Source organism: Pseudomonas sp. LBUM1648, from assembly GCF_059716145.1.
The window spans coordinates 992,363-1,107,705 of the sequence record NZ_CP166808.1 but is presented as its reverse complement, the minus strand read 5'-3'; the positions used below and the strand labels follow the sequence as shown (position 1 = coordinate 1,107,705).

102 protein-coding genes and 3 pseudogenes (1 of these 105 cut by a window edge) are annotated in these 115,343 nt (G+C 58.6%); 51 read left to right on the top strand and 54 right to left on the bottom strand.

Features of this window, described 5'->3' with window-relative positions; translation table 11 throughout:
* Positions 1-30 precede the first annotated feature (30 nt).
* The 4 genes from rhlB (at position 31) to ACA043_RS04820 (ending at position 4,499) form a co-directional block, all read left to right on the top strand.
* On the top strand, positions 31-1,521 hold the full coding sequence (gene rhlB / locus ACA043_RS04835) for an ATP-dependent RNA helicase RhlB (RefSeq protein ID WP_497658714.1): 1,491 nt from the start codon (positions 31-33) through the stop codon (positions 1,519-1,521).
* 138 nt (positions 1,522-1,659) lie between these two features.
* Positions 1,660-2,604 carry an ornithine cyclodeaminase family protein gene (locus ACA043_RS04830; protein ID WP_497658713.1) on the top strand — a complete coding sequence of 315 codons (945 nt, stop codon included), beginning with the start codon at positions 1,660-1,662 and terminating at the stop codon, positions 2,602-2,604.
* A 47-nt stretch (positions 2,605-2,651) separates the two neighbouring features.
* Entirely contained in the window at positions 2,652-3,779 is a 1,128-nt protein-coding gene (locus tag ACA043_RS04825) for an NAD(P)/FAD-dependent oxidoreductase (RefSeq protein WP_497658712.1), read from the top strand.
* A 93-nt stretch (positions 3,780-3,872) separates the two neighbouring features.
* The gene (locus tag ACA043_RS04820) at positions 3,873-4,499 is read left to right on the top strand and encodes a helix-turn-helix transcriptional regulator (RefSeq protein ID WP_401271366.1); all 627 of its coding nucleotides are present in this window, start codon (positions 3,873-3,875) and stop codon (positions 4,497-4,499) included.
* Between the two features lie 123 nt (positions 4,500-4,622).
* On the opposite strand, the gene ACA043_RS04815 is transcribed toward ACA043_RS04820, so the two are convergent.
* The 6 genes from ACA043_RS04815 to ACA043_RS04790 form a co-directional block, all read right to left on the bottom strand.
* Positions 4,623-5,399: an ABC transporter substrate-binding protein gene (locus ACA043_RS04815; protein ID WP_497658711.1), complete on the bottom strand. Its 777-nt coding sequence runs from the start codon at positions 5,397-5,399 to the stop codon at positions 4,623-4,625.
* A 216-nt stretch (positions 5,400-5,615) separates the two neighbouring features.
* The gene (gene moaE, locus ACA043_RS04810; RefSeq protein WP_187676873.1) at positions 5,616-6,068 is read right to left on the bottom strand and encodes a molybdopterin synthase catalytic subunit MoaE; all 453 of its coding nucleotides are present in this window, start codon (positions 6,066-6,068) and stop codon (positions 5,616-5,618) included.
* 3 nt (positions 6,069-6,071) lie between these two features.
* Positions 6,072-6,314 carry a molybdopterin converting factor subunit 1 gene (gene moaD / locus ACA043_RS04805; protein WP_497658710.1) on the bottom strand — a complete coding sequence of 81 codons (243 nt, stop codon included), beginning with the start codon at positions 6,312-6,314 and terminating at the stop codon, positions 6,072-6,074.
* Complete coding sequence (gene moaC / locus ACA043_RS04800) at positions 6,311-6,784, bottom strand: cyclic pyranopterin monophosphate synthase MoaC (protein ID WP_187676871.1); 474 nt, start codon at positions 6,782-6,784, stop codon at positions 6,311-6,313. The genes moaD and moaC overlap by 4 nt, the downstream gene beginning before the upstream one ends.
* A 131-nt stretch (positions 6,785-6,915) precedes the next feature.
* Positions 6,916-8,310, bottom strand: a complete 1,395-nt coding sequence (locus tag ACA043_RS04795) for a PhoH family protein (RefSeq protein ID WP_187676870.1) — start codon at positions 8,308-8,310, stop codon at positions 6,916-6,918.
* 337 nt (positions 8,311-8,647) lie between these two features.
* Positions 8,648-9,772: a polysaccharide deacetylase family protein gene (locus ACA043_RS04790; protein ID WP_187676869.1), complete on the bottom strand. Its 1,125-nt coding sequence runs from the start codon at positions 9,770-9,772 to the stop codon at positions 8,648-8,650.
* Positions 9,773-10,037: 265 nt separating this feature from the next.
* Here ACA043_RS04790 and yaaA point away from each other — a divergent pair, with 265 nt between their 5' ends.
* From yaaA to ACA043_RS04725, 13 genes are all read left to right on the top strand, one after another.
* Positions 10,038-10,817 carry a peroxide stress protein YaaA gene (gene yaaA / locus ACA043_RS04785; RefSeq protein ID WP_489879183.1) on the top strand — a complete coding sequence of 260 codons (780 nt, stop codon included), beginning with the start codon at positions 10,038-10,040 and terminating at the stop codon, positions 10,815-10,817.
* An 811-nt stretch (positions 10,818-11,628) separates the two neighbouring features.
* Positions 11,629-12,945 carry a nucleotide sugar dehydrogenase gene (locus tag ACA043_RS04780; RefSeq protein ID WP_497658709.1) on the top strand — a complete coding sequence of 439 codons (1,317 nt, stop codon included), beginning with the start codon at positions 11,629-11,631 and terminating at the stop codon, positions 12,943-12,945.
* 98 nt (positions 12,946-13,043) lie between these two features.
* Positions 13,044-14,525 (top strand): mannuronan synthase, encoded by a 1,482-nt coding sequence (gene alg8 / locus ACA043_RS04775; RefSeq protein WP_221729949.1) that lies wholly within the window; start codon positions 13,044-13,046, stop codon positions 14,523-14,525.
* 35 nt (positions 14,526-14,560) lie between these two features.
* Positions 14,561-15,730, top strand: a complete 1,170-nt coding sequence (locus tag ACA043_RS04770) for an alginate biosynthesis protein Alg44 (protein ID WP_305441517.1) — start codon at positions 14,561-14,563, stop codon at positions 15,728-15,730.
* A 9-nt stretch (positions 15,731-15,739) separates the two neighbouring features.
* Positions 15,740-17,146 carry an alginate biosynthesis TPR repeat lipoprotein AlgK gene (gene algK, locus ACA043_RS04765; protein WP_489879185.1) on the top strand — a complete coding sequence of 469 codons (1,407 nt, stop codon included), beginning with the start codon at positions 15,740-15,742 and terminating at the stop codon, positions 17,144-17,146.
* The gene (locus ACA043_RS04760; protein ID WP_497658708.1) at positions 17,143-18,630 is read left to right on the top strand and encodes an alginate export family protein; all 1,488 of its coding nucleotides are present in this window, start codon (positions 17,143-17,145) and stop codon (positions 18,628-18,630) included. The genes algK and ACA043_RS04760 overlap by 4 nt, the downstream gene beginning before the upstream one ends.
* A gap of 26 nt (positions 18,631-18,656) precedes the next feature.
* Positions 18,657-20,228, top strand: coding sequence for a mannuronan 5-epimerase AlgG (gene algG, locus ACA043_RS04755; RefSeq protein ID WP_489879186.1), 1,572 nt, complete (start codon positions 18,657-18,659; stop codon positions 20,226-20,228).
* 10 nt (positions 20,229-20,238) lie between these two features.
* Positions 20,239-21,699 (top strand): alginate O-acetyltransferase, encoded by a 1,461-nt coding sequence (locus ACA043_RS04750; protein ID WP_497658707.1) that lies wholly within the window; start codon positions 20,239-20,241, stop codon positions 21,697-21,699.
* Positions 21,700-21,707: 8 nt separating this feature from the next.
* Complete coding sequence (locus ACA043_RS04745; protein WP_497658706.1) at positions 21,708-22,832, top strand: mannuronate-specific alginate lyase; 1,125 nt, start codon at positions 21,708-21,710, stop codon at positions 22,830-22,832.
* Positions 22,833-23,117: 285 nt separating this feature from the next.
* Positions 23,118-24,683 (top strand): MBOAT family O-acyltransferase, encoded by a 1,566-nt coding sequence (locus ACA043_RS04740; protein WP_497658705.1) that lies wholly within the window; start codon positions 23,118-23,120, stop codon positions 24,681-24,683.
* A 10-nt stretch (positions 24,684-24,693) separates the two neighbouring features.
* On the top strand, positions 24,694-25,869 hold the full coding sequence (locus tag ACA043_RS04735; protein WP_497658704.1) for an alginate O-acetyltransferase: 1,176 nt from the start codon (positions 24,694-24,696) through the stop codon (positions 25,867-25,869).
* Positions 25,870-25,883: 14 nt separating this feature from the next.
* Positions 25,884-26,540 carry an alginate O-acetyltransferase AlgF gene (locus ACA043_RS04730; RefSeq protein ID WP_401267830.1) on the top strand — a complete coding sequence of 219 codons (657 nt, stop codon included), beginning with the start codon at positions 25,884-25,886 and terminating at the stop codon, positions 26,538-26,540.
* Between the two features lie 209 nt (positions 26,541-26,749).
* The gene (locus ACA043_RS04725; protein WP_497658703.1) at positions 26,750-28,201 is read left to right on the top strand and encodes a mannose-1-phosphate guanylyltransferase/mannose-6-phosphate isomerase; all 1,452 of its coding nucleotides are present in this window, start codon (positions 26,750-26,752) and stop codon (positions 28,199-28,201) included.
* Positions 28,202-28,274: 73 nt separating this feature from the next.
* On the opposite strand, the gene ACA043_RS04720 is transcribed toward ACA043_RS04725, so the two are convergent.
* Complete coding sequence (locus tag ACA043_RS04720; RefSeq protein WP_497658702.1) at positions 28,275-31,133, bottom strand: RHS repeat domain-containing protein; 2,859 nt, start codon at positions 31,131-31,133, stop codon at positions 28,275-28,277.
* 163 nt (positions 31,134-31,296) lie between these two features.
* On the opposite strand from ACA043_RS04720, the gene ACA043_RS04715 reads away from it, so the two are divergent.
* The gene (locus ACA043_RS04715) at positions 31,297-31,761 is read left to right on the top strand and encodes a multidrug transporter (protein ID WP_187676855.1); all 465 of its coding nucleotides are present in this window, start codon (positions 31,297-31,299) and stop codon (positions 31,759-31,761) included.
* A gap of 35 nt (positions 31,762-31,796) precedes the next feature.
* A complete protein-coding gene (locus ACA043_RS04710) occupies positions 31,797-32,621 on the top strand; it encodes an SDR family oxidoreductase (RefSeq protein ID WP_497658701.1) in 825 nt (274 codons plus the stop codon).
* A gap of 99 nt (positions 32,622-32,720) precedes the next feature.
* On the opposite strand, the gene ACA043_RS04705 is transcribed toward ACA043_RS04710, so the two are convergent.
* The 4 genes from ACA043_RS04705 to ACA043_RS04690 form a co-directional block, all read right to left on the bottom strand.
* Positions 32,721-33,587: an efflux RND transporter periplasmic adaptor subunit gene (locus tag ACA043_RS04705; protein ID WP_489879193.1), complete on the bottom strand. Its 867-nt coding sequence runs from the start codon at positions 33,585-33,587 to the stop codon at positions 32,721-32,723.
* A gap of 25 nt (positions 33,588-33,612) precedes the next feature.
* On the bottom strand, positions 33,613-33,813 hold the full coding sequence (locus tag ACA043_RS04700; protein ID WP_007914106.1) for a DUF1656 domain-containing protein: 201 nt from the start codon (positions 33,811-33,813) through the stop codon (positions 33,613-33,615).
* Complete coding sequence (locus ACA043_RS04695) at positions 33,803-35,995, bottom strand: FUSC family protein (protein WP_401267842.1); 2,193 nt, start codon at positions 35,993-35,995, stop codon at positions 33,803-33,805. Before ACA043_RS04695 ends, ACA043_RS04700 begins: the two co-directional genes overlap by 11 nt.
* A 208-nt stretch (positions 35,996-36,203) precedes the next feature.
* Positions 36,204-37,703 (bottom strand): efflux transporter outer membrane subunit, encoded by a 1,500-nt coding sequence (locus tag ACA043_RS04690; protein WP_497658700.1) that lies wholly within the window; start codon positions 37,701-37,703, stop codon positions 36,204-36,206.
* Positions 37,704-37,896: 193 nt separating this feature from the next.
* Here ACA043_RS04690 and ACA043_RS04685 point away from each other — a divergent pair, with 193 nt between their 5' ends.
* The 4 genes from ACA043_RS04685 (at position 37,897) to ACA043_RS04670 (ending at position 41,969) form a co-directional block, all read left to right on the top strand.
* Positions 37,897-38,865, top strand: coding sequence for a LysR family transcriptional regulator (locus ACA043_RS04685; protein ID WP_103305180.1), 969 nt, complete (start codon positions 37,897-37,899; stop codon positions 38,863-38,865).
* A gap of 412 nt (positions 38,866-39,277) precedes the next feature.
* Positions 39,278-39,652, top strand: coding sequence for a DUF6124 family protein (locus ACA043_RS04680; RefSeq protein ID WP_497658699.1), 375 nt, complete (start codon positions 39,278-39,280; stop codon positions 39,650-39,652).
* A 684-nt stretch (positions 39,653-40,336) separates the two neighbouring features.
* Positions 40,337-41,311 carry a 2-hydroxyacid dehydrogenase gene (locus ACA043_RS04675; RefSeq protein WP_497658698.1) on the top strand — a complete coding sequence of 325 codons (975 nt, stop codon included), beginning with the start codon at positions 40,337-40,339 and terminating at the stop codon, positions 41,309-41,311.
* Positions 41,312-41,459: 148 nt separating this feature from the next.
* On the top strand, positions 41,460-41,969 hold the full coding sequence (locus ACA043_RS04670) for a DUF2165 family protein (protein WP_489879197.1): 510 nt from the start codon (positions 41,460-41,462) through the stop codon (positions 41,967-41,969).
* 19 nt (positions 41,970-41,988) lie between these two features.
* On the opposite strand, the gene ACA043_RS04665 is transcribed toward ACA043_RS04670, so the two are convergent.
* The gene (locus ACA043_RS04665; RefSeq protein ID WP_497658697.1) at positions 41,989-42,891 is read right to left on the bottom strand and encodes a DMT family transporter; all 903 of its coding nucleotides are present in this window, start codon (positions 42,889-42,891) and stop codon (positions 41,989-41,991) included.
* Positions 42,892-43,030: 139 nt separating this feature from the next.
* On the opposite strand from ACA043_RS04665, the gene ACA043_RS04660 reads away from it, so the two are divergent.
* Positions 43,031-43,906, top strand: coding sequence for a helix-turn-helix domain-containing protein (locus tag ACA043_RS04660; RefSeq protein ID WP_497658696.1), 876 nt, complete (start codon positions 43,031-43,033; stop codon positions 43,904-43,906).
* Positions 43,907-44,023: 117 nt separating this feature from the next.
* Here the strand turns inward: ACA043_RS04660 and ACA043_RS04655 are convergent, their stop codons facing one another.
* The 6 genes from ACA043_RS04655 to ACA043_RS04630 form a co-directional block, all read right to left on the bottom strand.
* Positions 44,024-46,453, bottom strand: a complete 2,430-nt coding sequence (locus ACA043_RS04655) for a TonB-dependent siderophore receptor (protein WP_497658695.1) — start codon at positions 46,451-46,453, stop codon at positions 44,024-44,026.
* Between the two features lie 156 nt (positions 46,454-46,609).
* A complete protein-coding gene (locus tag ACA043_RS04650; RefSeq protein ID WP_497658694.1) occupies positions 46,610-47,599 on the bottom strand; it encodes a FecR family protein in 990 nt (329 codons plus the stop codon).
* On the bottom strand, positions 47,596-48,162 hold the full coding sequence (locus ACA043_RS04645) for an RNA polymerase sigma factor (protein ID WP_489879201.1): 567 nt from the start codon (positions 48,160-48,162) through the stop codon (positions 47,596-47,598). The genes ACA043_RS04650 and ACA043_RS04645 overlap by 4 nt, the downstream gene beginning before the upstream one ends.
* Before the next feature lies 1 nt (position 48,163).
* Positions 48,164-48,490: a DUF3325 domain-containing protein gene (locus ACA043_RS04640; RefSeq protein ID WP_497658693.1), complete on the bottom strand. Its 327-nt coding sequence runs from the start codon at positions 48,488-48,490 to the stop codon at positions 48,164-48,166.
* Positions 48,490-50,076: a PepSY-associated TM helix domain-containing protein gene (locus ACA043_RS04635; RefSeq protein WP_497658692.1), complete on the bottom strand. Its 1,587-nt coding sequence runs from the start codon at positions 50,074-50,076 to the stop codon at positions 48,490-48,492. The genes ACA043_RS04640 and ACA043_RS04635 overlap by 1 nt, the downstream gene beginning before the upstream one ends.
* The gene (locus tag ACA043_RS04630) at positions 50,073-50,378 is read right to left on the bottom strand and encodes a DUF3649 domain-containing protein (RefSeq protein WP_305441490.1); all 306 of its coding nucleotides are present in this window, start codon (positions 50,376-50,378) and stop codon (positions 50,073-50,075) included. Before ACA043_RS04630 ends, ACA043_RS04635 begins: the two co-directional genes overlap by 4 nt.
* Before the next feature lie 177 nt (positions 50,379-50,555).
* Between ACA043_RS04630 and ACA043_RS04625 the strand changes: the two genes are divergently transcribed.
* The 3 genes from ACA043_RS04625 (at position 50,556) to fecA (ending at position 54,397) form a co-directional block, all read left to right on the top strand.
* On the top strand, positions 50,556-51,044 hold the full coding sequence (locus tag ACA043_RS04625) for a sigma-70 family RNA polymerase sigma factor (RefSeq protein ID WP_401267871.1): 489 nt from the start codon (positions 50,556-50,558) through the stop codon (positions 51,042-51,044).
* A complete protein-coding gene (locus ACA043_RS04620; RefSeq protein ID WP_497658691.1) occupies positions 51,041-51,973 on the top strand; it encodes a FecR domain-containing protein in 933 nt (310 codons plus the stop codon). The genes ACA043_RS04625 and ACA043_RS04620 overlap by 4 nt, the downstream gene beginning before the upstream one ends.
* 90 nt (positions 51,974-52,063) lie before the next feature.
* Positions 52,064-54,397, top strand: coding sequence for a TonB-dependent Fe(3+) dicitrate receptor FecA (gene fecA / locus ACA043_RS04615; protein ID WP_497658690.1), 2,334 nt, complete (start codon positions 52,064-52,066; stop codon positions 54,395-54,397).
* Between the two features lie 70 nt (positions 54,398-54,467).
* Here fecA and ACA043_RS04610 read toward each other — a convergent pair whose 3' ends face one another.
* Together ACA043_RS04610 and ACA043_RS04605 are read right to left on the bottom strand one after the other, a co-directional pair.
* Positions 54,468-54,872 carry an HPF/RaiA family ribosome-associated protein gene (locus ACA043_RS04610; protein ID WP_034154535.1) on the bottom strand — a complete coding sequence of 135 codons (405 nt, stop codon included), beginning with the start codon at positions 54,870-54,872 and terminating at the stop codon, positions 54,468-54,470.
* Between the two features lie 200 nt (positions 54,873-55,072).
* Positions 55,073-56,020, bottom strand: coding sequence for a LysR substrate-binding domain-containing protein (locus tag ACA043_RS04605; protein WP_497658689.1), 948 nt, complete (start codon positions 56,018-56,020; stop codon positions 55,073-55,075).
* Positions 56,021-56,155: 135 nt separating this feature from the next.
* Here ACA043_RS04605 and ACA043_RS04600 point away from each other — a divergent pair, with 135 nt between their 5' ends.
* Positions 56,156-57,532, top strand: coding sequence for an L-serine ammonia-lyase (locus ACA043_RS04600; protein ID WP_497658688.1), 1,377 nt, complete (start codon positions 56,156-56,158; stop codon positions 57,530-57,532).
* Between the two features lie 244 nt (positions 57,533-57,776).
* A complete protein-coding gene (locus ACA043_RS04595; protein ID WP_187676833.1) occupies positions 57,777-58,094 on the top strand; it encodes a DUF3509 domain-containing protein in 318 nt (105 codons plus the stop codon).
* On the opposite strand, the pseudogene ACA043_RS04590 reads toward ACA043_RS04595, so the two are convergent.
* Positions 58,091-58,357, bottom strand: a pseudogene (locus tag ACA043_RS04590) (phosphate-starvation-inducible protein PsiE); the annotation flags it as partial. The gene ACA043_RS04595 and the pseudogene ACA043_RS04590 sit on opposite strands and share 4 nt — an antisense overlap.
* 243 nt (positions 58,358-58,600) lie before the next feature.
* Between ACA043_RS04590 and ACA043_RS04585 the strand changes: the two are divergent.
* Positions 58,601-59,455 carry a DUF3800 domain-containing protein gene (locus ACA043_RS04585; RefSeq protein WP_497658687.1) on the top strand — a complete coding sequence of 285 codons (855 nt, stop codon included), beginning with the start codon at positions 58,601-58,603 and terminating at the stop codon, positions 59,453-59,455.
* 43 nt (positions 59,456-59,498) lie between these two features.
* The gene (locus ACA043_RS04580) at positions 59,499-60,443 is read left to right on the top strand and encodes an LAPAL motif-containing putative phage structural protein (RefSeq protein WP_497658686.1); all 945 of its coding nucleotides are present in this window, start codon (positions 59,499-59,501) and stop codon (positions 60,441-60,443) included.
* Between the two features lie 157 nt (positions 60,444-60,600).
* Here the strand turns inward: ACA043_RS04580 and ACA043_RS04575 are convergent, their stop codons facing one another.
* From ACA043_RS04575 to ACA043_RS04565, 3 genes and pseudogenes are all read right to left on the bottom strand, one after another.
* A complete protein-coding gene (locus ACA043_RS04575; protein WP_497658685.1) occupies positions 60,601-61,779 on the bottom strand; it encodes a DUF3800 domain-containing protein in 1,179 nt (392 codons plus the stop codon).
* A 36-nt stretch (positions 61,780-61,815) separates the two neighbouring features.
* The gene (locus ACA043_RS04570) at positions 61,816-62,253 is read right to left on the bottom strand and encodes a phosphate-starvation-inducible protein PsiE (protein WP_339539949.1); all 438 of its coding nucleotides are present in this window, start codon (positions 62,251-62,253) and stop codon (positions 61,816-61,818) included.
* Positions 62,254-62,403: 150 nt separating this feature from the next.
* Positions 62,404-62,649, bottom strand: a pseudogene (locus ACA043_RS04565) (phosphate-starvation-inducible PsiE family protein); the annotation flags it as partial.
* 333 nt (positions 62,650-62,982) lie between these two features.
* Here ACA043_RS04565 and ACA043_RS04560 point away from each other — a divergent pair.
* Positions 62,983-63,237 (top strand): annotated as a pseudogene (locus tag ACA043_RS04560) (YebG family protein); the annotation flags it as partial.
* A 145-nt stretch (positions 63,238-63,382) separates the two neighbouring features.
* Here ACA043_RS04560 and ACA043_RS04555 read toward each other — a convergent pair.
* Positions 63,383-64,402: a Leu/Phe/Val dehydrogenase gene (locus tag ACA043_RS04555; protein ID WP_305441481.1), complete on the bottom strand. Its 1,020-nt coding sequence runs from the start codon at positions 64,400-64,402 to the stop codon at positions 63,383-63,385.
* Positions 64,403-64,587: 185 nt separating this feature from the next.
* On the opposite strand from ACA043_RS04555, the gene ACA043_RS04550 reads away from it, so the two are divergent.
* Positions 64,588-65,391, top strand: coding sequence for a transglutaminase family protein (locus ACA043_RS04550; protein ID WP_401267883.1), 804 nt, complete (start codon positions 64,588-64,590; stop codon positions 65,389-65,391).
* A 51-nt stretch (positions 65,392-65,442) separates the two neighbouring features.
* Here ACA043_RS04550 and ACA043_RS04545 read toward each other — a convergent pair whose 3' ends face one another.
* From ACA043_RS04545 to hmgA, 4 genes are all read right to left on the bottom strand, one after another.
* Positions 65,443-66,813, bottom strand: a complete 1,371-nt coding sequence (locus ACA043_RS04545) for an MFS transporter (RefSeq protein ID WP_489879209.1) — start codon at positions 66,811-66,813, stop codon at positions 65,443-65,445.
* A 151-nt stretch (positions 66,814-66,964) separates the two neighbouring features.
* Entirely contained in the window at positions 66,965-67,600 is a 636-nt protein-coding gene (gene maiA / locus ACA043_RS04540) for a maleylacetoacetate isomerase (RefSeq protein WP_489879210.1), read from the bottom strand.
* A gap of 12 nt (positions 67,601-67,612) precedes the next feature.
* Complete coding sequence (fahA, locus tag ACA043_RS04535) at positions 67,613-68,917, bottom strand: fumarylacetoacetase (RefSeq protein ID WP_497658684.1); 1,305 nt, start codon at positions 68,915-68,917, stop codon at positions 67,613-67,615.
* A gap of 3 nt (positions 68,918-68,920) precedes the next feature.
* Positions 68,921-70,225 (bottom strand): homogentisate 1,2-dioxygenase, encoded by a 1,305-nt coding sequence (gene hmgA, locus ACA043_RS04530; protein WP_187676826.1) that lies wholly within the window; start codon positions 70,223-70,225, stop codon positions 68,921-68,923.
* A gap of 165 nt (positions 70,226-70,390) precedes the next feature.
* On the opposite strand from hmgA, the gene ACA043_RS04525 reads away from it, so the two are divergent.
* Complete coding sequence (locus ACA043_RS04525; RefSeq protein ID WP_489879213.1) at positions 70,391-71,179, top strand: IclR family transcriptional regulator; 789 nt, start codon at positions 70,391-70,393, stop codon at positions 71,177-71,179.
* Positions 71,180-71,207: 28 nt separating this feature from the next.
* Here ACA043_RS04525 and ACA043_RS04520 read toward each other — a convergent pair whose 3' ends face one another.
* From ACA043_RS04520 to ACA043_RS04480, 9 genes are all read right to left on the bottom strand, one after another.
* Positions 71,208-74,702, bottom strand: coding sequence for a dermonecrotic toxin domain-containing protein (locus tag ACA043_RS04520; protein WP_497658683.1), 3,495 nt, complete (start codon positions 74,700-74,702; stop codon positions 71,208-71,210).
* 288 nt (positions 74,703-74,990) lie between these two features.
* The gene (locus tag ACA043_RS04515) at positions 74,991-77,546 is read right to left on the bottom strand and encodes a LuxR C-terminal-related transcriptional regulator (protein WP_497658682.1); all 2,556 of its coding nucleotides are present in this window, start codon (positions 77,544-77,546) and stop codon (positions 74,991-74,993) included.
* 139 nt (positions 77,547-77,685) lie between these two features.
* The gene (locus ACA043_RS04510) at positions 77,686-79,053 is read right to left on the bottom strand and encodes a DUF1329 domain-containing protein (RefSeq protein ID WP_497658681.1); all 1,368 of its coding nucleotides are present in this window, start codon (positions 79,051-79,053) and stop codon (positions 77,686-77,688) included.
* A gap of 23 nt (positions 79,054-79,076) precedes the next feature.
* Complete coding sequence (locus ACA043_RS04505; RefSeq protein ID WP_497616488.1) at positions 79,077-80,870, bottom strand: DUF1302 domain-containing protein; 1,794 nt, start codon at positions 80,868-80,870, stop codon at positions 79,077-79,079.
* Positions 80,871-81,393: 523 nt separating this feature from the next.
* A complete protein-coding gene (locus ACA043_RS04500; RefSeq protein ID WP_497658680.1) occupies positions 81,394-82,305 on the bottom strand; it encodes an SDR family oxidoreductase in 912 nt (303 codons plus the stop codon).
* 159 nt (positions 82,306-82,464) lie between these two features.
* Positions 82,465-83,367: an alpha/beta fold hydrolase gene (locus ACA043_RS04495; protein WP_497658679.1), complete on the bottom strand. Its 903-nt coding sequence runs from the start codon at positions 83,365-83,367 to the stop codon at positions 82,465-82,467.
* Positions 83,367-84,149, bottom strand: a complete 783-nt coding sequence (locus ACA043_RS04490) for a class II aldolase/adducin family protein (RefSeq protein ID WP_187676818.1) — start codon at positions 84,147-84,149, stop codon at positions 83,367-83,369. Before ACA043_RS04490 ends, ACA043_RS04495 begins: the two co-directional genes overlap by 1 nt.
* A gap of 131 nt (positions 84,150-84,280) precedes the next feature.
* Positions 84,281-84,967, bottom strand: coding sequence for an LrgB family protein (locus ACA043_RS04485; RefSeq protein ID WP_497658678.1), 687 nt, complete (start codon positions 84,965-84,967; stop codon positions 84,281-84,283).
* Entirely contained in the window at positions 84,957-85,343 is a 387-nt protein-coding gene (locus tag ACA043_RS04480) for a CidA/LrgA family protein (protein WP_497658677.1), read from the bottom strand. Before ACA043_RS04480 ends, ACA043_RS04485 begins: the two co-directional genes overlap by 11 nt.
* Positions 85,344-85,441: 98 nt before the next feature.
* Between ACA043_RS04480 and ACA043_RS04475 the strand changes: the two genes are divergently transcribed.
* Complete coding sequence (locus ACA043_RS04475; protein WP_497658676.1) at positions 85,442-86,329, top strand: LysR family transcriptional regulator; 888 nt, start codon at positions 85,442-85,444, stop codon at positions 86,327-86,329.
* Here the strand turns inward: ACA043_RS04475 and ACA043_RS04470 are convergent.
* On the bottom strand, positions 86,319-86,774 hold the full coding sequence (locus tag ACA043_RS04470; protein WP_187676814.1) for a flavodoxin: 456 nt from the start codon (positions 86,772-86,774) through the stop codon (positions 86,319-86,321). The two genes, ACA043_RS04475 and ACA043_RS04470, sit on opposite strands and share 11 nt — an antisense overlap.
* A gap of 153 nt (positions 86,775-86,927) precedes the next feature.
* On the opposite strand from ACA043_RS04470, the gene ACA043_RS04465 reads away from it, so the two are divergent.
* Entirely contained in the window at positions 86,928-87,404 is a 477-nt protein-coding gene (locus ACA043_RS04465; RefSeq protein WP_187676813.1) for a PAS domain-containing protein, read from the top strand.
* A 54-nt stretch (positions 87,405-87,458) separates the two neighbouring features.
* Positions 87,459-88,064, top strand: a complete 606-nt coding sequence (locus tag ACA043_RS04460) for a hypothetical protein (RefSeq protein ID WP_187676812.1) — start codon at positions 87,459-87,461, stop codon at positions 88,062-88,064.
* Positions 88,065-88,067: 3 nt separating this feature from the next.
* Here the strand turns inward: ACA043_RS04460 and ACA043_RS04455 are convergent, their stop codons facing one another.
* A complete protein-coding gene (locus ACA043_RS04455; RefSeq protein ID WP_401267918.1) occupies positions 88,068-89,027 on the bottom strand; it encodes a MerR family transcriptional regulator in 960 nt (319 codons plus the stop codon).
* Between the two features lie 195 nt (positions 89,028-89,222).
* Between ACA043_RS04455 and ACA043_RS04450 the strand changes: the two genes are divergently transcribed.
* The 6 genes from ACA043_RS04450 (at position 89,223) to ACA043_RS04425 (ending at position 92,229) form a co-directional block, all read left to right on the top strand.
* Positions 89,223-89,798, top strand: a complete 576-nt coding sequence (locus tag ACA043_RS04450) for a putative antibiotic biosynthesis monooxygenase (protein WP_305441452.1) — start codon at positions 89,223-89,225, stop codon at positions 89,796-89,798.
* A gap of 70 nt (positions 89,799-89,868) precedes the next feature.
* Complete coding sequence (folM, locus tag ACA043_RS04445; RefSeq protein ID WP_497658675.1) at positions 89,869-90,579, top strand: dihydromonapterin reductase; 711 nt, start codon at positions 89,869-89,871, stop codon at positions 90,577-90,579.
* 21 nt (positions 90,580-90,600) lie between these two features.
* Positions 90,601-91,161 carry a GTP cyclohydrolase I FolE gene (gene folE, locus ACA043_RS04440; RefSeq protein WP_187676808.1) on the top strand — a complete coding sequence of 187 codons (561 nt, stop codon included), beginning with the start codon at positions 90,601-90,603 and terminating at the stop codon, positions 91,159-91,161.
* A complete protein-coding gene (gene folX, locus ACA043_RS04435) occupies positions 91,162-91,533 on the top strand; it encodes a dihydroneopterin triphosphate 2'-epimerase (protein WP_053117178.1) in 372 nt (123 codons plus the stop codon).
* A 68-nt stretch (positions 91,534-91,601) separates the two neighbouring features.
* Complete coding sequence (locus tag ACA043_RS04430; RefSeq protein WP_187676807.1) at positions 91,602-91,898, top strand: DUF1244 domain-containing protein; 297 nt, start codon at positions 91,602-91,604, stop codon at positions 91,896-91,898.
* Positions 91,891-92,229 carry a HopJ type III effector protein gene (locus ACA043_RS04425; protein WP_497616476.1) on the top strand — a complete coding sequence of 113 codons (339 nt, stop codon included), beginning with the start codon at positions 91,891-91,893 and terminating at the stop codon, positions 92,227-92,229. Before ACA043_RS04430 ends, ACA043_RS04425 begins: the two co-directional genes overlap by 8 nt.
* Before the next feature lie 102 nt (positions 92,230-92,331).
* Here the strand turns inward: ACA043_RS04425 and trxB are convergent, their stop codons facing one another.
* Positions 92,332-93,294, bottom strand: coding sequence for a thioredoxin-disulfide reductase (gene trxB / locus ACA043_RS04420; protein ID WP_095190882.1), 963 nt, complete (start codon positions 93,292-93,294; stop codon positions 92,332-92,334).
* 311 nt (positions 93,295-93,605) lie between these two features.
* Here trxB and cysZ point away from each other — a divergent pair, with 311 nt between their 5' ends.
* On the top strand, positions 93,606-94,358 hold the full coding sequence (gene cysZ, locus ACA043_RS04415; protein WP_187676805.1) for a sulfate transporter CysZ: 753 nt from the start codon (positions 93,606-93,608) through the stop codon (positions 94,356-94,358).
* A 40-nt stretch (positions 94,359-94,398) separates the two neighbouring features.
* Positions 94,399-95,598 (top strand): glycosyltransferase family 4 protein, encoded by a 1,200-nt coding sequence (locus ACA043_RS04410; protein ID WP_497658674.1) that lies wholly within the window; start codon positions 94,399-94,401, stop codon positions 95,596-95,598.
* Between the two features lie 126 nt (positions 95,599-95,724).
* Here the strand turns inward: ACA043_RS04410 and ACA043_RS04405 are convergent, their stop codons facing one another.
* The 3 genes from ACA043_RS04405 to ACA043_RS04395 all read right to left on the bottom strand — a co-directional run bounded on the left by ACA043_RS04405 (position 95,725) and on the right by ACA043_RS04395 (position 98,078).
* Complete coding sequence (locus tag ACA043_RS04405; protein WP_497658673.1) at positions 95,725-96,828, bottom strand: NADH:flavin oxidoreductase; 1,104 nt, start codon at positions 96,826-96,828, stop codon at positions 95,725-95,727.
* 157 nt (positions 96,829-96,985) lie between these two features.
* Positions 96,986-97,468 carry a glutathione peroxidase gene (locus tag ACA043_RS04400; RefSeq protein WP_187676802.1) on the bottom strand — a complete coding sequence of 161 codons (483 nt, stop codon included), beginning with the start codon at positions 97,466-97,468 and terminating at the stop codon, positions 96,986-96,988.
* A gap of 124 nt (positions 97,469-97,592) precedes the next feature.
* The gene (locus tag ACA043_RS04395) at positions 97,593-98,078 is read right to left on the bottom strand and encodes an FKBP-type peptidyl-prolyl cis-trans isomerase (RefSeq protein ID WP_187676801.1); all 486 of its coding nucleotides are present in this window, start codon (positions 98,076-98,078) and stop codon (positions 97,593-97,595) included.
* On the opposite strand from ACA043_RS04395, the gene ACA043_RS04390 reads away from it, so the two are divergent.
* From ACA043_RS04390 to yihG, 3 genes are read left to right on the top strand one after another with little or no spacing between them, the layout of a single operon-like run.
* Entirely contained in the window at positions 98,047-98,373 is a 327-nt protein-coding gene (locus ACA043_RS04390) for a DUF3565 domain-containing protein (protein WP_187676800.1), read from the top strand. The two genes, ACA043_RS04395 and ACA043_RS04390, sit on opposite strands and share 32 nt — an antisense overlap.
* Before the next feature lie 60 nt (positions 98,374-98,433).
* Complete coding sequence (pta, locus tag ACA043_RS04385) at positions 98,434-100,533, top strand: phosphate acetyltransferase (RefSeq protein WP_497616473.1); 2,100 nt, start codon at positions 98,434-98,436, stop codon at positions 100,531-100,533.
* Positions 100,534-101,439: a 1-acylglycerol-3-phosphate O-acyltransferase, YihG family gene (gene yihG / locus ACA043_RS04380; RefSeq protein ID WP_187676798.1), complete on the top strand. Its 906-nt coding sequence runs from the start codon at positions 100,534-100,536 to the stop codon at positions 101,437-101,439.
* Positions 101,440-101,636: 197 nt separating this feature from the next.
* On the opposite strand, the gene cysN is transcribed toward yihG, so the two are convergent.
* From cysN to ACA043_RS04365, 3 genes are all read right to left on the bottom strand, one after another.
* Positions 101,637-103,535 carry a sulfate adenylyltransferase subunit CysN gene (cysN, locus tag ACA043_RS04375; RefSeq protein WP_497616470.1) on the bottom strand — a complete coding sequence of 633 codons (1,899 nt, stop codon included), beginning with the start codon at positions 103,533-103,535 and terminating at the stop codon, positions 101,637-101,639.
* A 9-nt stretch (positions 103,536-103,544) separates the two neighbouring features.
* Positions 103,545-104,462 (bottom strand): sulfate adenylyltransferase subunit CysD, encoded by a 918-nt coding sequence (gene cysD, locus ACA043_RS04370; protein ID WP_007912374.1) that lies wholly within the window; start codon positions 104,460-104,462, stop codon positions 103,545-103,547.
* A gap of 249 nt (positions 104,463-104,711) precedes the next feature.
* Complete coding sequence (locus ACA043_RS04365; protein ID WP_489879226.1) at positions 104,712-105,470, bottom strand: Nif3-like dinuclear metal center hexameric protein; 759 nt, start codon at positions 105,468-105,470, stop codon at positions 104,712-104,714.
* Positions 105,471-105,573: 103 nt separating this feature from the next.
* Between ACA043_RS04365 and algW the strand changes: the two genes are divergently transcribed.
* The 3 genes from algW to ACA043_RS04350 all read left to right on the top strand — a co-directional run bounded on the left by algW (position 105,574) and on the right by ACA043_RS04350 (position 109,668).
* Positions 105,574-106,731, top strand: a complete 1,158-nt coding sequence (gene algW, locus ACA043_RS04360) for a Do family serine endopeptidase AlgW (protein WP_187676795.1) — start codon at positions 105,574-105,576, stop codon at positions 106,729-106,731.
* Positions 106,732-106,818: 87 nt separating this feature from the next.
* Positions 106,819-108,936 (top strand): TonB-dependent siderophore receptor, encoded by a 2,118-nt coding sequence (locus ACA043_RS04355; protein ID WP_497658672.1) that lies wholly within the window; start codon positions 106,819-106,821, stop codon positions 108,934-108,936.
* A gap of 12 nt (positions 108,937-108,948) precedes the next feature.
* A complete protein-coding gene (locus ACA043_RS04350) occupies positions 108,949-109,668 on the top strand; it encodes a DUF4198 domain-containing protein (RefSeq protein WP_497658671.1) in 720 nt (239 codons plus the stop codon).
* 119 nt (positions 109,669-109,787) lie between these two features.
* On the opposite strand, the gene hisC is transcribed toward ACA043_RS04350, so the two are convergent.
* The 7 genes from hisC to ACA043_RS04315 form a co-directional block, all read right to left on the bottom strand.
* A complete protein-coding gene (hisC, locus tag ACA043_RS04345) occupies positions 109,788-110,840 on the bottom strand; it encodes a histidinol-phosphate transaminase (protein WP_187676792.1) in 1,053 nt (350 codons plus the stop codon).
* Between the two features lie 2 nt (positions 110,841-110,842).
* Positions 110,843-112,168, bottom strand: coding sequence for a histidinol dehydrogenase (gene hisD / locus ACA043_RS04340; RefSeq protein ID WP_187676791.1), 1,326 nt, complete (start codon positions 112,166-112,168; stop codon positions 110,843-110,845).
* Between the two features lie 125 nt (positions 112,169-112,293).
* A complete protein-coding gene (gene hisG / locus ACA043_RS04335) occupies positions 112,294-112,929 on the bottom strand; it encodes an ATP phosphoribosyltransferase (RefSeq protein WP_016771668.1) in 636 nt (211 codons plus the stop codon).
* A gap of 127 nt (positions 112,930-113,056) precedes the next feature.
* Positions 113,057-114,322, bottom strand: coding sequence for a UDP-N-acetylglucosamine 1-carboxyvinyltransferase (gene murA, locus ACA043_RS04330; protein ID WP_187676790.1), 1,266 nt, complete (start codon positions 114,320-114,322; stop codon positions 113,057-113,059).
* Between the two features lie 22 nt (positions 114,323-114,344).
* Positions 114,345-114,584 (bottom strand): BolA family protein, encoded by a 240-nt coding sequence (locus tag ACA043_RS04325; protein ID WP_007912386.1) that lies wholly within the window; start codon positions 114,582-114,584, stop codon positions 114,345-114,347.
* A 115-nt stretch (positions 114,585-114,699) separates the two neighbouring features.
* Positions 114,700-115,005, bottom strand: a complete 306-nt coding sequence (locus ACA043_RS04320; protein WP_187676789.1) for an STAS domain-containing protein — start codon at positions 115,003-115,005, stop codon at positions 114,700-114,702.
* On the bottom strand, positions 115,002-115,343 hold the 3' portion of the coding sequence (locus ACA043_RS04315) for an MlaC/ttg2D family ABC transporter substrate-binding protein (protein ID WP_187676788.1). It continues 300 nt past the right edge of the window; the window shows 342 of its 642 coding nt (coding positions 301-642); its start codon lies beyond the right edge, outside the window; its stop codon occupies positions 115,002-115,004. Before ACA043_RS04315 ends, ACA043_RS04320 begins: the two co-directional genes overlap by 4 nt.

Below are 115,343 nucleotides of genomic sequence, written 5' to 3'. Positions count from 1 at the left end.
CCGGCGTACATTCCTTAACCAATTGATGAGATGACCGTGCTCAAAGCACTCAAGAAGATGTTCGGTAAAAGCGAGGCTGAGCAGCTCGCGCCAGTTCCCAGTGCGCCGTCGCACGCCCCCGGCCATCGCAGCGATGCCCGCCAGGCCGACCGCCCCGCTACCGTAGCGGCACCGAAACAAGAGTCACAAACGGCCGCCGTCGCCCCTTCATCTGCTGCTCCTGTTGCAGAAAGCGTGCACAACGAAGCACCGAAACCGGCCAGGCCTCGCCGCGAACCGAAGCCAAAGGCACCGGTCATCCCGTGGAAACTCGAAGACTTCGCCGTCGAGCCGCAGGAAGGCAAAACCCGCTTTCACGATTTCAAACTGTCTCCGGAACTGATGCACGCCATCCAGGACCTGGGCTTCCCGTATTGCACGCCGATCCAGGCGCAGGTGCTGGGTTTCACCCTCGCCGGCAAAGATGCCATCGGTCGCGCCCAGACCGGCACCGGCAAGACCGCCGCGTTCCTGATCTCGATCATCACCCAATTGCTGCAGACGCCGCCGCCGAAAGAGCGCTACATGGGCGAACCCCGCGCCCTGATTATCGCGCCGACCCGTGAGCTGGTGGTGCAGATCGCCAAAGACGCCGCCGACCTGACCAAGTACACCGGCCTGAACGTGATGACGTTCGTGGGCGGCATGGACTTCGACAAGCAGCTCAAGCACCTCGAAGCGCGCCACTGCGACATCCTCGTCGCGACGCCGGGCCGCTTGCTCGACTTCAACCAGCGCGGCGACGTGCACCTGGACATGGTCGAAGTAATGGTGCTGGACGAAGCCGACCGCATGCTCGACATGGGTTTCATCCCGCAAGTACGCCAGATCATTCGCCAGACCCCGCCGAAAAGCGAACGTCAGACATTGCTGTTCTCCGCGACCTTCACCGAAGACGTAATGAACCTGGCCAAGCAATGGACCACCGACCCGTCGATCGTCGAGATCGAGTCGCAGAACGTCGCCAACGAAAACGTCGAACAGCACATCTATGCCGTGGCCGGTGCCGACAAGTACAAACTGCTCTTTAACCTGGTCAACGATAACGGCTGGGAACGGGTGATCGTGTTTGCCAACCGCAAGGACGAAGTGCGACGCATCGAAGAACGCCTCGTGCGTGACGGCATCAACGCCGCGCAACTGTCCGGCGACGTCCCGCAGCACAAACGCATCAAAACCCTGGAAGGCTTCCGCGAAGGCAAGATTCGCGTGCTGGTCGCTACCGATGTTGCCGGTCGTGGTATCCACATCGACGGCATCAGCCACGTGATCAACTTCACCCTGCCGGAAGTCCCGGACGACTACGTGCACCGCATCGGCCGTACCGGTCGTGCCGGCGCCGATGGCGTGTCGATCAGCTTCGCCGGTGAGGACGACTCGTACCAGTTGCCGTCCATCGAAGAAAAGCTGGGCCGCAAGATCAGCTGTGAAACGCCGCCAACGCATTTGTTGCGCGCGGTTGAGCGCGCGCGTCCGCAGTAAACGACGTCATAAAAGAGAAGCGCAGCCGGATACGGACTGCGCTTTTTTTTCGTCCGGATTTTTCAACAGGTGCTTGCCCGGTAAAACTAAAAGTCCATAATGGACAAATTAGTTTAGATCTCACTTCCGGAGCCTGACATGTCCAGTACGCCCTACGTGATCGACCAAACCCAGGCCCATGAGCTGCTGATACGGATTGACGTGCCGCAAATCCTGCGCAAGCTGTTCCGCGACCTCGCTGCCGGCAACGCGGTGCAGCCGGCGCAGCAACGGGTGGAATTCCCGAAGGGCGCCGGTGACTTCATCAATTACCTGGGGGTGTTGGCCGAGGACGGCGTGTATGGCGTGAAGACTTCGCCGTATATCGTTCGCGAGCAAGGCGCACTCGTCACCGCATGGACGCTGCTGATGTCGATGCAGACCGGCCAACCGTTGTTGCTGTGCGATGCCGGTGAACTGACTACGGCGCGCACGGCTGCGACTACCGCAGTGGCCGTCGATGCCCTCGCCCCGCTGGATGCGCGGCGACTGGCGATCATCGGCAGCGGCAAGGTCGCCCAAGCGCACCTGCACTACGTGAAATCACTGCGCGACTGGCAGAGCATCAGCCTGTACTCGCCTTCGCTGACCGAAGACCGTGACACTCAGGCTCTGCTGAAAACCATTGCTCCAGACCTGAAGATCGCCAACAGCCGTGAAGCGGCGATAGCCGATGCCGACGTGATCATGCTCTGCACCTCGTCCGCAGGCCCCGTGCTCGACCCGGCCACCCTGAGCAAACCGGCACTGATCACCTCGATCAGCACCAACGCCCCACGCGCCCATGAAGTGCCACCGCAGAGCCTCAGCGACATGCAGGTGTTCTGCGACTATCGTCTGACCACGCCGGGTTCGGCGGGTGAGATGTTGATTGCCGCCGAGCAGCACGGCTGGGACAAGGATTCGATTGTCGGCGACCTCGCGGATCTGCTCAGCGAGAAAGTGCAGCGGCCCGGTTACGACCGTCACGTGTTTTTCCGCTCCATTGGTCTGGGTCTTGAAGACATTGCCCTGGCGAATGCGGTTTACCAATTACAGCGCTAACACCTCGACAGCTCCTACACGAGTTCTCGTAACCCTCGGAGATTTTCATGAGCCAGGCAGATTTCATCATCATCGGCGGCGGGATTGCTGGCGCTTCCACCGGCTTCTGGCTGTCACCGCACGCCAAAGTCATCGTGCTGGAACGTGAATCCCATCCGGCCTATCACTCCACCGGACGCTCCGCCGCACTGTTCACCGCCGCGTATGGCACACCGCAAGTACGCGCGCTGACCCAGGCCAGCCGTGAGTTCTTCGACAATCCACCGCCCGGCTTCTGCGAGCACCCGCTGCTGACCCCGCGCGGCGAAATGACCGTGGACTTCACCGGTGACGCCGCCGAACTGAATAACCAGTACCTCAGCGCCAAAGCCACGGTGCCACAGATGCAAATGCTCAGCGCCGACGAAGCCTGCGCGCGCCTGCCGATCCTGCGCCGGGAAAAAGTCCACGGCGCGATCTACGACCCGACGGCTTGCGATATCGACACCGACGCCCTGCATCAGGGCTACCTGCGCGGTATCCGTCGCAATAGAGGCGAAGTGCATACCGATTGCCAGGTGGTGAGCCTTGATCGCGACGCCAACGGTATTTGGCATGTGCAGACCAATGGCCAAACTTTCAGCGCTCCGGTGATCATCAACGCCGCCGGCGCCTGGGCCGACAAGGTCGGTGAAATGGCCGGCGCCCGATCGCTGGGCCTGCAACCAAAATGCCGTGCCGCATTCATTTTTGCCGGGCCCGAAGGCGTGGATATTCACCATTGGCCGATGCTGGTCAGCCTCGACGAATCGTTCTACATGAAACCCGATGCGGGCATGTTCCTTGGCTCGCCGGCCAACGCCGACCCAGTCGAGCCCCACGATGTGCAGCCGGAAGAACTGGATATTGCCATGGGCATCTACCAGATCGAGGAGGCCACGACCCTGACCATCCGCCGCCCGACCCGCACCTGGGCCGGCCTGCGCAATTTTGTCGCCGACGGCGACTTGCTCAGCGGTTTCGATCAGCAGGTGCCGGGGCTGTTCTGGGTAGCGGCGCAGGGCGGCTACGGCATACAGACTTCACCGGCAATGGGCCAGGCCAGTGCGGCATTGGTGCGCGGTGAACCGCTACCCGAGCACCTGCACCAGTTCGGGCTGGACAGCAGCATGCTATCCCCTGCCCGCCTCGCCTGATCCGCCGTCCGGATGACGCGCCCAACGGATTGCGGCACACTCGCAGCGCCTCCTGTTCACGGAGGCGTTGACGCTGCCTGGAGCTCCACTGTCATGACCGCCCCCGAATTCGACCCGGCAATGGATAACTTCCGTGCCATCGCCGACGCCATCGCCACGCTGTTCTTTCCTCACGCCGAAGTGGTGCTGCACGATCTGCGCACGCAGAAGGTCGACTACATCGCCAACAACTTGTCCAAACGCGAGATCGGCGACGAGTCATCGCTGGAAGACATGCTCAGCGAAGACGTCAGCGAGCGAAATATCGGCCCGTACGAAAAACTCAATTGGGATGGCCAGAAAATTCGCAGTCTGAGCACAGTCTTGCGCGACAGCGAAGACCATCCGCTGGCGGTGCTGTGCATCAATCTGAATATTTCGCTGTTCGAAAATGCCAAGGCTGCGCTGGATCTTTTTCTCTCGCCCAGCAAACTGATTCCACAACCGGATTCACTGTTTCGCGATGACTGGCAGGAGCGCATCAACACCTTCCTGCATGCGTGGCTGCGCGAACGACAACTGAGCCTTAATCTGCTGACCCGCGATCACAAACGCGAACTGGTGCTGGCGCTGCACGCCGAGGGCGCGTTCAAGGGCAAGAGCGCCTCGAACTATGTGGCCAACGTGCTGAACATGGGGCGGGCGACGGTGTACAAGCATCTGAAGGAATTGAAGGGCTGAAAATCTGCGGTGATTTTTCTGGCTCCATCGCTGGCAAGCCAGCTCCCACAGGTTCTGCGGTGATCACATATTTGTGCTCGACGCAGACAATGTGGGAGCTGGCGTGCCAGCGATGGCGGACTATCAGTCGCCGTAGATATCGGACTTGAAGTACTTCTCGGAAATCTTCTGATATTCGCCACTGGCGCGAATGCCATCAATCGCGCCATTCAACTGGCTGACCAACTCGGAATTGCCCTTGCGCACCGCAATCCCCGCCCCTTCGCCGACGTATTTCGGATCTTTCAACTCCGGCCCGACAAACGCATAGCCCTTGCCGCGCGGCATCGACAGGAAGTCGCTCAGTGGAATGGTGTCGGCAAAAATCGCGTCAAGACGACCGGCCGCCAGGTCCATGTAGATTTCTTCGTTGTTGCTGTAGCGCTTGACGTTGACGCCCTTGGGTTCGAACACCTCGGTGGCATAACGGTCGGTGGTGGTCGCACGCTGTACGCCGACGTTCTTGCCCTTGAGGCTGGCGTACTGGTCATCGACCGTGGCGCCGCCCTTCATCACCAGTCGCGACGAAGTGAAGTAGTACTTGTGGGTGAAATCCACTGACTTCTTGCGGTCTTCGTTGATCGTCATGGACGACAGCGCCATGTCGATTTTCTTCACTTTCAGGGAAGGAATCAGACCGTCGAATTCACCCTCGACCCACACGCATTTGACCTTCATCTGCGCGCACAGGGCATTGCCGATGTCGTAGTCGAAACCGACGATTTCACCTTTGTCGGTTTTCGAGGCGAAGGGTGGGTAAGCGGCTTCGATGCCGATGCGCAGGGTTTTCTCGGCGGCAAACGAGCTGGTGCACGCCAGCAGGCTAAGGGCCAGACCGGTGATGAGGGGGAGTTTCTTCATGTTCGTTCTCTCGCGGGTTATTGTTGGTTTGGCAAGACAGAAGAAAGAGCTGAACGGTGATTTTGTACTTGTAAATCCATACTGGACTTTAATGTATGGATCGTCAATCAGCAGAAAAAGCAAAAGATCGCAGCCTTCGGCAGCTCCTACATTGGGATGTCGTACACCCTGTAGGAGCTGCCGAAGGCTGCGATCTTTTTGGTGAAACAACAGGACTTACTTGTTCCAGCGATCCGCCGCCGCATGATCACTGTCGCGGCCTTCCACCCAGCGCGGGCCGTCGCTGGTGTTTTCTTTCTTCCAGAACGGCGCACGGGTTTTCAGGTAGTCCATGACAAAAGCGCAGGCATCGAATGCTGCCTGGCGATGGGCACTGGCGGCGCCGACAAAGACAATCGGCTCGCCCGGTTCCAGCGCGCCGATGCGGTGCAGCACTTCCAACTTCAACAACGGCCAACGCTGCTCGGCTTCGACGGCAATTTTGCCCAGGGCCTTTTCGGTCATGCCCGGGTAGTGTTCAAGGAACATGCCGGCCACATCGAGGCCATCGTTGAAGTCGCGCACGTAGCCGACAAAACTCACCACCGCGCCGACGCCGACATTGGCCGCATGCATCGCGTTGACTTCAGCACCCGGGTCGAACGGCTTGGCCTGCACGCGAATTGCCATGGCTCAGCCTCCGGTCACGGTCGGGAAGAACGCCACTTCGTCGCCATCGGTAACAGGCTCATCGAGTTGGCAGAGGTCTTCGTTGCGCGCGCACATCAGGTTCTGTTCGCACAACACCTCGGCGCCATCACGCTTGGCCAACAAAGCGCGCACGTCATCAACAGTGGCGAAATCGCCTTCGACCTTTATCGAATCAACACCGAGTGCTTCACGGTAACGGGCAAAAAACCTCACGGTCACGTTCATGGTTGCTCCGCCTGGAAGTGACCGCTCTTGCCACCGACCTTCTCCAGCAGCTTCACGCTTTCGATGGTCATGCCGCGATCCACGGCTTTGCACATGTCATAGATAGTCAGCGCAGCGACGCTGGCAGCGGTCAGCGCTTCCATCTCGACGCCGGTCTGCCCGGACAGTTTGCAACGGGCGACGATGCGCACGGCGTCTTCGCCTTCAGCGCTGAGTTCGACTTTGACGCCGGTGAGCATCAGCGGATGGCACAGGGGAATCAGATCGCTGGTTTTCTTCGCCGCCTGAATGCCGGCAATACGCGCTACGGCAAACACGTCGCCTTTGGGATGGCCGCCACTGACGATCATCTGCAGAGTTTCGGGGAGCATGCGCACCAGCGCTTGGGCCGTCGCTTCACGGAACGTCACGGCTTTTTCGGTGACGTCGACCATGTTGGCGCGACCTTGGGAATCGAGATGAGTCAGCACGGGATTACTCCTGATCAGGAGCGGGGATTGTAAACCTGCGGGTCAAATTTCCGCACGCTTGAATATGGCGTTCTTCGTATAGGGCATAAAAAACCGGGCGGATGTTGGGCCGCCCGGTTCTGTTGGAAGGATTAGAGATGCGATTCGGCGTATTCGGCCAGGATTGAGCGAGGCACCCCTTGCAGGGTGATGTGCACACCGTTGGGGAAATCCTTGAAGCGTTCGGTCAGGTAGGTCAGCCCGGAGCTGGTCGCGGACAGGTAAGGGGTGTCGATCTGCGCCAGGTTGCCCAGGCACACCACTTTGGAACCGGCACCGGCACGGGTGATGATGGTTTTCATCTGGTGCGGCGTGAGGTTCTGGCATTCGTCGATCAGGATCAGGCTCTGCTGGAAGCTGCGACCGCGAATGTAGTTGAGCGATTTGAACTGCAACGGCACTTTGCTGAGGATGTAGTCGACGCTGCCATGGGTGTTTTCGTCATCCATGTGCAAGGCTTCGAGGTTGTCGGTGATGGCGCCGAGCCAAGGCTCCATTTTTTCCGCTTCGGTGCCCGGCAGGAAGCCGATCTCCTGATCCAGACCCTGCACACTGCGGGTGGCGATGATGCGGCGATAACGCTTGCTGACCATGGTCTGCTCGATCGCAGCGGCCAGCGCCAGGATGGTTTTACCGGAACCGGCAGCGCCGGACAGGTTGACCAGATGGATGTCCGGATCAAGCAGTGCGTACAGCGCCAGGCTCTGATAGATGTCGCGCGGCTTGAGGCCCCAGGCTTCCTGGTGCAGCAGCGGTTCCTGATGCAGGTCGAGGATCAGCAGTTTGTCTTCCTGGATTTCCTTGATCCAGCCGACAAAGCCCTGTTCGTCAATGATGAACTCGTTGATGTGTACCGCCGGCAGGTTGTCGATCAGTTGCACCTGATGCCAGGTGCGGCCGTGGTCCTGACGGGTTTCGACCTTGCTCACGCGGTCCCAGAAAGAACCGGTCATGTTGTGGTAGCCGTTGGGTAGCAGGGACACGTCATCGACCAGTTGGTCGGTGCTGTAGTCCTCGGCCGCGATCCCGCAGGCGCGCGCCTTGAGGCGCATGTTGATGTCTTTGGTGACCAGCACCACAGCTTTCTGCGGATCACGGGTGTGCAGGTCGATCAACTGGTTGATGATTTTGTTGTCGTTCAGGTGCTCGGGCAGAATCAGGTTCGACTCGGCCTTTTTGCTCATCAGAATTGACAGCAAGCCCTTCGGCCCGCTCTTGCCGCGCTGGATCGGCACACCCAGTTCGACGTCCTCGGGGGAGGCGTCACCCAGGGTCTTGTCGATCAGCCGGATCGCCTGGCGGCATTCGGCGGCAACGCTGTGATGTCCGCTCTTGAGCTTGTCCAACTCCTCAAGCACGGTCATCGGGATCGCGACGTGGTGTTCTTCGAAATTAAGCAGGGCGTTTGGATCGTGAATCAATACGTTGGTATCGAGTACATAAAGGATTGGCTGGTTGGAGGAAGGGCTACGTCCGTGATCATCCATACTCGGTCACCTATGTCAGAGCCAGTAGACGCAATACCTTGGCGGTGCTGCGCCTCGAAGTGACTGCCGAAATCTCACCTGCGGAGATTCAAGTGACTGCAAACAAACGGGTCTTGGAAGACGCCACCTGTGTTGCAGGTTTCGGCGGTCTGTCTTCGTAATACTCCAAAACCCATGACATAAAAAAGCACTTTGACGGTTTTTTTAAGTTTATTTTGCAAAGTGACGAAAAGCCCTTGGCGGACCGCCCTGCCCCCGTTAGAGTCGGAAGTCCACCTGCACTGAAACCTCTGAAAAAATCACCCCAAGCCCAATGTTTCCGGGCTTTTGCCGTTTCTCAGCGAAACGCGTCCTGACAATCCTCCCAGCCGATGCCACTTTGCGCAGTTTGTGTGATCAGCCACGGCATCGCGGTCTTCACCGCATCCTGCTTCATGTTGAAATTGATCACTCCATGGCGCCACAACAGCATCAGGGTCAGCACCCGCTGCGCGCTCTGGGGCCCCTTGAGTTTGCCCGCGCCATCCTGGGCGTCGATGTCCCACAACGCCACTTGCAGACCCTGGCTATTGAAGAAACCTTGTGCGTCACTGCGGCGCTGGCCATCCGGCGGGCGGAACAGCGGCACGTAGTTTTCCGGCAATTTGTTCCTGACCAGATCAGCGCTGCGCCGCACCGAGTCCTGCCAGTCCTGCCAATGGCTGTGGGAACGGAACTCCCAACCCTGCACGCCGACGCATTGTTGCGAAAACGCCGCTTGCAGGTTGCTCACCGAACGGTCACCCAGCCGCGCCTGAATATCCTTGCCAAGCATGAAGAACGTGCCGCTCATGTTCGCCTTGCGCAGGTACTCGGTGAGCCAGTCGGTGTTGTCCGGTTGCACGTTGGCGGCGCTGTCGAAGGTCAGCAGAAACAGCCGGTCATGCATTTCCTCGCCGTTGCGCTCGTAGTCGCCAAAACGATCGAATTCGTTGCTGTTCTGAGGCGAAAGCGCAGCCTTGCGCATCAACTCGTCCAGATAGAGCAAATGGAAGATCCGGCTTGGCTCGGCCCACTTGGTGTAATAGCTGTCATCGCTGACCACGAACTTGGCGGCTTGCTCGCGCAGAGTCGGCAAGTCTTCGACGAGGAAGCAGAACGAGGCGTCCTGATCGCAGCTCTGCTGAGCGAAGTTGTAGTTGGCCAGCAGACGCTGCCACAGCCGTTGGCGCAGGCTATTAACCGCGTCGATATTGACCGTGCGCAGCCCCAGGCGCTGGGCCAGGGCGGCTTCGTCCATCGACTCGGTGCCCAGCAGACCGCGGGCGAACATGAGGATTTCCGCCCGCGATGCCACGTCGAACAGCGTAGGGCTGCTCAGTTGCTCCGGCCAGGTACTGCGATCCAGCGTCGCCACATCGCCCGGCGCCGCAACGGCACCGAAGCTCAATAGCCACGCGGTGAATAAAAGAACAATGCGCAATGGGATGTCTCCGTAACAAAACCCGGGCGGCACTATAGCTGATCCCACACAGTTCCCTCAGCAACACAGATTCCCATGTGGGAGCGAGCCTGCTCGCGAATACGGATTCAGATCCGCCATCGAAGTCGACTGATGCACTGCTTTCGCGAGCAGGCTCGCTCCCACGGGGGATTGGGGCCAGCCGTCGATCACCTATGGACTTGATAGCTGGAGTCAACACCGACAACCCCCTAGAATCGCCCCCACGATTAAAGGAGACGACTTCATGCTGATGGTGATTTCCCCCGCCAAGACCCTCGATTACGAAACACCGCCGGCGACCCAGCGCTTCACCCAGCCGCAATACCTCGACCACTCTCAGGAGCTGATTCAGCAATTGCGTGAGCTGACGCCAGCGCAGATCAGCGAATTGATGCACGTCTCAGACAAGATCGGCGGGCTCAACGCCGCACGTTTCGGCAGCTGGACGCCAGCCTTCACCCCGGAAAACGCCAAGCAGGCCCTGCTCGCATTCAAGGGTGACGTCTACACCGGTCTCGACGCCCAGTCCTTCAGTGAAGCGAATTTCGATTACGCACAAAAACACCTGCGCATGCTCTCGGGCCTTTATGGCCTGCTGCGCCCGCTGGATCTGATGCAACCCTATCGCCTGGAAATGGGCACCAAACTGGCCAACGCGCGCGGCAAGGATTTGTACGCGTTCTGGGGCACGCGCATCAGTGAATGGCTGAATGAAGCATTGGCCGAGCAAGGCGATGATTTGCTGCTCAACCTGGCGTCCAACGAGTACTTCTCTGCTGTCAAACGCACCGCGTTGAATGCGCGAATCATCAATGCCGATTTCAAGGATCTGAAAAACGGTCAGTACAAGATCATCAGTTTCTACGCGAAAAAGGCCCGTGGTTTGATGAGCCGCTTCGTGATCCAGGAACGCATCAACGACCCAGCCCAGCTCAAGCAGTTCGATGTGCAGGGTTATCGCTACAGCGCCGAGCAATCGAAACCGGACAATCTGGTGTTTTTGCGCGATCACGCCCCCGAATAAAGCATGCCCGTTGCACGACTCTTTCTATAAAGAGTCGTGCAGGTCGCACGATGTCAAAAATCCCCCGCCTGTTTTTGCCATTTTTATGGCGCCAAAAAAATATCCCCATCTTTTCTAATATTAGTTTCACTCGACACTGATCTTTTTTTTCAGTAGTGGCACCTAAATTTTTTCACCGTAGTGGCACAAAACTATCTAATGTGATTATTCGCCTGTTAATAAAGGTCGAAAACGAAAGTGCTATCAAATTGAGACTAGTGCCATCTAGGACAATATTTCAAGAAATTTCAGATTTCGCGATGAGCGGGCAGGAACTTCGTCCAAATGCATAGCTCATACCACCGGTAACGATTCTCGCCGAGTTTGTACGAGATAACTTACGCAGGGTCGATAGTCATGTAACCAAGTTGTCACAGCAACTTGCCTAGATGACTAACCAGTCTGAAAACAACTTGATGGACAGGAGATACGCACCATTAATATCCCCTGCAAGGCCATGACCGCGCCCCTATAAACGTGCTCGCCTGAGCACCCAACCGCTTGATTTTAAAGGCTTCTACCTGACATCAAGCGCGTAAAAACGACTGCACCAAGATCTTCAGACATGAAGATTGGCTGCAAAACAGGGCAAGTCATAACAACAAAGCCTGGTTGCGCACATCTTGAGTGCACTTATTTAGACACTCGAAACTTAGTATGCCTGCACACGGCATTGTGGCGCCTGTATGCCGCACTTTCGAGTGCACTAATGAACGCTGAACACCATTAACTCCGGCCCTCTAACGGCCTGATATATACAGAGGTAATTGCGATGCGCATCAGCATATTTGGTTTGGGTTACGTTGGCGCAGTGTGTGCCGGTTGCCTGTCTGCACGGGGCCATGACGTGATTGGCGTCGACGTTGCCAAAGACAAGATCGACATGATCAACGCCGGTAAATCGCCGATTGTTGAACCGGGCCTGGGCGAACTTCTGCAACAGGGTATTCAGACCGGTCGCCTGCGTGGCACGACCAACTTCGCCGAGGCGATTCGTGACACCGATCTGTCGATGATCTGCGTCGGTACGCCGAGCAAGAAGAACGGCGACCTGGAACTGAACTACATCGAAGCGGTATGCCGCGAGATCGGTTTTGTCCTGCGTGAAAAATCCACCCGCCACACCATCGTCGTGCGCAGCACCGTACTGCCGGGCACTGTCGCAAACGTTGTCATCCCGATCCTCGAAGATTGCTCCGGCAAGAAGGCTGGCGTTGATTTCGGCGTTGCGGTCAACCCTGAGTTCCTGCGTGAATCCACCGCCATCGCCGACTACGACCTGCCACCGATGACCGTCATCGGCGAGTTCGACAAGGCTTCGGGCGACGTTCTGCAATCGCTGTACGAAGAACTCGACGCGCCGATCATCCGCAAGGACATCGCTGTCGCCGAGATGATCAAGTACACCTGCAATGTCTGGCACGCGACCAAAGTGACCTTCGCCAACGAGATCGGCAACATCGCCAAAGCGGTCGGCGTCGATGGCCGTGAAGTGATGGAAGTGGTCTGCCAGGACAAGACCCTCAACCTGTCCCAGTACTACATGCGCCCGGGTTTCGCTTTCGGCGGCTCCTGCCTGCCAAAAGACGTGCGTGCCCTGACCTACCGCGCCGGTTCCCTGGACGTCGAGGCACCGCTGCTCAACTCGCTGATGCGCAGCAACGAATCGCAAGTGCAGAACGCCTTCGACATCGTTGAAAGCCACGACAAACGCAAAGTCGCCCTGCTCGGTCTGAGCTTCAAGGCCGGCACCGACGACCTGCGCGAAAGCCCGCTGGTAGAGCTGGCAGAAATGCTGATCGGCAAGGGTTACGACCTGAGCATCTACGACAGCAACGTCGAGTACGCCCGTGTTCACGGCGCGAACAAGGACTACATCGAGTCGAAAATCCCGCACGTGTCGTCCCTGCTCAACGCGGACTTCGATTCGGTGGTCAACAACTCCGACGTGATCATCCTCGGCAACCGCGACGAGAAATTCCGCGCGCTGGCTCAGCAAGCACCGCACGGCAAACAGGTCATCGACCTGGTCGGTTTCATGGCCAAAGCCACCGACACCGGTACGCGCACCGAAGGCATTTGCTGGTAACGCAGCCCTAAGCGACAAGCCTCGAGCTGCCAGCCAAAGCGTTTCGCTTGCAGCTCGAAGCTTGCGGCTTGAAGCCTTCTCACCTTCGGATGACGTTGATGACCAAGCTCAAACATTTTTTTCTGCAATCCGCCGGCTGGCTTTTTTATCTCAGTCTGCTGATGGGCCTGGCCTTGATGCTGCCCACGTCCACATTCGACTCCGAGTCGAAGGACTTCATTTTCCTGATTGGCGCAGTGGGTATCTGGCGCTATTCGATGGGTGCAACGCACTTTGTGCGCGGCATGATTTTCCTCTACATCGTTTACCCGCACCTGCGCCGTAAAGTGCGCAAGCTGGGTAAAGCGGCAGATCCGTCGCATGTGTTTCTGATGGTCACCAGTTTCCGTATCGACGCGCTGACCACTGCGCAGGTCTACAGCTCGGTGATCCGCGAAGCCATCGACTGCGAACTGCCGACCACCGTGGTCTGCTCGATCGTGGAAATGTCCGATGAGCTGCTGGTCAAGGCGCTGTGGGCACGGATGAATCCGCCTGAGCGAGTCAAACTCGACTTCGTGCGCATTCCCGGCACCGGCAAGCGTGATGGCCTGGCCTACGGTTTCCGCGCGATCTCCCGTCACCTGCCAGACGACCGCGCCGTAGTGGCCGTGATCGATGGCGATACCGTGCTCGGCGAAGGCACCGTGCGCAAGACCGTGCCGTGGTTCCAGTTGTTCGGCAATGTCGGCGGCCTGACCACCAACGAGTTCTGCGAAGTACGCGGCGGCTACATCATGAGCGAATGGCACAAGCTGCGTTTCGCCCAGCGTCACATCAACATGTGCTCGATGGCCCTGTCCAAGCGCGTGCTGACCATGACCGGGCGCATGTCGGTGTTCCGTGCCACCGTGGTCACCAACCCGGAGTTCATCGCCGACGTTGAAAGCGACTCGCTGCAGCACTGGCGTCTGGGCCGATTCAAGTTTCTGACCGGCGACGACAAGTCGAGCTGGTTCAGCCTGATGCGTCTCGGTTACGACACCTTTTACGTGCCTGACGCGGCGATCAACACCGTTGAACACCCGCCGGAAAAGAGCTTCATCAAGGCCAGTCGCAAACTGATGTTCCGCTGGTACGGCAACAACCTGCGACAGAACTCCCGCGCCTTGGGCCTGGGTGTGAAACGCCTCGGCGCCTTCACCTCGGTGGTGCTGTTCGATCAGCGCGTGTCGATGTGGACGTCGCTGCTCGGTCTGACCGTGGCGATCATCGCCAGCTTCAAGTACGGCACCGCGTTCATCCTGGTTTACCTGCTGTGGATCGGCATCACCCGCCTGATTCTGACCCTGCTGTTGTCCTGCTCCGGTCACCGGATCGGCCCGGCCTACCCGGCGATTCTTTATTACAACCAGATCGTCGGTGCGCTGGTGAAGATCTACGTGTTCTTCCGCCTCGACCAACAATCCTGGACTCGCCAACCCACTTCCCTGACCCGTGATCTCGCCAGCTTTCAACGTTGGTTCAACACCTGGTCGTCTCGGACCATGACCTTCTCCGCCGGCAGCATTTTCGTCGCCGTGCTGCTGATGATGGTCTGACCCGCCCCTATTGAATTAACAAGGAAATCGCCCCTATGAATACCGCCGTCAACGCCAACGTAGTGCATGAATCCGAAGCCCAGCGCCAACACGCCCGAGTGAAAATCCCGGCCAAGCTGCGTTTCTTCGGCCCCGACCGGACGCCAATGGAAGCACGGGTCCTCGACCTGTCCGCCGGTGGTCTGGCGTTCAACGCCGGGCAAATGCCGCTGACCATTGGCGAGGTGTACAAGGCCCGCCTGCAATTCGTCATCGACAACCTCGGCCTGGCCATGGACGTTGAACTGCAGGTGCGCTCCTTCGACCGCCAGACCGGCCGTGCCGGTTGCCAGTTCCAGAACCTTGAGCCGCAGGACATTTCCACCCTGCGCCACTTGATCACTTCGCACCTGGCCGGCGACATCGTCAGCATGGGTGAAGTACTGGCGACCCTGCAGCGCGACAACTTCACCAAGGCGCGCAAGGTCAAGGATGGCGGCAGCGGCATGACCCCGTTCGGGCGTCTGAAAGCAGTGACGTTCAGTGCCGGTATTTTTGCGGTCGGCCTGGTTGCGGCGGGTTTCATTTTCAAATCGGTGTACGGCATGTACTTCGTCAGCCATGCACAGGCGGGCCTTGTCAGCGTACCGGGCATGAACATCACCATGCCGCGCGACGGCACCGTGCAGAGTCTGGTCAAGTCCGACGGCGTCGCCGCCAAAGGCGCACCGCTGGCGACCTTCAGCACCAGCATGCTCGACGTGCTCAAAGGGCATCTGGAAGAAGACCAACTGTCCCCGGCCAAGGTTGAAGAACTGTTCGGCAAGCAAATGACCGGCACCCTAACCTCGCCGTGCGATTGCACCGTGGCCCAGCAACTGGTGGCCGACGGTCAATACGCGAGCAAGGGCGATGTGATCTTCCAATTGGTACCGCGCAACACCGAGGCGAATGTGGAAGCACGCTTCTCCTATCGCCAGTTCGGCGACGTGCGTCCGGGCACCCCGGTGAGCTTCCAGATCGCCGGCGAAGACAAGATCCGCACCGGCAAGATCGTCAGCAGCACCAGCCTGAAAAGCGCCGACCTGTCCTCCGATATCCGCGTACAGATCAAGCCTGACGAGTCGCTCGACAGCAGCCTCGCCGGCCGTCCGGTGGAAGTGAACAGCGACCGTGGCCCGAACCTGAACTGGCTGATCGACAAAGCCATGGCTGCCGGTCTTTAAGTCGAGGACATGCCTGTGACTAGCCCAATCAGAATCCTGCCGGTTCCGCTGACCCTGGCCATGGCAATTGCCCTGGCCGGTTGCGCCGGCCTGCCCGATCAGCGTCTGGCCAACGAAGCGCTCAAGCGTGGCGACACCGCCACCGCCGCGCAGAACTACCAGCAACTGGCCGATCTGGGTTACAGCGAAGCGCAAGTGGGCCTCGCCGATATTCAGGTCGACAGCCGCGATCCTGCGCAAATGAAACAGGCCGAAGCGACGTATCGCGCAGCGGCCAGCGTTTCGCCTCGTGCTCAGGCTCGTCTCGGTCGCTTGCTGGTGGCCAAACCCGGTTCCACCGAAGCCGAGCACCACGAAGCCGAGACCCTGCTGAAAAAAGCCGCCGCCAATGGCGAAGGCAATACGTTGATCCCGCTGGCGATGCTGTACCTGCAATACCCGCACAGCTTCCCGAACATCAACGCCCAGCAGCAGATCGACCAGTGGCGCAAATCCGGCTACCCCGAAGCAGGTCTCGCGCAAGTGCTGCTGTATCGCACTCAAGGCACCTACGACCAGCATCTGGATGACGTGGAAAAGATCTGCAAAGCCGCGCTCAACACCACCGACATTTGCTATGTCGAACTGGCCACGGTCTATCAGAAACGTGCCCAGCCTGAGCAACAGGCTGAGCTGATCAAGCAGATGCAGGCCCGTTACAGCCATGGCACCGTCACCGCTCAACGCGTCGATTCGGTTGCCCGCGTACTGGCCGATTCGACCCTGGGCAAGACCGACGAAAAAACCGCGCAGTCTTTGCTTGAGCCGATTGCTCCAGGCTACCCGGCGTCGTGGGTGACCCTCGCGCAACTGCTTTACGACTACCCGGAACTGGGCGACGTCGACCAGATGATGAAGTACCTGGACAACGGCCGCGCCGCCGACCAGCCGCGCGCCGAGCTGTTGCTGGGCAAGCTTTACTACGAAGGCAAAATGGTTCCGGCTGACGCCAAAGTCGCCGAAGAACATTTCCAGAAAGCCGTGGGCCGTGAAGTCGCTGCCGATTACTACCTCGGCCAGATCTACCGCCGTGGTTACCTGGGCAAGGTCTATCCGCAGAAGGCTCTCGACCATTTGCTGACCGCTGCGCGCAACGGCCAGAACAGCGCCGACTTCGCCATCGCCCAGCTGTTTTCCCAAGGCAAGGGCACCAAGCCCGACCCGCTCAACGCCTATGTATTCAGCCAGTTGGCCAAGGCGCAAAACACCCCGCAAGCCGATGAACTGGCGACGACTATCGCTGCCCAGTTGCCGCCCGAGCGTCTGGCCGAAGCCCAGCGCCTGCTGCGACAGGAACAGGCCAGCCGTGGCGCCCTGAATCAGAACACGCTGCAACTGCACGCCCTGCAAGAAGAAGACGGCGAGGAAAAACTATGAAGCTCAATCCATTCGTGAAGGCCGGCATTGGCCTCACTTTCGCGCTGATCTGGTCTTGCCCGACACTGGCTGCGATGACTGAAAGCAAAAACTTCGGCCTCGAAGTGAAAATCACCGGCCAGTCCGAAGACGACCGCGACCTCGGCACCGCCAGTGGCGGCGACGTCAACGGTGTCGGCCTCGATCTGCGTCCGTGGGTCTACGGCGAAAGCGGCGCGTGGAGCGCCTACGCCATGGGCCAGGCCGTGACCTCGACCGACATCATCGAGACCGACACCCTGCAGCAGTCCGACAGCGACGGCACCCAGACCACCGACAACGGTGATCGCAAGACCAAGAAAAACTACCTGGCGATGCGTGAGTTCTGGGTCGGCTACAGCGGCCTCACCCCTTACCCGGGCGAGATGCTCAAGTTCGGTCGCCAACGCCTGCGCAATGACGACGGCCAATGGCGCGACACCAACATCGAAGCGCTGAACTGGACTTTCGACACCACCCTGTTGCGCGCCAACGTCGGTGTTGCCGAACGCTTCAGCGAATACCGCACCGACCTCAAAGAGCTGGCACCGAAAGACAAGGATCGCCTGCACGCCTACGCCGATGCCGCTTACCAGTGGACACCGGGTAACTGGGTCGGCATTCGCGGTCACCATACCCACGATGACGGCAAACTGGATTATCCGGAGCCGGGTGTTGCCGCTGATTCGCTGGACAAGAAAGAGAACGGCGACATCAGCTGGCTCGGTCTGACCGCCGACAGCGATGCCTACAACTGGCGCAACACCAACACCGTCAACTACTGGGGCAGCATCACCGGCATGAGCGGCGACCGCGACACGGTCAACGCGCTGAACGCCGATGGTTCGCGCCCGGCGCAAGCCAAGCGCAGCGATGACGTCGACGGCTGGGCCACCGACATCGGTGTGCGTCTGCGCCTCGACCCGCAATGGCAAGTCGGTGCCGCCTATGCCCGCGCCAGCGCCGATTACGAACAGACCGGTCTGGAAAGCAATCGCTCGAACTACACCGGTACCCGTTCGCGCGTACACCGTTTCGGCGAAGCCTTCCGTGGCGAAATGAACAACATGCAGACCGCCACCCTGTTCGGTTCGTGGATGCTCAACGACGAGTACGACGCCAGCCTGATCTACCACAAGTTCTGGCGCGTCGACGGCAGCAAACCGGTGGGCAGCAATGGCATCAACGCCGTGGAGAACAACACCGACAACGTGACCGGCGCCATCCTCTCCAGCACTTCGCTGCCACTTCAGGACGGCAACAAGGATCTGGGTCAGGAGATGGACCTGGTCGTCACCAAGTACTTCAAGCAAGGCCTGTTGCCGGCGGCGTTGAGCCAGTCGATCGACGAGCCTTCGGCACTGGTGCGATTCCGTGGCGGCGTGTTCAAGCCGGGCGACGCCTATGGCAGCCAGGTTGATTCGTACATGCACCGCGCGTTCATCGACGTGATCTGGCGCTTCTGATGCAAACCGCGAAGGGAGTGCCCGACATGAACCATGCAAGGAAAGGCTCGCTCAGCCTGTTGGCCGGCGCAATGCTGCTGGCCTCGGCTGGTGCCTTCGCCACGGTGGAACCGGCCAAGCCTGTGACCACCGCCAAAGAGTTGCAGCAAGCCAAGACCTACACCGTCAGCAGCGCACCCACCGAGGCGCTGAACCTGGCCGCGCCAAAACTGCCGGACATCTCCGGCTACACCGCCGAAGCCGCCGCCGCGAAAATCGTGCGCAGCAAAGCGGGCAAGGTCAGCGTGCGCCGGATGATGCAGGAAGACGCCCTGAAGGACTTCATCGGCGGCGACAACAAGATGGCCGAATGGGTGGTGCGTCAGCATGGCATCCCGCAGGCGATCTTCGTCGACGACGGTTACATCAACCTCAAGGAGCTGGCGCAGAAACTGCCCAAGCAGTATTTCAGCGAGACCTCGCCGGGCGTGTACCTGTCGAAGTTGCCGATCGTGGTTGGCCGTAAAGGCATCCTCGAAATCGACGGCCAGACCCAGGAATTGCGTCTGTCCCAAGAGGCCGGTTCGTTCCTGGTCAACGACGGTCAGTTGTTTGTGCGTGACACCAAAGTCACTGGCTGGCGCGAGAAGGAAAACGGCCCGGCGACGTTCCGTTCGCCGAAAGAATTCCGTCCGTTCCTGCTCGCCTGGGGCGGCACCGAGACCTACATCGTCAACAGCAAGATGGCCAGTTTCGGTTACGCCAACAGTAAGTCGTACGGGGTGAGTATTTCCCAGTACACGCCGAACATGGCCAAGGTGCTCAAGCGTTCCGAGCCGACCGGCTGGATCGTCGGCTCCGAGTTCTCGGACATGTGGTACGGCTTCTACTGCTACGAGACCCGCGACTTTGTGGTCAAGGGCAACACCTACAAAGACAACATCGTCTACGGCATCGACCCGCACGACCGCTCCCACGGCCTGATCATTGCCGAGAACACTGTTTACGGCACGAAGAAGAAGCACGGGATCATCATTTCCCGTGAGGTCAACGACAGCTTCATCTTCAACAACAAAAGCTACGACAACAAACTCTCGGGCCTGGTGATCGACCGTAACAGCGTCAACAACATCATTGCTTACAACGAGATCTACAAGAACCACACCGACGGCATCACCCTCTACGAGTCTGCCGACAATCTGCTGTGGGGCAACAAGGTCATCAGCAACAAGCGCCACGGCATCCGCATTCGTAACAGCGTGAACATTCGCCTCTACGAAAACATCGCCATGGCCAACGGTCTGACCGGCGTCTACGGCCACATCAAAGACCTGACCGACACCGACCGCGACATCAAGCTCGACCCGTTCGACGCGCAAGTGTCGCTGATCGTGGTCGGCGGTGAACTGGCGGCCAACGGCAGCGGCCCGCTGTCGATCGACTCGCCTTTGAGCGTCGAGCTGTACCGCGTATCGATGCTGGCGCCGACCAAATCCAGCGGCATCAGCTTCAACGGCATCCTCGGCGAGCGCCAGGATGAAATTCTCGACTTGCTGGTGCGCCAGCAGAAAGCCGTGCTGATCGACCCTGTCGAACGCCAGACAGAAATGCAGGACTGAGGATAATTTTATGCACCCACACTTGATCAAATTACTCAGCCTGTCGGCCCTGACCGTGGGCATTCTGGCGGCCAGCAATGGCGCCCGTGCCGATGAGGCTGCCGGCGCTACCCCGCCGAAGTTCACCGCCGATCCGTGCTGCAACCTGTGCCCTGAAGCACACGACGCGAAGAATTACACCACGCGTTATCAGCAGAACTTCACCACGCTGGTGCAGGCCCAGGGCGACTGGCTGTTCCGTACCCAGGAAGACCTGCGCACCGAATTCAACACCACCCCGGCCGGCTACAAGCGCATGCAGCAACTGCACGATGCGTTCAAGAGCAAAGGCGTCGAGCTGGTGATCGTCTATCAGCCGACCCGTGGCCTGGTGAACCGCAACAAGCTCAACCCGCAGGAAAAAGCCGCGTTCGATTACGAGAAGGCGTTGGGTAACTACAAGACCATGCTCGGCCGTTTCGCCAAGATGGGTTACGTGGTGCCGGACCTGTCGCCACTGACCAACGAATCGCTGCCAGACACCCTGCCCGCCCACGACTTCTACTTCCGCGGCGATCAACACTGGACGCCATACGGCGCCCAGCGCACAGCGAAAATCGTCGCCGAGAAGGTCAAGCAGATCCCGGCCTTCGCCGACATTCCCAAGCGTGAGTTCGAGACCAAAAAGTCCGGGCGCATGGGCAAGACCGGCACCCTGCACAACATGGCCGGGCAACTGTGCGGCACCAGTTATGCGATCCAGTACATGGACCAGTTCACCACCGAGCCTAAGGGCGAAGCCGGTGACGGCGATCTGTTCGGTGATTCCGGCAACCCGCAAATCACCCTCGTGGGTACATCGCACAGCGGCAAGAACTACAACTTCGCCGGCTTCCTCGAAGAGGCTATCGGCGCCGACATTCTCAACGTCGCCTTCCCCGGCGGTGGTCTGGAAGGTTCGATGTTGCAGTACCTGGGCAGCGACGAATTCCAGAAGACTCCACCGAAGATTCTCATCTGGGAATTCTCGCCGCTGTATCGCCTTGATCAGGAAACCATCTATCGCCAGATGATGGCCCTGCTCGACAACGGCTGCGAAGGCAAAGATGCACAGATGACCGGCAGCGCCACGCTGAAGCCGGGCAGCAAACAAGAACTGATGGTCAACAGCAAGAACCTGAACCTGCAGAACAGCAGCCATCAGGTCGACATCCGCTTCGCCGACACCTCGGTGAAAACCCTGCAAGCCACCCTCTGGTACATGAACGGTCGCCACGAGGACATCAAGATCGAGAAACCGGAAACCTCCGACACCGACGGTCGTTTCGCCTTTGAGCTGCGCACGGACGAAGACTGGGCCTCGCAAAACCTGCTGGCGGTCGAAGTCCAAGGGCCAGAAGCCGGCGTCGCGCCACAGAAAGTCGAAGCGAAAATCTGCAAACGCAACGTATTCCCGAGCGCTGGGCAACAAACCGCTCAGGTCGGGCAATGAGGTCTGCTATGCGAAACTCGAAACTGAAAACTCTTTTAGCGCCGACGCTGCTCGGGCTGGCGATCTTCGCCGGCACCGCGCAGGCCGCCGCACCACTGCGTCCACCTCAGGGCTACTTCGCGCCTGTGGATAAATTCAAGACCGGCGACAAAAGCGAAGGCTGCGATGCAATGCCGACGCCGTACACCGGGGCGTTGCAATTTCGCAGCAAATACGAAGGCTCGGACAAGGCCCGTTCGACATTGAACGTGCAGTCGGAAAAAGCCTTCCGCGACACCACCAAAGACATCACCACGCTGGAACGCGGCACCGCCAAACGCGTCATGCAGTTCATGCGTGACGGTCGCCCGGAGCAGCTCGATTGCACGCTGAACTGGCTGACCGCGTGGGCCAAGGCCGATGCGTTGATGTCCAAGGACTTCAACCACACCGGCAAGTCGATGCGCAAATGGGCGCTGGGCAGCATGGCCTCTTCGTACATACGCCTGAAGTTCTCCGACTCGCATCCGCTGGCTCAACACCAGCAGGAGGCGCAGGAGATCGAAGCGTGGTTCAGCAAAATGGCCGATCAGGTGGTCAGCGACTGGGACAACCTGCCGCTGGAAAAAACCAACAACCACTCGTACTGGGCAGCCTGGTCGGTGATGGCGACGTCCATCGCGACCAACCGCCGTGACCTGTTTGATTGGGCGGTGAAGGAATACAAGGTCGGCGTGAATCAAGTCGATGCTGACGGTTTCCTGCCGAACGAACTCAAGCGCCAGCAACGCGCCCTCGCCTATCACAACTACGCCCTGCCGCCGCTGGCAATGATCGCCAGTTTCGCTCAGGTCAACGGTGTGGATTTGCGTCAGGAAAACAACGGCGCGCTGAAGCGTCTGGGTGATCGCGTATTGGCCGGCGTGAAAGACCCGGACGAATTCGAAGAGAAGAACGGCAAGAAGCAGGACATGACCGACTTGAAAGAGGACATGAAATTCGCCTGGCTCGAACCGTTCTGCACGCTCTACACCTGCCCGGCCGATGTGATCGAGAAGAAGCGCGGAATGCAACCGTTCAAGACCTTCCGCCTCGGCGGCGACCTGACCAAGGTCTACGACCCGTCCCATGAAAAGGGCAACAAGGGTTCTTGAAAGGCGAAGAGCAAAAGCCCCTCACCCTAACCCTCTCCCGGAGGGAGAGGGGACTGAACGAGGTGCTTTTCAGAAATTCGCCGACCTGAAATATCGAGCCGATCTCCTTTTCTGAAGACCATGGAGATCTGGCTCCCTCTCCCTCCGGGAGAGGGCGGGGGGTGAGGGGCGCGGTCTGACGGCCAGCTCCGACCTCAAGCAAGCACTGTGTCACCCCTCCACTACCACGGGGGGTTTGGGGGGGCCTTGGCCCTTGACTGTTGGTTCAAACATGGAGAGATCGGGATGGTATTTTCATCCAACGTGTTCCTGTTTCTGTTCTTGCCGATCTTTCTCGGCATGTACTACCTGAGCGGGATTCGTTATCGCAATCTGCTGCTGCTACTCGCCAGCTACGTGTTCTATGCGTGGTGGCGGGTGGACTTCCTGGCGCTGTTCGCTGCCGTCACGTTGTGGAACTACTGGATCGGCCTGAAAGTCGGTGCTGCCGGCGTGCGGACCAAACCGGCGCAACGCTGGCTGTTGCTCGGCGTGGCGGTGGATCTGTGCATCCTCGGCTACTTCAAGTACGCCAACTTCGGTGTCGACAGCATCAACGCGATGATGACCTCGGTCGGTCTGTCGCCGTTCATCCTGACCCACGTGCTATTGCCGATCGGTATCTCGTTCTACATTTTCGAGTCGATCAGCTACATCATCGACGTGTATCGCGGTGACACCCCGGCGACGCGCAACCTGATCGACTTCGCGGCCTTCGTGGCGATCTTCCCGCACCTGATTGCCGGCCCGGTTCTGCGTTTCCGCGACCTCGCCGACCAGTTCAACAACCGCACGCACACCCTCGACAAATTCTCCGAGGGCTGCACACGGTTCATGCAGGGTTTCATCAAGAAAGTCTTCATCGCCGACACCCTCGCCGTTGTGGCCGACCATTGCTTCGCCCTGCAAAACCCGACCACGGGTGATGCCTGGCTCGGCGCACTGGCCTACACCGCGCAACTGTATTTCGACTTCTCCGGTTACAGCGACATGGCCATCGGCCTGGGCTTGATGATGGGTTTCCGCTTCATGGAAAACTTCAAACAGCCGTACATCAGCCAGTCGATCACCGAGTTCTGGCGCCGCTGGCACATCAGCCTGTCGACCTGGCTGCGTGACTACCTGTACATCACCCTCGGCGGTAACCGTAAAGGCACGCTGATGACCTATCGCAACCTGTTCCTGACCATGCTCCTCGGTGGTCTGTGGCACGGCGCGAACATCACTTACATCGTCTGGGGTGCGTGGCACGGCATGTGGCTGGCAATTGAAAAAGCGCTGGGTCTGAACACCTCGCCGCGCAGCCTCAACCCGATCCGCTGGGCGCTGACCTTCCTGCTGGTGGTCATGGGCTGGGTGATCTTCCGTGCCGAGAACCTGCACGTTGCCGGGCGCATGTACGGCGCGATGTTCAGCTTCAGTGACTGGTCGCTGTCGGAACTCAATCAGGCCAGCCTCACCGGTCTGCAAGTGGCGACGCTGGTGGTGGCTTACGTGACGCTGGCGTTCTTCGGCTTGCGTGATCTGTACACCCATCAGCCACCGGTCAAAACCAAGCCTGCGGTCGATGTCGAAGCCGACGGCCCGGCCGCTGCGACCCCAGGAATGATCAAGGCAGCCCCCGGCGAAAACCCGGCGAGCATCCACGAGCCTGGCTACACCGTCGGCGTCGACGCCCAGGTGCAACCGGCCTACTGGACGGCTGACTGGTCGCGCTACGCAATGCGCGCCGCGATTCTGCTGCTGTTCATCGCCTCGATTCTCAAACTCTCGGCGCAAAGCTTCTCGCCGTTCCTTTACTTCCAGTTCTGAGGGATCTGACATGACCCGCTCATTACGCATCTTCTACATCGCCCTGTTCCTGGTGACCCTGCTGGTCTTGGGTCTGTGGTCGGTACGCAGCTTCTTCGGCTTCAGCACCAACGCCGACGCCACGGTGCTCAACGGCCGATGGACCAAAGCCGTGGAAACCCACTATGACGAAGAGTTTCCAATCAAGCGCCTGGGCACAAACCTTTGGGCTGCGCTGGATTTCAAACTGTTCAACGAAGGTCGTCCGGGCGTCGTGCTCGGTCGCGATCAGTGGTTATACAGCGATGAGGAATTCAACCCGATCGTCAACGAAGAGCTGAACCTGCAAGGTAACTACGCGCTGGTCGAAGGCGTGCGCCAGACCCTGAAGGAGAAAGGCGTGAAACTGGTGATGGCGATTGTGCCGGCCAAGGTTCGCCTGTACCCGGAACACCTGGGTGAAGTGAAACCGGCGAGCATCCACGCCAACCTCTATGAGGATTTCCACAAGCGCGTTGCGGCGGACAAGATCCTCGCCCCTGACCTGCTCAAGCCATTGCAACAGGCCAAGCAGAACGGTCAGCAAGTGTTCCTGCGCACCGACACGCACTGGACGCCTGAGGGCGCCGAGGTTGCGGCCAACACCCTGGCGAAAACCATCACTGACAAGTTCCCGCTCAGCGGCGAGCCGCAGCGCTTTGTCACCACGCCTGCCGAGAAGGTCACGCACAAGGGCGACCTGCGCCTGTTCCTGCCGCTGGACCCGCTGTTCGAAAACCTGATGCCGGCGCAAGAACCGCTGCAAAAGCGCAACACCGTGGCCGCTGGCGAACAGCCTGCCGGTGACGACGCGCTGTTCGCCAACAGCGAAGTACCGGTCGCACTGATCGGTACCAGCTACAGCGCCAACCCCAACTGGAACTTCGTCGGTGCGCTGAAACAAGCGCTGCACAGCGACGTGGTCAATTACGCCGAAGACGGCCACGGCCCGATCCTGCCGATGCTCAGCTACCTGAAAAGCGATGACTTCAAGAACAGCCCGCCACAGGTGCTGATCTGGGAGTTTCCTGAACGATATCTGCCTGTGAACAACGAAATCGGTGACGCCGACCCGCAGTGGGTCGCAGAGCTCAAACAAGCCGGCGCACGCCAACAAAACGTAGCTGCAAACACTAAATCCGAGACGCCCGACCGGGCGCAAAACTGAAAGAGAGGTACACCATGACTTTCACTACTACGCATCAAAGTCTCGTGAAAAGCTTCGCACTGGTTGCTGGCCTCAGCGTGCTTTCCGTACCTGCCTTCGCCGGTGGCGACGCCGCCCTCTACGGCCCGACCGCACCGAAAGGCTCGAGCTTCGTGCGCATCTATAACGCCAGCAACGCTGAAGTCAGCGCCACCGTCGGCAGCACCAACCTGAGCGACGTTGCGCCTCTGGCCAGCAGCGACTTCAGCTTCATGCCGGGCGGCGACTACAGCGCCAAGGTCGGCAGCCAGACCCTGCCGGTAAAACTCGCCGGTGATCACTATTACACCCTGGTCAACAACGCTTCCGGCGCGCCGCAACTGATCGAAGAGCCGCCGTTCAAGAACAAGCAGAAATCCCTGGTGCGTGTGCAGAACCTCAGCGACAAGCCGCTGACCCTGAAGACCGCCGACGGCAAGACCGACGTGGTGCCGAACGTGGCGGCCAAGGGCCGTGGCGAACGTGAAATCAACCCGGTGAAAGTCAGCCTGGCGCTGTACGAAGGCGACAAGAAAGTCGGCGACGTGAAGCCGGTTGCCCTGGAGCGCGGTGAAGCAGCAGTGCTGTACGTCACCGGTTCGGGCAGCAGCCTGTCGCCAGTCTGGGTGAAACGCCCGGTGTCGACGCGCTAATCAATTTTCCGATGAGACGCTGATCCCTGTAGGAGCTGCGGCACGCTGCGATCTTTTGACTTTGCTTTTAAAGATCAAGATCAACAGATCGCAGCCTTCGGCAGCTCCTACAGGGGGAATGCGGTGGCCTCTCGGTACGAGACAAAAACAAGAGTGAAACGACACAACGTTCGTGCCTCTAACCAAATCGATTTTATGGAGTAAACAATATGATTCCGGTGATCTTGTCAGGTGGTAGCGGTTCACGTCTTTGGCCGCTTTCGCGCAAGCAATTCCCTAAACAGTTCCTGGCCCTGACCGGCGAACACACCCTGTTCCAGCAAACCCTGGAACGCCTGGTGTTCGAAGGCATGGACACGCCGATCGTGGTCTGCAACAAGGATCACCGTTTTATCGTCAACGAGCAGTTGGCCAACCGCAAGCTCGAATGCCAGCGCATCCTGCTGGAACCGTTCGGCCGCAACACTTCGCCGGCCGTGGCCCTGACCGCGATGATGCTGGTCAATGAAGGTCGTGACGAACTGATGTTGGTGCTGCCGGCCGACCATGTTCTCGAAGACCAGAAAGCCCTGCAACGCGCCCTGGCCCTGGCCACCGTCGCCGCCGAAAACGGCGAAATGGTGCTGTTCGGCGTGCCGGCGACCAAACCGGAAACCGGTTACGGCTACATCAAGTCCACCGCTGATTCGCTGCTGCCCGAAGGCGTCAGCCGCGTGTCGCACTTCGTCGAAAAACCGGATGTGAAACGCGCCACCGAATACGTCGAGTCCGGCGGCTACTACTGGAACAGCGGCATGTTCCTGTTCCGCGCCAGCCGCTTCCTCGAAGAACTAAAAAAGCACGATCCGGACATCTACGACACCTGCCTGCTGACCCTTGAGCGCAGCGAACAGGACGCCGACACCGTCACACTGGACGAAGCCACCTTCGCCTGCTGCCCGGACAACTCCATCGACTATTCCGTGATGGAAAAAACCCAGCGCGCCTGCGTCGTGCCGCTGACTGCCGGCTGGAGCGATGTCGGTTGCTGGTCGTCGTTGTGGGAAGTCAACGAGAAAGACGCCAACGGCAACGTCACCAAAGGCGACGTGGTGATCCAGGACAGCAAGAACTGCATGATCCACGGCAACGGCAAACTGGTGTCGGTGATCGGTCTGGAAAATATTGTGGTGGTCGAAACCAAGGACGCCATGATGATCGCCCACAAGGACAAGGTTCAGGGCGTCAAGCAGATGGTCAACACCCTCAACGAACAGGGCCGCAGCGAAACCCAGAACCACTGTGAGGTCTACCGTCCGTGGGGCTCGTACGACTCGGTGGACATGGGCGGACGCTTCCAGGTCAAGCACATCTCGGTCAAACCGGGCGCATGCCTGTCGTTGCAGATGCACCACCACCGCGCCGAACACTGGATCGTGGTCAGCGGCACCGCCGAAGTGACCTGCGACGACAACGTGTTCCTGCTCTGCGAAAACCAGTCGACCTACATCCCGATCGCCTCGGTGCATCGCCTGCGCAACCCGGGCAAGATCCCGCTGGAAATCATCGAAGTGCAATCGGGTTCGTATCTGGGTGAAGACGATATCGAACGCTTCGAAGATATCTACGGCCGCTCCACCCCGATCGAACGCGGCGTGTCGGTGAAGACCATCGCGCAGTAAACGATCCGCAAGACAGAAGCCCTCGCCCAGCCCACTGCGTCCCCTATCCGCAGCGGGTTGGGCGGGGGCTTTTTTAGCCCTGCGAATGTTGTCGGGTCAGTTTGGGCCGGGTGCTCCCCCCCAGCGATTGCTGTCTGCCGGCGTAGGGCGTGGGCGAGATCAGCCCAATGAAATCCTGGGTTCGATTGAGCGTTTGAACGGTACTGAAGGTCTGCATTGACAATTCGGAGACCGCTTCCAGCAGTTCAGTGTCTGAGCCGCCGACCGTCGCCAGCTCGGTCAATATCGCTTGCGTCCTGAACGACACCATGTCGATGTTTGCCGAAATATGTTCGTAGGTGTCACTCAACGTCCCTGCATTCAAGCCTTGCGATGCATGGATGAACTCCCTTCCTGTCCGGATCAGTCCCGGGGTCTGCGATCCCAACGTGTCGGCGACTACCGAGATCACTTTGTCCTCAACCTTGGCGCGCGCCATTTTCACCAGTCGTGATCGACCGTCGGAAGTGCGCGGATCATGTGCTGCCAGTTCCAGTTTCACTGTGGCAAGACCGAGCGATTTTTTCGGCTCGACGCTTTCAACGAAAGCCTTGGGATTCAGTTCGCTACCCTTGAAATTGATAGGGCGGTTCAACTGATAGGTGTCCACGACCTTGTCGATTGCTGCATCCGCTGCCTTGCCGGCGAGCTTCGTACCCAGTTTCCCTCCAAGCACGGCCGCTCCCGGCCCCAATGCCCCGCCCAATGCAGTGCCGGCCGCGCCGCCCAAGGCTTGCGCCCCCGTGCTGACCGCGCGGCTGATCAGTTGCGTACCGACTCGCCTGGCCAACGCCTGAAACCGGTGTCGTGCCTGGGTGTGGTTGAGCAACGAATTTCTGACATCCGCCGCTGCCGAGGTGACCGAGTCCAGCAGTGCCTTCTGCTTTTGCGCGCTGTCAGCCAGCGCTGACGTAGAAGTATCGCTCTTCCCGCCGCCATCGCTGTCAACATGCCTCATGGGAGAGTTACCGACCATCTGGTAAAGATTCGGCCCGTCAATAAAGCCTTTCGGGTCAGGGTTGAGCCATCGCTGCAACCAAGGCATGTAATAGCGATAACCGTAGTAATAACACCCGGTCGCATCACGCTCCTTGCCCGAATAGTGGAGGGTTTTGTAGCTGACTTCGGTGTCCTTGCTCCACGCCGTCTCGCCGAACGGGTGGAAGGTTTCCTGGCTGATGACGCGGGCATCCTCACCCAATTCCAGGCTGGTCGAGCCCAAATGATCAGTGAAGGTGTACCGATAGTGGTCGTTGGAACCGGTTGGCGGTGCGCTTTGCCAGTGCAAGACCCGCACGCTGTTGAGCGCCCCCTCGACGGTGATCACTTGCAGTTGTTCTACGTTGCCTGTGTCACTGCGCAACTCCAGTCCAGGCAAATAGCGCACCTGGGCAACGACACCACGGGCATTTGTCTGCAATAAACGCGTCTTGCGCACACGCTGACCGGCGCCGTCGTAACAATAGTGTTCAAGGTCATTGCGTCCGCCGGCACGTTCGACCGGCGTGACCGATTGCAACTGATTGCGCAAATTCCACGTCAGTGATCGCACGGCCTCGAGCGCTCGCAGATTGCCACGCAGATCAAACGCCGCAGCGATTTCCTCTTCCGTGGGCGGTACATCGGCGCGGTAAGGCAAACAGCGATTGCTGAATCGCGCGGCGCGCAGCTTGCGACCATTACGCGCGCCAACATGCGTCAGCTCCAGCAAATTGCCGGACTCGTCGTAACGATAACTCTGGCGGTAATTGCTCACGGCGCCCGGATCGGCTCGTCCGGGCGTCGCGGGTCCCTGGCTCGCAGCACCCGCCTCCCAGCCAGTTGCCTCGCGCAACTGGTAACGACTGTCGTAGATAAAGAGACTGATCGGATCGATGCGCTGATTGGCGAAATAGCGGATCGGCAGTGCCTTGTCCTCGATGCTCAGCACATTGCCCGTCAGGTCATAGTCGTAGATCAGATGCTGCAAGATTTCGCCGTCGCTGTTCTCGGCCTGACGCACTTGCAAACGGCCGTCTTCAGCTCGATAGCGCAATGTCGTCAATACGCGGTTTCCGGCCCGTTCCTGCGTGACTTTCCCGTCAGCGTTGTAACGGATATCGCTGACCAGTGTTTGAGGTTCGGACTGATGCTTCAACTGCAGGTAACTGGCCCGCAAACGTCCATCGAGCGTCAACTCGATCCCCTGATGATTATTTCGCGCATCCACCTGTCGGAGTACCTGACCCAGCGGCCCGAAATGCCATTGGCTCGTCGCGCCCTCGCCGGGTTCTAGCAACTTCATGCGTTCATCAATCGGCTCAGGCCAATCAGGGGTCACGAGGTTCTGCATGAAGTGCCGGGTGTTCTCTGTGCATTGGCCGCTGATCGCAAAGTGTTCGAATAACACACTGCCTGCCGGGTCATCGTGGCGGATCAACTGGCCGAGCTGGTTGCGGCTCGGTTCACCAGCACCAGGCGGACCATAAACAAAGCGCTCGACGCACCGTTGCGGCTGCGATTCGCCTTCTTCGAACACGGCCACTGGGCGCAGCAACGAATCGTGCCGGATTTCGCGACGGGTTCCACGACTGTCGCACTCGAGCAGCACTTGCGCGCCGAGACCGTGCAACGCAACCTGCGTACCGGCATCGACGCTGTCCGTGCGCAGCACCTGGCCGTTCAACAGATAAACCATGGCCAGACTGGCCGGCGTCAGAGGATCGCTCATTTGCAGCGCCCACAAACGTGGATCCCACTGGTCGACAGCACGCCCCGCCGCGTCATGAAAGGTGCGGTGCACGAGAGTCTGAGCGGCGCCAGGATACTCGGCGCGCCAGTAGTCGACTGTACGGATCGGCAGCCCACGCGGGTCGCTCACTGAAAGCGTCGGTGTTTTGCTGTGCATGCCCATATTTTTGCTCCGTTGCGTGGGGGTATCTCAGCAGTGACTGGGCATTGATGCCTACTGTCAGAAATTACAGTTCCGACCAATGGCACAATGGCCTGATACGCGAATGTCCATTCCGGCAACCCTTCGGTAGGATGTGGGTCACGAGTTCAAGGAGCGTTCACACATGTTCATCGGCGTTTTGCTGGTCTTCACTTGGCTGATCCTGTTGTTGCGCTATCCGGCCAAGGCCTTGCCCGTCTCGGTGGCAGCCGCCATCGGCCTCGGCCTGGTTGCCATGTGGGTGGTGTGGCTGGACAACCGCGAGATCAAACAACTGGCGCGCCTTGAACTGCGTATCAGCTATGCGCCCGAGCAGTGTCCGGCGGATCGTCCGCTGCAATTGAAGATGAACAACGGCAACAGCGTGCCGCTGACCGAACTGCGCTGGCGCATTGCAGCCTATGCACCGGGCGACACCGTCAATCTGGCCGACAATCAATACAGCGCCCCGCGCTACCGCGGCCCCGGCGAATTGCAGGCTGGCGGCAATTGGGAAGACTGCTTGCCGATGCCACCGCTGCGTCCCGGTTATCGCCCGCAAACCCTGGAGTTTCGCGCCGAGCGATTGCAGGGCAGCTTCTCCGACTGATCCCCTTCCCCACTCTTTTGCACAAGGAATGCGCCATGCCCGTTGCGTTGATTACCGGATGTTCCAGCGGCATCGGCCGCGCCCTCGCCGATGCATTCAAAACCGCCGGTTATGAAGTCTGGGCCAGTGCGCGCAAGGCTGAAGATGTCGCATTGCTGGCGACAGCCGGGTTCACCGCCGTGCAACTCGACGTCAATGACAACGCGGCGCTGGAACAACTCGGCGAACGTATCAACCAGCAACACGGCGGCCTCGACGTGCTGATCAACAACGCCGGTTATGGCGCCATGGGCCCGCTGCTCGACGGCGGCGTGCTGGCCATGCAGCGCCAGTTCGAAACCAATGTGTTCTCGATTGTCGGCGTCACCCGCGCACTGTTCCCGGTGCTGCGCCGTGGCAAGGGGTTGGTGGTGAATATCGGCAGCGTGTCCGGTGTTTTGGTCACACCGTTCGCCGGTGCCTATTGCGCCTCGAAAGCAGCAGTGCATGCCTTGAGCGATGCATTGCGCATGGAACTGGCGCCGTTCGGCATTCGCGTGATGGAAGTCCAGCCCGGCGCGATTCAATCGAGCTTCGCCAAGAATGCCGGGCATGAGGCTGAGCAGTTGATCAATGAACAATCGCCGTGGTTTCCATTGCGAGAAGGGATCCGCGCGCGGGCCAAGGCCTCGCAGGACAAACCGACAGCGGCCAGTGAATTTGCCGCAGCGTTACTGGGGGCTGTGCAGCAGAACAAGCCGCCACGGTTAATCCGCATCGGCAACGGCAGCCGGGCGCTGCCATTGTTGGCGGCTTTGTTGCCGAAGGGGTTGCTGGAGTCGGCGTTGATGAAGCGCTTCGGCTTGCGCGGCCAACTCTGACACCGCGTTATCGTTCTTCGCGAGCAGGCTCGCTCCCACAGTGCAACGCGAATCCAATGTGGGAGCGAGCCTGCTCGCGAATGGCAGCACCTCGGTCTGTCAGTTATCCACAGCGTCCTGCTTCACCACCACCGTACAAGTAATCCCCGCCGCCAGCAGCACGCCCTCCGGTACTTCATCAATGTGAATACGCACTGGCACTCGCTGTGCCAGACGCACCCAGTTGAAGGTCGGGTTGACGTCGGCGATCAGTTCGCGGCTTTCCGGGTTGTCGCGGTCGTAGATGCCGCGTGAAATGCTTTCCACGTGGCCCTTCAGGACTTCGCCGCTCATCAACTGCATGTCGGCCTTATCCCCAACGCGAACGTGCGGCAGTTTGGTTTCTTCGAAGAAGCCGTAGACCCAAAACGAATTCATGTCGACCACGGCCATTTTCGCTTCGCCGATGCGCGCGTAGTCGCCGCGATGCACGTTGAGGTTGGTCACGTAGCCGTCCACCGCCGCGCGCACTTCGGTGCGTTTGAGGTTGAGTTCGGCGGCTTCCAGTTGCGCCTGCGCATGCTGATAGTCGGCCAGCGCGGCGTCGGCGATGTTACTGGCGTCGTCGCGGTTTTCCTTGGAGATCACCAGGTTGTCCAGATCGGCGCGGCGATGGGCGTTGACCTTGCGCATCTCCCACGTCGACTTGCGTGAAGCGACCAGCGACTGCGCCTGTTTCACTGCGATGCGGTAATGCTCGGGGTCGATCTGCATCAGCAAATCGCCCTTCTTCACCAATTGGTTGTCACGCACCGGCACGTCGATCACTTCACCGGTGACGTCGGCGGCGACGTTGATGATGTCCGCGCGCACCCGACCGTCGCGGGTCCACGGCGTGTTCATGTAATGCACCCACAAAGTCCGGCCGATCCACAGCGCAAGGGCCAGCACCAGCAAGGTCGCGAGCAGGCTGAAAAACTTTTTCATCAGAGCCTTCTTCAGAGATAGAGAGTCAACGGTAAACAGTCAGCGCCATCGCGCCGAACAGGCAGGTAAACAGGCTCAGGCGCAGCAGCGCCGGATGCCAGAAGAAGCGGTACAGATCGAAGCCCGACAAGAACCGATCCACCGCCCAGGCCAATGCCGCAGCGATGAAAAACATCAGGGTCATGGTCGGCATGTACACACCGTGGAAAGCGATTTCACGAGGCATGGGCAAGTCCTTCAGGCTTGGCGTGTGCGAAAGCGCCAAGCGGTGATTGCGGGTCGAGCAACGAGGTGCGAATGAAGTGCAGATAGCTCTTCACCCGGCGCAGGGCCGAGGTATCGAAGTGCGGCGCGAACGGTTCGTCAGTGGCGGCGACACGGCTGATCGCGTGATCCACCGCCACCAGCGCGCGCTCCAGATTGCTTGAGTTCGGTTGCAGAAACAGCCGCACCAACGCCCGGCCCATCACACGGATTGCCTGACGCCACGGTTGCGATTCGGCATAGGCCGGGTGCACCGGCAGAATCGCCTGCTCCTTGCGCAATTCAATGATCGCGTGGCCGACTTCCAGCACCACGAACATCCAGCGCAAAAGGCTCTTTTGCACCTTCGGCTCACCGGCCGCCAGACCATAAGCCTGATGCAACAAGTCGCGGGTACGGCTCTCGAAACTCGACGCCAGCCCCTTGAGTTTGCCGCTGATCGCATAGACCACTTGCCCACGCAGATCCTGCTCCAGCCGTCGCCACAACCAACGGCTGTTGGGCGGCAAAATTATCGCGCCCGCCGCCGCGCACACCAGCATGCCCATGACCATGGCGATGTAGTCGTTGATGAAGGTGTAGGGGTTGTAGATGGTCAGGTTGTCAGGCACCGAACCGGTGCTGAAGAAGATCAGCAAACCGAGACCGACACCGGCATATTGCGGCCGCGACGTGAGGAACGAACCCAGTACGATTACCGGCGCGAGCATCACGCACAGCAGCGGAAAACCGTCGATCCACGGGAAGATGAAAAACATCTCGACGAAACCGATCAGCGCACCAAGGAAAGTGCCGCAAGCCATCTGAAAGGCCATGCGTTTCGGGTTCGGCGTGGCAGCGGAAAGGCCCACCGTGGCGGCGGCGATCAGGGTCATTGTCGCGCCACTCGGCCACGCCGTCGCGACCCAATAACTGCCCAGCACGATCAGGATGAACGACGCACGAATCCCCGAAGCGGCCGCCGCCCACCAGTTGGTTTGCGGGGTGAACGGCTCGTCCCAGCGCTCGCGTTCGTGGCGGTGATCGGCCAGGGAGGCGTGGGTCTGCGCGTAACCGTGCAGATCATCGACAAAGCGATAGAGCAACTCATACGCGGTGTGGAAATCCAGTTGCTCGGCGTCACTCGGCTCGCTCTCCTGAAAGGTTGCGCGCAGGCTGCGCACCCGCGCCGGCAAGCCTTCCTTGTAGGTCGCCAGCGCCATCGCCAGCCGCGCGGCATCGGGGCTGGTCAGTGCCCGGCCGCTGAAACCGTCGAGCACTTCGGCCAGATCCTGCAAGCCCGGTCTGATCGCCGCCACAACGTGTTCTTCATCATTGCCGCGCAGGCGTTCGAGCAACTGATGCAAGGCATTGAAGCGCGTGGTGATGCCCATGAACTCGCTGTTCAAACGGCTCAGGCGACCATTGCGCCGACGCATGTGCGGGTCTTCGAACACGGTCACGCTGCGCAGCCCTTCCAGCCCCACAGCCTCGGCGATGAAACGCACGTTGCTCGCTTCAAAGGATTCGGTTTTGCTGCGTCCGCGCAAGCCATCGGTGACGAACAAAGCGAACACCCCGAAGCGCTGGTACAAGGCGTTGCGCATCGCCGCGCTGGCGGTTTGCGGCAGGATCGCGGCGCTGACCACCGTGGCGCAGAGAATCCCCAGCGAGATCTCCAGCACCCGCCACACCGCGGCCATGAACGCACCGTCCGGGTGCGCCAGCGCGGGCAAACCGACCATCGCGGCGGTGTAGCCGGCCAGGACAAAACCATAGGCGCGGAAGTTACGGCAACGCGCCGCACCGGCCGAGCAGATACCGACCCAGATCGCCAGCGAGCCGAGGAACAGTTCAGTGTTTTGCGCGAACAGCGCAATCAGCGTGACCATCATCGCTGACCCCGCCAGGGTGCCGAGGAAGCGATAGAAACTCTTGGCGAACACCTGACCGCTTTGCGGCTGCATGACGATGAACACGGTGATCATCGCCGTGCGCGGTTGCGGCAATTCCAGACGCATCGCCAGCCACAGGGTGAGGAACGCGGCGAGCAACACCTTGAAGATATAGACCCAGGTCACGCCATCACTGCGCGCCCAGTCAAAGAAACCCCGGCGCCATTCCAGGGAGTAGAGCCAGCGCAGTGGTGCGGGCAAGGGAGTCATTAAATCTTGCTCAATGAATGAAGAAAAAATCTGTGAATCACACAATTCCTGTGGCGAGGGGATTTATCCCCGATGGGCTGCAAAGCGGCCCCAAGAAAAGCGAATGCGGTGTGCCAGGCAGAACCGGTATGCAGGTGTTGGGGCTGCTGCGCAGCCCATCGGGGATAAATCCCCTCGCCACAGGAGTTCACCGCCCTCGGGTTCAGGTTCACCGCAGGAGAGCCGGGGTTTTCGGGGCTTGGGTTTGCTCGGCCGTCGGCACGTCGTTACCGGCACCAAGGCCACCCCCCAACGCCGTCACCAACTGCGCATGCGCCGTCAACCGCGCCGCCTGCACCTGCTGCTGCACTTGCTGCTGCTTGAACAACAACGTCTGCGCATTGAGCACGTTGAGGTAATCGGTGAGGCCGCGTTGATAGGCGATCATCGCGATGTCGTAGGTCTTCTGCGCCGTGGCCACGGACTCGGCGGCGAAGCCTTGCTGCTTGTCCATCGACTCGCGGCGGATCAACTGGTCGGAGATGTTCTTCAGCGCATTGACCAGCGTCTGGTTGTAATGCGCCACGGCAATGTCATAACCGGCCGACGCTTCACCCAGTTCGGCACGCAAGCGCCCGCCGTCGAAGATCGGCAACGAGATCGCCGGCCCGACGTTGTAGGTGAGTTTCTTGCCGGTCAAAAACTCCAGCGCGCCGCCGCCGGTGGCCATGTAGCCGAGGCTGCCGACCAGATCAACGTTGGGATAGAAACCGGCATGCGCCACCTCGATCCCGCGCGCCTGCGCCGCCACTTGCCAGCGGCTGGCGACGATGTCCGGACGCTGACCGAGCAGTTCAGCGGGCAGTGCCGACGGCAACTTCAGCGCCGCGCCAAGCGACAGCGTCGGACGCTGCAACTGTGCGCTCGCCCCCGGCCCTTTGCCTGCCAGTGCGGCGAGTTGATTGCGACTGAGGGCGATCTCTTCGTCCAGCGCATCGAGTTGCCGATGAGTTTCCGGCAACGGCGTTTCAGCCTGGCTGACTTCAAAGTGCGTGCCGATCCCGCCGTTCAGGCGTTTTTGCGCCAGCTCAAGAATCTGCTGTTGCTGTTTGAGCGTCGCGGCGACGATGTCGCGCTGGGCGTAATGCAGCGACAACTCGATGTAGGCGCGCACGATGTTGTTCTGCAATTCCAACTGCGCCAGCCGCGCTTCGGCGGCGCTCATGTGCGCCAGATCCACCGCCCGCTCGCTGGCATTACTTTCGCGGCCCCAGAGGTCGAGGGCGTAGCTGAAACCCAGCGCCGCGTTGTTGTCCCAGGTGGTGGTGTTGGCCAACTCGCCCGGGCCGTAGAACTGATCGGTCGGCCAGTTGTGGCGCTTGAGGGTCGACTCGCCATTGATCTGCAACGACTCGGCCGCTTCAGCGACACCGGCCAGGGCTTTGGCCTGACGCACTCGCGCGGCGGCCATGGCCATGCTCGGGCTGCCTTGTACGGCGAGGTCGATCCAGCGGTTCAATTGCGGGTCGCCGTAGGCTTGCCACCATTGCGCGGTGGGCCAGTTGGCGTCACGGGCAGCGTGGGCGATGGCATCGTCGGTGGCCAAATCATTGGCCTCCAGCGCGTTGCCCTGCGGAGCAATACCTTCGGTTGAAATGCAGCCGCCAAGAGCCAGGGAAAAAGCCAGAACACTGAGCGGCAAAAGCGCTCTGTTGATGCGACGCGGCACAGCTGCGAATTCCTGAAAGAAGGGATATGGCGAGGAGTGGTGTGGATCGGCGCAATTCTATGGGGCGCCCTGAACGGCGATAAGCTGGGAATCCTGTGAATCTTTGTTACCGTTAACGAGATAATCCCTTGGTCGGGGGTCTCAGCCCCTGAAACTTCGTGTCACAATTTGCCATCTCCCTTGAGAGCACCCCATGGACACTTTGCAAAACATGCGCGCCTTCAGTTGCGTGGCCGAAGCCGGCAGCTTCACCGCCGCCGCCGTGCAGCTCGACACCACCACCGCCAACGTCTCGCGCGCGGTCTCCAATCTGGAAGCCCACCTGCAAACCCGACTGCTTAACCGCACGACTCGACGCATTGCCCTGACCGAAGCCGGCAAACGCTACCTGCTGCGCTGCGAGCAGATCCTGGCCTACGTCGAAGAAGCCGAAGCCGAGGCCAGCGAAGCCCACGCCCGCCCCGCCGGCCAGTTGAAAGTCCACACCATGACCGGCATCGGCCAGCACTTCGTCATCGACGCCATCGCCCGCTATCGCAAGACCCACCCGGACGTCACCTTCGACCTGACCATGGCCAACCGCGTGCCGGACCTGCTCGATGAAGGCTACGACGTCTCCATCGTGCTGGCCCGCGAACTGCCGGACTCCGGTTTCGTCTCGCAACGCCTGGGCATCACCTACAGCATCGTCTGCGCCTCACCGGCCTACGTGAAAGCCAACGGCTGCGCGCAAAAACCCAGCGACCTGCTCAACCACGCCTGCCTGCGCCTGGTCAGCCCGGTGATCCCGCTGGAAAAATGGGCGTTCGATGGCCCGGAAGGCCAGGAAATGGTCACCATCAACAGCTCGCCGTTTTTGGTGAACTCCGCCGACGCCATGAAAACCGCGATCACCAGCGGCATGGGCGTTGGGGTGTTGCCGGTGTACGCGGCAATCGAAGGGCTGCGCAATGGCACGCTGGTACGGGTGATGCCCAACTACCGCTCGCAGGAACTGAACCTGTACGCGATCTACCCATCGCGGCAATACCTTGATGCAAAGATCAAGACGTGGGTCGAATACCTGCGCGGCTCACTGCCGGAAATCCTCGCGGCACACCAGGCAGAACTGGCCGCCTACGAACTCAGCGGCAGCCTCGCCGGAGCACGCGTCGCCAACTGATTTTCAACACACCGTGAAACCTGTAGGAGCTGCCGCGGGCTGCGATCTTTTGATGTTGATGTTTAAAAATCAAAAGATCGCAGCCTACGGCAGCTCCTACATTTCGGGCTTTTCGCGGAAGTTTCCGACGTGTTTTGCAGGTTGTCCGTCGGAAGTGCGGTGGATAGGCTTTGGGTGTCGCTGACGAATCAGCGACCGGGTCTGGAAAACCCGATTTCAACTACCAAAGCTCATGGCATACTGCGGCGCTTTTTCTGCTCGCAATGTTATGGCGGCTGTGCGCGGGAGGCCCTTGGGCCTGCCGGTTTTGGTGAGTTGGGCCGGTTTTTCCAGTCCGCGCACGGCTGCCACCCTTACGTCTGGAAAACGAAAAGTGGCGGCTTCAAGTCAACTTGCCATGAGTATGTTCCCCATGAAAAAGCCAACACCAAACCCACCAGAAGCCGACAACACCTCCCCCTACGAATCTTCCGGCTCGAAGAAATTCCACGAAGCCGCCGAGCGAGCGCTCGACCACTACCTCAAACCCAACGCCCTGACCCTGCGCTTCCACAAACCCAGCACCATGTTTCAGGTCGCGCCGGGCCAAGACAACGAAAGCCTCCTCGTCCACGCCTGCGAATCACTGGCCCAAGCCAACATCATGAGCAGCGACATCGCCGCCTACGTCGACCTCCCCGAACGGCGTGTAATTCTCGCGATCCAGCAAATCATCATGCTCGCGGAACTGGCCGTGAATCGCGTACTGGATAACGTCGACATCCCCCAACCCGCGCCACGCAATTGAAGTTTGCTGGGACAGTCCGGGGATGCTGCTGAAACTCAAACAGCCTCTGGAACTGCCCTCACCCTAACCCTCTCCCAGAGGGAGAGGGGACTGACCGAGGTGTCTGGATGAGCTACGCCGACTTGGAATACCGAGTCGAATCAACATTCCGAAAAGCCCAAAAATCAGCTCCCTCTCCCTCGGGAGAGGGCTGGGGTGAGGGGCGAATCCAACACAAACCAAAAGCCAACCACCCGCTCCTTACCACTCAACAGGATGAGCGTTAGCTCGGCTGCAGCTCTTGATCTTGATCCACGGGCGACGTCGGAAGGCTGAGTGGAGGGATTTATCCGGGGGGTAGGCGCGAAGCGCCGTTTGGCGAAGCCAAACACATCGAGAGGAGGTGCAGCGAAGCAAACCGGAGGCGATGCCCCCGGATGGATCCCGCAGCGAAGGCACCCCGAGCCCCAGCGAGCGGGCCGTACGTAGGAGCAAGCGTTTTTTTGCTTACTTTTTTTAGGCGTTTGTAAAAAAAGTGAGTCGCCGTAAGGGCGAAACCTCAAGCCGCCATCACAAACAAAACGGATATTCACCCCACCCCACCAAAGCCTGGTCGGCCCAGAGGCCGCCAAGACAAGCCAAACCCCACAAAGAAATGTTAGCTTGCTTGGCAATATCAGAAAGCCAAAGCCGAGCCCAAGCCCAATGAAAAAAACAGTCCTGGCCTTCAGCCGCATCACCCCCCCAATGATCGAACGCCTGCAACAAGAGTTCGACGTCATCGTCCCCAACCCAAAAAACGGCGACATCAACGCCCAATTCAACGAAGCCCTGCCCCACGCCCACGGCCTCATCGGCGTCGGCCGCAAACTCGGCAAAACCCAACTCGAAACCGCCGCCAAACTGGAAGTGGTCTCCAGCGTCTCCGTCGGCTACGACAACTACGACCTCGACTACTTCAACGAACGCGGGATCATGCTCACCAACACCCCGGACGTGCTCACCGAAAGCACCGCCGACCTCGCCTTCACCCTGATCATGAGCAGCGCCCGCCGCGTCGCCGAACTCGACGCCTGGACCAAGGCCGGCCAATGGCAAGCCAGCGTCGGCGCCCCACTGTTCGGCTGTGACGTGCACGGCAAAACCCTCGGCATCGTCGGTATGGGCAACATCGGCGCCGCCGTCGCCCGCCGTGGCCGGTTCGGCTTCAACATGCCGATCATCTACAGCGGCAACAGCCGCAAGAGCGACCTCGAACAAGAACTCGGCGCGCAATTTCGCAGCCTCGACCAACTGCTCGCCGAAGCCGATTTCGTTTGCCTCGTGGTGCCCCTCAGCGACAAGACCCGCCACCTCATCAGCCATCGCGAACTGGCCCTGATGAAACCGAGCGCGATTCTGGTCAACATCTCCCGCGGCCCGGTGGTCGATGAACCCGCGCTGATCGAAGCACTGCAAAACAATCAGATTCGCGGTGCCGGCCTGGACGTCTACGAGAAAGAACCGCTGGCCGAGTCGCCACTGTTCCAACTGAAAAACGCTGTGACCTTGCCGCATATCGGTTCCGCCACCCATGAAACCCGCGAAGCCATGGCCAATCGCGCGCTCGCCAACCTGCGCAGCGCGCTGCTCGGCGAACGCCCGCAGGACTTGGTCAACCCGCAAGTCTGGCGCGGATAAAAAAATACGGGCAAGTGCAACATCGCACTTGCCCGTTAGTTATCGCCATACACAACTTGAAATTGAACAACAAACCAAATTAAACAACAGCGTTATAAGCTCCTCCCGGCTGTCGAATGATCGGCAAGCGCTATGGAGAGCCTAAACCTTGAACACCCTGACAACCGACAAACTTATCCGCTACAGCAAAGTCATATTGATGGCTTACATCAGTTTCTTTGGTCTGCTGGTGATGATCCACAATTTCACCGACTATGACTCAAACTACACTTACGTGGCCCATATCCTGAGCATGGACACCACCACTGCCAGTGAAACCATCAAGTACCGAGCCATCGAATCGCCGATGATTCATCACCGGATCTACTGGTTCATCATCACACTGGAAGTCACGTATACGGTGTTGTGCCTGATAGGCACCTATCAGCTCTATCGCAACATCAACGCCTCCGCCGAAATATTCCATGAGGCAAAAAAGTTCTCGATCATGGGCATACTGGCGGCAATCTTTATTTATTACGTTTGCCTGCAAACCGTGGGGGTGGAATGGTTTGATATGGACACTTCTCAATCATGGAATGCCAAGGACTGGGCACGCCACATCGTTGATTTTATATTCCCGGTAATGATTTACATCACATTGAAAGTCGAGCGCTGAAGTTCAGCGCTCGTTTATTTCAAGCCAACTTCCCCTGCACCGGCGGCACCACCGCTTTCGGTTTACGAAACACCAGCACGTTACCCAGCATCACCAATACCAGACCGACCAGCGCCGGAGCTGTCCACTGGTAATCCTCGGCAAACGCCGAGACGTTCAGCGCCACCACTGGGAACAGCACCGTGCAGTAAGCCGCACGTTCCGGCCCCATGCGCCCGACCAACGTCAGGTACGCAGTGAAGCCGATCACCGAGCCAGGAATCACCAGATACAGCAGCGCACCGACGTAACGCGGCGACCAGTCCATGTCGAACGGAATGCCTTTGACCAGGCACCACACCGTCAGCATTGCCGCGCCATAAGCCATGCCCCAGGCGTTGGTGGTCAGCGGCTTGAGACCGGCCTTCTGTTGCAGGCTCGACAGCATGTTGCCCGCCGAGAAACACAACGTGCCGCACAGGGCCAGTCCCAGGCCAAGCAAGGTTTGCGGGCTGGCCTGATGACCGGCCAGCTCCGGCCAAAACAACATGCCCAGACCGAACAAGCCCAGCGCCCCACCCATCAGCACATTGCGGGCAATTCGCTGGCCGAAGAACACCCGCGCATTGAGCGCGTTCCACAAGGTTGCGGTGGAGAACACCACCGCCACCAGACCGCTGGGTATCCACTGACTGGCGGTGAGAAAGCACATGAAGTTGACGCAAAAAAGGCACAAGCCCTGAGCCACGCAGATCAAATGGCCGCGCCGGGTCATCGGTTGCAAGCGACGGCTGAGCAACAGTAAAACGAACAGCACCAGCGCCGCGAGGCCGAAGCGATAGACGATCGACACCGGAATCGCCACCACGCCCAGTTGCCATTTCAGGGCAATCCAGGTGGTGCCCCAGATCAGCACGGTCAACAGATACAACGACAGATTCATGACGAACACTCCTTGATAGGCCTTGAGTGTCTGCTTCGGCAGGCGGCAAGCGCTTGCATAAACTTGCGCTTTTTTCGCCCGGCAGGCTGGCAGCGCCGGGGCTACGGAGTAGGATGCAAGGCGTTGAAGAGAACTGATCATGGCCGCCATCGATACGCTGCAAGTCTTTCAAGCACTTAACCGCTCGCCGAACGCACGCCTTGTGCACAGCGCCGAGCTCGGTGACGGCTTGTCTGCGGCTCTGTGGACCAATCATCACGATGCGCAGGAATATGAAGCACCGAGCCATCACACCCTGTCCTGCTACATCGCTGGCGGGACCGGTACGTTTCGGCGCGGTCAGCCGGGCCACAAGGGCGGGCCGGACAAGCTGTGCATCCTGCCGGCGGATCACGAATCGGGTTGGGTGATCAACGGCGATATTTGCTTGGCGCATCTGTATTTCAGCGCCGAACAGTTTGCCCTCGGTTGCGTCACGCTGCTCGATCGCGAGCCGCGAGAGATGCAGTTGCGTGAGCAGACCTTTCTCGAAGACCCGCAACAGGCACAACGCTTTCGTCAGTTGCTGACGCTGAATTGGGACGAACCCGCCGAGCGTTTGCTGACCAGCAGCCTTGCCCATGAATTGATCAGCCATACCTTGCTCAGTCAGGTCGGTGCCCGGCAGGGTTTACGTTTGAAAGGCGGACTGGCGCCGCACCAGCGTCGGCAATTGGTGGAATTCATCGACGCACAGTTGGCCGAGCCGATCAGCCTCGGGCAATTGGCCGGGTTGTGTGCGTTGTCGGAATACCACTTTGCGCGGATGTTTCGCGTGAGCTTCGGCCTGCCGCCGCATCAGTATGTGCTGGCACGACGCTTGAGCCGGGCGCGGGAGTTGTTGCGCGCAACCGCGTTGCCGCTGGGGGAGATTGCGCTGGCGTGCGGGTTTGCCAGTGCGAGTCATTTCACCAATCGGTTCAAGCAGGTTTTAGGCGGGACGCCCGGCGAGTATCGGCAGGCGTTCTTGCGTTAGGCCTGAAATCTTAAGTGCCTTTCAGGGCCTCTTCGCGAGCAGGCTCGCTCCCACATTTGGAATGCAATTCCCTGTGGGAGCGAGCCTGCTCGCGATGAACGATGACGCGGTTGCGGATCAGAACTCCAAAGTGCTGGACAACGAAACCTGCCGCGAATCCCCCATCGACACAAAGAACCGACTCGCCGCCGAGGTGTAATACGTGCGATCAAAAAGGTTCTTCACGTTGAGCTGAAACTTGACCTTCTGCCCTTCGACTTTGGTGTCGTAAGTAGCGAAGGCATCGGCCACGGTGTAGCTCGGCAGGTCGAAATCATTCACCGCGTTACCTGCTCGCTCACCGACATAGCGTGCTCCGGCACCGATGCGCAGTTGATCGCCGCCGATCACGCTGCCGAAGTCATACACCGCCGACAATGAGCCGCTGTTCTTCGCCACGTTTTGCAGGCGTTTGCCCTTGTAAGTTGGGTCTTCGGTGACTTCGGCATCGGTGTAGGCGTAGCTGCCGATCATGCTCCAGCGGTCGCTCAACTGACCGGTCATGTCCACTTCCAGACCGCGCGAACGCACTTCACCGGCAGCGCTGTAAATCGTCGTCGAGCCTTCGGAGTTGGCCACCAGCACGTTGCGTTTTTTGATATCGAACAGCGCGATGTTGCCGGTGATGCGCCCCGGCATATCCAGCCGTGCGCCCAGCTCCCACGACTTGGCTTCTTCCGGCGCAATACTCCCGTCGAGCACGGTGCTGCTGCCGCTCAGCGGGGCAATGGTCGAGTTGGGTTTGAACGATTCGGTGTAGCTGCCATAGAACGACAGCTCGTCGGTGTAGCGATACACCAGGCCTGCGCGCGGCACCCATTTCTGGCCATTGCTGTCGGTGTTGGCCTTGAACGGTACGCCTTTGCCGGCGTACTGGTCGTACTCCTGAAAGCGTCCGCCGGCGACCAGAATCCACTGGTCGTTGAGGTGGATCGAGTCCTGCAAAAATACCGAATCGCTGCGCAGCAAATCGGTCTGGGCACTGTCTGCCGGGCTGACCGTGGTGCCCTCCACTTCGCGGCCGTACACAGGGTTGGTGTAGCTGAAGGTCGTCAGGCTTTTTTGGCGGATCAGGTCGGCGCGGTAGATCTTGCGGTACTCGTCGTCGACGCCGAACACCAGGTCATGCTGCATGCCCAACACGTTGACTTTGCCTTCGAGGCTGGCAGTGGTGAAACGGTCGGTGCTGATCGCGCCGTGGGTGCCGTCCATGCTGCGGGTCAGCGTGCCTTTATTGGTGTCGATGGCCGTGATGCGTACCTGGCTGGCGTCGTAGGTTTCGCGGTTCCAGCTGTAGCCGAAGTGGGCTTTCCAGTCATCGTTGAGTTCGTGATCGGCCTCGAAGTGATACAAATCCGAACGCCCTTCCATGTCGTTGAACGGCTCGTCGAGACGTTCCTTGCGTGAGATGTTCAGCGGATGGTTGGTGCGCGGATCGATCACCGTGCCGCGATCGAACGGCGTGAGGAATTCGCGATGCTCGTAGCCGAACGACAGCTTCGTGCGCTCGCCGAACCAAGCCAGAGAAGGGGCGATCAGGGTTTCGCGATGGGTGCCGTAGTTGCGCCAGTAATCCTCGTCTTCGTGATCCAGTACCAGGCGATAAGCGAACCCGGATTCACCCAGCGCACCGGTGCTGTCGAAGGTGCCGCCACTGCCGTTCTTGCCTTCGCCATAGGTCGAGCCGCGCAGGGTCAGCGCGTTGTATTGCTCAAGTTCGGGCTTCTTGCTGACGAGGTTGACGACCCCGCCCGGGTCCTGAATTCCGTAGAGCAAAGACGCCGGGCCTTTGAGCACTTCGACGCGATCAACCGTGGCGTTCATGCCTCGGCCCTGCACGATCGGCATGCCGTCGCGCATGATCGAGCCGTTGCGGTTATCGCCGAAGCCGCGGGTCATCACCGAATCCTGCGTGCTGCCCAAGGTGTTGCCCTGGGTGATGCCACTGACGTTGGCCAGCGCGTCATCAAGGTTGCGCGGCGCCTGATCGCGGATCACTTGTGCGGGAATGACGTTGACGGTCTGCGGGATTTCCTGAAGCGAGGACGATGAGCGCATCACCGAGCTGATTTGCGGCGGCTGGTAACTCATGGACTCGTCACGCATCGAGGTGATGGTGGTCGCGCCAAGATTCAGCGCACCGGCAGTGGGTTGTGGCTCCAGCGCCAGCGTGTGGCTGTCGGTGCGGCGGAAGTTCAGGCCGGAACCTGTGAGCAGGCGTTGCAGCGCTTGCTCGGCACTCATCTGACCGTTGACCGCCGGCGCGGTGAGGCCGTACGGCGCTTCATCGGTGTAGACCACGCTTTGCCCGGTGACGCGGCTGAAGTCGCTCAGGGCCTGGGGCAGCGGTTTGGCGGCCAGGGAGAAACTGAACTGCTTTTGCGCCTGGCTGCTGACGGATTCAGCGGCGAGCGCCACGCTCATCGGCAGCAACGCCAATGCGGAAAAACTCAACGCTTGAGCGCCCAACCACTGTTTGACCGAACCCGATTTTGCCCTGGACTTCATTGCTCAATGACCTGTGTAGAACCGCAACGGATGCGAATGACTCGCAGTTTCATTCACTACACGGATGGGGCTCAGGTTTACCTCACCACAATTTCGAAAATATTTTTCAGGAGATGTGTTGTCTGGTCTGGCGCCTTCGCGAAGAGGCCGTTTACCTCACTGCAAAATGATCAGATGCCCCAGTACTTGGTGCTGCTCAAACCCCATCACCCCTTGCAGCGAACTCAAAACAGCCTGCGGATCCTTGCTCGGAAAACTGCCGCTGACCTTGCGCGCCGCCAACTCATCGTTGAGCAACACAATCCGCCCGGGGTAATACCGGCGCAGATCCGCCACCACATCGCCCAGCGTCGACTTGTAGTAAGTCAGCCAACCCTGACGCCAGGCCAGTTGCGCTTCGCTGTCCACCGCGTGCAGTTTTTCCGCCGCGCCATCGCCGTAAGCCACTTGCTGGCCGGCCGTAAGAATCTGCTGCGCTGCACCGCGATCCGCCGTCACCCCAACCCGCCCGGACAACACCGTGACCTGCGCGCCATGGTCTTTCAGACGCACTTCAAATTGCGTCCCGAGCACCCGCGCCTGGCCCTTTTCGGCCTCGACTACGAAAGTCTCGCCAGTGTGGATGACACTGAAAAAACCGGCGCCGCGACGCAACTGCACATGACGCTCGCCATGGCTGAAATTCACCGCAATGGCGCTGTCGGCGTCCAGTGTCACCTGCGTTTTATCGGCCAATGTCACGGTGCGGATCTCGCCAGGTGCCGACACATAATCTGCGCCCAGATCATCGATCCAGCGCTGCGGCTGCCAACCCGTGCCAAGACTGATCATCAACAGCAGACACGCGGCCATCGCCAGCGCGCCGGACCAGCGCAAGAGCTGTGGACGACGCGGACGATCCATCGCATTGAGATAACCCTGCAACGCCAAGGCCTCCTCATCGGCCAGGGTCCGCGCCGGCCCTTCGCTCAACTCCCAGACCACTTGCGCCTGTGCGTAAGCCTCAGCGTGGGCCGGGTCGGCGCGCAGCCAGTGGCTGAAGGTGAGTTGATCGCCAGCACTCGGCCGGTCATGCAGCAGGCTCAGCCAGGCAAAAGCGGCCTGTTCCTGAGCGGGCGTCGGGTTGACGCGGTCGATGTGCTTCACGGTGCTTTCCATGGCGTGCGCGGCGCGGGTTCGCGCAGGCTGGCCTTGCAGGCCTCGAGGGCGCGCATCATATGTTTTTCCACGGCGCTTTGGGACAGGCCCATGGCTTTGGCGATTTCCGCGTACTTGCGGCCGTGGATACGATTGAGCAAAAAGATCTGCCGGGTGCGCTCGGGCAAGGCACGCAAGGCCGCTTCGACATGGCGCAGATCATTGCCGGCTTCGAGCGCGGCTTGCGGCTCGCTGCAGTGGCTGTCCGGTGCGTCGGGTTGCCAGCCTTCGTTGACGCGCACCCGCGTGCCTTCGCTGCGCAGATGGTCGATGGCGATGTTGCCGGCGCAGCGCAACAGGTAGGTGCTGAGCTCCTCGACTTGCACCAAGGGCCGACGCCAGAAACGCAGAAACAGATCCTGCACCAGATCCGCCGCCGTCGCCCGGCAACCGACGCGCCGGTTCACCAGCGCTTCCATCTGCGAACGTTGGGACAGGAACACCTGCAGAAAATGCGCACGCGCCCCGCGCGGCTCGTCGTCGCGGGATTCCGGAGGCAGACCGATCAGCACTTCAGCACTGCACCCATGCCGCGACCGGGCTGGCCAACAGACTGACCCCGGCCAGCGCCAAGGCCAGACGGGGGCGATACGGCAGCAACAGCACCAGCGCCAATGCGCTGAGCATCAGCACGGCAAACCAGTCGACCAGCCCGAAACTCCAGCCATTGGCCGTCACGGCCGCCCAAATCGATAAGCCCAGCAGCAACCAACCCGCCAGCGTCAGGCCGTGACGGCGTCGCGGCGAAGGTTTGTGGCCAAGCAATTCATCGTGGTGCCGAGGCATCGACAGGCACAGCGCCGTGAACCCGGCGTAGCAAAGCAAAAGCGCCAGCAGCATCAGTTTGTCCCTTGCTCAAGCGTGATCGGCCGGTGCGTTTCGCGGGGCGTTTTTTTGACCCTGACCGTGGTGGCGGCACGCTGCATCTTCCACGCGGCCCTGGCCAGGAAAACACCGGTAGCCAGACACGTCAGATCGAAACCGGCGAGTACCCAATCACCCTGCGCCAGCGTTACGCCGAGATTCCACGGCGTGGTCAGTGCATTGATCAGTGGCACCGCGATAAATAGCGCGGCACCCAGCACAAGCTGCTCGATCCACGCCTTGCGCCCGGTACGCAATAACGCATGCACCACGCTCAAACCCCAGGCAATAAAGAACGCATTCACTTCCCAATCTGCGCGTCCAGCCAGATCCACTGGCAGCAGCCGATTGGCGAGGAAGAACACCGCCACCGCCGACACAAGCCCGGCCATGCTGGTGATGTTCAGCACTTCCACCAGCCGCAACTCGAACGGCATCACACCGCTCTTGGCGTGTTTGAGCTGACGCTTGCCGAGCCAGATCACCAGCCCGGTGCCGATCATGGCTGTGCCCGCCAAGCCACAAATGAAGTACAACCAACGCAACACCGGCCCGGCAAAGTGGCCCATGTGCAGACCATAGAAAGCGCCGCCCACCGCCATCGCCGCCGGTTGATCCGGCGTGCTGCTGAGCATCTGCCCAGTGACACCGTTAAAAGTCACTGCGCTGCCAAAATCGTGAACCACACGATCGCCGGCGCGCGACAGCACCACCGAGGCATTTTCATCCCCGGGATTGCTCACCGAGAGCCGCGCGGTGTGGCCACCGACCCATTGCTCGCTGGCCTTGGCCAACAAGGGCGCCATGGGTGCCAGTGGAGCAGCAACATTCGCTCGCTCCGGCGTCTTCGAGGCCGGAAAAACCTCATCGTAAAACTTGCGCGCGTCGCCGCCGTAGGACGCCAGAATGCTTGCCGGCATGACCATCGACATGAAGATCACCAGGCTGCTGTAGGTGATCATCAAGTGAAACGGCAGCACCAAAACGCCCACGGCGTTATGCCCATCGAGCCACGAACGCTGACCTTTGCGCGGGCGGAAGGTGAAGAAGTCCTTGAAAATTTTCTTGTGGGTGATGATCCCGGTGATGAGCGCGACGAACATCACCATCGCGGCGATCGTCGCCAGCCAGCGGCCCCACGGATAAGGCATTTGCAGCTGGAAGTGGAACCGGTAGAAGAACTCGCCGCCCATGCTTTCGCGGCCCTGCACTTCGGTGCCGGTTTGAGCGTCGAGGGTTCTGGATTCGAAGCGGCCACGCTCGCCGGGTTTCGCCGGGGCTTGTTGCCAGCGAACGGTCAGGCCGGGGTCGCGGGCGTCGGGCAGGTCGATCAGCCACCACGAGGCGCCGGCCGCGTGTTGTTGCAGATAATCCTGGGCCAGCGTCAGGCTCGCCTCGGCATTGATCGGCCGCGCAGGGATTTCAGGCTGCATCCAGTGACTGGTTTCGTCCTTGAAATAGGCCAGGGTTCCCGTCAGGAAAATCGCGAACAACAACCAGCCGAACACCAGTCCGGCCCAGGTGTGCAACCAGGCCATCGCCTGACGGAAACCCTCTTTCATGCGTAACCCAATCCGCGCGCGGCGCCGGAGACGGTCGCCAGAATTACACTCGGCACCAGCAAACCGACCCACGCCGACCAGGCGGTGCGGCAGGCGAAACACCAAAGCACCGCGACCAGATAGACCAAAAAGGAAATAGTCATGCCGGTCACCACCGCTTCGGCACGGTTCAAGGGCAACCACATCGTCAGCGTGACACTGGCCAGCGCAGCAACCAGATAGCCGCCAAACACCGCCGCCAGCACCCGCGAGGTGACGGCAAGACGATAGGACATGGGGAGCGTGGCGAGTTTGGCTTTCATGTTTCGACCCTGAAACGGAAAACGTCCGGCCGACAAGCCGAACCAACAGGCGAGCAATATTAATGATAAATATTCTCATACGCAAAAGCATCTGATTGCCGGCCAACCTCCGACGCCCCTACAATGCGAACAGTTCTTGTTCTCTAACGTACAAACAGTGCGCCCGGAGTAATACCGTTGCCGTCCGCCCATCCCGTCGAATCGCTCTATCAAGCCCACCACAGCTGGCTGACCGGCTGGTTGCGGCGCAAACTCGGCTGCCCGGACAGCGCGGCGGATCTGGCGCAAGACACGTTCATCAAAGTGCTGACCGCCCGCGAAGCACCGGTGATCATCGAGCCGCGCGCCTTTCTCACCACCCTTGCCAAGCGCGTGCTGTGCAATCACTACCGCCGGCAGGATCTGGAGCGCGCCTACCTCGACACCCTGGCGCAGATGCCAGAACGAGTGGCGCCGTCGGAAGAAGACAAAGCGATCATCCTGCAAACCCTGATGGAGCTGGATCAACTGCTCGACGGTTTGCCACGGCTGGTCAAACGCGCCTTTCTATTGGCGCAAGTCGATGGCCTGACCTATCCGCAGATCGCCGCTGAACTGGGCATTTCTGTGGCCACGGTCAAACGCCATCTGAACAAAGCGGCGATGCGCTGCTATTTCGCCCTGTGAACCGCGCCCCGGATTTCTCCGCACAGGTGGCCGAACAGGCTGTGAGCTGGCTGCTGGAAATGCAGCAAGGCGCGTTCAGCGCGCGCCAGCAACAGGCGTTGCAACAGTGGCTGGACGCGCACAGCGAACACCGCCGCGCCTGGGAGCACATCGCGCGAGTCAACCAGCGCTTGCGCGGCGTGTCCTCGCCGCTGGCGCACTCGGCGTTGAACGGGCCGAAGTCCGGCGGCCGCCGTCAGGCACTGAAACTGTTGCTGATTCTTGGCGCCGGCTCCGCCGTTACCTGGGGCATGCGCGAGCACAATCCGCTGCCGCCGCTGCTCGCCGATTACCGCAGCCCGGTGGGTCAGCGACGCAAAATTGCATTGGGTGCGGGCGACCAGTTGCACCTCAACACGGCCAGTTCAGTGGATTTAGATGGCGGGCAGCGGCTGATTCGTTTGCTCGAAGGCGAAATGCTCCTGAGCGCCTCGCAATCATTCGAGATACGCACCGCGCAGGGTGTTCTGAAAAGCCAGGGCGCGCGCGTCAACGTGCGTCAGTTTGCCGATCGCACGCACGTCGCGCTGTTCGAAGGTCGGGTCGAACTGACCAGCAACGCAAGCGCGCCAATGCTGCTGCCTGGCGCCCGACAACTGAGTTTTACCGCGACCGCTGTCAGTGAACCCAAATCACTGGACGCCAACAGCGGCGCTTGGGTCGACGGCATGCTGGTCGCCGCGCAAATGCGCCTCGGTGATTTCCTCGATGAGCTGGGACGCTACCGTCGCGGGCAGCTCAATTGCGACAGGAAGGTCGCCGATCTGCTGATCTCCGGGACTTATCCACTGGACGACAGCGAGCGGATTCTCGACCTGCTGGAAATCAGCTTGCCGGTGAACGTGAAGCGATTTACCCGCTACTGGGTCAGTGTCGAAGCACGGGTTTGAAAATACTTAAAAACAAATGAGCCGTTTTTCAGATCTGGCGTGACAGAGAAGGAAAGCCCCCTTGATTCAACCTTCTCAGGATCATCCGACATGCACCCCACCCGCCTCACGCCGCTGGCCCGCAGTCTGCGCAACCTCGTCCTCGGCGCCAGCCTGAGTTTCAGCGCCCTGCCCGTCGCGCTGGCTGCCGATGCCAAGGCTTATCACATTGCGCCGTCGTCGCTGGAAAACGCCCTCAATCAATTCGGCCGCGAAGCCGGGTTGCTGATTTCTTTCGGCTCACAAGTCACCAGTGGCGTGCAAAGCCGCGGCCTGGAAGGCAGTTACACGCCAGAGGAAGGTCTTGACGCATTGCTCGAAGGTACCGGCCTGCAAGCGCGCGCCGAGGGCGACAACGCTTTCAGCCTGCAACCGGCAGGTAACGCAGCGCTGGAGCTGGACACCTCCAAAGTGGTCGGCGACTGGCTCGGTGATGCGCAGCAAATCAATGTCTTCGAACATCCTGGCGCTCGCGACGTGATCCGCCGCGAAGATTTTGAACGCCAGGGCGCCACCCAGGCGCGCGATGTGCTCAACCGCATTCCCGGCGTCAACGCCCCGGAAAACAACGGCACCGGCAGCCATGATATGGCGCTGAACTTCGGCATTCGCGGTCTCAATCCACGTCTCGCCGCACGCTCGACGGTGTTGATGGATGGCATCCCGGTGCCCTTCGCGCCGTATGGTCAACCACAGTTGTCATTCGCACCGATCAGCATGGGCAACATGGATGCGGTGGACGTGGTGCGCGGCGGCGGCGCGGTACGTTACGGCCCGCAGAACGTCGGTGGCGTGGTCAACTTCGTGACCCGGGCGATTCCCGACGAGCCGACGGTCAAGGGCGGCTTCCAGACGGAAACCAGTCCGTCGTCGAGCCACGACGGCTTCAAGACCAGCGCCAATCTGCTGGCCGGCGGCACCAACGAGAACGGTCTGGGCGGCGCTTTGTTGTACTCCGGCACTCGCGGCGGCGACTGGCGTGAGCACAGCGATACCGAGATCGACGACCTGATCCTCAAAGGCAAATATCAGCTCGACGAGGCCAACAGCTTCAACGCCATGGCCCAGTATTACGAAGGCAAGGCTGACATGCCCGGAGGCCTGAACGTCGCTGATTACGATGCCGATCCGTATCAATCCACGCGCCCGAAAGACCAGTTCTGGGGCCGGCGCACGATGTTCAATTTCGGCTATCGCTATCAGGAAGATCGCCGCGAATTCACCGCCAACACCTTCTTCACCAAAACCTTGCGCAGCGGTTATCTGGATCAAGGCACCTTCCTCTCGCTGTCGCCACGCGAGTATTGGGTGCGCGGCTTTGAAACGCGTTTCGCCCAGGGCTTCGATCTCGGCCCGACCAGCCATGAAGTCGGCGTCGGCTATCGCTACATCAACGAGGCCGGCCACGAATTGCGCTACCGCACGCCGATTGCCAGCAATCAATACCCGACCACCGACAGCCGCAACGACCGCGATACGCGCGGCGGCACCGAAGCCAATGCGTTCTTCGTCGACGACCGTATCGACATCGGCAAGTGGACGATAACCCCGGGCGTGCGCTACGAAATGATCGAGTCGCAGCAGACCAACAACCTCACCAACGTCAAATACAAGGGCGACTACAACACCGCGCTGCCAGCACTGAACGTGCTTTATCACCTGACTGACAGCTGGAACCTGTACGCCAACACCGAAGGTTCGTTCGGCAGCGTGCAGTACAGCCAGATGCCCAACCGTGTGAGCAGCGGCGAAGTGAAACCGGAGAAGGCGCGTACCTGGGAACTCGGCACCCGTTACGACAACGGCGCGTTGCGCGCAGAGATTGGCGCGTTTCTGATCAACTTCGACAACCAATACGAAAGTAACCAGACCAATGATTCGGTGATCGCCCGTGGCGAAACCCGCCATCAAGGCATCGAGACCAGCGTCAACTATGCGCTGGACGACTTGAGCCCGGCGCTGGCCGGCTTCGATGTCTACGCCTCTTACGCCTACGTCGATGCGACCATCCGCGAAGACGGGCCGAACAAAGGCAATCGCGTGCCGTTCTCTTCGAAACACAAAGGCACGCTTGGCGTCGGTTACACCGAGGGGCCGTGGAAGTTGAATCTGGACAGCAGCTTCCAGAGCGATCAGTTTGCCGACAACGCCAACACCTCGAAAGAAAGCGCCGACGGCAGCACCGGCGAGATCCCGGGCTACATGCTGTTCAGCAGTCGCGCGGGCTATGACTTCGGCCCGCAATTGTCGGATCTGAATGTGGCGGTGGGGGTGAAGAACATCTTCAACACGCAATACTTCACGCGCTCGTTCGATGACAACAACAAGGGTAAATACGTGGGGGAACCGCGGACGGTGTATGTGCAGACTTCTGTGGCGTTTTGACCACCACTGAAAACAAAACGGGCCTGCATCAGCAGGCCCGTTCTCATTGGGTGATTAAATAATCAGCGCATCAACTGTTGATCGCTGCCTGTTCATTCTCAAGAAATTCTTCCTCCAGCAGTGCGTCATTCGCCTTGCTAAATGGCACCACAGCGGCGCGTGGTTTGCCGCGCAATTTGCCAAACAGGTGCTCCAGCGCGTGTTCCAGTTTTTCGGCTGCACCATCGATCGCCTGTTCCAGCGAATCGGCTTTGTGGGTGACGGAAATCGGTTGATGGCCTTTTGGCCGCGCTTCCAGTTGGCAGCGCAAGTCATGGGGACCTGGTTTGTCACCGTTCTCGTCGCTCAGGTGGACTTCGACACGGGTCAGGTCTTCTTCATAACGTTCGAGCGTGCTCTCAATGGTTGTACGTACCCACTCCTCCAGTCGTTGACTACTTTGAATATGGTTATCGCTGTTGACTTGGATTTGCATAGTTCATCCCTTATTTCAGCTAGCTCGCAAGAGGCCTTGAACAGGATTTCGTGACCCCTTGATTACAACAATCGGCCCGACTGCCAAACATTTCAACCCCTGAAAAAAGAAAAATATTCATTCGCAAAAAAAGCCGGACAACCGGGCAAAGCGCTGGTAAGGTCGGGAGTTGGGTCGCCTCGTCACTCTGCAAAATCCGCTCACAATTGCCCGTCGTTCAGCGGGTGCAAACTGCGAAAAATCCCCGCCTCTTCCACCAGCCAATCGTGCACCGCACGCACGCCCGGATGGCTCAACGCCCCTGGCGCATACAGCAATACATAACGTTTATGATTGGGCACCGACAGCCCGAACGGCACGATCAATGCGCCCCGCTCCAGCTCATCATTGAGTAGCGTGCGCCGGGCAATCGCCACGCCCATGCCGGCGATGGCCGCTTCGATGGTCAGGTGATTGCGATTGAACGTGTGCCCCCGCCGCACGTCGGCGCCTTCGAAGCCAATCGCGTTCAAATAGAATTCCCACTCTGCATATTCGTAACTGCCACGCCAGGCGGTGATGTCGTGCAACAACGGGAAATGCACCAGATCCGCAGGGCCATGCAGCGGTGGACGTCCACGTAGCAGGCTCGGCGCGCACACCGGAAAAATCTGCTCGTCGAGCAAGGCTGTGGATAACAGCCCCGGATAGCTGCCGTCGTTCAGGTCGATCGCCAGATCAAAGTCGCCCTCATGTAAAGGCACGCTGCTGTCCTCGGCCACCAGCCGCAACTGGATATCCGGAAAACGCTGTTGCAGGCGAGGCAGGCGTGGAGTCAGCCATTTGCTCAGGAATGACGGAATCGAACGCACCCGCAAAATCCCGCTGATCATCCCGGCATCGAGGCGGCGCAGCTCGGCGTCGATGCTGCCGTAAGCTTCGTTGACTGTTATCGCCAGTCGCTGCCCTTGCGCGCTTAATTCCACGCCACGCGCACGGCGATGAAACAGACGGAAACCGAGGCGCTCTTCCAATTGGCGGATTTGCTGACTGACCGCACCCGGCGTGATGTGCAGTTCTTCTGCACAATGGGTGAACGACAGGTGCCGCGCGGCACAGGAAAACACCTGCAGCCAGACGTAGGTCTGGGCATGCAATTGACGACTCATTGTTTAGTCCTGCTAAAGGCTGTCTTAGGAAGTTTCGTTGGTCACGGCAGACCGAGGCAGGCAGTATCGCCGACATTGCGCTTGTCCGACAAAAAATGGCAGCGATTCCTACTCCATTGCTTGTAAGGGTTTAGCATGGCTATCAGTGTTTTCGATCTATTCAAAGTCGGCATCGGCCCGTCCAGTTCCCACACCGTCGGCCCGATGCGCGCCGCTGCAACCTTCGCTCAGGCGCTGACCGATGAACGCTTGTTGAACGACGTAGGTCGCGTGGAAATCCGTTTGTACGGGTCGCTGTCGGCCACTGGCGTCGGCCATGCCACCGACCGCGCCACGGTCATGGGCCTGATGGGAGAATGGCCAGACAGCATCGATCCGTCGACCATCGAGCCACGTATCCAGCAACTGCGCGAAACCGGCCAACTGCCCCTCGCGGGTGGACGCTCGATTGCCTTCAACTGGCAACGCGATCTGCTGTTGCTGGACGAGGACCTGCCCTACCACCCCAACGCCATGTCGCTGACAGCCTTTGGCGAAACCGCTGAGCTGTTCACGCAGACGTACTACTCGGTGGGTGGCGGTTTCATTATCGAAGCGGCAGAAGCCGAGTCCGGTGTATCACCGGCCGGTGACGTGGTGTTGCCGTACGACTTTTCCAGCGCCGCCGAACTCCTGTCGCTGTGCAAACAGCACAATTTGCGTGTTTCCGAATTGATGATGGCCAACGAACGCGCCTGGCGCTCCGACGCTGAGATCCGTCAAGGTCTGTTGCACATCTGGTCGGTGATGCGAGAGTGCGTCGAACAAGGCCTGCGCCACGAAGGCATTCTGCCCGGTGGTCTGAATGTCCCGCGCCGTGCAGCGAAATTGCATCGCAGTCTCTTGGAAATCGGCAAGCCGAATGTCATCAGCTCGACGCTGTCGGCAATGGAGTGGGTCAACCTCTTCGCCCTTGCCGTCAACGAAGAAAACGCCGCTGGCGGACGCATGGTGACCGCGCCGACCAATGGTGCCGCCGGGATCATTCCGGCGGTGTTGCACTACTACATGAAATTCAACCCGGATGCGTCTGACGATGACGTCGTCAATTTCTTCCTGGGCGCGGCCGCCGTCGGCATTTTATGCAAGAAAAATGCGTCCATCTCCGGCGCCGAAGTCGGCTGTCAGGGTGAGGTCGGTTCGGCCTGCGCCATGGCCGCTGCCGGCCTGGCCGACGTGCTCGGAGCAACCCCGGAACAACTGGAAAACGCCGCTGAAATCGGCCTGGAACACAACCTCGGCCTGACCTGCGACCCGGTGGGCGGCCTGGTGCAAGTGCCGTGTATCGAGCGCAATGCCATTGCTGCGGTGAAAGCGATCAACGCCACGCAAATGGCTCTGCGCGGCGACGGCAACCACTTCATTTCCCTCGACCGGGTGATCCGCACCATGCGTGATACCGGCGCCGACATGCACGACAAATACAAAGAGACTTCAAGGGGCGGCTTGGCGGTGAACTGGGTGGAATGCTGACCGGCTAATTGCACTGTGAGCGGTCACGCGCCCTGAAACGGGCCACAAATAAACAAGGCGAGCCATGGGCTCGCCTTTTTTATGCCGTATCCATTGTCCGACAAGATTCCCGGCATAGCCCTTGCTACACCTGATCAACACGATAATGGCGATATGGCCACGGAATGGCCGGTGGTCTGGAGGGGCGAACCAACCAGATCACGGCCGGTCAACAACTGCACGTTCAATCAGGCGGTGACGCATCATGGACAACCCTTTTCAGATCATTACCGATGCCTTCGCGCCGGACTATCAGATCAACTTGAGCATTCAGGGCCTGGACGGCAGCATCATGCTGACTCTGTCCAACAGCGGCCGCATCGTGGCCAAACGGATGATCAGCGCCGAACAGCGCAACGACCCCACACGCCTGAAGCGTCTGGTGCAAAGCATTCAGTTCGGCATCGCCATCGAACAGGGCCACAGCGCCATGGCGATCCTCGAAGCCATGACCAGCGGCGACGGGCTGACCCCGCCACCGCCAAAAGTCATCGGCCAGCCCCGGCAAGCCGCCGGACTTTAAAGCTCGCCCTTCTCGACTTCGGGATGCTCACCGGACCCCGTACCAATCTTGCGTTGCGGGTGTTCAATCTTCACCGAAGGGAATTGCGACGAGGCGTAACGCACCACCAGAATCGCGAACGCAAGCAGCAGAATCCCGCCGCACAGATAAATGATGCCCATGTCTGGCGGATTGTGGTGCGAGACGTTGGAGATCAGCAGCCGCGTCAGCGCAGTGATCGCCACGTAGATCAGGAAACGCACCGGCATGTGGTTGGTCTTGAAGGCAGGGTTTCCCTGATTTTCTTTAAAGATGATTTTGATTTTTGGTGCGGTTTAACTTTAATAAGTGATGCCCAAGTTCAAACTATACATCCGGCATCCACTCCCTGATTTATCGCGTCTCGAAATCGCTAGCGTAGACAGCCTCCCCGAAGTAGCATCTGGCCACCACAATAGACGAATGCAGGTAATTCCGCATTCTCATGTGCGGCGTATAGCTAACATTAATAGCAAGGAGCTTATGTTATGCATTTTTTCTATCTCGATGAAAGTGGCGACACTGGTGCAAATTTACATGACGCCCAACAACCAATATTTGTATTGGCTGGCATGAGCGTGGCGGATAAGAAATGGAACAATACAAAGGAACGTTTGGACGCAGTAATTGCTGATTATTTTAAAGGCAATGTTCCTGAAAACTTTGAGGTCCACTCTCATCAGCTACTATCGCCAAACGGAGAAGGCTTTTTTGCAGACCACCCGATAGAAGATAGACTTAAGCTAGTCAAAGACCTGCTCAACTTGATCGTAGAGCTAGGACACTACGTGCATTATTATGCGATAGAAAAATCAAGTTTACAAAATGCAAATTGCCAATACCAAACAGTCTATGATACCTGTCATCCTTACTTACTATCTTTTGATTACCTCATAACCTACATGAACTGGCACATCAAAGAAAACCTTGGCCAATCCGCGCGAGGAATGATAGTCATGGATGAAAAAGAGGAACACCATAACAGTGTTGAAAAGATAATTCAGAACCGTCGCTTTGAAGTTCCTGCAAACCAAAAGGTTAAATGGATAGTAGAATTTAGCTACCCTATCGATTCGCGAAAAAATCCAATGATACAGTTATCAGACCTCATAGCACTGTGCATTCGTAGATTTATGGAAATTGAAAAAGGATACAAGCCTAGAGTCCATCAGGATGTCAAAAGATTCTATGCAGAGTGCTTTGACATTATAGATTCCAGAGTAAAGGGGCGCAACGTAATCGAGAGAAACGGAAGAAATACAAACTATATGAACGAGCACATTATAAATATGCAATGCAAAGCGCGAGTACAATGGCGCAGAGCGTATGGAATAAGGCGCTGACAAACACCCAATAAAAACATACAAACAACTATGTGGGCCACGCATGAGTACTCTCGACAAGTTTGAATTGCACTACTACCTAGCTAACAACTCTCACCAAATCGACGCACTACTGAGAAACAAATGCGAGACTGAAATTCTCGCGATAATACTAGAAATATCTAACGCCCTAGGTCTCAATGTAAAAATTGTTGCTGAAGCCGTTGAGGCAGGAGGCTTTCGTGAATTCTGGAAGCTCATTCAAGACAATGCTATTTCAATAACTTTAATACTAACTCTAGCTCAAGCTATAATTTCCGCAGCTCCATTATTTTTAAAGTCTGAAAAAGAAGAGCTGGAAAAGCAGCTAATTCGTCTCCAAATTGAGGAAAGCCAGCACAGGCTTGAAACCTTAAAACTTGAAGCCAAAGTAAACAGCCCTTCGCAAAAAACCATAAAAAAAACAATAAATCAACTCTCAAAAAACCTAAAAATAATAAAAAGAAAATCGAATTTCTACGAACTCTTAACTCACAACCATGAAATTAAAAAAGTAGGCTTTAGCCTATCCAATAGCAAGACAAATTTTAATCACGAGGAGAAGGTAGTACTACGTGAAGATTTCAAAAATTTCATTCTAAGCAGCAACAAACTGAAATCCGAAGAAACAGAAACGACTATAGAGATAGTATCCCCCGTACTTAAAGAGGGAAAATACAAATGGAAAGGAATATATAACAAACAAGCCATAAGCTTCCAGATGCTTGATGCAAAATTTAAAGATGCAGTAATTTTAGAAAATATAGCATTTCAGCACGGAACTTTCATAACATGTATTCTCAGGATTAGCCGAGAACTCGATGAGGTGGGTGAGATAAAAATAACAGGATATGCAGTTACAACAGTCATCGAAAAGATAGACGCATCCTCCGTCAATGAAACCTCACAGGGAAGAGAGTATCGACAAGCTAAAAAATACATTGCTGGGCAGGGAAACTTATTTACTTAAAGCCTTACACACCACCCAACATAAAAAATTCAAAGCATCAAAATATCACAAGACCAGAAATATTACTTAACCACGCACATAAACACCTACAATGCGGGAGAACAAAAGAAAAAAGGCAACCAACGATCGCCCTTCTTCTTTTAACCGTATATATCGATTAATGCCCTACTACAACACCGAAATCTTTCGCGACGTAGTAAAGCAAATCGGTAGGTGAAGGTGTCTTTCTTGTTCCAAGCTGCTGGAAGTGCTCAAGTTCGTATAGCCTCGAGGGAGGCACAACCCAGTTAACTCCAATACTTTTTTCTTGATCGGATCCATCAAGAATTTTATTATAAATCTCATGATAGATGCTATCGAGTTCTGTTCCTTCGTTAAAGAAGCTCTCATAATAACGGCTAAAAAATCCGGCAAGCAAATCAGCTACCTGCACCCCCAACGACTTTTTCGAGTCCGAGAATTGCAAATCCGCACTTGTTTTAACTTGAAAATTAGAATTTGGAGTAGGAGGGGAAAAACCATGCGGATTGTTCGAAACCATCAACTCTTTAATGGCGACCAAAACCTCATCAAAATGATCTTGCTTATCATGATAGAAGGCGACTCCCTCAACACTACCTTTGTTCGCCAAATTCACACGTGCAATGATATTCGTCAAAGAAGACACATGCGGCAATAGAAGAATCTTATTTCCTCTTTTTCCGTCATCTGGAATTGGGATGAATTTAAATACTGCTTCATCGCCAATTTCTTTCTTCATGTCATGATAATCTTCAATAGACATATCCAAGTCCTGGACGTGCCCACTATATTCAGGGTGGCTATTAAAGAACTCTTTAATACCCTCCATAGATCTCAGAAGATTTTCTTCGTTCGGCTCATGGCATGAATCAAAAAACCTCTCAAAGTACTCATCAGGCATTTCAAGAGCCATCACTCCTGCGGTAATGTTTCTTGAAACTTGAAAACGCCCATGCGACTCATCGCCTGTAAAATATGGAGGTAATAATTGATGATTTGAAATCGAGGTACAAACATAGTACTTCTTATCAACAACTTCAACAAAGAACGGGGATTTAGACTCAATCAAAATCGAAAAAACCTCAAGCATAAACTGAGGTTTTTTCTTGTAAAGATCTGATGATTTCAACTCGGCAGCTTGAACTCCAAATTTCTTTTTCAGACCATTGATCTTGTCTTCAAAATTTTCAATCTGCGAAATATCAACCGCTGCCAACGAAAATACTGGCTGTCCGGCAAAGCCAAGACCATTTTTGCGGCTAATCAAATCACCACTATTACCGCTTTCATCGAGATATAGATCTTTTACTACCATTTCAAAACCCTCATCTTCCTTGTTAACGAGTTTAATTCAGTCTGCCTTTTCTTTTACAGAAGGGAATCGCGCAGACGCATACCGAACGACGAGAATAGATAGAGATAAAAGCACCACTCCACCCGTCAAATACAAAATCCCTTCATCTGGTGATTTGTGATGCGACACATCGCTAATCAGCAGTCGAATCAAAGCCGTGACACCGATATATAAAAGAAAGCGCAACGGCATATGATTTGTGCGGAAGTAAATCCCACTCATCGCCAGCAATTCTAAGTAGATAAACAGCAGCAAAATGTCATCAACGCTGATTTTATCTTGATGAAGCATTTCGATGAATGTCGTAATGCCAGCATACACCGTGATTGCGCCAATTCCAAACAGAGCAAGGTAGTGGAATAGCTCGACCCCAAGGTTGCCAAGACTGTTTGCCGCTGCGTGCACTCTGACACGCATTCGATCTGCCCATTTCATACCCTTCCCTCCACCTAACAAGCCAAACCGGTAAAAAAATCTTACACGCGATACATGAGCTTCATCCGAGAAGGACTAAGCCATAACCCACTGATTTTTATTAATTTTATTAAAATCTCGTGAGTAGCGAAAAATGTTAAATACAGGAGGGTTGGTCTTGAAGTAAATCCCGACCATCGCCCCCAGTTCCAGATAGATAAACAGCAGCAGAATGTCATCGATCTTGATATGCCCGACTTCGAGCATCCCGAGAAACTCCATCACCGCCGCCCACGCCGTGACCGCACCGATGGCGAACAGCGCCAGGTAGTGGAAGGTCTCGACGAACAGATTGCCCAGAGACTCGGCCAGTTGATGCACGTTTTGCCGCAGTTTCTCGGCCCAGTTGATTTTCACGATGATGTTTCCTTAGCTCGATGCGGATGATGCGTGTTGGACGTGACGGTTTTTCTTCACGCGCCTGATTTCATGCAGAAACAGGGCCACGCATCATGGCGAGACGCCGCAAAACCCGCGCCGTGGCGTTTGGTCGCACTCTCGGTCTCGCACCCGCCCCTGTGAGAGCGAGCTTGCTCGCGAATGAAGGTGACACGGTCGATCTGACAAACCCAAAATCCGGTCTACATTGAAAAGCCACTACCCAAAGCGCAGGGATTCGCTTATCCTTTTCGCTGTATATAAATACAGTGGTCGCAAAGACAACTAATGTGAAGGCATGTGAGGTGGTGAATGGCCGTCGAAGTGGTATACCGCAGCAGCCGAGATCTGGAGCGCTTGTTCATGGATAAAGCCGAAGCTGACCGTCATGACAAAATGCTCGAACTGGCCGAATACTTGGCCGATGTGCTTCAAAAAGCCGTTCCGTCGCTGACTGAACAGCAAGTGGAAGAAGCCGGGATTTACATGGCGAAGAACCGCGATGTGTTCGCCCGGGCGTTCAAGAGCCAGCCTGATGCATTGTCGGAGCTGATCAATGCGCCGGCTGAGCCGGTCGAAAAAGCCGAGGTCGAGGAATCTGCTGAAGCGCCGGTGAAACCAGCCAAAGCAGCAAAAGCGGCGAAGTAATTTATGCCCGAATTGAATAGGCCCTGAGTCGTAAGACTCAGGGCCTTTTTCATGCCTTCGAAACCTACCGATACAAAACCCTTTCCGCCAACTCATCCGCCACCCGCGCTGGCGAGCGTTTTTCCGCCTGCGCATGAGCAAACACTTCGGTCAGCCGTGAACTGATTTTCGACAGGTGCGCGGTAATGGTGGTCAGTTCCTCGCCACGATGTTTCAGCGAGACATAAATCAGGCCACCGGCATTGATCACATAGTCCGGCGCATAAAGAATTCCGCGCCGCTCCAATTGATCAGCCACATCCAGATGCGTCAGCTGGTTATTCGCCGAGCCCGCCACCGCCGAGCAGCGCAATTGCGTGACCGAGTGGCTGTTGAGCACCCCGCCCAAGCCACACGGCGCAAGTATGTCGCAGGGCGTACTGAGCAACGCATCGTTGGCGATCGGGTGAGCATTGAGCTGCTCCATCGCCAGTTGCACCTTGCCGTGGTCAATGTCGCTGACCAGCAGTTCGGCCCCGGCGGCGTGCAGTTGCTCGGCCAGCGCAAAACCGACATTGCCCAAACCCTGAATGGCGATACGCAAACCTTCGAGATTGTCGCTGCCCAACCGTGCCATGGCGGTTGCACGAATCCCGGCAAACACGCCCATCGCTGCGTGCGGCGCAGGATCGCCCGCCGACGTGGTGCTGGTGACATGCTGGGTCTGCTGGGCTATGCAATCCATGTCCGCCACCGAGGTGCCACTGTCGATAGCGGTGATGTAGCGGCCGTCGAGCTGATCGATGCAGCGACCAAAGGCTTCGAACAGTGCGCCACGGTTTTCCACGTGCACCGGTCTTACGATCACTGCAACGCCACCGCCCTGAGGCAATCCGGCCAGCGCGGCTTTGTAGCTCATGCCCTGGGCGAGACGAATAGCGTCTTCGACGGCCGACTCGTCATTGGGATAGGCAAGGTAACGGCACCCGCCCAGGGCCGGCCCCAGACGACTGTTATGAATGGCTATGACCGCCTTCAACCCGGAAACCGGGTCAACGCTCAGGTGCAGCGATTCCAGGCGAGTGCTTTGCATGAGCGCAAACATCGTTGGGCTCCCGAATCACTTCTTGTAGAACGCCAGTATAGGCTTGCGCCCGAAAATTGCTGGAGCGCACCGGAATAAGCATCGATGGCGATGATGGCTTTGCGGCATAACCCCGGGCCCGAGTTGCCAGACACTGGACGAATGGCACGGACGGGGCTAAAACGAGGCATTCCCCGGAGATTTCAATGAGTCCGCGCCAACGTTTTTTCGAGTGTCTGCACCGCTCCCCGCCCGCACTGTTCGAAGCCGCGCTATGGATGGCGGCCGAGCACGAAAAAGCTATCGATCCCCAAACGCTGCTGCAAGACTTCAAGGATCTGCAGCAGCGGGTCAGTTACGGCTTGCCGATGCTGCCGGTGAGTGAACTGGCGCAGCCGTTGTTGCGGCGCATGACTGATCTGGGCTTCGCCCAGGATGACTTCCTGCCGCTGCGCCCGCAGGCTGCAATGCTGCATAAAGTCTTGCAAACCCGCCGCGGACAACCGTTGGCGCTGGCCTTGATTGCCCTGGAGTTGGCGCGCGCCCTGGAGATTCCACTGGTCGGGGTCAATTTCCCCGGGCACTTCCTGCTAAAGGTGCCCGGCGCCGATCACTTGCTTGATCCGTGCGGTGGTCGACGCCTGTATCCCAATGACTGTCGCGAACTGTTGCAGCGCCAATATGGGGCGCACATGAAAATCAATGCCGAGCATCTACTGACCGCCACACCGGTGCAGATGCTCCAGCGCCTGTCGCGTAACCTTCGTCAGTTGCACTCGAGTCACGACGACTTTATTGCTGCGCTGATCGATGCCGAACGTGTGCTGGAACTGGGTGATGCCGGTGCCGCCGATTACCTCGCTCGGGCCAGTCTGTATCAAAAACTGGATTGCCCGAATGCCGAGCGTTTCGATCTGGAACATGCCTTGTTGCTCAGCGACGATCCAATCCAGCGTCTGCGCCTGACCGAAAGACTGGGACACTTGCCGCCCAATTCCGTCGTCCACTGATCCCTTTGTGGGAGCGAGCCTGCTCGCGAATCAGGCGCCTCGGTCCATGAGTCAAACCGCGTTATCGTTCTTCGCGAGCAAGCTCGCTCCCACAGTGATCGCTGTGATTTCAGCAGGCGAGCGCACCTGAATGATCAACAGCGCGGCAATAACGGCCGGAATCGCGCAGAAGAAGAAAATCTGCTCCACCGGAATATGCATCGCCAACAGCAAACTGCCGAACAGCGGCCCAAGAATCGAACCGAAACGCCCTACCCCCAACGCCCAACCGGTGCCAGTGGCGCGTACATGCGCGGGATAGAAGTTACTGGCGAACGCATTCAGGGTCAGTTGCCCGCCGATGATGCAGAAGCCTGCGGCAAACACGCAGGCCACCAGATAACGCGGGTTGTCGTGATTGAGTCCCAGCAGGATTGTGCACAACGCTGCGCACGCGAGCACGGCGGATAACAGACGCACCTTGCGTTTCAAGCGGTCGGCGAACCAGGCCATGCAGATCGCGCCCAGGGTCCCGGCGAACAGGAACATCGACGTCACCAGGTTGGCTTCGTTGAGTTTCAGGCCGCTTTCCAGCAACAGTGACGGCAGCCAACTGATCATGAAGTACAGCAAAATCAGGCTGACGAAAAACGTCGCCCAGATCAGCAAGGTCGGCCGCGCGTAGCCGTTACGGAACAACTCGACCACGGTCAGTTTGCTGCCCTGCTCCTGCTCGTTCTGTTCAACGGAGGCGGCTGGCGGTTGCCAGTCGGGCAGCATCCGCGCGGTGACTTTGCGCAGCCGCGCATACGGCGGGGCATCACGCAGCAGACGCGGCAAGGATTCCGGCAGCATCCACCAGAGGAACGGGAACAGCAGCAACGGCGTCACACCGCCGGCGAGAAACACCGCTTGCCAGCCGAATTGATCGATAAACCCCGCCGCAACAAAACCACCCGCCGCACCGCCGAACGAGAAGCCGCACGCGGCCAGCGTGACCATCAGTGTGCGCAGGCGCGGTGGCGAATATTCCGACATCAATGCCATGGCGCTGGGCATTGCGCCGCCCATGCCGATCCCGCAGATGAAGCGCGCGATCATCAGCGAATTCAGAGAATCGGCGAACACCATCAGCACCGTCAGGCTCGCGTAAATCAGTACGCAGGCGAGCAGGATGCGGCGCACGCCGAAGCGGTCGGCCAGTGGCGTGACGACGAGAGAGCCAATGGTGAGGCCCAGCAGGTTGGCGCTGAACACAGGGCCGAACGCAGATTTTTCCAGCCCCCAGTCCTGCGCCAGTGCCGGCACCACATAACCGAGCACTTGGGCGTCATAGCCGTCGGTGACTAGCAACAACGCAAGCAGGATCAAGAGCAACCACTGATAGCGGGACACAGGACGGGCGTCGAGTGCCGCCCGGAAGCTGGCAATCTGGTTGTGCATCGCAAGGTTCCTGTTTTGTTTTTATGGTTTTTTTGCGTGGATCAACGCCGAACCTTGTGGGAGCGAGCCTGCTCGCGAATGCGGTGTGTCAGGTAAATGAATGGTGGCTGACACTCAGCATTCGCGAGCAGGCTCGCTCCCACAGGGGGTATTACGGTGTATCTGGCTGGTTAGCGGGATGCGCCTTGATAAACGCCGGATGCTCGGCAGCCAACGCCGCAACGCGACGAATACGCGGGTAAGCCTCCAGCGAAACATTGAACCGCTCTGCCGCATACAACTGCGGGATCAGGTAAACGTCCGCCACGCACGGCCACTCGCCGAAACAGAAGCCGCTGTCGCCGATCAACTGCTCAACCGTCGCCAGGCCCTGGCTGATCCAGTGACTGATCCACTCCACCACCTGCGGTTCATCGTGCCCCAACTGACGCAGCCGATTGAGCACGCTGACGTTGTGCAGCGGATGCACATCGCAACCGATCACCGCCGCGACGCCACGCACATGGGCGCGCGCAGCGAGGTCTTCGGGCAACAGCGGCATCTGTGGATAACGTTCTTCCAGGTACTCGATGATCGCCGGCGACTGGATCAGCAACTCACCATCATCAGTACGCAAGGCCGGCACCCGCCCCTGCGGATTGACCGACAGATACGCCGCCTGCCGATGCTCGCCACCGGACGGCGCGATCAGATTGACCGGCAACGCCTGATAGTCGAGGCCCTTGAGCGCCAGCGCGATCCGCACCCGATACGACGAGGTCGAACGGTAATAGGTATAAAGATCCATGAGCCGCTCCTGTCAGCGCGCCGCCAGCACTTTGCCGCGGCATTCGCCGAAGCCGATGGAGGCAAAACCGTCGCGGGCGCAGCGTGCGCGCAGGATGATTTCGTCACCGTCCTCAAGGAATTTACGCACCTCGCCGGACGCCAGTTCGATCGGCTTTTTGCCGCCCTCGGTGATTTCCAGCAGGCTGCCGAACTGACCGTTTTCAGGGCCGGACAAAGTGCCCGAACCGAACAGATCGCCGGCCTGCAACTGGCAGCCGTTGACGCTGTGGTGCGCGACCATTTGCGCCACGGTCCAGTACATGTAACGGGTGTTGCTCAGGGTCAGACGGTGCGCCGGCAGATTCTGCTCGCGCATGGCTTCGGTGAGCAGCAGCACTTCCAGTTCAATGTCGAAGGCGCCGCCATCCTGATCGCGTTTATCGAACAGGTACGGCAGCGGCTGCGGATCACCTTCAGGACGCGCCGGTTGTGCTGTGCGGAATGGCTGCAGCGCTTCGGCGGTGACCACCCACGGCGAGACGCTGGTGAGGAAACTCTTGGACAGGAAAGGCCCCAGCGGCTGGTATTCCCAGGCCTGGATATCGCGGGCCGACCAGTCATTGAGCAGGCAGAAACCGGCGATGTGTTCGGCGGCATCACCGATGGCAATAGACTCGCCCATCTCGTTGCCCTGCCCGATCCAGATCCCCAACTCCAGCTCGTAGTCCAGACGCGCGCAAGGGCCGAAGGTCGGCTCGCTCGCACCCGCCGGCAAGGTTTGGCCTTTCGGGCGACGCACGTCGGTGCCGGACGCGCGCACGGTGGAGGCGCGACCGTGATAACCGATCGGCACATGCTTGTAATTAGGCAGCAACGGGTTGTCGGGGCGGAACAGTTTGCCGACGTTCTGCGCATGCTCAATGCCGACGTAGAAGTCGGTGTAGTCGCTGATGCGCGCCGGCAAATGCAACTGGCAATCGGCGGCCAACGGCAGCAGTTTTGCGCCTTGAGCTTCGATGTTGCCGCGCAGGGTGCTGCCTTCGCTGAACAGTTCCAGCAGACGTTCGCGTAGAGCAACACGCGCCTCGCGACCCAACTCGAAGAATGCGTTCAGTTGTCCGCCGTGCATAGCTTCAACCGCCGTGCGAGCAACGCCGTCGAACAGACCGGCCTCAAGTGCTACTTGCAGATCGAAGATGTGTTCGCCAATCGCCACGCCACTGCGCGGCTCGGCGCCCTCAACGCTGAACACGCCCAACGGCAGGTTCTGCAACGGAAAATCGGCGTGGCCGTTGGCCGAAGCGACCCAACTGCGGGTGATGGAATTCTGAGTCATGGGTTATCTCCGGGTCGGGTCGAACGTGGCGGGCAGCGTGGCCCAGCAGGCGTCGTAAGTGGATTGCAGTTGCGGGCAGTCGAGGGCAAAACGGCTTGGGCGCAGCACCTGACTGGTCTCGAACATGAAGGCCATGGTGTTGTCGATTTTCGCCGGTTTGAGATCGGCGTTGATCGCTTTGGTACAGGTCTCGCCATCCGGGCCGTGGGCGCTCATGCAGCTGTGCAGCGAGGCGCCGCCGGGCACGAAACCTTCGGCCTTGGCGTCGTATTCGCCCTGGATCAGGCCCATGAATTCGTTCATCAGGTTGCGGTGGAACCACGGCGGACGGAAGGTGTTCTCGGCCACCATCCAGCGCGGCGGGAAGATCACAAAGTCGAGGTTGGCCAGACCGTGCACGCTGGTCGGCGAGGTCAATACGGTGAAGATCGACGGGTCCGGGTGATCGAAACTGACCGTGCCGATGGTGTTGAAGCGGCGCAGATCATATTTGTAGGGCACGTTGTTGCCGTGCCAGGCGACCACGTTCAGCGGCGAGTGATTGAGTTCGGTGGCCCACAATTGGCCGAGGAATTTCTGCACCAGCGTGGTCGGTTGTTGCAGGTTTTCGTAGGCGGCGACCGGTGTCAGGAAGTCGCGCGGATTGGCCAGACCGTTGCTGCCGATCGGTCCCAGATCCGGCAGGCGCAGCGGTGCGCCATGGTTCTCGGCGATGTAGCCGCGCGCCTGCGGATCGAGCAGTTCGACGCGGAATTTCAAACCGCGCGGCAGCACGACGATCTCCAGCGGCGCCACTTCCAACACACCCAGTTCAGTAGCGATGCGCAGACGCCCGAGTTGCGGCACCAGCAGCAGTTCGCCGTCGGCGTTGAAAAATACACGCTCCATCGAGCGGTTGGCGGCGTAGTTGTAGATGCTGATCCCGGCGGGTTTTTCAGCACCGGCGTTGGCCGCCATGCTCACCAGGCCGTCGATGAAATCGGTCGGCTCGCTCGGGATGTCCAAAGGGTTCCACCGCAGGCGATTGGGGGTCACTTCACCCAACGGGCCGCCCGCCAGTTGCCGCTCCAGCTTGACGAACGCCGGGTGATTGGCCGACGGCTGAATCCGGTACATCCAGGTGCGTCGCGCTTCACTGCGGGTCATGGTGAACGCAGTGCCGGAGAACAATTCGGTATAGAGGCCGTATGGGGCTTTTTGCGGGGAATTCTGACCAACAGGCAGCGCGCCGGGCAACGCTTCAGAGCTGAATTCGTTGCCGAAGCCGGACTGATAAGCCAGCGTCGACGCGGTTGAATCGAGGTTCATGGAGCCTCCTGAACAGGGAGTCGGCAGTGGCCCATCGCTCTGGCTCAGAGGTTTCGGCACGCCGGGGTTGTTATTATCGTAATTCGATTACGCATAACGTAATTTGCTCGCTATCCAGCGTCAAGCTATAAAGACGCCCATTCGTTTTCGGATCCCGGCAGCACCATGGAAAAAACCAGCGACAGCAACGGCAAACAGAAAGTCCGCTCCGCCGAAGTCGGCACCGACATCCTCAAGGCCCTGGCCGAGTTGTCGCCAGCCACGTCGCTGTCGCGTCTGGCCGAACATGTGCAGATGCCGGCGAGCAAAGTGCATCGTTATCTGCAAGCGTTGATCGCCTCGGGTTTTGCCGAGCAGAACCCCGCCACCAACCATTACGGCCTCGGCCGTGAAGCGCTGCGCGTTGGCCTGGCCGCCCTCAACAGTATGGACGTGCTGAAAGTCGCCGCCCTGCCGCTGGCCGAATTGCGCGACGAACTCAACGAAACCTGCTTCCTGGCGGTGTGGGGCAATCAGGGTGCGACCGTGGTGCACATCGAACCGGCCGTGCGTGCGGTGACGGTGGTGACGCAATTGGGCTCGGTGCTGCCGCTGCTCAGTTCCTCGACCGGACTGGTGTTCAGCGCCTATCTGCCACATCGGGAAACAGACGAATTGCGCGAGCAGGAAATCGCCGTCGCCGACCATCCGCTGGCCGATGAAAAGGTTTACGCAACCTTGTGTGAACAGATCCGCGAACGCGGTCTGCATCATGTGCATGGTTTGTTGATGCCGGGCGTGGATGCCTTGTCGGCGCCGGTGTTCAACGCCGTTGGACAAGTCGCTGCGGTGCTGACCATCGTCGGCCCGACCTCGTTGTTCCACGCAGACGAAAACGGCCCGGCGGCGCAGCGGTTGTTGGCTGCGACGCGGGCCGTGAGTTGGCGGATGGGATTCGAGACGCCAGCGTCCTGAAAGAGTAGCCGGCGCTTCGATTACTGGATCAACCGATCAGTCGGGTGGTGCTTTCCACTCTGTGAGGCGCTACGGCGACTGCGGTGACATAGCTGATGCCGACGGGGACACCGGTTACATCCGAGAGCAGGTCTGCATAATCCTTGATCTGAGACAGTAGTCCGTACGCGCTGACAGAGTTGCCGACGCCGGAGATCTTGCCGATATAAAACATGATGGCCGCCCTCCAGGCACTGGCAAAGTAGGCATTGGCTGCTTCCTTATCGCCGTCCAGTGAGGCCGAAATCCCCTCAACGATCGTATAGGCGATTCGCAGTACACTCACCACCGCGCCTACTGGAGGCACGAACAACGAGACAACATCCAAAGCGACACCAATCAAAATCTTGGCATCGACCCAGACCGCCTCCCAAGTGCTGGTGGTTTGATAATCCACGTCAGCCATGAAACGCTTTACCAGGGCGACGTACTCGTGTTTGAACTCGTTGCCAACCCCATACGCGTTGTACAGCACGGGCGGCCGTTCGCGTGTGCCCCCGCTTTTGTACTTATCTGTGAGTTGTTTGACAGCCTTTTGATCTTCAAGACTGACCATTCGTAAAACATGGCCTTTAAAGGCGGAATCTTCAAGCCGCGCCGACAACTGTTCGACAGGGAAGAAATCATTCCCGTCATGGGTACCCGGCGTATAAACAACAGACTGCAGCCGCCCGTTAAACTGGCGACTAAAGATATAAGCGCCGTGAATTTTCCTGCCTTCCAAGGTGAAATGATAAACGCCCACGTCCGGCACGGATTGAGCGCCTACTGTGTATAAATCAGTGCCGGGACTATTTCTATCAAGACCATCAATAAGCGCTTTCAACCAATTGAAATCCTCATTGGATATCGTGCGCCTGATTTTCTGGGCCAGGGCTGCAGTGAGCATTTCGTTCTGTTTCAGCTCTCGGTAAAAAACTTCTTTCAGAGCACGACGTGGGGTCGAGATGAATTGTTTTTCAAGATACGCCTCATAAAGTTCACCGGGCTTAAGATCAATAAGATCATTGATGACCTGTACATTTAATGCTCGTGGAACCGAACCGCTGAATTTGGCAGTTCGAAGGTAATCTCTTAACTCACCTATTGCTATGGAGACTCCTGGAACGACGGCACTCAGAATTTTCTCAAAAATCGAAACGTCACTACGCCAGGTCTGCCACTGGATGAACAGATTGGTGAGCGTCATTTCTGGAACATTATTAATTTTGACCCTTACATTTTCCGGATCGAAGACAGGAACTTTAAGTCCCTTTCGATCCCAGTACTGGGCGAATGTCTTCATCACCAGATCACGAGCAAACTCCTTGAAAGGCACGATTTTCAGATCGTCTTTTGCAATGCTCTGAATAGCCTTGAGTTCTGTATGCAGTCGAACGGATAATCCTTGTTCCTCCACCGAGGCTTTCCTGAACCACTGAGGTGTGAAGGCTTCAATTTGTTTCGCTTCCCAACTGAGGATATTTTTTACCGCATTTTCCAACGGGTAGTCTTCAGTAGTGAACGGGAATTCAAAGCTCGATTGGCCAATCCACCGTAGAGTCCAACTATCCCCTGTGACTTCAGCCACCATTCTGTTTACATCAGACAGAACGGCCTGACCCTTCAAATACTCCCAAATTTCATCGTCCTGGACCCATGCTAATAATTCATTCCTTAACTGTCTTGAATTGGGAAACTCAAACCACTCTTGTCCGGATGGAAAACCCGGCGCATACAACACGATGAAGTCTTCGCGATTAAGCTTTTGTGCAAAATACCTCAAGTCTTTGAACGCTTCATATTTCGCACCGAGCTTGATCTCCCCGGACATAAAAGACAGATCACCAAAGTTATAGCGATTGACCATGTCATTGGCACGCGAGCTCACATGCTTTTGCAGAACCGCGCTAAATATCGACAGCGCCGTCCTCTTGCCTTGAACTTCTCGAAGAGCGTCGAAAACTTCACGCTTGGAGTAGACTGCTTGCCGCGCGTCGTTATACCGGTTACGCACATTCAGCGAAATGATCGAATTGATCAGATTGGAAGGCGTAAATTTTGGGTTAAACGGCTGATTTTCTACAGCAATCTCATATTGACCTCCTCGATCATGCACGCCGTACATGAACGCCTGAGTGAGCGTCTTGCGCTCCTTTGTCTCAATCTGTTGGCCATTCGTTACTTTCAACACATTTCGGATATTGACGAAGATGCTATCGGGGTCAATCCGAACGTCCTTACCCGGCGAAATGAATGCTTCCACTTCATTTTTTGCAAAGTCCTTGAGCGATGCGAACCCCTTGGTTACTTCATGGTATTGAACCTCGCTTTCAAGCAGGCGCTGTTGCAATGCCTCATAAACTTCCTGATTCGTCGAACCGGCATTTTTTAACCAGACCGGCCACCGGTTTCTTTGCGCTTGGCGCAGAAGTACCGCCTGGCGAGCCTTCGCCAGACGAGGAATGTCTGGTAGAGACTGTGCAGACGTCACCGACGCAACAACCGAAACAAAATCCGAATCCGGATCTGCGAACCGAGCCAGCTGTTTCACAACATCAGCGCAAGATTTCTCAATCCCGTTATCGCTGATGCGTGCAAACAGATCGGCCTCAACTTTCAAATAACGAAATTCAGGCGCGGTCGGGAATGTTTCTCGCTCATTGATCGCGAGCGACTGCAAGAACACCTCACGACTGTCACCTGACATCAAGCGTTGCTCCAGCGTCTGATGCAACTGAGCAGAGGAAGAGAATTTTTCGACGCCATGAGTCGGGGAGTAGAGCACTATCGCCGTATCGGCCCGAGGAACAAGTTCATCGTTGACGGGCGCTTCGAGCGGGATGGCGAACATTGAACGTTGCTCGCTATAAGCGTCCCCTCGGCTGCCGATAAATACGCCATACCATGAGCCGCGCGAACCCGGTTGAACCCTATAGCGGATGCGTTGAAGCTCCTCACGGCTGATAGCGCCCTCATCAGCAAGAACTTCAAGTTCATTTAGAAAGAGATTGGCCTGAAGCTCGCCCAAGGTCATTTTTCTAGGAAGGGAAAACTGCCCCTTACTTTCGTCTTTTCCTGCCCAGTACTCTTGTAGCGCAGCAACATAGTAGTCTGGCAAGTTTCGAAACAGGTGCGTCAGCAGTTTCTCCACAGAGGCCAGAGAGACCGCAGGGTATATATTTCGAGTATCGGTTGAAAGCGGGCGATCATAAATCGCGTAATACTGCGCATCGTACGTCGGTGCCCTGCCACGCTGTAGGCAGTCATTCAAAACATGAAACAAACCTCCTACCGGCTCCATTTGCTTCGGTTTGACATTGCCACGAACATTGATGTGAACAAGACGTTCATCGATCCCTGGCGCGAACTCTCCAAGTGCACGCTTCAAACAGGCACGTAAAATAAAATCAAATGCAGGCACGCCCTTCAAGTGATCCGACAGTGCGGCCAGTGCCTCACCCAATCTGCCAAATCCAGACTCATCAAGACTACGAACTTCCATTTCGAAACACCCTATCAGTTTGATACTTACAAATATCCGAATGACATTTGCTTCGCTAATTCAAACTAAACCGGGCACTTATCGAAAAGATACTCAGAATACTTTTCCAATCTTGTATACGACCAAAACCAAACATTCAGAATAAATAATACAAATTAATTATTTCTTCATACCGACACCGCCAACAACTAAAATCCGCCTACCACCAGACCTTGACGCTTACATTCAGTCTTCTTTATTACAAAGAGCAAACCCATCCCTTTCTAAAAATTACATGTAACAAAAACACTACAACACCATACCCATTGACTTGGCACACGCCACCGCCTGAGTTCGTCGTGCGACACCTAACTTTCCATGTATGCGTCTGGCGTGGGTCTTTACCGTATGTAGAGAAATAAACAACTGATCCGCAATTTGTTGATTTGAATATCCCTTGGCGATCAGACCTAAAACTTCCAACTCGCGGAGACTGAGCAGACCGCTATCAATCAGTTTCCTGGCACTGGGCGAATCTACGACCTTGTTATTCAATTCTTTCAACAAATCAGGTTGACGCAGTTTCAGTTCACGTAACGCCTGATGCAAACCATGGTGACTGGCCATTTCCAGCCCCTTCTGTAAGTGACGCCGCGCCGAAGGCTGATCGCCTAGAATAAAGGCAGCCTCGGCCAACACCAGATGAAGGTCGGTTTCCAGCCAAAGCATTTTGCGTTGATGTGCCGCCTCCAGCAAAAGCTGGAGACGACCGATCGGATTGAGCGCCGTACGCAGCCCAACTTGTGCAAGGATCAGCAAATACTCAACCCGCGGAATCAGCTCAAGTGTCGCCGGCGGTGCCTGCAAGGCATCCGATCCTTGATAGTGTCGCAGCAGACGTGTCATGGCCTCGCATGCCAGCTCGGGACGTCCTTGCTGTAACCAGAACAGGCTGCTGACCTGTAACAGCACTCCCCGATAAACCGTTTCCGGAATCTGCCTTTGCTGCATCAAACGCTCACCATCACGCAGCCATACGAACGCCTTTTGATAATCTGCCTCGTTGGCAGCCAGTTGCGCCAGTCCCAGATAACCATACAAAACCCGCTTGTCTTGATTGCGCTTGCAATCGTCCAGCCCCGAATGGAAAAACGCAGCCGCCGAGGCATCCAGCCCCTGACTCAGCGCAAGGCGCCCGCGACGCAAGGCAATCCGTCCCAGCAAAGGGCTCAGCCGGTTCGGCTGCCGGGCGAGCAAATCATGCACGCCCGCCAGCAGACTTTCAGCCCGAGGTGCAGCGCCGCGCTGCTCGAGCAATTGTCCGTGATCGAGTTCAAGCAGTGCTTCGAAAACCAGCGAGCCTTGCGCCCGCGCCAGACATAGCGCCTGGCGATTCAGCGCGTGGGCCAGATCCAGCTCCCCGCGCAACAGAGCCTGCTGGGTCAACCCTGACAAACACATCACCCGAGCGATCCAGTTCTCGAGATCGAGTACCTCCAGCGCTTGCGAAAAGTGTTCATGAGCGGACTCCATCCGCCCTTCCAAATGCAATAACCAGCCTTGCGACGTTTGCCAACGCGCAATCAACTGCCGCTCAAGCGCTGGCGAAGGCTGCGGCATGAACCGCCCCAGGTGCCCGATGCATTTCGCTGCCTGTTCGAAACGACCGGCAAAGAGCAACGCAGCGGTAATCAGCCCGACCAGTTGCGGGGTGCTCAGGGTCAACTCCACACCTTGTTGCTCGTGCAACTGCACCAATAACACGACAGTTTGCTCTTCAAACAACTGCTCGAAGCTGAAGTGCTGCAGCAGGCTGACTGCGGCTTCATATTCTTCTGCCAATAACGCCTGTTCAAATGCCGAGCGCCAATCCCGTGCGGCACTGAACCACTGACAGGCACGTCGATGCCATGTACGGCGCGATGGCCAATGTTCCTCGCGCACGACGCGAGACAGCGGCGGAAAAATGTGCGACCAGTCCGCAGAATCATTCCAGGGCTCAATAAAGCAGCCAAGCATTTGCAATGTTCGCAGGTGTACAGCCCCCTCCCCGGCGCCGAACAAGTGCTCGCACAGTTGAGCATTGAAGCGCGGCATTTGTGCGAGCACGCGCCAGACTTCGGTCAGTTCCGGCGTGAGGCCACTGAAGAGTTCATGTTGCAGGTAGTCGAGCAGCGTATCGACGCGTTGCTGTGGTTCAGTTGTCTGCGACCAATCGCATTTGCGCAACAGCGCCATGCGGACCCCGGCGCACCAGCCTGCGGTTCGCTGGTAGATTCGCGCGGACAGGTCGCTTGCCTGCTCGGCGGGCAAGTGCTTCAGCGCATGGGCAATTTCTGCTTGCGTGAGCGCCAGCGTCGGGCTTTCGCACTCGTACAGTTCATCATCGAGCAGCAGGCGTGGCCAGTTGCATTGCGGGCGTCTACGCGTGCCGATCCACCAGACGCACGCGGAACTGCTGACCGTCAATAACCGATCAAGCAACGCGTCCAGCGCTGGATCCGGCAGGCGGCAGTAGTCATCGATAAACAGCCAGGTCGGCCTCGACCAGCGACTCAGCGCAGCGACCAGAGCGGACTCCGTTGTTTCGGCCAGCCCCAACGCCTGCGCCAGTCGCAGACAAAATTCACTGGTACTCAATGCCGCGCCTGCCAACGGCAACCAGCCGACCTCGCAGCGTGGCGGCGCCTGCAGCAGGCACTCGGCAAGCAGCGCACTCTTGCCACTGCCCGCAGGAGCGCAGATCAGCCTGACCCGCGCCATCGACTCAAGCAACGGCTCGCTCAATCGCGAGCGTGCCTGATGATGGGCGGACAGTCTGGGCAGAAATCCGGGGCGATCCAGACACGGCGTCATGGCGGTCATCGGTTGAACCTTTTTATAGTTGTTGGCTCACCCTAGCCCTCTCCAAACCGCTTGTTGATAAGTATTCAGCACGCTGATTGGCGGCCATAAAAAAGGCGACCGTGCGGTCGCCTTTTGTTCAGTCGATGTATCCGAAACGTTACCGCACCCCCTCGGCACGCAGGGCCGATGGCGTGTAGTCGGCAGCCTTGGCTTCGAAGCCGAATTCGAAACTGTGCTTCTCTTCGTTCTTCATCCCCAGGGCAATGTATCGGCCAGCAATGATGTCGTAGAGCGCTTCGAGGGTGTAGGCCTGAGCCTGGTGATCGTAGTAGTACTGCGCATGGCCTTCGGCGACGCGCCACAGTTGCCCGCGACCGTCGTAGTGATCGGCGAGCGCCACTTGCCAGCTGTCCTCGTCGATGTACATGTGGCGCTTGGCGTAGATGTGTCGCTCGCTCGGCTTGACCGTGCCGATCACTTCCCAGACCCGGTGCAACTCATAGCGGGTCAGATCCTGATTGATGTGCCCGGCCTTGACGATGTCGTCATATTTCAACTTCGGCGAATCGAGTTTGTAGCTGTTGTAGGGAATGTACATTTCCTTCTTGCCGACCAGTTTCCAGTCGTAGCGATCCGGTGCTCCGGAGAACATGTCGAAGTTGTCCGACGTACGCAAGCCATCAGCGGCGGTGCCCGGGCCGTCATATGCGACTTGCGGAGCGCGGCGTACACGGCGCTGACCGGCGTTGTAGATCCACGCCAGACGTGGCTCCTTCACCTGATCGAGGGTTTCGTGCACCAGCAGCACGTTACCGGCCAGGCGCGCCGGGGCCGTTACCGACTGCTTGAAGAAGGTCAGCACGTTGGCGGCTTTTTCCGGATCGATATCCTTCATCAGTTGCGGCACGGCGATCTCTTCTTCGAAGCGGATCGGCGTGTAGCTGCCGTTGGTTTGCGGCGTGACCTGGGTGATGATTCGGCGCAGATTGCCGCCGTGGTATCGGGTGATGTGGTTCCACAACACCTCGACGCCATTCTTCGGAATAGGGAAAGCGTAATAGCGATTACCGGTGAAATTGGCAAGGCCGTTGCCGTCGTTGATGCTGGTAACGTTGAGTGCGCTGCGCTTGGCCGACTCGTAGATTTCCGGCGGCACGGCGACGGTGCGGTGGGTCGGATAGACCGGGATCTTGTAGGTTTGCGGGTAGCGTTTGAACATGGCTACCTGGCCGTCGGAAAGCTTGCTCTTGTACTGGTCGACGTTGGTTGCGGTGATGGTGAACAACGGTTTTTCACTGGCGAACGGGTCCGCGAGAAAGCCTTTGCTGTCCACCGCACCGGCGTTCTTCGGGATGCCACCGGTCCACGCCGGGATCGAACCGTCAGCGTTGCCGGCCTTCTCGGCGCCGAGCGGGGTCAGGCTGGTGCCGAGTTTGTTTGCCTCATCCGGCGACACTGCCGCCATCACGTTGGCCGCCAACAGACTCAGGGCCAGCACACCGCATTGCAGAATCATTTTGCGCATTGCTTTCATCCTTCTCGGGCAGATCAGAAGTTCACGCCGAAGCTCAGGGCCACGAAGTCACGGTCTTCGAGGACGTTGTAATCGCCGCCGAAAAAGTCGGTGTAACTGAGGCTCGCGGTGTAGGTGTTGCGGTAATCGGCATCGACGCCGACGCTGATCGCTTTCGCACCTTCGTTGAACAGGCCGTTGGGGCCGTAACCGGCGACGTCATGCGACCACGACAGGTTGGGTTTGAGGTTGATCCCGCCGATCACGTTGGCGTAATCGAGGATCGCCCGGGCGCGGTAGCCCCACGAAGTCGAGGTGACGAAGCCGTCGGTATCGCCACCGAAACCGTACTGGCCGTACACCGAGTCGCGGCCGTAACGCAGCTTGCTGCGAGACTCCAGACCACCGACCCGCACCACCGCTGCTTCACCGACCAGAGTCAGGCGTTGAGCACCCCACACCTGATCGAAAAAGTGCGTGAGAGTGCTCTGGATCTGGGTGACCTCTTTGCGTCGGTAACCCTTGTTGTCGGAACCTGGCGTCGTCGCGATCGGCGAAGCCGCGCCGCCGGCAATCGGGTTGAGCAGCGCCAGAGTCAGATCGTTGGTACTGACCTGCACCGGAGCGTTGGGCCGATAACTGATCTCGCCGGTCCACGCAGTGCCAGTGGGCAATGTGGTGGAGAAACTCGCGCCGTACAGGCGAATGTCCTCCGGGTATTCGAGGTAATAGCCACCGCGCCCGAGCATCACACTCTGCGCCAGTCCCGAACCGCTGCCGGGCGCCAGACCGTTGGCAATGCCGACCATACCCGGCAATGCCGCCAGGGTCGAAAGCCCTGCGGTGGTGGTGCCCACTGTTGGCGTGCGGCTGTGGTAGTTCATGAAGTACAGGCCGTACTCGGTGTCGTCACCCAGCCAGCGCAACGCCGTGCCCCACTGCCCGGAATCCCGCGCATCGCGGTCGCCGCCACGGGGGATCACCACGCCTTCGCGGGTGACTTGAATGCCCTGACCAAATGCCGTGGTCAACGGCACCAACGGCGCAATCGCCGGATTGCCGACGGTGTAGCCGCTGTTGCAACCGTCCGCTGCCACATCGACGCCGAAGAACGTGCCGCAGTTGTCGAGTACGGTCTGGTCCCACTCCAGTTGATAAAAGCCTTCAACGGTCAACTGATCCGTCAGGCCTTGCGAGCCGAACAGCATGTTCACCGGAATCAGGCCTTCCTTGATCTCCGCGCCGGGACGCCGGAACGCCGAGACGTCGATCGGGTTGATGCTGTTGATCGAGTTGCCGATGAAAGTACTTTCGCCCCAACTGACCACTTGTTTGCCGGCGCGCACAGTGCCCGGCAGATCGCCGATGGAATAGTTGTGATAGACGAACGCATCGAGAATCTGCGCACCGGACGACTTGGCGCCTTCCTTGCGGCCCTTGTCGCTGATCTGTTTGAACTCGCGGTCTTCATCCTTGAGTTCGAAGTCGTACCAGTACTTGCCACGCACGAACACACCGGTGTCGCCGTACTTCAGTTCTAGATCGTGAATGCCTTTGACGATTTTCGAAAAGGTCTCGCCCTTCTTGAAGTTCAAGCGCCCGTCATCACCGGTCGAGGATTGCCCGGTACCACCGTTGACCGTGCCGACCAGCGACTTGTCGGCATCGCGCATGCCCCAACTCGCCCCCACCGACAGCGACGAATCGAACGTGCCCTCGATTTCCCCGATGTTGAACGAAACCGCTTGCGCCTGGGCACAGCAACCCAGAGCCACCGCGGCTGCCAGCGCCTGCGGTGTGAAGATGGCGCGCATTGTTGTTTTTGTCATGCGTCTTCCCCGGTGAGTGACAGAAGGCCCCACCCTACTGCCGGGCGAACGGGTCGATAAGCGCACCAAGGAGGTATTCGTGTTGTCACTCGAAAGGATGAATGGCTTTGCGGAGCGGGGCTTTGCGCGAGTCATGAGTCGGCTGGATAGTTGATCATCAGCGCAACGCATGGTGCGAGGCACTGTTGCATGCCCCGTAACAGTGCATGTCCGGAATCGCTATTTTTCCTACAGATTCAAATCCGTATTCTGAGCGGGCTTTCACGGGATACGCCGCAAAGCCCCTAGCCTTGGCTACTGAGTAAATCAGGCCATTGCTGACAGATTTCAGATCAATCGAAGGTGTTCGGTTGATCACCCTGGTGTTCACTGACGTTGATTTGTAGCTCCTTGATCCAACGTCTTACCTTGGCCGCTGCGTTTGCAGCGGCCTTTTTTATGGGTGATGGATTTTGCCGGGAAGGGAGATTTTAGCGGGGAGATGGCAGGGCTCGACTGAGCCCTGTCGGTTGCTGCGCAGAAATCAGAGCGAATACTTCTGCAAATTCGCCATCATTTCCTTCAGCGCTTCAATGTTGTCCTGCGGATGCGCCGCGCCTTCGAAATCACAAATCTGCTGCCAATGCGCCGCGACATCTTCCGGCGAAAATCCCACACGTGGATCGAACCCGGCGCCCAAGCTGCGTTCCCAACGCACTTTGCCCATCCAGCCACCGCCGACCTCGAACAGCCCGGAAGTCTCTTGGCACTGCTCGCTCGCCAGGTACACCACCAACGGGCTGACCAGTTCCGGCTTCAGTTGCTCAAATACTTGCGGCGGGATCAGGCCTTCGGTCATACGCGTGCCGCCGGTTGGCGCGATGGCGTTGACGAGGATGTTGTTCTTGCGGCCTTCGATGGCCAGCGTACGGGTCAGGCCGTACAGACCCAGCTTGGCCATGCCGTAGTTGGACTGGCCGAAGTTGCCGTAGATGCCTGAAGTGGAAGCCGTGAAGATCACGCGACCATAGTTTTGCTCGCGAAGGTGCGGCCACGCGGCGCGGGTAACTTTGTAGGCGCCTTCGACGTGAACGCGATAGACCAGATCCCAGTCAGCGTCTTCCATTTTATGGAAGGTCTTGTCACGCAGGATCCCGGCGTTGTTGACCACTACGTCGACACGCCCGAAGACGTCGAGAGCGTTCTGTACGAGTTTGTCGCCGTCGGTGACCGAGTCGTGGTTGGCTTCGGCGATGCCGCCGGCTTCGCGAATTTCCGCGACCACTCGGTCGGCCGCAGAAGCGTTGGCGCCTTCGCCCTGAGTGGAGCCGCCGAGGTCATTGACCAGCACTTTTGCGCCCTGTCTGGCGAACAACAATGCGTGTGCGCGTCCGAGGCCACCACCGGCTCCGGTGACGATTACGACTTTATCTTCGAAACGCACAGACTCATTCATCACGGCAACTCCAGCAGGCCTAGGGACAGTTCTCCGAGTGTCAGGCACGGGGCTTTCGGTCACAACAAACACGGCTGGGGCTGAATGGTGCGCGATAAGGCTGGGGGATGATGCGGAGCCAGATCAATAGATCGCCGCCGTCTGCGATCTATTGACCTTTCAGGAACACGCTACTTTGCGCGGTGGCAGCACGAAGCGTTCGCGAAACGCCAGGTAATGCTTGAGCACCTGCGCCGGCGCTTCGGTCTGCGGATAGTGGCCGATGCCCGGCAACAGCACGGTGTCTGCATCGGCAATCAGTTCGCGGTAACGCTCGACCATGTGAACGCCAGAGATCGGATCGACTTCACCATCGATTACCCGCAACGGCACTTCACCGCGCTGCATCGCCGCCACCCAGCGGTCACGTTGCACGCGGCGCTCAGGAATGTAGCCGATCAGTTTGTGCATGATCCGCGGGCCGTGATTGCTGTCGATCAGGCTCCAAAAATCATCCAGCTCACTTTCGCTCGGGCGGGTCTGCGGGCCGAAGATCTGGCGGAAGCTTTTCACCAGCGCGTCGCGGGTAAACGCGCGGCCGATCATCCAGCCCAATGGGCTGAGCAGCAGTTTTTGCATTAATACGGGGCGATGGGTCTCCGGGAACAACCCACCGTTGAGAAACACGCAACTGGCAACCTCGATCTGCTCTTCGTAATGCCGCGCGAGCAGTTCCTGCGCGACGCTATCGCCATAGTCGTGAGCGAGGATGTGCACCGGTTGCTCGACCTGCAAATGTGCAAGCAACGCCTGTTGCAGATCGGCCTGCTCAAGAAGGCTGTAGCTGTGATCGACCGGTTTCGCCGAATCGCCGAAACCGAGCATGTCGCAAGCGATCACCCGATAACGCTGGGCCAGTGGCTGCCACAGGTAATGCCAGTCCCAACTGGCGGTCGGGAAGCCGTGGATCAGCAGCAGCGGCTCGCCCTGCCCCGTCGTCCAGTAACGGATCGGCTGGCCACGAAAGACAAACGTCTGGCTGCGCTTGCGCCAGACACACAGAGGAATCTCGGCAAGAGGCATTAGAGTTTATATCCGGGGTCTTGTTTATCGAGTTTGCGCAGCAGCGCCGGCCAGGCCAGCGCGCCACCCATGCCTTGTGCACTTTTGGTGACACCGGCGATCATCGCCTTGGCGCCTGCCAGAATCTGCGGTTCGATGGCGATGAGTTCAGCGCCGCCGGTCTGCGCCATCACCTGGATGTCGCAGGCGCGTTGGAAGGTGAACATCATCAGAAAGGTATCGGCGATGGTGCCGCCACAAGTCAGCAGACCGTGGTTGTGCAGCATCAGGAAATTGTTCTCGCCCAGGTCAGATTGCAAGCGCGCCTTCTCTTCGTGGTTAAGCGCAACACCTTCATAGCCGTGATAGGCCAGGCTCGACAGCACGAACAATGATTGCTGGCTAATCGGCAACACGCCCTGCTTCTGCGCCGACACCGCCACACCCGAGGCCGTGTGTGTATGCAGCACGCAAACCACATCGTGCCGTACTTCGTGTACGGCGCTGTGAATGGTGTAACCCGCCGGGTTGATTTCGTAAGGGCTGTCCATGAGTTTGTTGCCGGCCTGATCGACTTTCACCAGGCTCGACGCAGTGATTTCGTGGAACATCAGGCCGAACGGATTGATCAGGAAATCTTCGGTGCCCGGCACCTTGGCGGAAATATGGGTGAAGATCAGATCGTCCCAGCCATGCAATGCGACCAGACGATAACAGGCGGCGAGATCGACTCGGGTCTGCCATTCCGCGGCGCTGACCTGGTCTTTGACATTAAGGGACGATTGGACGGGGGCTACGCTCACTGTATGCACCTCTGCGTTCTTCTTGTTTTGCACGTCTGTGCAGTCTAGTCAGGCGCAGTCGATCGCGTAGTTGCATTGCCAGCCAGCTTGATGACTGAGCGGGTCAGCAACGCAAACACCTTGGATCCAGGTCAAAGCAACGACGCCAACAACGGCGCGGCGAACAGGTTGAGCAACCCGGTCAACACCATCACCAGACCCGCCACAGAGCCTTCTTCGCCGCCGACTTCATGCGCCCGACTGACGCCAGCACCGTGCGCGCCGACACCGAACAGCGCGCCACGCGCCAAGGCGCTGCGCAACGGCAACCACTTCAAGAGCACCCCGCCGAGCATCGCGCCGAACACGCCGGTGAACATCACGAACACCGCGGTCAGTTCCGGCACGCCACCCAGATCCTGCGCCAGCGGCATGGCGAACGGCGTGGTGATTGAACGCGGCACCAGTGACATCGTTACCGAACTGTCCAGCGCCAACGCCTTGGCCAGCCCGAACGAGGTGCCGATCGATGCCGCACTGCCGGCGACCATGCCCAGCAGCAATGCTGGCCAGTGCCGCATCAGCAGGCGCCGCTGCTGCCAGATCGGCACGGCGAAGGCGACGGTGACCGGGCCAAGCACCAGCATCAGCCAATGGGTATTGCTCGAATATTCGGCGTAAGCAGTGTGCAGCGGCACGGCGAGTGCCAGCAGCAACGCCGGTACCAGAATCAGCGGTGACAACAGGTATCGCCCGGTGCGGCGATAAATCCAGCGGCTGAACAGGTACGCCAACAGGGTGAAGGCGAGCCAGAACATCGGCATCAGTTCAAGCTTCATGGGAACGCCTCATGCGCACAGCCAACTCTACGGTGAACGCTGTCACCAGCATGACCATCAACGTGCTGGCGCCGATCACCAGCAGAATCCGCCAGCCGTCATTGCGCAACAGCGCGCCGTAATCCAGCAGGCTCATAAGCGCCGGAATGAAAAACAGCAACATCTCGGCCATCAGTAAGCCTGCGCCCAGTTGCAGCGCTGCGGGTTTGATCCAGCCAAAGGCGAACGTCAGCAGCAACAGCGCCATGCCGATCACGCCACCGGGAATCGGCAGGGCCAGCCACGTGGCGAGTCGGCAGCCGAGCAGGTAGAGGCCGAGCAACACGGCCAGCTCGGCGAATAAACGGGAAAGATACTTAAGGGTGGCGGCGTTCATATGGTTTTGCTCCTGACTGGAGCTCATTTTACGAAGCGACCTCCCATCCCTGAAGCGAATTGTTAGACTCAAAGCCATTCCAAAACGGAATCAGGCGAATGGAATTCAAACAGCTACGCAGTTTTGTCGAAGTCATGCATCAGGGCGGGTTTACTCAAGCCGCGAAAACCCTGCACATCAGTCAATCGGCGGTGAGTAAACAAGTCGCGCAACTGGAACAGAGCCTCGGCACGCCGTTGCTCGAACGGCTGGGCTCACAGTTACGCCTGACCGCCGCCGGCAGCGTGGTACTGCAACGGGCCGAAGGCATGCTGCGCTTGCGCAATGAGTTGCTCGTTGAACTGGACGACCTCAGCCACCTGGCCCGTGGCGAATTACGCCTCGGTTTGCCACTGCTGGGCAGTGATGCACTGTTTGCCGGGCTGTTTGCCGAATACCGCCGACGCTACCCGAACATCAGCATTCAGTTGCTTGAGGGGGGTAGTCGCAACATTGAGCAAGCGGTGTTGAGCGGTGAACTGGAGTTGGGCGGCAGCCTGTTGCCGAAAGATCCACAGTTCGACTTTCAGCCGTTCTGCGACGAGAAACTCGACGCCCTGTTACCGATGGATCACCCATTGGCGAAACGGGGTGAGATTGGTCTGGAGGAGTTGGCCGACACGCCGTTTCTGCTGTATCAGCGCAGCTTTGTGCTCAACGACCGTTTGCTGCAGGCCTGTCAGCAACTGGGTTTCACACCCAAAGAAGGTGGACGCAGTGGTCAGGCGGATTTTCTCGCGGCACTGGTGGCTGCCGGGCAAGGCGTGGTGCTCTTGCCCAGCGTGGTCGCGCGCGGCCTGGTGCGACCCGGCGTGGTGCGCCTGACCTTGCGAGCGCCGGACTATTTGCGCTGGGACATCGCGTTCATCTGGCGTCAGGGCGCTTATCTGTCGAACGCTGCACAAGCCTGGCTGGCCCTGGTGCGCGAGCGGCCGATCAACCCTTGAGTGTATCGATCAGCTGCGCCAACCAAGGCTCGGCGTCAGTTTCCGGGGTGACGCTTTCGCTGGCGTCGATGCGCAGCATGTCCTGCGCTTCACGCAGGCCAAGCTCGGCGAACAGTTCACGCATTTGCTCACCGCCACCGCAAAAGGTATCGCCGTAGCTGGCATCGCCCAAGGCAATCACTGCGCCCGGCAAACCGCGCCAGGCGGCCGGCAATTGATCACGAATGGTCGAATACAGCGGTTGCAGATTGTCCGGCAATTCGCCCATGCCGGTGGTCGAAGTCACCGCGAGAAACGCTTCAGGCGCGAAAGACTGGATATCGGCCAGGCTGGCGCGCGGGTTGTAGAAGGTTTCAAAGCCGGCAGCTTTCAGCAGGTTCTGGGCGTGGCGGGCGACTTCTTCGGCGGTGCCGTAGACCGAACCGGAGAGGATGGCGACTTTCATCAATCTGATCCTGAAACTGAAAAAATGAGCGGCGATATTAACAGCCTGAGCCAAGAAGTTGCGATTGGCTCTCAATGCGCATTGCTGGCCTATAGACAGCTTCCACTGATCTTTTAAAATGCCCGCCACTGACAACTCTGAAAGGATTCAAAGATGATCAACGCCAGTCTGCTGCAATTGGTAATCAACGCATCAAACGACGGAATTGTGGTCGCGGAGAAGGAAGGTGAACAGGACAACATCCTGATTTACGTCAATCCGGCCTTCGAACGCATGACCGGTTACACCAGCGAGGAAATTCTCTATCAGGACTGCCGCTTTCTGCAGGCCGGAGACCGGGATCAAGAAAGTCTGGAGCTGATTCGCGAAACACTGCGCCGCAATGGTTCATGCCGGGAAATCCTGCGCAACTATCGCAAGGACGGCACGCCGTTCTGGAATGAACTGTCGGTGTCAACGGTGAAAAACGCCGATGACGGGCAGACGTACTTTATCGGGGTACAAAAGGACGTGACCGTTCAGGTCAAGGCACAGCAAAGAGTGGCGCAGTTGGAGGCGCAGGTCGCGGCCCTGCAAAGTGAACTGGCTGCCTTGAAAGCGACGAACGGCGCAAACAAAACAGCGAACTGATGGTCAGTAACTACAATCACCAATGACTTTGTAACTATTACTTTCGAGCGCACCATGCAACGCGACGCCCTCCTGACCCAGGATGAGCTGGATTTCATCCAGACCATGCAGCACAACCCGCAATTGAACGTGCGGGATGCGACGTCGAGTCTATTGGTTAATGGTGGTTCGCAGATCCGTGATTTGCTCACGCGCCTGGCCGCTCATGAGCAAGTCACCATTCAGGCCAATTTCGAAAATCAACAGATGACTTTTCCACTGCACTTGGTGGAAGACGAGTTTCATGCGCTTCACCTGCGCCTCGGCGTGCCGAGCATTTACGAAGACGGCCCGATGGTGCGCCCATGGCGGCTTACCCTCGAAGAGCCGGTGGCGCTGGAAAACGCCAAAGGCCAACCGGGCACGATGTGGGTTCACGAGGTTTCGCACAAAGGCGTACTGCTGGAAATGCGCAACAAGACCAAACCCCCCAAGCATTTCGCGTTGTGGTTCAGCCCTTCCGGCTATGAGCGGATTTCACTGCGCGGCCAATTCGAACGGGAAACCGAAAGCGGTTTCTACGCCTACGAACTGAGCCAAAGCGATGCGGATGAAACCGAACGCCTGCGCCAGTTCATTCTGCAACAACACCGCCTGACCCATCCCGCCCTGCACACCTGAGCCTCAGGTATCGAGCTTGCCTGCCAGTATCTGCATCAGACGCTGACGCATCGTCGCCCCTTCGTTGCCAACACAACCAATCGAAGTTCCGCTGAGGCTTTCCTGTGCCAGATCGGATGCATCCCCCGCCAGCAGCAACTGACAATCAAGACTCAAGGCCAACCGATTCAAACGCCGTGGCAATTCCGCGGCCGGTGCGTGGTTGGAAAACAGCACCAGAGCCTGTGGCTTGATCTTCTCGCAAACCAGCGTCAGCTCGTCGAACGGCTGGCCGGTGGTGAGCACCCGCACGCCCGAATCGCTGCTACTGAGAAACAGCGCAGCCACCAGCAATTCAAGTTCGCGGCACTGACCGGCCAGGGCACTGACAATGATCTTGCGCGGCTGTGAGCCGCGCAGAACGATGATTCGCTGCAGCACCCGCGCGCGCAGGTATCCATCGAGAAACAGCCACTCACTGGTTTGACCAAAGGCTTCCTGACGCTGCAGCAATTGCCGCCAGAGCGGCATCAAGATGTCTTGAAACACGACCGGCAAAGCGTACGAAGAAAAAATCTGACCATAAACCCGATCCAGTTCGAAATCGTCGAAAGCACTGACCGCACGTTGCAACTGGTGCTGCCATTGCTGGTAGTCGGCCTGCACCAAATCATCGGGGATGATGTGTGCGAGCACCTTCAGCGGTTCGGTTTTAGCGAGGATCTTGCCAATCTTGCTGACCGCCACACCTCGGTCGATCCAATCGACGATGCTGCGAACGCGCTCGATATCTGACATCGAATACAAACGATGCCCACTTTCGGTGCGCGTCGGTTGAATCAAACCATAGCGTCGCTCCCAAGCGCGCAGGGTGACCGGGTTGACACCGGTCAACCGTGAAACTTCCCGAATGGGGAAAAGATCTTCGCGCTCGAGCGCAACAGATGCCTGCGAGGCAGGGCTGACGTCCGTCATGACAGGCATAGTACGTTCAACGTCCTTGTGGGCTTGGATCCTATTCTAACCCCGCGATGATCTGCGACGAAAGCCACTGGTTTAATCAGGAAAATAAGGAATAATCCTTGCTAGTTGAAATACGCAAGCCACTACCCAGGCCTGCGTCAGGCGAAACTCCTACCCGGAGCGACGCACCGAGATACGGAGATACGGAGATACATAATGTCTACTTCACCCGTTACGCTAATGGTCGCGCGCCGCGTCGCCGATGGCCGCTATCAGGATCTGATCATCTGGCTGCGCGAAGGCGAACAATTGGCCACCGACTTTCCTGGCTATCTGGGCTCCGGCGTGCTCGCCCCGCCGCCCGGCGATAACGAATTCCAGATCATTTTCCGCTTTGTCGATGAGCAGACTTTGCATGCGTGGGAGCATTCGGCTTCGCGTACAGCGTGGCTGGACCGTGGCAGCGATCTGTTTGCACACCCGAAAGAACACCGCGTCAGCGGCATCGAGGGCTGGTTCGGAACGGGCGCAATCGGTGCACGTCCGCCGCGCTGGAAACAGGCCGTTGCGATCTGGCTGGCGTTCTTTCCGGTATCACTGCTGTTCAACTTTGTCCTCGGCCCGCTCCTCGCAGACATGAGTCTGTTGCCACGGGTGTTGATCAGCACGGCCTGCCTGACGCCACTGATGGTTTACTTCTTTATTCCCTTGTCGACACGGTTGTTGGCGAACTGGTTGAACGGTGCGCCAACGCGCCCCTTGCCTGTTACGCCGTCAACACAAAATCGTTAAGGCAAGCCGCCGTAGTTCCACGGCACGCGTCGCTGGTATAGTTTCGCTCCAACCGCGATGCGAGCCACTCATGACCACAAATTGCGCCCCGATCCTGATCACCGGTGCCGGCCAGCGCGTCGGTCTGCATTGCGCGCAACGTTTGCTGGAAGACGGCCACCCGGTGATCTTCACCTACCGCAGCGAACGTCCCGGCGTGCAAATGCTGCGGGATCTGGGTGCCGTTGGTGTATTTGCTGACTTTTCCAGCGAAACGACCATCCTGGCATTCATCGCTGAATTGAAAGCTCTCACCGACAGCCTGCGGGCGATCGTGCACAACGCCTCCGAATGGCTGGCGGAAACTCCGGACAGTGAAGCCGAAGCGTTCAGCCGCATGTTCAACATTCACATGCTCGCTCCCTACCTGATCAACCTGCACTGCGCCGGTTTGCTCCAGCAATCGACGCCCGCCGACATCATCCACATCAGCGACGATGTCACCCGCAAGGGCAGCAGCAAGCACATCGGTTACTGCGCGAGCAAAGCCGGGCTCGACAGCCTGACCCTGTCCTTCGCCGCCCGCTACGCGCCAGCAATCAAGGTCAACGGCATCGCGCCGGCCCTGCTATTGTTCAATCCCGACGACGACGCGGTGTACCGCGCCAAGGCACTGGCCAAATCCGCGCTGGGCATCGAACCCGGCAGCGAAGTGATCTACCAAAGCCTGCGCTATCTGCTCGATAACCCGTATGTCACCGGCACGACCCTGACCGTCAACGGCGGACGGCACGTCAAATAACCCCGCCCGCGAGGATGTTCCATGACCCGCTCCCTGCCCGAGAATTACCGCGAAATCCTCATCGGCCTCGGTGAAGACCCCGACCGCGAAGGATTACTCGACACTCCGGTACGTGCGGCCAAGGCCATGCAATACCTGTGTCACGGTTATGAGCAGAGCGTCGACGCGATCGTCAATGGCGCACTGTTTGCTTCGGACAGCGATGAGATGATCATCGTCGCGGACATCGAGTTGTACTCGTTATGCGAACATCACCTGCTGCCCTTCATCGGCAAGGCCCATGTGGCGTATATTCCGACCGGCAAAGTGTTGGGGTTGTCGAAGATCGCGCGACTGGTGGACATGTTCGCCCGACGCCTGCAGATCCAGGAGAATCTCACCCGGCAAATCGCCGATGCGGTGCAACAGGTCACTGATGCCGCCGGCGTCGCCGTGGTCATCGAGGCCAGACACATGTGCATGATGATGCGCGGTGTCGAGAAACAGAATTCGACCATGAACACCTCGGTCATGCTTGGCGCTTTTCGCGACTCGAGCAACACCCGCCAGGAGTTCCTGCAATTGATTGGACGGAGCAAGTAAATGCCACAACTTCAACCGGGAATGGCGCGCATCCGGGTCAAGGATCTGCGCTTGCGCACCTTTATCGGGATCAACGAGGACGAGATCCTCAACAAGCAGGATGTGCTGATCAACGTCACCATTCTGTACGCCGCGCAGGAAGCGGTGCGTGATAACGACATCGACCATGCACTCAATTACCGCACCATCACCAAGGCGATCATCGCCCACGTCGAGGGCAACCGCTTTGCGCTGCTTGAACGACTGACTCAGGAATTGCTCGATCTGGTGATGAGCAACGGTTCAGTGCTGTACGCCGAAGTCGAAGTCGACAAGCCGCACGCGCTGCGTTTTGCCGAATCGGTGTCGATCACCCTCGCCGCCAGCCGCTGAGCGAGTCTGGCGCATTGGTCGCCAGACTTTTATCATCCGCGCCACGTATTGACTGCACAGAGCCCATCATGACCGAGCAACAACGCCTCGAACTCGAAGCCGCCGCCTTCCGCCGGCTGGTTGCGCACCTGGACAGCCGCAAGGACGTGCAGAACATCGACCTGATGAACCTTGCCGGGTTCTGCCGCAACTGCCTGTCGAAGTGGTACAAGGCCGAAGCCGACGAACGTCAGATCGAAGTCAGCCTCGACGACGCCCGCGAAGTGGTTTACGGCATGCCGTACGCCGAGTGGAAAGCCCAGTTTCAGCAAGAAGCCAACGCCGAACAACAAGCAGCGTTCGCCAAAGGAAAACCCAATGAGTGATCTCAACACCCTGCGCGCCAGCCTCAAAAGCGGCGAACACGTTTTCGCCGACACCCTGGCCTTCATAGCCGCCGGTTACGACTACCAGCCTCAGGCATTCAACAACGGTGGCGTGGAAAACGCCGCCGGGCAGAACGAAGGTTCGTGCAAGACCCTGGGTCTGGCGCTGCTGGAAGGCTTGAGCGATGAGGAAGCGCTGCTGGCGTTTGGCGAACATTACCGTTCGGTGGTGGCCACGCCTGAGGGCAGTGATCACGGCAATATTCGTGCGTTGATCGCTAGTGGTCTGGCCGGTGTGAAGTTCACCGCGCCGCCCCTGACCCGCCGCTAATCTCAGCCCCATTACATTCTCTGTGGGAGCGAACTTGCTCGCTCCCACATTTGAATGAACATAAAAAAACCGGCCGAAGCCGGTTTTTTTATGCCTGCGATCTTAGAACGAAGCGTTCTGCAGACCGTCCAGGTAACGCTCGGTGTCCAGTGCCGCCATGCAGCCAGCGCCGGCCGAGGTGATGGCCTGACGGTAAACGTGGTCAGCCACGTCACCGGCGGCAAAGATGCCTTCAACGCTGGTCGCAGTGGCGTTGCCGTCACGACCGCCCTGCACCACCAAATAACCGTCCTTCAAAGTCAACTGGCCTTCGAACAGCGAAGTGTTCGGAGTGTGGCCAATGGCGATGAACACGCCGTCGACTTTGATCTCGTCGAAGCTGCCGTCGTTGTTCTTCAGACGCGCACCGGTCACGCCCATGTTGTCGCCCAGGACTTCGTCCAGATTGGCGTTCAACTTGAGGATGATCTTGCCTTCAGCCACACGGGCATTGAGCTTGTCGATCAGGATCTTCTCGGCACGGAAGGTTTCGCGACGGTGGATCAGGGTCACGGTGCTGGCGATGTTGGCCAGGTACAGCGCTTCTTCAACAGCGGTGTTGCCGCCACCGACCACTGCAACAGGCTTGTTGCGATAGAAGAAACCGTCGCAGGTCGCGCAGGCCGAAACGCCTTTGCCCATGAACGCTTCTTCCGACGGCAGGCCCAGGTAACGAGCGCTGGCGCCGGTGGCGATGATCAGGGCGTCGCAAGTGTAGGTCGCGCTGTCGCCAGTCAGGCTGTACGGCTTGGAAGCGAAGTCCACGGCGTTGATGTGATCAAAGACGATCTCGGTTTCAAAACGCTCGGCGTGCTCGCGCATACGCTCCATCAGCACCGGGCCGGTGAGACCGTGAACATCGCCCGGCCAGTTGTCGACTTCGGTGGTGGTGGTCAGCTGACCGCCAGCCTGCATGCCGGTGATCAGCAGTGGCTTGAGGTTGGCACGGGCGGCATAGACCGCAGCGCTGTAACCGGCAGGGCCGGAACCGAGAATAATCACTCGCGAATGACGGACTTCAGACATGACCTGCTCCTGTTGACCGGGCCGAAAAACTGGCGCGGAACGCCGGACTGCCGGCGGGAATAAAAAAGGACCGTGGATAACCTTGGGGAAGGTATGGGCTCGACAGTCCTGTAAAAAGTTGGGTGCAGCGTATCGAGGGGGGCAAGATTAAGGAAATACGGTTTAACAATCCAGCTCATAGGTGGTCTCTATGCCGACACACTGACGAGATGGACGTCTTTGTTACAGTGGATGTCGATCACTCTGCCGCGCTTTCGCAGCCATTGCAAAGTCGGTAAGGTCGGCGCGTTTTCCCTTGCTCGGAGCACCTTATGCCCGCCCCTGTTCTGTCCGGCCCGCAATACCTGCGCGAAGGCCTCAAACTGGTCCTTAGCCCCAGCCTGCGATTGTTTGTGCTGCTGCCGCTGGCCATCAACCTGGTGCTGTTCGTCGGATTGATCTATCTGGCGGGCCACCAGTTCAGCCTGTGGGTCGATACGCTGATGCCGTCGCTGCCCGAATGGCTGAGCTTTCTCAGCTACATCCTGTGGCCGCTGTTTGTCGTGCTCGTCGCACTGATGGTGTTTTTCAGCTTCACCATGCTCGCCAACATCATTGCAGCGCCCTTCAACGGCTTCCTCGCGGAAAAGGTCGAAGTGGTGGTACGCGGCACCGATGACTTCCCGGCGTTCAGCTGGGGCGAACTGATCGCGATGGTCCCGCGTACCCTCGCCCGAGAAATGCGCAAGCTTGGCTACTTCCTGCCGCGTGCGATCGGATTGTTCATTCTCTCGTTCATCCCGGTAGTGAACATCATCGCCGCGCCCCTGTGGCTATTGTTTGGCGTGTGGATGATGGCGATCCAGTACATCGACTACCCGGCGGATAACCACAAACTGGGCTGGAACGAGATGCTCGCCTGGCTGCGCCAGAAGCGCTGGCAGAGCATGAGCTTTGGCGGGATCGTCTACCTGGTACTGCTGATTCCGGTGGTCAACATCTTGATGATGCCCGCCGCTGTGGCCGGGGCGACTTTGTTCTGGGTACGTGAGCGTGGTGCCGAGAATCTGGTGACTCAGCGCTAGACCCGTCACAAATCCATCATCCGAATGTCACAAGCACGACATGGCCTCAGCCGACACTGAGGTCATGACGACAGCTCTGCACATCACTCTGATCACCGAAACCTTCCCACCGGAAATCAACGGTGTGGCCAACACCCTTGGCCGCCTGTGCGATGGATTGCGCGCGCGTGGGCATCAGGTCGAATTGGTGCGTCCACGTCAGGCCGACGATCCACAGCGCAATGAAGACGACGCCCTGCTGCTGTGCCGGGGTTGGCCGTTACCGGGCTATCCTGGGCTGCAATGGGGTCAATCGTCGATGCACAAATTGCTGCGACGCTGGAAGCGCCAGCGCCCGGATGTGTTGTATATCGCGACTGAAGGGCCGCTGGGTTTGTCGGCGTTGCGGGCAGCGCGGCGACTGGGAATCTCGGTGGTCAGCGGCTTTCATACGAATTTCCAGCAATACACCAGTCAGTACGGCCTTGGTCTCTTGACCCGCATGCTTACGCATTACCTGCGCTGGTTTCACAACCGTTCGGCGCTGACGCTGGTGCCGAGCGTGAGCCAGCGCCTGGAGCTGGAGCGTCGGCATTTCGAGCGTCTGGCGCTACTGTCCCGAGGTGTGGACAGCCAGTTGTTTCATCCGGCCAAGCGTTTGAACGCTCTGCGTGAGCAATGGGGATTGGGCGAGCGAGACATTGCGGTGATTCATGTAGGACGGCTCGCGCCGGAGAAAAACCTTGGCTTGCTCAAACGCAGCTTCGAAAAACTGCGAAGCACTTATCCACAGCGCAATCTGAAGCTGATCGTGGTCGGCGACGGGCCGCAACGAATGGCATTGGAAAAGGATCTGCCCGACGCGATCTTCTGCGGCTCACAGCGCGGTGAAGTGTTGGCGGCGCACTATGCGTCGGGCGATGTGTTTCTGTTTCCGAGCCTGACCGAAACCTTTGGCAACGTCGTGCTGGAAGCACTGGCCTCAGGACTTGGGGTGGTCGCTTACGATCAGGCAGCAGCGGCGCAGCATATTCGCCATGGCTACAACGGCGTGCTGGCGATGCCCGGCGATGAAGAAGCGTTTTGCGATGCGGCGGCGTGGTTGCTTGAGGAAGAAGAAACGTTACGTTGCGTGCGCCTGAATGCCCGGCAGCATGCGAGTCGCCAAGGGTGGGCGGCGATCATTGAGCAGTTTGAAAGTCACTTGCGGGGGGCGTGTGTGGGGGAGCAGGTGGTGCCGAATGCTCAGACATTGCCCTGAATCTTTACTGACAGTGAAGGCGTCATCGCGAGCAGGCTCACTCCTACATTGATCGCATTTCATAAGGAAGAACACGGTCAATGGCAGGAGCGAGCCTGCTCGCGATAGCGTCAGTGAGAGCGCCCGTTAAACCAGCGTCATCAACGCCTCACGGCTGAACGGCAGAATGTCCTGCTCACGCCCTTCGCGTACTTTCAGCGCCCAGTCCGGATCGACCAGCAGGGCACGGCCCACCGCCACCAGATCAAACTCCTCTTTGTTCAGACGCTCCAGCAGGTTCTCCAGACTGGCTGGTTGAGCAACCTTGTCGGTGTTAACCATGAACTGCAGGAACTCACCATCCAGGCCGACGCTGCCGACAGTGATGGTCGGTTTGCCAGTCAGTTTGCGCGTCCATCCGGCCAGGTTCAGCTCGGAGCCGTCGAATTCCGGTTCCCAGAAGCGGCGAGTCGAGCAGTGGAAAATATCCACACCTGCGTCGGACAACGGTTTGAGGAACTCGCCCAACGCTTCCGGTGTTTGCACCAGACGCGCGGTGTAGTCCTGCTGCTTCCACTGCGAGAAACGGAAGATGATCGGGAAACCTTCTCCGACCGCCGCACGCACCGCTTGAATCAGTTCGATGGCGAAACGCGAACGGTTGGCCAGGCTGCCGCCGTATTCGTCGGTGCGCTGGTTGCTGCCTTCCCAGAAGAACTGGTCGACCAGATAACCGTGGGCGCCGTGGATTTCGACGCCGTCCATGCCAATGTTTTGCGCATCCTTGGCCGCTTGAGCGAACGCGGCGATGACGTCCTGAATATCCTGTTTGGTCATGCCGTGCACGACGACCTGACCATCCTTGAGTTTTTCCGTCGGGCCATAACCCGGCACGCTGGCATCCGGCTCGGTGCCGATGCGACGAACACTGCCGACGTGCCACAGTTGCGGAACGATCTTGCCGCCCTCAGCGTGTACGGCATCGACCACTTTTTTCCAGCCGGCCAAAGGCGCTTCACCAAAGAACTGCGGGACGTTCGGATAGCCGTTGGATGCCTGGTGGCCGACAGTGGTGCCTTCGGTGATGATCAGGCCCACACCCGCGGCTGCGCGGCGGCGGTAGTACTCGATGACCTTGGAGTTGGGTACGCCACCCGGGGAAAACGAACGGGTCATAGGCGCCATGACCACACGGGTCGGCAGTTCGAGGGCACCGAGGTGGAACGGTTTGAACAAGGCTTGAACGGGCATCGAAAGGCTCCACAAAAACGTTATCGAGGGCATAAAACCATATGACGGCGATAATATGCGTGAAGACATCAACGCGATAGCACTATTGATCTGAATGATTAAGGGACAAAAGGCAGGCAAAAAAAAATCGCAGCTCAAGGGCTGCGATTTTCGTGTTTCAGCTCAACGCTTTTTCAATCGCGTGCACGATGGTCGGATCATCCGGCGCCGTGCGCGGCGAGAACCGGGCCAGCACCCGGCCGTCCTTGCCGAGCAGAAACTTTTCGAAATTCCAGGTGATATCACCGGGAAATTCCGCGCCCTCGCCCGCCAGCAGACGGTAGAGCTGATGACGGTCGTGACCGTTGACTTCGAGCTTGCTCGACAACGGGAACGTCACGCCATAGTTGAGGCTGCAGAACTCTTGAATTTCCTGTTCGGTGCCTGGTTCCTGACCGGCAAACTGGTTGCACGGCAGGCCCAACACACTGAAGCCTTTACCTTTGAATTGCTGATGGAGGTTTTCCAGCGCCGCATACTGTGGGGTCAAGCCGCATTTGGAGGCGACGTTGACCACCAGCACGACTTGGCCCTTGAAGGGCGCCAGCGGTAGCTCCTGACCATCCAGGGCTGTCAACTTAAGGTCGTGAAAAGCACTCATGACGAACTCCAGGATTCCCGTGTTCTACTCGAAACAGCCACTTGGCGAGGCCACCAAGGACAGCCGCGGACTAAAAAGGCGCCCGCAGGCGCCTCTCCAGTTCTCAAAAGCTTAGCGCAGAAAATCAGTGGTGATGGCCACCTTCGCCATGGACGTGGCCATGAGCGACTTCTTCCTGGCTGGCGTCACGGATAGCAACGATCTTCACTTTGAAGTTCAGGCGCTGACCGGCCAGAGGGTGGTTGCCGTCGACAGTCACGTCGTCGCCGTCCAGGTCACGGATAGTGACGATTTGCATTTGGCCGTCCGGCGCCGAAGCGTGGAACTGCATGCCGACTTCCAGCTCGTCAACGCCTTCGAACATGCTGCGGCTCAGGGTGCTGACCAGCTCAGCAGCGTATTCGCCGTAAGCGTCTTCTGGCTCAACGGAAACGTCCAGCTCGTCACCAACAGCTTTGCCTTCCAGAGCTTTTTCCAGGCCCGGGATGATGTTGCCTGCGCCTTGCAGGTAGACCAGCGGAGCGCCGCCGGCGGAGCTGTCGATGACCTCACCAGCGTCGTTGGTCAGGGTATAGTCGATGGAGACAGCCTTATTGGCGGCGATCAGCATGGGGCGAGACCTTTTGCATAAGAATATAGAAAGGCCAAGTTTAGCGAAGCAATCGCGCGAAAGCGAACACAACCCGGACAAACGGGATTCGACGATCAGCGGCTTCCATCAGGACGAAGACGGTCACTGGGTGGTCGAGCTTTCCTGCGGCCACACCCAACACCTGCGCCATCAGCCGCCATGGCAATCGCGAGCGTGGGTGCTGGACCCGGCGCAACGTATTGAAAAAATAGGCCAACCCTTTGCCTGCGGTTGGTGCGCACAAGGCTCGGTTAGCGATAACCTTGGCGACTGAATTTCGGCAGATCGTCAGCTATAGACGACAGCCATTGCCATGCACCCTTAGAGAATTCGCATGCAAACTTTTTTTATCGCACCCACCGATTTTGGTGTGGGTCTGACCTCCATCAGCCTCGGGCTGGTGCGTACGCTTGAACGGGCCGGGCTGAAAGTCGGCTTCTTCAAACCGATTGCCCAGCCGCATCCCGGCGACACAGGCCCTGAGCGCTCCACCGAGCTGATGGCGCGCACCCACGGCCTGAAACCGCCGCAGCCGCTGGGTCTTGCCCATGTCGAGCGGATGCTCGGCGACGGTCAGCTCGATGAGTTGCTCGAAGAAATCATCGCCCTGTATCAGCAGGCCGCCGTCGGCAAAGACGTGCTGGTGGTTGAAGGCATGGTGCCGACCCGCAGCGCCAGTTACGCCGCGCGGGTCAATCTGCATCTGGCCAAAAGTCTCGATGCCGAGGTGATCCTGGTTTCGGCGCCGGAAAACGAAGTGCTCGCCGAACTCTCCGGCCGCGTCGAACTGCAGGCGCAGTTGTTCGGTGGCCCGAAAGACCCGAAAGTCCTCGGCGTGATCCTCAACAAGGTCAAGACCGACGAGAGCATGGACGCCTTCGCCGCGCGTCTGAAGGAACATTCGCCACTTCTGCGCAGCGGTGATTTCCGCCTGCTCGGCTGCATCCCGTTCCAGCCGGAACTCAACGCGCCCCGTACTCGCGACGTCGCCGACCTGATGGGCGCGCAAGTGCTCAACGCTGGCGACTACGAAACCCGGCGCATGACCAAAATCATCATCTGCGCACGGACCATGCGCAACACTGTCGAGTTGCTCAAGCCCGGCGTGCTGGTGGTAACGCCGGGGGATCGCGACGACATCATCCTCGCCGTCAGCCTCGCCGCAATTAATGGCGTGCCGCTGGCAGGCCTGTTGCTGACCAGCGACACCCTGCCCGATCCGCGCATCATGGACTTGTGCCGAGGTGCCTTGCAGGCCGGTTTACCAGTGTTGTCGGTGAGCACAGGCTCTTACGACACCGCCAATCTGCTCAACGGCCTGAACAAGGAAATCCCGATCGACGACCGTGAGCGCGCGGAGATCATCACCGATTTCGTCGCCAGCCATCTCGATGCCAACTGGCTGCATCAGCGTTGCGGCACGCCACGGGAAATGCGCCTGTCGCCAGCAGTGTTCCGCTATCAATTGATCCAGCGCGCCCAGGCCGCGAACAAGCGCATCGTCCTGCCCGAAGGCAGCGAACCGTTCACCGTGCAAGCGGCGGCGATCTGCCAGGAACGCGGGATTGCCCGTTGCGTGTTGCTGGCCAAACCCGAAGACGTCGAAGCGGTCGCCCGCGCCCAAGGCATTGTGTTGCCGCCGGGGCTGGAAATCCTCGACCCGGATCTGATCCGTGAGCGCTACGTCGAACCGATGGTCGCCCTGCGCAAAAGCAAAAGCCTCAACGCGCCGATGGCCGAGCAGCAACTGGAAGACACCGTGGTGATCGGCACCATGATGCTGGCGCTGGACGAAGTCGACGGGCTGGTCTCAGGTGTGATCAACACCACCGCCAACACCATCCGTCCGGCCCTTCAACTGATTAAAACGGCGCCGGGCTGCACGCTGGTGTCCTCGGTGTTCTTCATGCTGTTTCCCGAAGAAGTGCTGGTCTACGGCGACTGCGTGATGAACCCGCACCCAAGCGCCGCCGAACTGGCAGAGATCGCCCTGCAAAGCGCCGACTCGGCGGCTGCGTTCGGCATTACCCCGCGCGTGGCGATGATCAGCTACTCCAGCGGTGAATCAGCCACGGGCGAAGAAGTCGAAAAGGTGCGTGAAGCCACCCTGCTCGCCCACGAGCAACAGCATTCGCTGCTGATCGACGGCCCGCTGCAATACGACGCCGCCGCCAACGAAACCGTGGCCCGGCAATTGGCGCCAAACAGCCAGGTCGCCGGTCGCGCGACAGTGTTCGTGTTCCCCGACCTCAACACCGGCAACACCACCCACAAAGCCGTGCAGCGCAGCGCCGACTGCGTCAGCCTAGGCCCGATGCTGCAAGGCCTGCGCAAACCGGTGAACGACCTGCCGCGCGGCGCGCAGGTCGACGACATCGTCTACACCATCGCACTCACCGCGATTCAAGCCGCCAACCGACCTATGGATCTATAAATGCTGGATTTTCTACCTGCACCGCTGCGCGGCGTGATCGCCTCACTATTGTTGGCGCTCAACACGATTCTGCTCTGCTCGTTTCTGTTTTGTGTGGCGTTGATCAAGGCCCTGCCGTTCGCGATCACCCAGCGCGTTGCAGGATGGCTGATGAGCCACACCCACGAAGCCTGGATCAGCAATAACAAAGGGTGGATGAACCTGGTGCGCCGCACCCGCTGGCACCTCAGCGGTCTGCAAGGCCTGGACTACAAGCACTCGTACCTGATCACCAGCAACCATCAGAGCTGGGTCGATATCCTGGTGCTGCAATACGTGCTCAACCGCCGCATCCAGCCGCTGAAATTCTTCCTCAAGCAGGAGCTGATCTGGGTCCCGGTGATCGGTCTGGCCTGGTGGGCGCTGGGCTTCCCGTTTATGAAGCGCTACTCCAAGGCCTACCTTGCAAAGCACCCGGAGAAAAAAGGCAAAGACCTGGAAACCACCCGCAAGACCTGCGCGAAGTTTCGCAACAACCCCGTGGGGATTTTCAACTTCGTCGAAGGCACGCGCTTCACTGAAAGCAAGCATGCTCAACAGCAATCACCCTTCAAATACCTGCTCAAGCCCAAGGCCGGCGGCATTGCCTTTGTGCTCGATGCCATGGGTGAACAGCTGGAATCGATCGTCAACGTGACCATCCATTATCCGGCAGGGCGTCCGGGATTCTGGGACCTGCTGTGCGGCAACGTGCGGGACGTAGTGGTGCACTTTGAAGAGCTGAAGATCCCGCAGCAATTCATCGGCAAGAACTACGACCAGGACGGCGAATATCGCCTGCAGTTCCAGGGCTGGATCAACCAGCTGTGGCTGGACAAGGATGCGCTGCTGGAGCAAATGCACCGCGAATACCCAGCCAAACACTAACCCCCTGTGGGAGCGAGCCTGCTCGCGAAAGCGGTGGATCAGCTTGCAAAGATGTTGAATGAGAAAACGCTCTCGCGAGCAGGCTCGCTCCCACAGTTTTGATCGCCGTATGCCCGAATAAAAAAGCCCGCCGATGATCACTCATCGGCGGGCTTTTTTTGCGGGTTGAAACTGGAAGCTTGTCGCTGCTTCAGTGCTTAGATCGCGCCACGCTTACGCAGCAGATCCAGCACTTGCTTGACGCTCTCTTCCAGCGTCAGCGACTGAGTATCAATCACCAGATCAGCATTCAGCGGCACGTCATACGGGAAAGACTCGCCCGGAATATTATCGCCACCCGCCGCATACAACCCTTGCGGATCACGCTCGGCACAGACGGTCGGCGAAGCCTGCACATAAACCGTCAGCAGACGCTCCTGACCGATCAGCTCCTTGGCCTGCTCGCGACCTTCAGCACTTGGTGCAACGAATGCAGCAAGCGTCAGCAGGCCCGCCTCGTTGAACTGACGCGCCACATGAGCTGCACGACGCCAGTTCTCGGTACGGCCGGCGCGATCCTGTGGCAGACCTTTATTCAGGTCGTGACGCAGGTTCTGACCATCCAGCACAAACACTGCGCGGCCCATGTCGAATAGCTTGCGCTCGACCGCATAGGCCAGCGTGCTCTTGCCCGCGCCCGACAAACCGCTGAACAGCACGGTGGCCGGTTGCTGGCCGAAACGCTGAGCGCGCTCTTCAGTGGCAACATGCGCCAGTTTGCCGTGGTGCGAAGCCGTACCGTGAGCCAGTGGCTGAGCGACGATCATGCCAGCGCCGACGGTGCCGTTGGTCAAACGGTCGATGATGATGAATGCGCCGGTGGTGCGGTTGCTCTCGTAACCGTCGAGGGCGATCGGCGCATCGAGCGCGATCTTCACCTTGCCGATTTCGTTGAGCTGCAACGCGCTCGCCGGGCCCTCTTCGAGGGTATTCACGTCGACCTTGTTGACGATGCTGGCGATGGAGCCCGGCACGTAACTGGTCGCACGTTTGATGTCGTATTTCTTGCCCGGCAGCATCGGCTCTTCAGCCATCCACACCAGCATCGCTTCGAAGCTGTCGGTAACCGGCGGCACATTGTCGGCATGCACCAGCAGGTCGCCACGGGAGATGTCGATTTCGTCTTCCATGGTCAGCGTCACCGCTTGACCTGGACCGGCGTGTTCCAGCTCACCTTCGAAAGTGACGATGGATTTGACGCGGCTGCTCTTGCCCGACGGCAACACCACGACTTCGTCGCCCTTCTTGACGATGCCGCTGGCCAGAGTGCCGGCGAAACCGCGGAAGTTCAGGTTCGGACGGTTGACGTACTGCACCGGGAAACGCAGATCGGTGAAGTTGCGGTCGCCCGCCACTTCCACGGTCTCGAGGATTTCCATCAGCGACTGGCCGGTGTACCACGGCGAGCGCTCGGACTTGTTCACTACGTTGTCGCCCTTCAGAGCGGACATCGGCACAAAGTGCATGCTGGTCGGCTTCAACTTCAAGCCTTCGGCGAACTTCAGGTAGTCGGCCTTGATCGACTCGAACACGCCTTCATCAAAGTCCTTGAGGTCCATCTTGTTGATGGCGACAACGATGTGCTTGATGCCCAGCAGCGAGGCGATGAAGCTGTGACGACGGGTCTGGGTCTGCACGCCGTAACGGGCGTCGACCAGAATGATCGCCAGGTCACAGGTGGACGCACCGGTGGCCATGTTGCGGGTGTACTGCTCATGGCCAGGGGTGTCGGCGATGATGAATTTGCGCTTGGCGGTGGAGAAATAGCGGTAGGCGACATCGATGGTGATGCCCTGCTCGCGCTCGGCCTGAAGACCGTCAACCAGCAACGCCAGGTCGATGTCTTCGCCGGTGGTGCCGACTTTCTTCGAATCGCGGGTGATGGCTTCCAGGTGATCTTCGTAGATCATCTTGGAGTCGTGCAGCAGGCGCCCGATCAGGGTGCTCTTGCCGTCATCGACGTTACCGCAGGTCAAAAAGCGCAGCAGCTCTTTACGTTCGTGCTGGCCCAGGTAGGCGAGGATGTCCTCGCTGATCAAATCAGATTGATGCGACATGACAACCCCTTAGAAATAGCCTTGACGTTTTTTGTCTTCCATCGAGCCTGCGCCATCGTGGTCGATGACACGGCCCTGGCGCTCGGAAGTTCGCGTCAGGAGCATTTCCTGAATGATGTCCGTCAGGCTTTCGGCCTCGGACTCCACCGCGCCCGTCAACGGGTAGCAGCCAAGGGTACGGAAACGCACTTTCTTTTTGACGATGCGCGCTTTGTCTTCATCGGACAGGTGCTCGAGGATGCGCTCGTCGTCGATCATGATCAGCGTGCCGTTCTTCTCGATCACTTCGCGTTCGGCGGCGAAGTACAGCGGCACAATCGGGATGCCTTCGAGGTAGATGTACTGCCAGATGTCCAGCTCGGTCCAGTTCGACAGCGGGAACACACGAATGGATTCGCCCTTGTTGACCTTGCCGTTGTAGACGTTCCACAGCTCAGGACGCTGGTTTTTCGGGTCCCAGCGGTGCTTGCTGTCGCGGAACGAGTACACGCGCTCTTTGGCGCGGGATTTCTCTTCATCGCGACGGGCACCGCCGAACGCTGCGTCGAAACCATGCTTGTCGAGTGCCTGCTTCAGGCCCTCGGTTTTCATGATGTCGGTGTGCTTGGCGCTGCCGTGGGTAAACGGGTTGATGTTCTGCGCCACGCCGTCCGGATTGATGTGGGTGATCAGGTCCAGGCCCAGCTCTTCGACCATCTTGTCGCGGAACTTGTACATCTCCTGGAATTTCCACCGAGTGTCGACGTGCATCACCGGAAACGGCAGTTTGCCCGGGAAGAACGCCTTGCGTGCCAGGTGCAGCATCACGGCGGAGTCTTTACCGATGGAGTACAGCATCACCGGGTTGTCGAACTCGGCGGCCACCTCGCGGATGATGTGGATGCTTTCCGCCTCCAGCTGTTTCAGATGCGTCAGTTTGTCGACCATGGCTACTCACGAAAGCTTTCTTATGAACGGCCAGCGGGCCGTGTTCGAGCGGGGAATCCTAGCACAGCGACCTCTTCTAATCAGGACGCCAACTAGATCGAAAGGGTATATGAATATGCCTGCCAGTTCTGCCGAGCAGTGCCCTTGTGGGAGCGAGCCTGCTCGCGAAAGCGGTGTGCCGGACACCCTTGTATTGAAGGTTTGACGCCTTCGCGAGCAGGCTCGCTCCCACAGGGATTTGTGGTGGATTCAGATCGGATTCGGGCAGTCGATGAAGATGTGTTCGACGGCAAAACGCTTCGCCAGATAATCGCCCAGCGCCTGCACACCATAGCGCTCGGTGGCATGGTGGCCAGCGGCGATGAAGCTGATGTCGTTTTCCCGGGCACTGTGGAAGGTCTGCTCCGATGCTTCACCGCTGATGAACAAATCGACCCCCGCCGCCACACCGTGATCGATATAACCCTGACCGCCGCCGGTGCACCAGCCGACCCGGCGGATCATTGCGCTGCCTTCAATCAGCAGCGGTTCGCGGCCCATGACTTCCTGCACCTTGCGGGCGAAATCACGCGGGGTCATGGGTTCGCTCAGCGAACCGACCAGACCGACGATTTTCAGATTGTCCGGATCCAGCGGGCCTTCGACCGTGATGTCCAGTTGACGCGCCAACTGAACGTTGTTGCCAACGTCCGGGTGCAGATCCAGTGGCAGGTGATAAGCGAGCAGGCTGATGTCGTGCTTGAGCAGAGTCTTCAAGCGACGCTGCTTCATGCCGGTAATGCAAGGGTTCTCGCCCTTCCAGAAGTAGCCGTGGTGCACCAGCACCAGATCGGCCCCTGCTTCAACGGCAGCATCGAGCAGAGCCTGGCTGGCGGTGACGCCGCTGACGATTCGCATCACTTGCGGACGGCCTTCGACCTGCAAGCCGTTGGGGCAGTAATCGGCAATTTTCGCACTGCCAAGGTAACGGTCGGCTTCTTCGACGAGGGTGCTGAGGGCAACGGCCATGAAAGACTCCTAAATATCCCGTTCAGAGGCACGCGCGGCCTCGTATAATGCGCGACATTATGGGCGGTCTGACCCCGCCTGCAACTTTTCCAGGACGTGCTTAATGCTCAAGGCGCTGCGTTTTTTTGGCTGGCCGCTGTTGGCCGGTGTGCTTATCGCACTGTTGATTATTCAGCGTTACCCGCAGTGGGTCGGGCTTCCGAGCCTCGACGTCAACCTGCAGCAGGCCCCGCAAACCACCAGCGTGCAGCAGGGGCCGGTGTCCTATGCCGATGCGGTAACCATCGCCGCGCCGTCCGTGGTCAACCTCTATACGACCAAGGTCATCAACAAACCGGCGCATCCGCTGTTTGAAGACCCGCAGTTCCGACGCTTCTTCGGTGACAACTCGCCCAAGCAGAAACGCATGGAATCGAGCCTCGGCTCGGGCGTGATCATGAGCCCGGAAGGCTACATCCTGACCAACAACCACGTGACCAGCGGCGCCGATCAAATCGTTGTGGCGCTCAAGGATGGCCGTGAAACCCTGGCCAGGGTGATTGGCAGCGACCCGGAAACCGACCTCGCTGTCCTGAAGATCGACTTGAAAAATCTGCCGGCGATCACTGTAGGCCGCTCGGACAACATCCGTATCGGCGACGTCGCACTGGCCATCGGCAACCCGTTCGGCGTCGGCCAGACGGTGACCATGGGCATCATCAGCGCCACCGGGCGCAATCAGTTGGGCCTGAACAACTACGAAGACTTCATCCAGACCGACGCGGCGATCAACCCGGGCAACTCCGGCGGTGCGCTGGTCGATGCCAATGGCAACCTCACCGGCATCAACACCGCGATCTTCTCCAAATCCGGTGGCTCGCAAGGCATCGGCTTTGCCATCCCGGTGAAACTGGCGATGGAAGTGATGAAATCGATCATCGAGCACGGCCAGGTGATTCGTGGCTGGCTGGGGATTGAAGTACAGCCGCTGACCCAGGAACTGGCCGAGTCGTTTGGTTTGTCCGGGCGCCCGGGAATCGTGGTGGCGGGGATTTTCCGCGATGGCCCGGCGCAGAAGGCCGGCCTGCAACTGGGTGACGTGATTCTCAGCATCGATGGCGAACCGGCCGGCGATGGCCGCCGTTCGATGAACCAGGTGGCGCGGATCAAACCGACCGACAAAGTGACGATTCAGGTCATGCGCAATGGCAAAGAGATCAAGCTGACCGCTGAAATCGGCCTGCGACCACCACCGGCACCGGTGAAGGAAAAAGAAGAGTAAGACTTTGTTCGCGCCAGCGGCGCGAATAACAGACATTCTCAACAGGCATGTTATATTGTTTCAATTAAACAATTGGAACAACATAACATGTCGTCTCGAACAAAGGCCTCGCTGCTGGGCCTGACCCTCGGTTTACCTCTGGGTCTGCTGTGCGATCCAGTCTTCGCCGAAGAATCGCAGCCACTCGAACTCGACGCCATCAGCGTCACCTCCGACTACCAATCCCCTACCGGGCCCGTCACAGGCTACCGCGCCACGCGCTCGTCCAGCGCGACCAAAACCGACACCGCGATCCGCGACATCCCGCAGGCAATCAGCGTGGTGCCCGCCAGCGTGCTCAAGGATCTGGGCAGCAGCAGCGTCGAACGCGCGCTGGATTTTGCCGGCGGCGTGTCCAAGCAAAACAACTTCGGCGGCCTGACCCTCTACGAATACAGCGTGCGCGGTTTCACCACCTCGGAGTTCTACAAGGACGGTTTCAGCGCCAATCGCGGCTACCCGGCTACACCCGACGCCGCCAACATCGAGCGCATCGAAGTGCTCAAAGGCCCTGCCGCCAGCCTCTATGGCCGAGGGGATCCGGGCGGCACAGTGAACATCGTCACCAAAAAACCGCAACCCGAAGCCTTTACTACCCTGCAAACCAGCGCCGGCAGTTGGGATCGCTATCGCACCGCGCTGGACGTCAACACGCCACTCGATGAACAGGGTGATGTGCTCTCGCGGATCAACCTGGCCGTCGAGGACAACCACAGCTTTCGCGATCACGTCGACAGCCAGCGTGTATTCGTCGCGCCCTCGATCAGTTGGCAACTCAATCCCGACACATCGCTGTTGGTGGAAAGCGAAATCGTCCGCCACAGCTCCACGTTTGACCGCGGCATCGTCGCGCCAAACAACAAATGGAGCGGCGTTTCGCGCTCGACCTTCCTCGGCGAACCGAACGACGGCAACATCGACAACCACAACAACCTGCTTCAGGCCACGCTCGAACATCACCTCAACGACAACTGGAAACTGCGCCTGGCCAGCCATTACAAGGAAGGCAAACTCTGGGGCAACGCTTCTGAAAGTCGTGCTCTGAACGCTGACGGTCATACGGTGAACCGACGTTATCGCGAGCGTGACACCCACTGGCACGACAGCATCACCCAACTGGAATTGCGCGGACTCTTCGACCTCGGCCCCTGGCAGCACGAACTGCTGATCGGCAGCGAGTACGAGAACTACCGCAAGAACGAGCGCGTCACTACCATCGCTGGCGGCCCTTACGCCATCGACATTTACAAACCGGTCTACGGCCAGCCGAAACCCAACGGCGCACGCTCGGGTACCGATTTCTTCGAACACGTCGAAAGCCATGCGCTGAACCTGCAGGATCAAATCGTCTTCACCGACAAACTGCGTGGAATGGTCGGCGCGCGCTTCGAGCACTTTGATCAACGCATCGACGATCACAGCCGCAACACCAAAAGCCGCCAGACCCACGACGCCCTCACCCAACGCGCCGGCCTGCTCTATCAACTGACGCCGAATACCGGCCTGTTCGCCAACGCTTCGACCTCGTTCAAACCCAACAACGGCCTCGATGCCTCCGGCAAATCATTCGATCCCGAAGAAGGCGTGGGTTACGAAATCGGCATCAAGAACGAATTGTTCGACGAGCGTTTGAGCAGCACCCTCGCCTTCTTCCACATCGACAAGGAAAACGTCCTCGCCCTCGATCCCTCCACCGACACCAGCCGGGCGATGGGCAAGGCGCGCAGTCGCGGTTTCGACTGGCAAGTGACCGGGCAAGTAACCGATGCGGTGCGAGTCATCGGCGCATTCGCCTATATCGACGCCGAAGTCACCAAGGGCGATGCGGTGATTCCCACCGGCAGCCGCATTCTTGGCGTGGCCAAACGCAGCGGCAGCCTGCTGGGGGTTTATGAATTTCAGGACGGCCATTTGCGCGGCTCGGACGTCGGCGCGGCGTTTACTTATGTCGGCGATCGCTCCGGTGAAGCCGGCGGCGACTTTGAAATGCCGGCCTATCACACCGTCGATCTGCTGGCCCATTACAAGGCCAGCGACAACGTCACGGTCGGCCTGAACCTGAACAACGTCTTCGATGAAAAATACTACGAGCGCTCCTACAGCAACTACTGGGTCAACCCCGGCGAGCCGCGCAACTTCACCGTCAGCCTGACACTCAACCTGTAAAAGGACGTCATCATGCAATGCCGCAAAACCCTACTGATCATCGCCGCACTGTTCGCCACCCAGGCTTCGGCCCATGGCCTGTGGACAGAACAACGTCGCGGCAATATCGAAGTGATCTACGGCCACGGCGCCGAAGACAATGCCTTCAAGGCGCAGAAAATCAGCGGCGCCTGGGCCTATGACGCGGGCGGCAAAATGATCCCGGTCAGCGTCGAACGCCTGCCCGATCATGCACGTCTGAAGCCGCTGAAAACACCGGCGGTCATGGCCGTGGCACTAAACAACGGGATGTGGTCGCAAACCGCTGACAAGAAGTGGATCAACGAGGGTCGCAGCAAAGTCCCGGGCGCTGTCGAGGCGACGGAGACGTTCAAGTACAGCCTGGCGATTTATCAGCCGGGGGCGAAGTTGCCCAAGCTTGATCAGATCAAGTTGCTGATTTTGCCGGAAGTCGATCCGCTGACGGTCGGACCGGGGAAATCATTGCCGGTGCGGGTATTGCTCGATGGCAAACCGGCGGCGGGCGTGAAGTTGATTGGCGACTATCGCAGTGCGCCGAATACGCTGAGCACCGAGACTGACAAGGATGGGCGTGCGCAGGTGTTGGTGCGTAATGAAGGGTTGAATGTGATTGCGGCGCAAGTAGAGGTGCCGGTGAAGGACAGTGTTGATGTGAAAAGTCGGGGGTTGTTCAGTTCGCTGACCTTCCTCGGTGAGCCACATCACGAATAACCAACACAAGTCCCCTGTAGGAGCGAGCCTGCTCGCGATTGCGCCGGGTCAGTCAGCATAAATGTTGAATGTCCGTCCGCTATCGCGAGCAGGATCGCTCCTACAGGGGCAATGGTGTTTTAGAGTTCGCCGAGGCCATCAATCAACGCCTGATTCTGCTCCGGCGTGCCAATCGAAATCCGCAGGAACTGCGCAATCCGCTCCTGCTTGAAGTGCCGGACGATCACGCCCTGCTCCCGCAGTTTCGCCGCCAGGCCTGCCGCATCATGTTGCGGATGCCGGGCAAAAATGAAGTTCGCTGCCGACGGCAAGACTTCAAAACCTTTGGCCTGCAACTGCGCGATCACCCACTCACGGCTCTCGATCACTAGACGACAGGTCTTGTCGAAATACTCGCGGTCTTCGAATGCCGCCGCCGCTCCGACATTCGCCAGACGATCCAAAGGATAAGAGTTGAAGCTGTTCTTGATCCGCTCCAGCGCCTCGATCAGGTCCGGATGCCCCACTGCCAGACCAACCCGCAGGCCCGCCAGCGAACGGGACTTGGACAGAGTCTGGGTCACCAGCAGGTTCGGGTAACGGTCCACCAGACTGATCGCTGTCTCGCCGCCAAAGTCGATATAAGCCTCATCCACTACCACCACCGAATCAGGGCTGGCCTTGAGAATCTGCTCGACCGCTTCCAGTGCCAGCAGGCAACCGGTCGGTGCGTTCGGGTTGGGGAAAATGATCCCGCCGTTCGGCTTGGCGTAGTCCGCCGGGTTGATCTGGAACTGTGCGTCCAGCGGCACTGCGTCGAACTTGATGCCGTACAACCCGCAATACACCGGATAGAAGCTGTAACTGATGTCCGGGAAGAGAATCGGCTGATCGTGTTGCAGCAGGCCGTGGAAAATGTGGGCGAGCACTTCGTCCGAACCGTTGCCGAGGAACACCTGATTGCTCTGCACGCCGTAGTACTGAGCGACGGCGTTTTTCAACAGATCACTGTTCGGATCAGGGTACAGGCGCAGATTATCGTTGAGTTCGGTCTGCATCGCCGCCAGGGCTTTTGGCGACGGGCCGTAGGGGTTTTCATTGGTGTTGAGCTTGACCAGTTTGGTCAGCTTCGGCTGTTCGCCCGGCACATAAGGCACCAGATCCTTGACGAACGGGCTCCAGAATTTACTCATGTTCAGTTCCCCTGCTTGTCGTCAATGATGCGGTATTCGGCGCTGCGCGCGTGGGCGCTCAGGGATTCGCCACGGGCGAGTACCGATGCGGTCTTGCCCAGCTCGGAAGCACCGGCCTCGGAACAGAAGATGATCGACGAGCGTTTCTGGAAGTCATAAACACCCAGTGGCGAGGAGAAACGCGCCGTGCCGGAGGTCGGCAATACGTGGTTCGGGCCTGCGCAATAGTCGCCCAAGGCTTCGGAGGTGTGACGGCCCATGAAGATCGCGCCGGCGTGGCGGATCTGCGGCAGCCAGGCTTGCGGGTCAGCGACCGAGAGCTCCAGGTGTTCCGGGGCGATGCGGTTGGCGACTTCGATGGCCTGTGCCATGTCACGCACTTGAATCAGCGCGCCGCGGCCATTGATCGAGGTTTCGATGATGGTTGCGCGATCCATGGTCGGCAGCAGTTTGTCGATGCTCGCGGCGACCTTGTCGAGGAACTCGGCGTCGGGGCTGACCAGAATCGCTTGAGCGTCTTCATCGTGCTCGGCCTGGGAGAACAGGTCCATGGCGATCCAGTCCGGATCGGTCTGGCCGTCGCACACCACAAGGATTTCCGAAGGGCCGGCGATCATGTCGATACCGACCTGACCAAACACGTGGCGCTTGGCGGTGGCCACATAGATGTTGCCCGGGCCGACCACTTTATCCACTTTCGGCACGCTTTCGGTGCCATAGGCCAGCGCGGCAACGGCTTGTGCGCCACCGATGGTGAACACACGATCGACGCCTGCGATGCACGCAGCGGCCAGCACCAGCTCGTTGATTTCACCGCGCGGAGTCGGCACGACCATGACCACTTCGGTCACACCGGCAACCTTGGCCGGAATGGCGTTCATCAACACCGACGACGGGTACGACGCCTTGCCGCCCGGCACGTACAGGCCTGCGCGATCCAGCGGCGTAACCTTCTGGCCCAGCACCGTGCCATCGGCTTCGGTGTAGCTCCAGGAATCCTGCTTCTGTTTTTCGTGGTAGCTGCGCACACGGGCCGCGGCTTTTTCCAGTGCTTCGCGCTGAGGCACGGTGATGCGGGTCAGGGCCAGCTCCAGACGCTCGCGCGGCAGGATCAGGTCGGCCATCGAGGCGACTTCGAGACCGTCGAACTTCTGGGTGAACTCGACCAGCGCCGCGTCACCGCGCTCGCGCACAGCCTTGATGATGTCCAGCACGCGCTGATTGACCGAGTCGTCAGACACACTTTCCCAGCTCAGCAGATGATCCAGATGATGCGCGAAATCCGGGTCAGCAGCGTTGAGTCGGCGAATTGCAGTCGGTGCGGTCATAGCGAGAGCCTCATAGGAATGGCAAAAACTCAGGCGCCCTAACTTAGCAGTCGTTTCCGCTTGGGCACCTGAGATTCTGGCTATGAGGCGGATAGACGGGCGCGACTCAAGGTCGCGCAGGTAAATCAGCCGCGGTGTCGCGATTCCACAGCGTTGCGCAGGGTATCGATCAACGCCTGGATACGGGCGTGTTGCATTTTCATCGAAGCCTTGTTGACCACCAGGCGCGAGCTGATCGTGGCGATCAGTTCCTGAGGTTCCAAGCCATTGGCGCGCAGGGTGTTGCCGGTGTCGACCACGTCGATGATCTTGTCGGCCAGACCGATCAGCGGTGCCAGCTCCATCGAGCCGTAGAGCTTGATGATGTCGACCTGACGGCCCTGTTCGGCGTAATAACGCTTGGCGACGTTGACGAACTTGGTCGCCACACGCAGACGGCCCTTGGGCTCGGCCGCGCCGATCTTGCCGGCGGTCATCAGTTTGCATTGGGCGATCTGCAGGTCCAGTGGCTCGTACAAGCCCTGACCGCTGTATTCCATCAGCACGTCTTTGCCGGCAACGCCGAGGTCGGCCGCGCCATGCTCGACATACGTCGGCACGTCGGTGGCACGCACGATCAGCAGACGTACGTCGTCCTGGGTCGTGGGGATGATCAGCTTGCGGCTCTTGTCCGGATTCTCGGTCGGCACAATGCCCGCTTCAGCGAGAAGCGGCAGGGTGTCGTCAAGGATGCGGCCCTTGGACAGTGCGATGGTCAACATGGGAAACGTCAGTCCTTATCAAGGTACTCATGTCCGGTCGCAATCGACGCCGGACACACATCGAGCCGGATAACGGCTCGATTCGAAACGAATTCAGTGGACACGTCCCTGTGTCCTCATGCAGCTGTTAGCCCGGAACGCGACGGATCTTGGCGCCCAGCATCTGCAGTTTTTCTTCGATGCACTCGTAACCACGGTCGATGTGGTAGATGCGGTCGATCAGGGTATCGCCTTCGGCGACCAGAGCCGAGATCACCAGACTGGCCGAAGCACGCAGGTCGGTTGCCATCACTGGCGCGCCTTTGAGGACTTCAGTACCGGTGACGATGGCAGTGTTGCCTTCGACCTGAATCTTGGCGCCCATGCGATGCAGCTCGTACACGTGCATGAAACGGTTTTCGAAGATCGTCTCGATCACGGCACCAGTGCCTTCGGCAATGGCGTTGAGCGAGATGAACTGCGCCTGCATGTCCGTCGGGAACGCCGGGTACGGCGCAGTGCGCACGTTGACCGCTTTCGGGCGCTTGCCGTGCATGTTCAGCTCGATCCAGTCTTCACCGCAGGTGATTTCTGCGCCGGACTCGCGAAGTTTTTCCAGAACCGCTTCGAGGATGGTCGGATCGGTGTCCTTGACCTTGACGCGACCACCGGTGACCGCAGCGGCCACCAGGTAGGTGCCGGTTTCGATACGGTCAGGCATCACCTTGTAGAAACACGAACCCAGACGCTCGACGCCATCGATGGTGATGGTGTCGGTGCCAGCACCGGAAACCTTCGCGCCCATGGCGTTGAGGAAGTTCGCCAGGTCAACCACTTCAGGCTCGCGCGCTGCGTTCTGAAGCACGCTGCGGCCCTTGGCCAGAGCAGCAGCCATCATGATGTTTTCAGTACCGGTCACGCTGACGGTATCGAAGAAGAAGTGCGCACCGCGCAGGCCGCCTTCAGGCGCCTTGGCCTTGATGTAGCCGCCTTCGACATCAATCACCGCGCCCATGGCTTCGAGACCACGGATATGCAGGTCGACCGGACGTGAACCGATGGCGCAACCGCCAGGCAGCGCGACTTCGGCTGAACCGAAACGGGCAACCATAGGGCCCAGTACCAGGATCGACGCACGCATGGTTTTCACCAGTTCGTACGGAGCGATCAGGGTCTTGATGGTGCGCGGGTCGATTTCGACGCTGAGTTTCTCGTCGATCACAGGCTCAATGCCCATGCGACCGAACAGCTCGATCATGGTGGTGATGTCGTGCAAGTGCGGCAGGTTGCCGACCGTCACCGGGCCATCGCACAGCAGAGTGGCAGCCAGAATCGGCAGGGCAGAGTTCTTTGCCCCGGAAATGCGGATCTCGCCATCAAGACGAGCGCCACCAGTAATAATCAATTTATCCATAAGAATCTCGACGCCCTTAGGCTCAGGTGCGCTCGGCCCAGGCCGCGCTGCTGAAAAATTTCATAGTGACCGCATGGATGCTGCCATCGGTGATCCATGGGTTCAAATGGGCATAGATCTGCTGCTGACGCTTCACCGGGCTCAACGCCGCCAGTTCATCGCTAATCACGTTCAGCTGGAAATTGCAGCCTTCGCCCTCAACTTCTACCAACGTTCCGGGCAGCTTTCCTTCAAGGAAGCTCTTCACTTCTACGGCCTGCATGCTCAACCTCAATCGGCGCCCTGTGCGCACGGGTCGGACATCATACAAAAAAGCCCCGCGCCTGCGAACCCCGCAAGGCAGGACTCTGACGGGGGGCTTCTTTATTGATGCGGGTTCAGGATTGCGCCAACAGTTCGGTCAGTTCACTGACCTGTGCAATTTCGCGCATGTCTTCGGGCATCGCGCGGATGCTGACAGCCTTACCGGCCGCCTGAGCATCGCGCATGAAGCACAGCAGCAACGACAAGCCGACGCTGCTGGACTTCTTCACGGCCGAACAATCGATGACCAGCGCAGAAGCCTTGCTCGACTTGATCAGCGCCTGACCTTCCTTGCGCAAGTCCGGGCCAGTTCGGTAGTCCAGCACTCCGCTGAGCAATAGCTCGTCGACATCACTCATACGAACTGCCGCCTCATTCATTGCGCTGGCTTCTCGGTGGTTTGCTTGGCCTTGGCCACTTCACCTGCCCAATTGTTGATGGTCTTGTCCAGATCATTGCCGTTACGCTGCATCGCGTCGGCGAACTGGTCCCGGAACAACTTGCCGATGTTGATGCCGTTGATGATCACGTTGCGCAGTTTCCACTCGCCGTTGATCTTCTCCAGGGTGTACTGCACAGGGTATACCGCGCCGTTGGTGCCCTTTACGGTCATGCCGACGCTGGTGCGATCACCCGATTCGTCCTTGGCAGGATCAACGGTGATGCCCTGGTTGTTGTATTCGAGCAAGGCGTTGCCGTAGAACTGGAACAGGCCTTT

What these genes read in the sequence shown, in the direction of transcription:
- rhlB (WP_497658714.1), top strand. Translation starts at nt 31, where the DNA reads ATGACCGTGCTCAAAGCACTCAAGAAGATGTTCGGTAAAAGCGAGGCT.
- ACA043_RS04830 (WP_497658713.1), top strand. Translation starts at nt 1,660, where the DNA reads ATGTCCAGTACGCCCTACGTGATCGACCAAACCCAGGCCCATGAGCTG.
- ACA043_RS04825 (WP_497658712.1), top strand. Translation starts at nt 2,652, where the DNA reads ATGAGCCAGGCAGATTTCATCATCATCGGCGGCGGGATTGCTGGCGCT.
- ACA043_RS04820 (WP_401271366.1), top strand. Translation starts at nt 3,873, where the DNA reads ATGACCGCCCCCGAATTCGACCCGGCAATGGATAACTTCCGTGCCATC.
- ACA043_RS04815 (WP_497658711.1), bottom strand. Translation starts at nt 5,399, where the DNA reads ATGAAGAAACTCCCCCTCATCACCGGTCTGGCCCTTAGCCTGCTGGCG.
- moaE (WP_187676873.1), bottom strand. Translation starts at nt 6,068, where the DNA reads ATGGCAATTCGCGTGCAGGCCAAGCCGTTCGACCCGGGTGCTGAAGTC.
- moaD (WP_497658710.1), bottom strand. Translation starts at nt 6,314, where the DNA reads ATGAACGTGACCGTGAGGTTTTTTGCCCGTTACCGTGAAGCACTCGGT.
- ACA043_RS04795 (WP_187676870.1), bottom strand. Translation starts at nt 8,310, where the DNA reads ATGGATGATCACGGACGTAGCCCTTCCTCCAACCAGCCAATCCTTTAT.
- yaaA (WP_489879183.1), top strand. Translation starts at nt 10,038, where the DNA reads ATGCTGATGGTGATTTCCCCCGCCAAGACCCTCGATTACGAAACACCG.
- ACA043_RS04780 (WP_497658709.1), top strand. Translation starts at nt 11,629, where the DNA reads ATGCGCATCAGCATATTTGGTTTGGGTTACGTTGGCGCAGTGTGTGCC.
- alg8 (WP_221729949.1), top strand. Translation starts at nt 13,044, where the DNA reads ATGACCAAGCTCAAACATTTTTTTCTGCAATCCGCCGGCTGGCTTTTT.
- ACA043_RS04770 (WP_305441517.1), top strand. Translation starts at nt 14,561, where the DNA reads ATGAATACCGCCGTCAACGCCAACGTAGTGCATGAATCCGAAGCCCAG.
- algK (WP_489879185.1), top strand. Translation starts at nt 15,740, where the DNA reads ATGCCTGTGACTAGCCCAATCAGAATCCTGCCGGTTCCGCTGACCCTG.
- ACA043_RS04760 (WP_497658708.1), top strand. Translation starts at nt 17,143, where the DNA reads ATGAAGCTCAATCCATTCGTGAAGGCCGGCATTGGCCTCACTTTCGCG.
- algG (WP_489879186.1), top strand. Translation starts at nt 18,657, where the DNA reads ATGAACCATGCAAGGAAAGGCTCGCTCAGCCTGTTGGCCGGCGCAATG.
- ACA043_RS04750 (WP_497658707.1), top strand. Translation starts at nt 20,239, where the DNA reads ATGCACCCACACTTGATCAAATTACTCAGCCTGTCGGCCCTGACCGTG.
- ACA043_RS04745 (WP_497658706.1), top strand. Translation starts at nt 21,708, where the DNA reads ATGCGAAACTCGAAACTGAAAACTCTTTTAGCGCCGACGCTGCTCGGG.
- ACA043_RS04740 (WP_497658705.1), top strand. Translation starts at nt 23,118, where the DNA reads ATGGTATTTTCATCCAACGTGTTCCTGTTTCTGTTCTTGCCGATCTTT.
- ACA043_RS04735 (WP_497658704.1), top strand. Translation starts at nt 24,694, where the DNA reads ATGACCCGCTCATTACGCATCTTCTACATCGCCCTGTTCCTGGTGACC.
- ACA043_RS04730 (WP_401267830.1), top strand. Translation starts at nt 25,884, where the DNA reads ATGACTTTCACTACTACGCATCAAAGTCTCGTGAAAAGCTTCGCACTG.
- ACA043_RS04725 (WP_497658703.1), top strand. Translation starts at nt 26,750, where the DNA reads ATGATTCCGGTGATCTTGTCAGGTGGTAGCGGTTCACGTCTTTGGCCG.
- ACA043_RS04720 (WP_497658702.1), bottom strand. Translation starts at nt 31,133, where the DNA reads ATGGGCATGCACAGCAAAACACCGACGCTTTCAGTGAGCGACCCGCGT.
- ACA043_RS04715 (WP_187676855.1), top strand. Translation starts at nt 31,297, where the DNA reads ATGTTCATCGGCGTTTTGCTGGTCTTCACTTGGCTGATCCTGTTGTTG.
- ACA043_RS04710 (WP_497658701.1), top strand. Translation starts at nt 31,797, where the DNA reads ATGCCCGTTGCGTTGATTACCGGATGTTCCAGCGGCATCGGCCGCGCC.
- ACA043_RS04705 (WP_489879193.1), bottom strand. Translation starts at nt 33,587, where the DNA reads ATGAAAAAGTTTTTCAGCCTGCTCGCGACCTTGCTGGTGCTGGCCCTT.
- ACA043_RS04700 (WP_007914106.1), bottom strand. Translation starts at nt 33,813, where the DNA reads ATGCCTCGTGAAATCGCTTTCCACGGTGTGTACATGCCGACCATGACC.
- ACA043_RS04695 (WP_401267842.1), bottom strand. Translation starts at nt 35,995, where the DNA reads ATGACTCCCTTGCCCGCACCACTGCGCTGGCTCTACTCCCTGGAATGG.
- ACA043_RS04685 (WP_103305180.1), top strand. Translation starts at nt 37,897, where the DNA reads ATGGACACTTTGCAAAACATGCGCGCCTTCAGTTGCGTGGCCGAAGCC.
- ACA043_RS04680 (WP_497658699.1), top strand. Translation starts at nt 39,278, where the DNA reads ATGAAAAAGCCAACACCAAACCCACCAGAAGCCGACAACACCTCCCCC.
- ACA043_RS04675 (WP_497658698.1), top strand. Translation starts at nt 40,337, where the DNA reads ATGAAAAAAACAGTCCTGGCCTTCAGCCGCATCACCCCCCCAATGATC.
- ACA043_RS04665 (WP_497658697.1), bottom strand. Translation starts at nt 42,891, where the DNA reads ATGAATCTGTCGTTGTATCTGTTGACCGTGCTGATCTGGGGCACCACC.
- ACA043_RS04660 (WP_497658696.1), top strand. Translation starts at nt 43,031, where the DNA reads ATGGCCGCCATCGATACGCTGCAAGTCTTTCAAGCACTTAACCGCTCG.
- ACA043_RS04655 (WP_497658695.1), bottom strand. Translation starts at nt 46,453, where the DNA reads ATGAAGTCCAGGGCAAAATCGGGTTCGGTCAAACAGTGGTTGGGCGCT.
- ACA043_RS04640 (WP_497658693.1), bottom strand. Translation starts at nt 48,490, where the DNA reads ATGCTGCTGGCGCTTTTGCTTTGCTACGCCGGGTTCACGGCGCTGTGC.
- ACA043_RS04635 (WP_497658692.1), bottom strand. Translation starts at nt 50,076, where the DNA reads ATGAAAGAGGGTTTCCGTCAGGCGATGGCCTGGTTGCACACCTGGGCC.
- ACA043_RS04630 (WP_305441490.1), bottom strand. Translation starts at nt 50,378, where the DNA reads ATGAAAGCCAAACTCGCCACGCTCCCCATGTCCTATCGTCTTGCCGTC.
- fecA (WP_497658690.1), top strand. Translation starts at nt 52,064, where the DNA reads ATGCACCCCACCCGCCTCACGCCGCTGGCCCGCAGTCTGCGCAACCTC.
- ACA043_RS04610 (WP_034154535.1), bottom strand. Translation starts at nt 54,872, where the DNA reads ATGCAAATCCAAGTCAACAGCGATAACCATATTCAAAGTAGTCAACGA.
- ACA043_RS04605 (WP_497658689.1), bottom strand. Translation starts at nt 56,020, where the DNA reads ATGAGTCGTCAATTGCATGCCCAGACCTACGTCTGGCTGCAGGTGTTT.
- ACA043_RS04600 (WP_497658688.1), top strand. Translation starts at nt 56,156, where the DNA reads ATGGCTATCAGTGTTTTCGATCTATTCAAAGTCGGCATCGGCCCGTCC.
- ACA043_RS04595 (WP_187676833.1), top strand. Translation starts at nt 57,777, where the DNA reads ATGGACAACCCTTTTCAGATCATTACCGATGCCTTCGCGCCGGACTAT.
- ACA043_RS04585 (WP_497658687.1), top strand. Translation starts at nt 58,601, where the DNA reads ATGCATTTTTTCTATCTCGATGAAAGTGGCGACACTGGTGCAAATTTA.
- ACA043_RS04580 (WP_497658686.1), top strand. Translation starts at nt 59,499, where the DNA reads ATGAGTACTCTCGACAAGTTTGAATTGCACTACTACCTAGCTAACAAC.
- ACA043_RS04575 (WP_497658685.1), bottom strand. Translation starts at nt 61,779, where the DNA reads ATGGTAGTAAAAGATCTATATCTCGATGAAAGCGGTAATAGTGGTGAT.
- ACA043_RS04570 (WP_339539949.1), bottom strand. Translation starts at nt 62,253, where the DNA reads ATGAAATGGGCAGATCGAATGCGTGTCAGAGTGCACGCAGCGGCAAAC.
- ACA043_RS04555 (WP_305441481.1), bottom strand. Translation starts at nt 64,402, where the DNA reads ATGTTTGCGCTCATGCAAAGCACTCGCCTGGAATCGCTGCACCTGAGC.
- ACA043_RS04550 (WP_401267883.1), top strand. Translation starts at nt 64,588, where the DNA reads ATGAGTCCGCGCCAACGTTTTTTCGAGTGTCTGCACCGCTCCCCGCCC.
- ACA043_RS04545 (WP_489879209.1), bottom strand. Translation starts at nt 66,813, where the DNA reads ATGCACAACCAGATTGCCAGCTTCCGGGCGGCACTCGACGCCCGTCCT.
- maiA (WP_489879210.1), bottom strand. Translation starts at nt 67,600, where the DNA reads ATGGATCTTTATACCTATTACCGTTCGACCTCGTCGTATCGGGTGCGG.
- fahA (WP_497658684.1), bottom strand. Translation starts at nt 68,917, where the DNA reads ATGACTCAGAATTCCATCACCCGCAGTTGGGTCGCTTCGGCCAACGGC.
- hmgA (WP_187676826.1), bottom strand. Translation starts at nt 70,225, where the DNA reads ATGAACCTCGATTCAACCGCGTCGACGCTGGCTTATCAGTCCGGCTTC.
- ACA043_RS04525 (WP_489879213.1), top strand. Translation starts at nt 70,391, where the DNA reads ATGGAAAAAACCAGCGACAGCAACGGCAAACAGAAAGTCCGCTCCGCC.
- ACA043_RS04520 (WP_497658683.1), bottom strand. Translation starts at nt 74,702, where the DNA reads ATGGAAGTTCGTAGTCTTGATGAGTCTGGATTTGGCAGATTGGGTGAG.
- ACA043_RS04515 (WP_497658682.1), bottom strand. Translation starts at nt 77,546, where the DNA reads ATGACCGCCATGACGCCGTGTCTGGATCGCCCCGGATTTCTGCCCAGA.
- ACA043_RS04510 (WP_497658681.1), bottom strand. Translation starts at nt 79,053, where the DNA reads ATGCGCAAAATGATTCTGCAATGCGGTGTGCTGGCCCTGAGTCTGTTG.
- ACA043_RS04505 (WP_497616488.1), bottom strand. Translation starts at nt 80,870, where the DNA reads ATGACAAAAACAACAATGCGCGCCATCTTCACACCGCAGGCGCTGGCA.
- ACA043_RS04500 (WP_497658680.1), bottom strand. Translation starts at nt 82,305, where the DNA reads ATGAATGAGTCTGTGCGTTTCGAAGATAAAGTCGTAATCGTCACCGGA.
- ACA043_RS04495 (WP_497658679.1), bottom strand. Translation starts at nt 83,367, where the DNA reads ATGCCTCTTGCCGAGATTCCTCTGTGTGTCTGGCGCAAGCGCAGCCAG.
- ACA043_RS04485 (WP_497658678.1), bottom strand. Translation starts at nt 84,967, where the DNA reads ATGAAGCTTGAACTGATGCCGATGTTCTGGCTCGCCTTCACCCTGTTG.
- ACA043_RS04480 (WP_497658677.1), bottom strand. Translation starts at nt 85,343, where the DNA reads ATGAACGCCGCCACCCTTAAGTATCTTTCCCGTTTATTCGCCGAGCTG.
- ACA043_RS04475 (WP_497658676.1), top strand. Translation starts at nt 85,442, where the DNA reads ATGGAATTCAAACAGCTACGCAGTTTTGTCGAAGTCATGCATCAGGGC.
- ACA043_RS04470 (WP_187676814.1), bottom strand. Translation starts at nt 86,774, where the DNA reads ATGAAAGTCGCCATCCTCTCCGGTTCGGTCTACGGCACCGCCGAAGAA.
- ACA043_RS04465 (WP_187676813.1), top strand. Translation starts at nt 86,928, where the DNA reads ATGATCAACGCCAGTCTGCTGCAATTGGTAATCAACGCATCAAACGAC.
- ACA043_RS04460 (WP_187676812.1), top strand. Translation starts at nt 87,459, where the DNA reads ATGCAACGCGACGCCCTCCTGACCCAGGATGAGCTGGATTTCATCCAG.
- ACA043_RS04455 (WP_401267918.1), bottom strand. Translation starts at nt 89,027, where the DNA reads ATGCCTGTCATGACGGACGTCAGCCCTGCCTCGCAGGCATCTGTTGCG.
- ACA043_RS04450 (WP_305441452.1), top strand. Translation starts at nt 89,223, where the DNA reads ATGTCTACTTCACCCGTTACGCTAATGGTCGCGCGCCGCGTCGCCGAT.
- folM (WP_497658675.1), top strand. Translation starts at nt 89,869, where the DNA reads ATGACCACAAATTGCGCCCCGATCCTGATCACCGGTGCCGGCCAGCGC.
- folE (WP_187676808.1), top strand. Translation starts at nt 90,601, where the DNA reads ATGACCCGCTCCCTGCCCGAGAATTACCGCGAAATCCTCATCGGCCTC.
- folX (WP_053117178.1), top strand. Translation starts at nt 91,162, where the DNA reads ATGCCACAACTTCAACCGGGAATGGCGCGCATCCGGGTCAAGGATCTG.
- ACA043_RS04430 (WP_187676807.1), top strand. Translation starts at nt 91,602, where the DNA reads ATGACCGAGCAACAACGCCTCGAACTCGAAGCCGCCGCCTTCCGCCGG.
- ACA043_RS04425 (WP_497616476.1), top strand. Translation starts at nt 91,891, where the DNA reads ATGAGTGATCTCAACACCCTGCGCGCCAGCCTCAAAAGCGGCGAACAC.
- trxB (WP_095190882.1), bottom strand. Translation starts at nt 93,294, where the DNA reads ATGTCTGAAGTCCGTCATTCGCGAGTGATTATTCTCGGTTCCGGCCCT.
- cysZ (WP_187676805.1), top strand. Translation starts at nt 93,606, where the DNA reads ATGCCCGCCCCTGTTCTGTCCGGCCCGCAATACCTGCGCGAAGGCCTC.
- ACA043_RS04410 (WP_497658674.1), top strand. Translation starts at nt 94,399, where the DNA reads ATGGCCTCAGCCGACACTGAGGTCATGACGACAGCTCTGCACATCACT.
- ACA043_RS04405 (WP_497658673.1), bottom strand. Translation starts at nt 96,828, where the DNA reads ATGCCCGTTCAAGCCTTGTTCAAACCGTTCCACCTCGGTGCCCTCGAA.
- ACA043_RS04400 (WP_187676802.1), bottom strand. Translation starts at nt 97,468, where the DNA reads ATGAGTGCTTTTCACGACCTTAAGTTGACAGCCCTGGATGGTCAGGAG.
- ACA043_RS04390 (WP_187676800.1), top strand. Translation starts at nt 98,047, where the DNA reads ATGGAGACAGCCTTATTGGCGGCGATCAGCATGGGGCGAGACCTTTTG.
- ACA043_RS04395 (WP_187676801.1), bottom strand. Translation starts at nt 98,078, where the DNA reads ATGCTGATCGCCGCCAATAAGGCTGTCTCCATCGACTATACCCTGACC.
- pta (WP_497616473.1), top strand. Translation starts at nt 98,434, where the DNA reads ATGCAAACTTTTTTTATCGCACCCACCGATTTTGGTGTGGGTCTGACC.
- yihG (WP_187676798.1), top strand. Translation starts at nt 100,534, where the DNA reads ATGCTGGATTTTCTACCTGCACCGCTGCGCGGCGTGATCGCCTCACTA.
- cysN (WP_497616470.1), bottom strand. Translation starts at nt 103,535, where the DNA reads ATGTCGCATCAATCTGATTTGATCAGCGAGGACATCCTCGCCTACCTG.
- cysD (WP_007912374.1), bottom strand. Translation starts at nt 104,462, where the DNA reads ATGGTCGACAAACTGACGCATCTGAAACAGCTGGAGGCGGAAAGCATC.
- ACA043_RS04365 (WP_489879226.1), bottom strand. Translation starts at nt 105,470, where the DNA reads ATGGCCGTTGCCCTCAGCACCCTCGTCGAAGAAGCCGACCGTTACCTT.
- algW (WP_187676795.1), top strand. Translation starts at nt 105,574, where the DNA reads ATGCTCAAGGCGCTGCGTTTTTTTGGCTGGCCGCTGTTGGCCGGTGTG.
- ACA043_RS04355 (WP_497658672.1), top strand. Translation starts at nt 106,819, where the DNA reads ATGTCGTCTCGAACAAAGGCCTCGCTGCTGGGCCTGACCCTCGGTTTA.
- ACA043_RS04350 (WP_497658671.1), top strand. Translation starts at nt 108,949, where the DNA reads ATGCAATGCCGCAAAACCCTACTGATCATCGCCGCACTGTTCGCCACC.
- hisC (WP_187676792.1), bottom strand. Translation starts at nt 110,840, where the DNA reads ATGAGTAAATTCTGGAGCCCGTTCGTCAAGGATCTGGTGCCTTATGTG.
- hisD (WP_187676791.1), bottom strand. Translation starts at nt 112,168, where the DNA reads ATGACCGCACCGACTGCAATTCGCCGACTCAACGCTGCTGACCCGGAT.
- hisG (WP_016771668.1), bottom strand. Translation starts at nt 112,929, where the DNA reads ATGTTGACCATCGCACTGTCCAAGGGCCGCATCCTTGACGACACCCTG.
- murA (WP_187676790.1), bottom strand. Translation starts at nt 114,322, where the DNA reads ATGGATAAATTGATTATTACTGGTGGCGCTCGTCTTGATGGCGAGATC.
- ACA043_RS04325 (WP_007912386.1), bottom strand. Translation starts at nt 114,584, where the DNA reads ATGCAGGCCGTAGAAGTGAAGAGCTTCCTTGAAGGAAAGCTGCCCGGA.
- ACA043_RS04320 (WP_187676789.1), bottom strand. Translation starts at nt 115,005, where the DNA reads ATGAATGAGGCGGCAGTTCGTATGAGTGATGTCGACGAGCTATTGCTC.